Here is a 115,343-nt window from a genome sequence, read left to right as displayed (position 1 = left end):
CAGCGCCAAGAATATACTGCCAAAAAGATCGCGGGGAGGCTGCTTCATGAAAGAGTATGATGTCGTCTTCGTGACGCCGGGTTCGTTCGTCATTCCTTCGGGCAACAGCAGCTCCGTCGAATTGGTCGTGGAACAGGTAGCCCGCCGCCTGCGGGGGCACGTCCGGCTGGCAGTGATCGGGCGGCGGAGCCGGAGGCTCCGTTCGACCGAAATTCGTCAAGGCGTCCTCTACGAGCGCGTGCCCGCCGTTTCGCCCCGCCGCTATGTGGAGGGTGTCAGCCGCAAGCTGAGAAAGCTGCGGCCGAAGGTGATTCAGGTGGAGAACCGCCCGCGCTTCGCCCGGTTTCTCAAGCGAAAGCATCCGGGCGCGCAGGTGTGGCTGTCGCTGCATTCCGTTACGTTCGTCTCCAAGCCCCATATCCGGCGGCCCGAGCTGAGGCGCTGTCTCGCCGCGGCGGACCGGATCGTGGTGAACAGCCATTACCTGAAGAACGAAATGGTGCGCAGAGACCCGCGTGTCAAAGCTAAGATTGTCGTCAATCATCTTGGGGTCGATCCGGACCGGTTTATTTCCCGATGGTCTCCGGAAGGAGCCGCCAAGCGGGAGGCGCTGCTCCGCAGGCTCGGCCTGCAGGGCCGCAAAATCATTCTGTATGTCGGCCGCCTGATTCCGATCAAGGGCGTGCATCATTTGCTGGCGGCGATGCCGGAAATTGCGGGCAAGGTGCCGGAAGCGCTGCTGCTGGTAGTGGGGGGAGCCTTTTACGGCTCGAAACGGCTTACCCCCTATGTGAGGCGGCTTCGGAGGACGAGCAAGCCGCTGAGAAAGCATGTGCGCTTCGTTCCGTATGTTCCGCACGGCGAAGTGGACGAATGGTTTCGTTTGGCCGACGTCCTCGTCGTTCCGTCCGCCCGCCGCGAGGCGTTCGGTCTCGTCAACGTGGAAGCGATGGCCGCGGGTGTCCCGGTCATCGCGACCCGCGCCGGAGGAATGCCGGAAATCGTCGAGGAGGGCGTTACCGGACTAACCGTGGAGCCGGACGCCCTGGGGAGCGGCCTTGCCCCGGCTGTCATCTCCTTGCTGCAAAACGAGGCCGAGGTCCGGCGCATGGGGGAGAAAAGCGTGGAGCGGGTGCAGCGGCTCTTTACATGGGAGCGGATGGCGGAGCGTTGGCTTAAGCTGTACAACGGGCGGTGAACGAGGCCGCCTGTTTTTTTGCGTTTGGCCGTGCGGCCGAAAAACCGCTGCGGCTTTCTTATGCGTATGCCCATTTTTTGCCGGGCGAATGACCTCCCTTTGGGTGAATGCATATGTTACAAGTGTCTACTTGCAATCATTTCCAGCCTGGCCAACTAGGCATGACACCATATGGGAGGACATAGCATGAAGCGAGAAAACCGCCGGGTTCCCGGCACGCGACGACCGGTGCGCAGCAAGCGCATGGATTCGTACATTAATGAGCTGAAATGGCTGGACGACAAGCCGCGAACCTTGAGGCCGCAAGCCGATTTTGACGATGATATCAGCGTCAGTCATCTAGTCCTTGAGGAAGAAGAACAACAACAAGAGGATGTCCAATGGCATCCGGTTCCGGAACCTCCCCGGGCAGAACCTCCCCGGGTTGAAGCGCCCCGGGTTGAAGCCCCTCGGGTGGAACCTCCCCGGGCCGTTGAAGAGCCGGCCAGACCGCGGTTCACGCAGGGAACGACCGTGTATACGGACGATTTGGCCGAAGAGTCGGTCACGACGGAAAAAATTGCGCGTTATGCCGTCGACGGCACCCGGATCAAACGGAATAGCGTCGGCCGGGACAATTTGACCGACTATGCGGTAGACAGCACCAAGCTGGCGGACCGGAGCGTTACGGCGCAGAAGCTGGCTTTTCAGTCGGTGACGGCGGAGCACCTTGCCAAGGCCTCGGTCTCAACGGAAAAAATTCAAGACCGAGCGATCAGCGGGGAGAAGCTTCAGGACAACAGCGTTACTTCAGAGAAGCTGGCGGATAAGACGATCGATGGGATGAAAATTGCCGAAAAATCGATCCACACGAAGCATTTTGCCGACGAGGCCATTACCGGGGAGCTGATTCAGCATCAGTCGATTACGTCGGAGAAAATCCGAAGCGGCGCCATTCAATCGATTCATTTGGCCAACGGCGTGATCAATTCGTCAAAGCTGTTGGAAGGCGCGGTGACGACGGAAAAGCTGCGCGATTTTTCAGTGACCTCCGCCAAGCTGGCCGATGGAGAAATCGGCGCCGAGAAGCTGGCCCCCCAGTCGGTCACGGAGGAGAAGCTGGCGCCTTGGAGCGTGGCTTCCGAGCATTTGAAGCTGAATTCGGTGCTGCACGATCATTTGACGGCGGGGTTGATCCGAGGCGTTAATATTTCGCCGAAGCAGATCGACGCAAGTCATCTGACGGAAGATGCGGTGCAGACCGTTCATCTGAAGGACGGAGCTGTGACCTCCGGCAAATTGTCCAAGGAAGCGGTACAGGGGCAGCATGTGCAGGAAAAGGCGATTGAAGGCCGGCATGTGCAAAACGGAGCGGTGGAAGGCCGCCACTTGTCCGCCCACGCGGTGACAGCCGATAAATTGGCGCTTTATAGCGTCAGCACGCAACAGCTGTCAGACTCCTCCGTCACTTCCGAGAAATTGGGCGAGCAAGCCGTTACCTCGCGGAAGCTGGCGAAAAGATCGGTCTCCGGCGAGCATTTGGCAGAAGACGCCGTCAATTCGCTGCATTTGGCCGACAAGGCCGTGCAGGCCTCGCATATTGCCTCCTTCGCCGTCGGTACGGATCATCTGCAGGAGCGCTCGATTGCGACGGAGAAGCTGCAGGACCGGGCTGTCACCTCCGACAAGCTGGCCGGGGCGGCGGTGCAGCCCCAGCATTTGCAGGAGGGGGCGGTACAAACTACGCACCTGGCGAAACACAGCGTCACCACCTCCAAGCTGTCCGGCGAATCGGTATCGACCGACAAGCTGACCAATTTGGCTGTGACGACCGCGAAGCTGGCTTCCGCAAGCGTAACCTCGGAGAAGCTGGGCAAGGAATCGGTGCAGGCGGAGCATGTGGCTTTCGGCGCGATACAAAATGCGCATCTCGGCAAAGCGTCCGTGAAGATGCACCAGCTGGCTACCGGCGCCGTCACCCGGGATAAACTGGAAGACGGCGCGGTCACGTCGGAGAAGCTGGCGGAAAACGCGGTGACGGCTCTGCACCTGACGGAGGGAGCAGTACGCGGTCCTCATTTGGTGGAGGGGGCGGTCGACGGCAGCCGCTTGGCAGCGGGCGCGGTGACGGCGAAGCATCTGACGCCCGGTGTGGTAACGGCGCAGCACCTTACGGAGGGCGCCGTTCGAGGTCAGCATCTGGCGGAAGGCGCGGTGAACGGCAGCCATCTGGCCGAAGGGTCCGTGACGGCTGCACATCTAACTCCCGGTGCGGTTGGTACGGAGAATCTGAGGACCGGAGCCGTGGGCGAAGCGCAGCTGCAAGCGCAGGCTGTGACGGCCGAAAAGCTGGCGGAAGGCGCAGTCACGGCGCAGCATCTGGCGGGAGGATCGGTACGCGGTCCGCATTTGGCGGAAGGGGCCGTCGACAGCAGCCGCTTGGCGGCAGGGTCCGTGACGACAGCGCATCTGGTGCCGAATGCGGTCGGGGCGAAGCATCTGATGGCGGAGGCTGTAGGCGAAGCCCACTTGCAGTCGTATTCGGTCACGTCGGAAAAGCTGGCGGAAGGCGCAGTGATGACGCAGCACCTGATGGAAGGCTCGGTGCGCGGTCCGCACGTGGTGGAAGGTGCGGTGAGCGGCTATCACTTGGCGGCAGCCGCGGTGACGTCGGAGAAGCTGGCCGAAGGTGCGGTCACGGCGCTGCACCTTGCGGACGGATCGGTACGCGGCCGGCATCTGGCGGAAGGCACGGTCGACGGCAGCCGCTTGGCGGAGGAGTCTGTGACGTCGCTGCACCTCACGGCGGGCGCCGTCGGCGCAGAGCAGCTTGCGGCGGAAGCCGTGGGGGAAGCCCACCTGCAGGCGCAGGCGGTGACGTCGGGAAAGCTGGCGCTGCGCTCGGTGACGGGAGTGCATCTGAAGCCGGGCGCAGTGGGTACGGAGCAGCTGGCGGCGGAGGCCGTGGGGGAAGCCCATCTGCAGGCGCAGGCGGTGACGTCGGAGAAGCTGACGGAAGGTGCAGTCACGGCGCGGCATCTCGCAAAGGGAGCGGTCGACGCAAGAAGCTTGGCGGAGGGCTCCGTCACGATGGCGCATCTAACGCCGGGCGCTGTGGGCGCGGAGCAGTTGGCGGCGGAAGCCGTGGGGGAAGCCCATCTGCAGGCGCAGGCGGTGACGTCGGGAAAGCTGGCGGAAGGCGCGGTAACGACGAGACACCTCGCCGAGGAAGCGGTCGACGAAAGCCGTCTGGCGGAAGGTTCCGTGACAGCGAGGCATTTGACTCCGGGCGCCGTGGGCGAAGCGCATTTGGCGGCAGAGGCCGTAGGCGAAGCGCAACTGCAGGCGCAGGCGGTGACGTCGGAGAAGCTGGCCGACGGCGCAGTGACGGCGCAGCACCTCGCCGAGGGAGCGGTCGACGCGAGAAGCTTGGCGGAGGGGACAGTCACGACGGCGCATCTAACGCCAGGCTCGGTAGGCGTGAAGCAGCTGGCGGCGGAGGCCGTAGGCGCAGCCCAATTGCAGGCGCAGGCCGTCACGGCCGAAAAGCTGGCGGAAGGCGCGGTGACGGCGCTGCACTTGGCGGAAGAATCGGTTCGCGGCCGGCATCTGACGGAAGGCGCAATCACGGCGCTGCACCTTGAAGATCAGGCTGTTCGCGGCCGGCATTTAGCGGAAGGCGCGGTCACCACAGAGCATCTCGCGGAGGGCGCGGTGGACGGCAGCCGCCTGGCGGAGGGCTCTGTGACGACGGCGCATCTAACGCCGGGTTCGGTCCGCACGGAGCAGCTTGCGGCGGAAGCGGTAGGCCCGGACCAACTGCAGGCGCAGGCGGTGACGTCGGAGAAGCTGGCGGAAGGGACGGTCACGGCGCAGCACCTCGCGGAAGGAGCGGTTCGCGGCTGGCATCTGGCGGATCGTGCGGTCACGACGCTGAACCTGGCGGAAGGAGCCGTGGACGGCAGCCGCTTGGCGGCAGGCGCAGTGACGGCGGCGCATCTGAAGCCGGGCGCGGTGGGCGCGGAGCAGCTCGCGGCGGAGGCGATAGGCAGAGCCCAACTGCAGGCGCAGGCGGTAACGTCGGAGAAGCTGGCCGACGGCGCGGTGACGACCCTGCACCTCGCGGAAGAATCGGTGCGAAGCCGGCATCTGGCAGGTGGCTCGGTGCTGGCTCTCCATCTTGCGGAAAGGGCCGTACGCGGCCAGCATCTGGCGGAAGGCGCGGTAGGTGCGGAGCAGCTTGCGCCGGAAGCAGTAGGTGAAGCGCAGCTGCGGGCGGAGGCGGTGACGTCGGAGAAGCTGGCGGCAGGCGCAGTGACGGCGCTGCACCTAGCCGAAGGCTCGGTTCACGGCCGGCATCTGGCCGAAGGCGCGGTAGGCACGGAACAGCTGGCGGCGGAAGCCGTAGGCGAAGCGCAGCTGCGGGCGGAGGCGGTGACGTCGGAGAAGCTGGCCGAAGGCGTGGTGCAGGCCCAGCACCTTGCGGAAGAGTCCGTACGAAGCCGGCATCTGGCCGAAGGCGCGGTAGGCACGGAACAGCTGGCGGCGGAAGCCGTAGGTGAAGCGCAGCTGGCGGCGCAAGCGGTGACGTCGGAGAAGCTGGCGGAAGACGCAGTGACGGCGCAGCACCTGGCCGAAGGCTCGGTTCACGGCCGGCATCTGGCCGAAGGCGCGGTAGGCACGGAACAGCTTGCGGCGGAAGCCGTAGGCGAAGCGCAATTGCAGGCAAAGGCGGTGACGTCGGAGAAGCTGGCGGAAGGCGCAGTCACGGCTCAGCATCTGGCCGAAGGCGCGGTTCGCGGCCGGCATCTGGCCGAGGGCGCAGTAAGCGCGGAGCAGCTAGCGGCGGGAGCCGTAGGCGAAACGCAATTGCAGGCGCAAGCGGTGACATCGGAAAAGCTGGCGGAAGGCGCAGTGACGGCGCTGCACCTGGCCGAAGGCTCGGTGCACGGCCGGCATCTGGCGGAAGGTGCGGTGAGCACGGAACAGCTAGCGGCGGAAGCCGTAGGCGAAGCGCAATTGCAGCCGGAGGCCGTGACCTCGGAGAAGCTGGCGGAAGGAGCGGTCACGGCTCAACACCTGGCGGAAGGAGCGGTTCGCGGCCGGCACTTAGCCGAGGGCACGGTGAGCACCGAACAGCTTGCGGCGGAAGCCGTAGGCGAAGCGCAATTGCAGGCGGAGGCCGTGACGTCGGAGAAGCTGGCGGAAAGCGCGGTAATGGCCCAGCACCTCGCGGAAGGAGCGGTTCACGGCTGGCACTTGGCGGAAGGCGCGGTGGGCGAGGAGCAGCTTGCGGCGGAGGCCGTAGGCGAAGCGCAGCTGCAGGCGCAAGCGGTGACATCGGAGAAGCTGGCGGAAGGCGCAGTGACGGAGCTGCACCTTGTGGAAGGAGCGGTTCACGGCCGGCATCTGGCGGAAGGCGCGGTGAGCACGGAACAGCTAGCGGCGGAAGCCGTAGGTGAAGCGCAGCTGCAGGCGCAAGCGGTGACGTCGGAGAAGCTGGCGGAAGGCGCGGTGACGACCCAGCATCTGGCGGAAGAGTCGGTGCGCAGCCGACATCTGACTGGGGGCGCGGTGCTGGCCCTGCACCTGGCGGAAGGGGCGGTACGCAGCCGGCATCTGGCCGAAGGCGCAGTGGGCGCAGAGCAGCTAGCGGCGGAAGCCGTAGGTGAAGCTCAGCTGCAATCGCAAGCGGTGACGTCGGAGAAACTGGCGCAGCGTTCCGTGACGGCGGATCATTTGTGCGTCGAGTCGGTCGACGGGCTGCATATCAAGCAGGAGACGATCTCGGGCTACCATCTGGTGCCGGGTACGATTTCCTTCATTCATTTGGACCCGTCGCTGCAGGAACTGCTGAACAGGCGGTCGGCTGAGGAGGAGCAGGACGATGCCGATGTCGCCCACAAGTCCGGCGATCCGGATCGTTTCGATCCCAGCGGCGAAACGGAAGACAACGGTATCCGGAGCGAATTCGAGGCACCCGGCATGGATATGGCAGCATTTGTGCTGGGAGCGGAGACAGGGCTGGTTACCGGGCTTGAGCCGGAGCTGGCGGAGGTCCGTATTAGTGCGCTTGGTCTCGCAACGGAAGCCGGGTCAGCGCAAGATTCGGAAGCCGATACCGCAGGGGGCAGCCGGCTGCAGCCGGAAAGCGTGGGATCGGAGCACCTGGCGGCGGGAGCGGTCACTCCGGAGCATTTGTCCTTCCAGCCGGTGCAGACGGTTGGAGTCCGGACGACGGTGCAACAGTTCGGGATTAGTCCGTTCCTGCTAAGCCTCGAAGACGAGCTGACGGAAGTCATGCTGATCTTTGACCGGCCTTTTGCGGACAACAACTATGTATTGGTCGCTTCGACAGATCAGACGAACACGTACGCCGTCATTCAGCAGAAGGAGCCCGACGGCGCTATTGTGGAAGTAGTCCGTTCCAAGTTTTCCCCGGAGCTGCAAGGCGTGGTCAACTGGATTGCGATCGGCGCGGCGAACGAGTAAGTGAAGCGGCCATGTTTTCCTCAAGGAAGGCTGTACATCCCCGTTGAGCAGCGGCTTTGAAGCCGAAGCTTTACGGGGATATTTTTTGACCTGACAGCCCGGTCCGCGCAACGGCTCTGCGGTCCCCTGCGTATAAAAGTTAAACGGCCGGAGGAAAGTATGGCTAATCTAAGGAGAAGGACGGGCCTGGAACATGGACGATTTTGCTTTATATACGATGCTTTCCTTGATCGTTCCGATCATCGTTTTACTTACGATCATTATCTGCAAGATGATTGCAGGGAAGGCGATCCCGAACAGCGATTACACTCCATTCGATCAGATTACGGGAAATACGCCGATCGAATTTCACGAAGAAAAGCAGGAGAAGGAAGAGAAAGACGAGCATGGCGATGATAAGGACAAAAATATAAGCAAAACACCCCTCCATTAAAGCCTTTTTTGGAAAAGTCATTGCTGTGCCGGCGGAAGCTTTACTATCCAAAATGCGAAGCGGCGGGCGAAGGAATCACGATCCTTCCCCGTCGTTTTATTTTGGGCTCAACCAGGAGGCCGTTTTCTGCACAAACGCTTGTAATCTGTCGATTTTGGTTTATAATCAAGAATATCACTTAAATTAGCTTAATATAACTTATAATAACTTAAAAAAGGCGGAGTATTGGAAGGAGAATACGCATGTTTCAAGAAGAAAGACTAATTGCGATTTTACAAAAGTTACAGGAAAAACAGCGCATCACCGTCACGGAAATTTGCGAGTGGCTGCAGATCTCGTGGGATACCGCCCGGCGCGATCTGATCAAGCTGGAGGAGCAGGGGAGCATCATTCGTACCCGCGGAGGCGCTATGCTGCCGTCGATCTCCAAGGAGGTGCCGAACTACGAGCAGCGCTTGCAGTTGGATACCCCGTCCAAGCAGGCGATCGGCAGGCTGGCGGCGACGCTGATTCACGATGGCGATTATTTGTATACCGATTCCTCCACGACGGTGCGCTGCGCCGTGGAGGCGATGCGGACCCGGCGCAATGTGGTCGTTACGAATTCGATCGATCTGGCGGGCATGCTGACGCAGAAGGACGAGATCCGCATCCATCTTCTCGGCGGCCTGCTGGATAACGAGCAGCGGCTGGTATACGGGGCGCGGACGCTGGAAATGCTGTCCGAATATCAGGTGGACAAAGCGCTGCTGGGCACGTGCGGCATCGCGCCGCACGGTCTGACGACGATGTTCGAGGAGGAGAGCTATTTGATCCGGCAGGTCATGCGCAAGTCGGACCAAGTGATTGTGCTGGCCGATCATACGAAATTCGGCAAGAAGCTGTTTCACCGCGTCGCCGGGCTGGAGGGGATCGACATTATAATAACGGACCGGGAGCCGAGCGACGAAATGAAAGAAGAGCTTCATAAGCATCAGGTGGAGCTTCTGATCGCAGGAGAAGGAGAGCCTCATGATTAACCGGTTGATTTGGATGGGATGTTTGTGTTATGTCATTACCGGCGTGAGCACGGTCATCGTCGGCGCGGTGCTGCCCGAGCTGCTTGCGCATTATTCCCAAAGCTACGGCAGCGGGGGCATGCTTATTTTCGTGCAGTTTGTCGGCTTGCTCAGCGGCGTGCTCTCCATGCCGGCGATTTCCCGCAAGCTCGGGCGTAAATCGGCGGTCCTGCTCGGGCTGGGGCTGGTCGGGATGGAGCTGTTCGCCGGTTTGCTTCCGCCATGGCCGGCGGTCGTTCTGCTGGCGGGGCTGGCCGGATTCGGCACCGGCTTGGTCGAATCGTGCATCGGCACGATCATCCTTCTGGCCGTGAAGCAGAAGCAGGCGGCGGCCATGAGCAAGCTTGAGGTGACGTTCGGTGTCGGCGCGCTTGTCATGCCTTCGATCGCCAGCTTCCTGATTGCCAAAGGGCTGTGGACGTATTCGTTTTTTCTGCTCGGCACCGGCGCGCTCGCGACGGCGATCGTCTGGAGGCGGATGTCCTTCGGGGAAATGGACGGCATGCTGGCCCGCAAAGAAGCGGAGTCCGGCGGAGGACAGACGCAGCGCCCGGCTTATGCGAGATCGGGCATTCCGTTTCTGGCGTTGTGCGCCGTGTTCTTTTTCCTGTACGGCGGAAGCGAAGTATCGGTCGTGCATTTCTTCCCTTCGATCTTTATGGAGCGGTGGGGGATCGACAGCTCGCTTGCGACACTAACCGTTACCGTCTACTGGACGGCGATGGTGATCGGACGAATCCTGACCGGCATTCTAGGCGACAGATGGACCTACTTCCGCTTTCTATGGGCGGCAACGCTGCTGAGCTTAGCGGCGCTGCTCGTCCTTCCGTTCAGCCACTACGCCTGGGGAGGCTACGTACTAAGCTTCCTGCTGGGGTTGGGCATGTCCGGGATGTTTGCGGTGGCGCTCATTTACGCCAATCAGTCGCTTCCGGGCATGACCGAGAGGACGACGAGTATTTTGCTCGCGGCTAACGGGCTCGGCGGTTCGCTGCTGCCGCTGGGCGTCGGGCGGGTCATGGACGCTTTCCCGATTCAAACGGCTATGTGGCTCTACTCGGCCGTGATGCTCGTCATGCTGGTCGTGCTTACGATTTCGAAAAGACGCCCTCAACCGGAAAGCGCGCCTCTGCACGCCGGCCGCAGCATGGAATAGACCACGCAGGCGCGCATGAATGAACGCACGTAAATTTTGTGCATGGGGCGCGAAAGGGCAGCCCGGACGGAGCTAATAATTATAACAAAAGCATGCGCCGCTTCTTCCGAATGGGAGAGCGGGCATGCTTTTTTCAGCTGCATCGATTTTTTGAAGTTGACATTTCAGGATTACATGTGTAGTCTAAATAAAGGATTACATCAGTAATCCAAATGAACGGGAAGGAGCATGCAAGATTCATGAAAGAGCTGCCTAAAATATCCGAGGCCGAGTGGGAAGTGATGAAAATCCTCTGGTCCCGGTCTCCGCAAACGGCCAACGAAGTGATCGAGGCTCTCGAAGGACAAATGGACTGGAAACCGAAAACGGTCCGGACGCTGATCAGCCGGCTGCTGCAAAAAAATGCGATCGCCTTTCAAGAGACGGGCAGAACCTACTTGTACTATCCTTTGGTTTCGCAGGACGATTACGTGCAGACCGAGACGCAGTCCTTTCTCAAGCGGCTGTACGGCGGGGCGGTCAAACCGCTGCTGGTCCATTTCTTGCGGGAACAGAAGCTGTCTTCGGACGAAATTAGCGAACTCAAGCGGATTCTCGACCAGAAAACGGAAGAGGGGACGGACTGCGAAAGAAGAAAGGACAGATGACAATGGACAGTCTAAGCCTTTCTCTCTTGAGCTTTTTTGACTGGGTATTGGAGACCTCGCTGATGGCCGGGGTGCTGGTCGGGCTCGTCTTGTTCGTCAAAGTCATCGCAAGGAACAAGCTGTCCCCCAGATGGCACTATATACTGTGGCTGGTCATTATGGCGAGATTGCTCCTGCCGTGGGCGCCTGAAAGCTCGTTCAGTGTATATAACCTGCTTTCCTATGGCCAAGAAGCTCTACGGACTTCCGAAGCGCCTTCGCCGCGTCTCCCGGAAGCATCTCCCGTCGTTCACCAGGAGGTGCCGGAGACCGCGCCAACGAAGACCGCTCCCGTGGAAACCAAGCAGGCACCGCCTGTTCAGACGGCTGATCCGGTGGAAAAGCAGCCTTCGGCTAGCTTTTCGATCCATAAGCTCGCGTTCGGCGTGTGACTGCTGGGCGCGGTTTGTCTCGGGATCTTGACCGTTGCCGCGAACCGGCGCGTCTATTCCCGGCTCGCAAAGCAGCCAGTCATTACAGACCCCGGAATTGTCGGTCTGTTCGAACAATGCCGGAAGACGATGGCGATCCGACAATCGATCCCGTTAATCACGGCGGGACCGATTTCAAGTCCGGCCGTGTTCGGGTTTATGCGTCCGCGCATTGTGCTGACGGATTCGCTTATGAACATGCTGGACGACCGGCAGCTGCGGTTTATTTTTTATCACGAGCTGGCTCATGTGAAACGCAAGGACGTCGCCGTGAACTGGCTGATGAACGGCCTGCTTATCCTGCACTGGTTCAATCCGGTTCTGTGGTATGCCTATTACCGGATGCGCGAAGATCAGGAAATGGCTGCCGACGCGCTTGCGCTGTCCTATATCGGTGCGGAGCACAAAGAAAGCTACGGCCATACGATCATTCGCTTGTTGGAGCATTACGCCACCCTGTACCCGACCCCCGGTATGGCCAATTTATCGGGAGGCAAACAACAAATAAAAAGGAGAATCATTATGATCAAAAATTATCATAAAAAATCTTACCGCTGGTCGGCGCTCGGGCTGGCTTCCGTCATTGCCCTTTCTTCCGTGACGCTGGTCAATGCCAAAGCTTCGCCGGAGTCCGCATCCGGCAATCTGTCGGCGCCCCCTGTGATCGCGACGGAATCGTCCGGCAGTTCGGAAGCGAAGAAGAAGCTGACGATTCACGATATCCCGTTGGACAAGAACGTCGTTGAAGCGGCCCAAGAAGAGCTGCGCCGCTTTCTGGGAGATTCGCAAGCGGAGCTTTACGAAGTGGTGGACCCTGAAATCACGGCAGAGTGGATCTTACTGAATAAGAACGGAAAAGGACAAGTCGCTATTGACCGGAATACGAAGCAAATTGTGAACGCTCTTGTCCGATATACGTGGGACGAAACGGATGCGGCCGTGAAAAATGCTGCTGCGGAAGCTTTTCGTCAAGTGGATGCAAACAAAACGTTTGCCGCCGAGAGCGTAGAGAGACAGAAACGGTTTGAGGACGGTAAATCGACGCATGAATGGAGGCTTCAGAGCAAAGACATGATCGTAACCCTGGATGCGGACACGCTGAGCGAAAGAGGCATATTGATCAGCTATCCTTTTGCACAGGGGAACGAAAAAGCGAAAAACGCTGCATTGAAAGCACTCCAAACGATAAATGTCGGAAAACCGGTAGCCTTTAAACAGGCAGACCACAATTATTCCAGCGGGCGATACGATTCATGGAAGTTCTTTGACGACGGCGGCTATTATACCGTTGTGATTGGGGCCAAGACAGGCGCAATCCAGTCGATCTCGGCGTACGGCAAAAAAGAAGACAATGAAGCCAATTTGCCCCTCCTCCTGGATAAGGATAGAAAGCCGATCTATACGAAAGAAGAAACTGTCGCCGCCGCCAAACCGATGGTGAACAAGCTGTTCGGCATCGATTTGACCGGTTATACGGTTGAATTCGATTCCGATAATCCCTACTATCATACCTTTTCGAAGGCCGAGCAGCCGACAGTCCACGCCATTGTTGACAGAACGGGAGAGTTTTGGAGCTATTGGGTGGACCCTGTGGATGGGACGATGAACGATTAAAAAAGACGAATCATTTGGAAGATCACATTCCATGAAAACAATGAAGCTACGATTCAAATCGATTCTCGCATTAAGCATGCTATCCGTTATGATGATCACATGGATGCTGGCCTTCGGCGCCCCGGCGTCAGCTTCCGTAAAGTCTGTGGGCGAGCTCGTTTTCTCGCCGTTGTCGGGCAAATATGAAAAAGACGCGCTCGTCGTCAAAGGAGTATTCGTCAACATCAGCAACGCGAAAGTCAACAAGGTAGAAAAGCTCAAGCTTACCGTGCAGGACGGCGGCGGAAACGAATTGGCGACGCGGGAATGGGACAACGATGCGTTTCTGACGGGTCTGAGCCTGGAGCCGGGCCAAAGCAAGCTGTGGGACGTTACGTTTCCCGGTGCGGTCCAGGGGGCGGACTTAAAATCGCTCGACGTAACGTATCAAATGACTTGCGCGACGGAGAAATGGGCCGGACGCGGCGAGGGGGTACATATTTTCATCGATAACCGGAAGCTGAACCCGGAGGTGGCTCCTTTTATTAAGGATGGAAGCATGCTTGTGCCGCTTCGTTCCACGCTGGAAGCGCTCGGAGCGAAAGTGGAATGGAATCCCGAAACCCCAACGGTACAGGCGACGAAAGGCAGCGAAGTCATGACCTTTAAGATCGGTCAGAAGTCCTCGACGATCAACGGACAAACGATCCAATTCGGCGTTCCCGCTCAAATCGTGGACGGCTCCAGCTTCATTCCGCTTCGCGACGCGTCGGAAGCTCTGGGCTGCGCCCTTTTTGTCGGCATGCATACAGCCAAATCGATGACCATCGTGATCGTGGACAAACAATAACGGCACATGTAGTAAACAAAGAAGACGGCACCACTCTTGGCGAGGCCGTCTTCTTGCGTCCGCAATCGCTTAAGGCGAATCCGGAGTTAAATCTTGTTAGTGTGCGGAAACCCGTTCGCCGCCGCCTCCCGAAGGCTGCGCACGTTTCAGGAAGAACGAAACGATCCAAGCGGCGACGACCAAGCCGAAGGCCAGCAGAAATGCGCTCTTCATCCCGGCCATCATCGCCAGAATAGGCAGCGGGGCATCCGCTTTGGTTCCTGCGGCGTTTTCGAGGAAATTTTTAGAGCCGTTGGTCATCACCGTGACCAGCAGTGCCGTTCCGACCGCGCCCGACACCTGCTGAAGCGTGCTGATAATGGCCGTGCCGTGCGGATATAGCCGCGGCGGAAGCTCGTTCAACGCGTTGGTCATGACCGGCATCATCAGCATCGAAATCCCGAGCATCAGCAGCGTGTTCAAAATCATGATCATCGCGTACGGAGTCGACAGGGAGATCGAGGAAAACTGCCACAGTGTATTAGCGATAAGCGCCAGCCCGACGACCGCCAGCCACTTGGCGCCGAATTTATCGAACAGCCGTCCTGTAATCGGAGACATGATGCCCATCAGAATCCCGCCCGGCAGCATGACCAGACCGGCCTGAAGCGGGCTGTAGCCGAGTGCGCCCTGGAGGAAAATCGGCAGCAGCATCATCGCGGAAAACATCGCCATCATGACGATCATCATGATGACCGTCGATAATCTGAATACGTTGAATTTAAAGGTTCTCAGATCCAACAGCGGTTCCGCCATCGTCAATTGTCTCCAAACGAACAAGACTAAAGCCACGGCGCCGATGATAACGGGAATAAGAACCGCGCCGCTCGACCAGCCACCGTGCCCTTCGCCGGCGCTGCTGAAGCCGTACACGATTCCCCCGAATCCACAGGTGGAGAGCAGGAGCGACAAGACGTCGATTTTCGGATTCGTCGTCTCGGTGACGTTCTTAAGCTTCAGATAAGCGATGGCGATAACGAGCAGCGCGATCGGGATGACGCCGTAAAAGAGCACCCGCCAGCTGAAATGCTCCACAATGATGCCGGACAGCGTCGGTCCGATCGCCGGGGCAAAGGTGATGACGATACCGATCGTTCCCATGGCCGAGCCCCTTTTTTCCAAAGGAACCGTAGCCAGCACGACGTTGGTCAGCAGCGGAAACAGCAGACCGGTTCCCGACGCCTGCAGCACCCTGCCGAGCAAAAGCATGCCGAATCCCGGCGCGACAGCCGCGGCCAGCGTACCCAGCGTGAACAAGCACATGGCCGAAAGAAACAAGGTTCTTGTCGTAAACTTCTGAATTAAAAAAGCGGTGACCGGGATAAGCACCCCGATAACCAGCAAGTATCCGGTTGTTAACCATTGAGCGGTACTCGGTAAAATCCCGATGTCCGCCATAATTTTCGACAAAGCGACGTTAAGGAGCGTCTCGTTCAAGATGGCTACGAACACCCCAAGAATCATAACCAGAACGACCAGAAAGTTGGCTCTGCTCCCGAATGTCCCTCCGCTATCGTTTGATTTCGTATGGTTCTCCACGTTGTTACTCCTCTCTTTGTAAAAGCATAAACAGACTTCTCTCTAATTCCTCCCGTGCGACATGGAATGGCATTGCGGTACGTAGGGGCAAAAAAATGTTCAGCAGCCATTCCATTGTAACATGGATCACAGGCTGTTGTTTCTTATCGATTGCGATTTTTCTATTAAAACTAAAAAATACCTGTCATGCGAACGGCGAAGAGACCGAATCCTCTTATCAAGAATATCGGTCTCTTTATTATTTCGCTTTCGATTAAATTTCTTGCTAAATTTCTTTCCTTTGAAAATAAGTAAGGCCGCTGGCGAAAAAGACGAGGAAGCTTCCCAAAATAACAAACAGCAGCGTCTCCGGCGGGACGTTAAACGCGCCGTAGTCCGCTTGACCCTGCGGCAGCATGGACAGGACGGGCTGCGCCCAAGGGTAATAAGGACCGTATTTGCTTGAATTGACGATAAGCATATTCGGAATCGTAAAGATGACATTGATCGCAAGCGGCGCGGCAAAGCTGGCCCAAGCGACCGACACGAACATTTGAAGGGAGGCCAGAGGCAAAGTCGCCACCCAGCCTCCCAGCACGCTTCGCAAAAAAACGTCCCAAGGCACAGCCGAAGTAAAGCCTTTGAGCGTACCGATGATCAGGACGACGGCGAGCAGCAGCAGCTGTGTGACGGCAAGCAGCGCGATGACGATCGCAAATTTGGCCAGGTACAGCTGCGTTCGGGAAACCGGCAAGGCCAGCACCTGCTTCCAGCCTCCGCCCGCATGCTCGTAGCGGCAGACGAAGGCGGCGAATACCCCGGTCAACAGCGGCAGGAACAGAAAAGCATGCATGGCGGCTGTTGTTGTGAACAGCCACTCCCATTGGGGAAGGTCTTCGAGCATGGGCTGCAGGAAGCCGCTGACGGCTGCCAGCGCCGGACTGACGAAGACGAGCAGCCAAATGTTGGCCTTGCGCATTTTGAGCCACTCCGAGCGCAGCACATTCAGAAACGTTCTCATTCAATTCACATCCCGTCTTGTAAAATGAATTAATCCGATCGCGAAAATGACCATTCCGGCTGCAAGGCCGGCAGCGACCGAGTATTCCGGTTTGCCCGCTTCGTTCGTCAGCCAAGGAAGCTTCCATAAAAACCAGTCGGGCATCTTGGGGGCATAGATCGACACGACTCCTCCGAGAATGCCGACGGTCAATGGAAAGGCTTGATTGCGCATCGTCGAGGACAGCCACAGCTGCAGCGCCAAAATCGGAAAAGAGGCAATAAACGGATAGAAGCTCAGCTTGACAATATCAGCCAGCGGCACGTCCGTGCCGAGCTTCAGCCCGAGCCCCAGTCCAATGATGCCGATGCCCAGCAGGAAGCATGAGACGAACAGCATCAGCATGCATAAGGTAAATTTGGCGCTGAACACGGAAGCCCTGGTTATGGGCAGGGCCAGCAGCTGCTTCCACGAATTCATCTGGTGCTCGATGTTTGCGACCATTGATGCAATGATGGCGATGCCGAGCAATAGGGTCACGGGAAGGAGATATTGAACGTTGCCCAGGAAAGCGCCCCAGGGGTCGACCGCGTATTTTTTCATCAAGTAATCGTAGCGCAGCACGTAGTTGGCCCCCTGCAGCGCTATAACGCCGAACGGACCGAGGAAGATTAGAAACCAGATCGCTTTCCGGCGAATTTTCAGAAAGTCGGCAGCCAGCACCCGGAACATCATAAGCTGGTTCCCTCCCCGACCATCTCAAGGAAAATATCTTCCAGCGATTTCTTCACTTCCTCCACGCGGTAAATCGAATGCCCCGCCTGAACGAGCAGCGCGACGATTTCCGCAAGCGTATCGTCGGAGAGATGCTCTATCAGCAGAGAGGCTTCGCGGAGCTCGGCATGGCATCCGGTCAGCGCGACGGTGCGCCGCGCGCTCTCGGGGTTCGACAGCGCGATGCGGATGCTGCTCTGGGCCCGCTCGCGCAGCCTGTCGATCGTATCCTCGAACATCATCGCGCCTTGCTGGATGATGCCGACGCGGGTGGCCGTCAGTTCGATTTCGCTGAGCAGGTGGCTGGAGACGAGCACGGTAATGCCGTGCTCCTTCGGCATCGCTTTGATCAGCTCGCGGATTTCCAAAATCCCGGTCGGATCAAGGCCATTGGTCGGTTCGTCCAGAATGAGCAGCTCCGGGCTGCCGAGCAGGGCGGAGGCAATGCCGAGCCGCTGCTTCATGCCGAGGGAGAAGCCCTTGACCGGACGCTTCGCTTCCTTCGTCAGCCGCACGACGGCGAGCACTTCGTCGATTCGCGATTTCGGCACGTCCAGAATACGGCGGATCGTTTCCAGATTTTCATAAGCGGTCAAATGGCCGTAATAGGAAGGGTATTCCACCAGCGAGCCGACCTTGCGGAGGATGGCCCGCTGCTCTGTTCTCAGGTCCTTGCCGAAGATGCGGATCGTGCCTTCCGTCGGCCTGATGAGTCCGAGAAGCATGCGGATCGTTGTCGTTTTACCCGCGCCGTTCGGACCGAGGAAGCCGTAAATATCGCCTTTGCGGATATCCAGATTGACCTTGTCGACCGCCTTGCGCGAGCGGTAGTGCTTGGATAAATTGTGTGTGGTAATAATGGATTCGTGGCCCACCTTCGATCACCTCGGCTTTCATGATAGACGCCGAAGGTTAAAACTAAAGGGAGCTTTCGTTTAAAATTCGTTTAAAATTTTGGGTACATATAGATGGCCGTTCCGTCGCGGGAGCTGACGATATCCTGCTTCAGGTTCATTTCCCTGACCATTAAAGCGACGATGGACAAGCCGATGCCGGCCCCTTTGTTATCCGACTCCGCATGGATGCCCGGCCCCTTGTCCGCGATGACGACGGCAGTGGTTCCGTGCCGCTCCTCGGTACGGACGCAGACGTATTTTCCCGAATCGGCATGGCGGACGATGTTCTGGAACAGGTTGTCCAGAATGCGGGTAAACCATTGCGGGTCGACGTTCCAAAACAAGGCGGCTTCCGGCAGCCGGACATCGACATCGAAGCCTTCCTTCTCGAACACCGGATACCAAGAGGCGACGGAGGTCCGGCACAGCCTGAGCACGTCCGTCCGGGCGGTTTGCAGCGGATATTTTCCCGCCGACAGTAGAGTATAGGACATCAGGTTCTCGATCAGTTGGGCCACATTGTCTACCTTCGTTTCGATCAGGTCGAGCGATTGCTTTCCCTTGGGCGATAAGGCTTCCTTGCGCAGGGAATAGGCGTGGCCCCGAATCGTCGTAAGTGGCGTCCGCAGATCGTGCGACAGGTTGGCGATAAGCTGCTTGCGCAGCGCCTCCTCTTCTTGCTCCCGCCGGCGTGCGCTGTTTAATTGGTCGATCATATGGTTGAACGCCAGCCCAAGCTGCCCGATTTCGTCGACTCTCTTCACGGCGATCGGCTGCGGAATGCCGGATTCGTCGGTCTCCGTCATGGCGATTTGAAACCGGAGAAGCCGTTTGCGGATGCGGGCGAAGAACAGCCAGGAAGTGAACAGGAAGAACGAAAATACGGAGAGAATAAATACCGTAAGAAAACGGTCGTTGGACGGATAGATCGCTTCGCTCTTCATCATCTGCCGCGGAATTTGCAGGACCATGAAGCCCTGCTTCGGGTCTTGGCCGATAAAAGCGACGACGGTGAACGGGTCCCCGCCATAGCTGCTTTTCATAAATTGCATGCTGTCCGCCATCGTCCATTGCTGCGGAACCGAAACGGTTTCCCCAAGCTTCAGCCGCAGCCGGCCGAAGGCGTCTACCCAGAACATCGAAGCGAGCGGATACCGCTCCTTCAATGCCCGGAGCTTGGCGTCCACCGCATCCTCCGCCGCCTTGTCCAGCTCTTTCGCTTCTTGATGCCATGCTTTTTCCAGATTGCGGCTGTCATAGATGTTGAATGCCTCGGGGAAAAACAGCTGGCTCTGCATGTAATAAATCAGGCTGCCGACCGGAAACACGAGCGGCCATATGCACAGCGCGATTAAAATAATAAACACGTACCGGGCCAGCAGCGAATTCCGGAACTTCGTTTTGACTGTCGGGCTCATAATCTCACCCTGTAGCCGATGCCGCGGATCGTTTCGATGATTTGCGGATTTCCGGGATCGCGTTCGATCTTCTCGCGAAGGTAGCGGATATGCACCATCAGCGTTTTGTCGCCTTCCAGGTAGGGTTCTCCCCACACCGCTTCATAGATTTGATCCTTCGTCAAAATTTGGTTCGGATGACGCAAAAAATACATGAAGATTTGGAACTGCTTGCCCGTCAAAATAATTTCCTCGCCGCTCTCGCTGTCGACCAGACGATTCTCATCTGGATGGACGCGCAGATGACCGAGCTGAAGCTGCGGGGACACCCGCTTGTCGAAGCGCCGCAGCAGCACTTCGATCCGCGCCGCCAGCTCGTCGGGATGAAAGGGCTTCGTCACATAATCGTCGGCAAATTGAAGCCCGTGAAGCTTGTCCTCGATGGAAGACCGCGCCGATATCATCAGAATGGGCGTGGCCGGGTATTCCTTTTTCAGCCGCTGCCCGACCGTAAAGCCGTCGAGTCCCGGAAGCATCACGTCCAGCAGAACGAGATCGGCTCCCTTCATCCGCTCGCCCGCCCGGTCGCCGGACGTCAGCCACACAACCTCGTACCCCCTTTCGGTCAGATCGCCGCTGACCCATTGTCCGATTTCTGCGTCGTCTTCAATATATAAAATTTTCATATCGGATATCCTTTCTTTCGCAAACGGTATGAACTCGTTGAAATTATATCACGTTTTGGGGCGGCAGGAATTTCCTATGGGTCTGTAGAATTATGTCGAAAGTATACAATAGTTCAAACGTCTACATACCTTAACGAATAGGGGAATCCGCTCGAATGTTCCGTAACCATCGTATGTATGCCATCACGCTTCTATCCGCATGGGTCATGGCGGCGCCGCTCGCCATGCCGCTTCCGGCGGAGCGTGTATGGAGCGCGGCAGCCGCCTTGGTGCCCGACGCCAATCTGGAAAAGGTGATCCGCAGCCAGTTGAAGAAGCCGGAGGGCGACCTGACGCCGGAGGACCTGCAAAGCCTCTCCCGGCTCCTGGCTTCGGACGGCAAGAAAACGCGGCCGATCGCACAGCTTGTCGGGCTGCAGTACGCCCACCGGATGACGCGGCTCGACGTGAGCGGCAATCAAATCAGCGACGTCTACCCGATCAGCGGGCTCAAGCAGCTTGCTTATTTGGACCTGTCGGATAACCGGATCGCCGATGTGCGTCCGCTTGATTTGCCGAAGCTGAGGCATCTGTTCCTGAGCGGCAATCCGCTGCAGGACCCGGCTCCGCTTTGGAAGCTGACGCGGCTGGAAAGCCTGGCGGCGAGCGGCGCGGGCCTCGAAGCCGTGGACGGCATCGGCTCGCTGGCGGGACTGCTTTATCTGGATTTGTCCGGCAATCCGCTCGGCAAGCTGGGAGAGATTGCGAAGCTTGCGGGAGTAAAGTATCTGAAGCTTCGGAATACGCAGCTTGCGGACCTCTCGGGCATTGCCGCTATGAAGGAGCTGAGGACGCTCGACCTGCGGGACAACAAGATCGCGGACATCCGCGCGCTGGCGGACTTGAGCAAGCTGAGCGAGGTGCGGCTCAGCGGCAACCCGCTGGAGGCGGGCTCTGTGGACACGGTGCGCGCGCTGCAGGACCGCGGAGTCCTTGTCGAGTTTGACCCGTCTGCGTTCCCGGGCTATGAGCGCGGCATCAACGTGTTTGTCGGCGGCGAGCGGATCGCCTTCGAAGAGCCGCCTCTCAACCGGAACGGCTCCGTGCTTGTGCCGTTTCGCGGCGTGTTCGGGAAGCTCGGCTTGCAGGTGGCGTGGAACGAAGAGCTGCGCCAGGTGACCGGGACGAAGCCGGGGCTGGAGCTCGTGCTGACGATCGGGCAGGAGGAAGCCCTTGTGAACGGGCAGACCGTCAAGCTGCCGGCCGCGCCGGAGCTTCGCAACGGGACGACGCTGGTGCCGCTGCGTTTGGCAGGGGAAGCCGCGGACAAGCTGGTCGTCTGGAATCAGGACAGGCAAGCCGTTTATATCGTAGACAACGTCACGGACGGCATCGGCGAGCGGTACGACGAGAAGGGGCGGCTGATCTACAGCGGCGGGCTGAAGAACGGCAAGTATAACGGACAAGGAATTCAATACTCCGGCAGCGGCGAAATCGAATACGAAGGCGAATGGAAGGACGGCCGCAAGCACGGCAAGGGCAAGCAATATGACCCGGCCGGCCGTTTGCTGCTGGAAGGGGAGTTTCGGGACGATCTGCCGAACGGTCAAGGCAAGAAGTACGATTCGGACGGAAGCCGGCTGGAAGGCGAGTTTGTTCAAGGCAAGCTGAACGGCCGCGGCAAGCTGTTCTTGGAGGGCCGGCTGTTCTATGAAGGCGACTTCAAGGACAACAACTTCCACGGCAAAGGAACCGTCTATTTTGCGACGGGGGAAAAGTATGTCGGCGAAATAGAGCACAATGTCAAAAAAGGCTACGGCATCGTCTATTATACAAACGGCGAACGGTTCGAGGGCAAAGTCAACGACCAGACGTTAGTCGAAGGCAAGTACTTCGTCTCGGGCAAGCTGCTGTTCGAAGGAGCGTTTAAGGACAACCATTTTGATGAAGGGACGATGTTTTTTTCGAGCGGAGCGGTTTACAAGGGGACGTTCAAGGACGGGGAGTTCGGCAAGGGGACGTTCCTCGATGCGCAGGGAAGGACGCTTGACCCGGCGAAGGACGGCAAGGGCTTTCAGTTCTACGCCAACGGCGATTGGTATGAAGGGGAGACGGCAGGTGGAGAGCCGAACGGTCAAGGGGTCTATCATCTTATGGCAGGCGGACGGATTGAAGGATCGTTCCTCGGCGGCGTGATGAACGGCGAGACGAAGGTGTACACCGAGGAAAGCAAGCTGCAATTCGAGGGATGCTATGCCGACGGCGAGCGCAGCGGCAGCGGCAAGGAATACAATACGGAAGGCAAGCTGCGCTACGAGGGCGGCTACAAGGCCGGGGAACGGAGCGGACAAGGCAAGGAATACGATTGGGAGGGCCGCTTGATCTACTCCGGCGACTTCAAGGACGGAACGAGAAACGGTCAAGGCACGAAGTACCGGAAGGACAAAGCGGTCTACGAAGGCGGGTTTCGCGATCGGCTCTATCACGGCCAAGGCAAGCTGACGTTCTATAACGGGGATACGTACACCGGGGAATTCATAGAAGGAGAATACGGAAAGCACGGCTCCTTCGCCGATTCGTCCGGGAAGGCGGTTGTGAACGGAGCGGACCAGGGCATGGGCGTATACCGCTTCGCCGACGGCACGGTGTACAAAGGCGAGTTTCAAGACGGCGTCCGGCAGGGCCGGGGCGAAATGTACAACGAGGACGGAACGCTGAACCACCGGGGGGAGTATCGTGCCGGCAAACGAAACGGCTTCGGTCAAAGCTTCGACCTGGACGGGCATTTATGGCACGAAGGCGCGTACGCAGACGGTTATGCCAAAGGGCAGGGCAAATCGTTCTACGAAAACGGCAAGCTGCAATACGAGGGGGACTTCGATTACGGCACGTGGTCGGGCAGCGGGAAGGCCTACACGAAAGAAGGCCGCCTGCTCTATGAAGGGGAATTCGAGGATGGCGAATTCCATGGCCGGGGCAAGCTTTATTATGCCGATGGCACCGTCTACACGGGAGCCTTCGACTTCTCCGAATTCGGCGAGGGCGGCAGCTTTGCGGACGCCACAGGACAGCCGCTGCCCGGCATCAACGCGGCGCGCGGCGGTACCGGCAAGCTGTATTACGCCGACGGCACGACGTATGAAGGCGAGCTTGCGGAAGGGCAAGCGCACGGCCGGGGCAAGCTGTTCGACACGGACGGCAAGCCGGAGTACGAGGGCGAGTTTAAGAACGGCTACCGCAAGGATTGGTATGACCAATAATCCGGAGTATTCACCGGGCCTGTCTCTATTAACGGAGGCAGGCTTTTTGCCGTTTAGATAGTTTTCGGTACAAGAGCCAATTTTTCGGCCCGTATGGTATTCGTCCACCAGACCAGCCTTAAGGGAGCATATCATATGAGCATGGCATTCATCCGTACAAACCGTGCACACTCATCATACGAGAGAAAGGAGAAGCGCGATGAAAGGCATAATACTCGCAGGCGGGACCGGTACCCGGCTGCGTCCGATGACGAATATCATCAACAAGCACTTGCTCCCGGTGGGCAAGTATCCAATGATCCACTACGCCATCCGCAAAATGGCGGAAGCGGGCATCACGCAATTGATGCTGGTAACCGGCAAACAATCCGCCGGATTATATACCGAGTATATCGGCAGCGGAAAACCTTGGGGGGTACAGGTGACCTACGGAATTCAAGACGAGGCGGGCGGCATTGCGCATGCGCTCGGAATCGCCGAATCGTTCGTCCGGCCCGGAGAGAAGCTGATGGTGCTGCTTGGCGACAACCTGTTCGAGGATTCGTTAAAGCAGGCGGCGAACGAATTTCAGCGGCAGAAGGGAGGGGCCCGCGTGTTTTTGAAAAAAGTGTCGGACCCGGAGCGCTATGGAGTGCCGGAGCTGGTGGACGGGCGCATTGTCCGGATCGTGGAAAAGCCCGAGCATCCGCCTTCCCATTACGCCGTTACCGGTATTTATTTATATGATTCGAACGTGTTCAACGTCATTCGTTCGCTGAAGCCTTCGACGCGCGGCGAGCTGGAAATCACCGATGTCAATAACGCTTACGCTGCGGCCGGAGAGCTCAGCTACAGCATGCTGAGCGGCTGGTGGACCGATGCGGGGACCCATCGCTCCCTGATGGAAGCGGGCGTCCGCCTGATGGGACGTGAGCAGCCATGAGGACGCTGTTGGTCACAGGCGGGATGGGCTTCATCGGCAGCAACTTTATCCGCTACTGGCTGCAGCGCTACCCGGCGGACCGCGTTGTCAATTACGACTTGTTGACCTATGCGGGCCAACCGGCCAATATGGCCGAAGCCGCGGCTTTGCCGAATTACCGGTTCGTGCGGGGGGACGTCGCGGACGCGGATGCTGTAAGACGCGTGCTGGACGAGGAGACTGTCGATACGGTCGTCCACTTTGCAGCCGAATCGCATGTGGACCGCAGCATTGCCGATCCGCAGGCATTTGTGCGCACCAATGTGCTGGGAACGGGATGTCTGCTCGAAGAAGCCCGGCGCGCCGGCGTGTCGCGATTCGTTCATATTTCCACCGACGAGGTGTATGGCGCGCTTGGCGACGAGGGGATTTTCACCGAAACGACGCCGCTTGCGCCGAACAGTCCCTATTCCGCGAGCAAGGCGGGTTCCGATCTGCTGGCCCGCGCTTATTTCGAGACGTACGGCTTTCCTGTCATCACCACCCGCTGCTCCAACAATTACGGGCCTTACCAGTACCCGGAGAAGCTCATTCCGACGATTATTACGCGGGCGATACGCGACGAACCTATACCGGTGTACGGCGACGGTCTTCACGTTCGCGATTGGCTGTATGTCGAGGACCACTGTGCGGCTATCGACCGGGTCGTGCATCAGGGCAGCCCCGGGGAAGTGTACAACATCGGGGGCCTCAACGAACGGACGAATCTTGACATCGTCAGGGCGATTCTCGCCGAGCTCGGGAAGCCGGAATCGCTGATCCGGTTCGTCCCGGACCGCCTTGGTCATGACCGGCGCTATGCGATCGATCCGGCCAAGATCGCAAGCCGGCTTGGCTGGCAGCCCCAGGTGCCGCTTGAGGAGGGGCTAAAGCGCACGGTCGCTTGGTATGCCGCCAACGAAGCTTGGTGGCGCGAAGCGGCCAAGAGGGGCGGTGGCGTATGAAGGTGCTCATTACCGGCGCCGGGGGCCAGCTGGGCCGGGATCTCGTCCGGGTGCTCGGGGGGCGGCACGACTGTGCGGCCTTCACCCGGCAGCAGCTGGATATCGCCGACGAAAAGGCGGTGCGCCGGCTCATTGCGGAGGCGAAGCCCGAGGTCATCGTGCATGCGGCGGCCTATACGAAGGTGGATCAAGCCGAGGCGGAGCCGGAAGAGACGTACCGGATCAATGCGATCGGCGCCGGCCACGTCGCCATTTCCGCGGAATCCGTTGGCGCCAGGATGGTGTATGTCAGCACCGATTACGTGTTCGACGGCACCAAGGGAGAGCCGTACGACGAGCAGGACCGCACGAATCCGCTCAGCGTATACGGCAAATCGAAGCTGCTCGGCGAGCAGTTCGTGCAGGCCGTATGCCCGCACCATTTTATCGTCCGGACGTCGTGGCTGTACGGTAAGAACGGCAGCAACTTTGTCACGAAGGTGCTGGCGCTTGCGGAACGGCAGCAGGAGTTAACCGTCGTCGACGATCAATTCGGCTCGCCGACCTACACGTACGATTTGGCCGAATGCATCGGCGGGCTGCTGGAAACGGACCGATATGGCATCTATCATGTGGCGAATCGGGGGTTTTGCTCCCGATGGACGCTGGCCAAGACGATCTTGGAGCTGACCGGGCGCACCGGGATTACGGTTCGGCCGGCCCGCTCGGACGATTACGTGCTGCCCGCGCCCCGACCGGCGCATTCGGCGTTCTCGGATCGGGGGCTGCGGCTCGCCGGGCTGCCGAGAATGAGGGATTGGAAAACGGCGCTGAAGGCATTTTTGCGCAGCGATTGGGGGAAGACCGATGAAAACGACGATCGAAGGGGTTCAAACGAAGCCGCTGGTTAGGCACAGCGATGACCGCGGCTTTTTTATGGAAATTTTGCGGGAGGACGACGCTTTGTTCGGCCGGTTCGGCCAAGCGTCGCTGTCCATGTCGTTTCCGGGCGTCATCAAGGCGTTTCATTACCATAAACGGCAGGACGACATATGGTTTTTTCCAAGCGGGCACGCGCAGGTCGTGCTTCATGATATGAGGGCCGATTCCCCGACGTATGGGCAAACGTCCGTGTATTACATGGGCGAAGATCATCCGTATCTGCTGTTCATTCCGCGGGGCGTCGCTCACGGCTACCGGGTGCTCGGCGTCAAGCCGGCGACGATCGTTTATTTTACCAATCTGGCTTACGATCCGAAGCAGCCTGATGAATACCGCATCGCCTACGACGATCCGGCGATCGGCTTTGACTGGACGACCCGGTTTCGGTAATCAATAGGGAGGGTGACCGCAATGAGCCGGACTCAACAACTCGCACGCCGGAAAGCGGCCGTGCGGCAGCAGGGAAGCCGTGCGGGAGGGCTTCTCGGCTACGAACAAGGGTATCGGTACGGACGGTGCGAGGCCGTCCGGACGTTAGCCCCGCCGGTCGCGCCGGCCTGGCATGACCTGAAAGTGCTCTTTATCCCGCAAGGCTTTCCGGCTATCGATAACGGCGTCGCCGCTGCCTTGCGGCGGACGGTACGGGAAACCGTCGTCGGGACGCCGGAAGCCATGCTCGCGCTGGCGGAGCAGCACCGGCCCGATCTGCTGCTGGTGCTGAACGGGCTTCACACGTTTCCAGCCGATCATCTGCAGCAGGTGGACCGGATTCGCGAGCTCGGCATTCGTACGGTGATCTGGTTCGCCGACGACCCTTATTTTACGGACGATACCGCAGCGATCGCTCCGCATTACGATGCCGTGGCGACGCACGAGCAGAGCTGCGTGCCGTTCTATTTGTCGCTCGGCTGCTCCCAGGTGCTGTATGTGCCGATGGGGGTCGATACCGACACCTTCCGGCCCGTTCCTGTCGCTTCCGGCTATCAAGCCGATATTTGCTTTATCGGTATGGCGTTCTGGAACCGCGTCGAGCTGTTCGATCAGATTGCCGGGTACTTGTCGGGCAAAAAGGTGATCGTCGGCGGAGGACTATGGGAACGAATGCGGCTATACCGCCTGCTCAAGCCGAGCATCCGCCCCGGATGGATTCCGGTCGAGGATACGGTGCGCTATTACAACGGAGCGAAGATCGTCATCAATCTGCACCGGGGCTGCCGGCATTACGGGAGCGATAACCGCAACCTCCGGGGCCTCTCCGGGCAATCGATCAACCCGCGCACTTATGAAATCGCCGCATGCGGAGCGATGCAGCTTACCGACGTGCGCGACGATCTGACCCGTTATTATACGCCTGGCGTGGAGCTTGACGTCTACCGGTCTGCAGGAGAGCTGATCGATAAGCTGGAGTATTATTTGAAGCACGACGCCGAGCGGCAGACGATCGCATTGAACGGCTTGCGGCGGACGATGCAGGAGCATTCGTTCGTCACGCGGATCGGCCAGCTGCTCGGCTTGCTCGGCTGCTGAAGCCGGAAGGCGTCAAGCAGCCAACCACAAGAAAGGAGGCAGGAGCATGTCCAGAAAAACAGCGCGTTCCAACATAAAGCGAGTGGCAAAGCGGGTGCCTCAGGCCCGCCGCACCGCTTGGCACAGCGGCTGGGAGGATGGGTTTCGGCTCGGCATGAGCGGCGGCTATCATTACGGCCGGTGCGATGCCGTCATGCGGCTGCTGCCGAACGATCCGATCGGCTGGTGGGACGTCCGGGTCCTGTATGTGACCTCGGGCAAAGGCGTCCCGTATTCCCCGCTCGACGAAGCGGTGATGGGGGCGCTGCAGAGGCTCGTGCGCGAGCTGATTGTCCTGCAGCCGAGCCAGGATTGGAAAACCGCGGCTCTCAAGACGCGGCCCGATATCGTGCTCGTGCTGGAAGGGTTGAATATTCCCGTCGAACGGATTGACGAGCTGCGGGCCGAAGGAATCCGCACGGCCATCTGGCTTACGGACGATCCGTATTATACCGATCTGACGGCGCCCCTGGTCACGCATTACGACGTCGTATTTACGCTGGAGCTTGCCTGTGTGGAGTTTTACCGCCGGCTCGGCTGCGGGCAGGTCTACTATTTGCCTTTTGGCTCGAACCCGGCGATCTTCCGGCCAAAGCGGGTGCCGATCCAATTCCGGCACGATATCAGCTTTATCGGCTCCGCTTATTGGAACCGGGTTGCCTTTTTCGATCAGATGACGCCTTTTCTGGCGGCGAGAAACACGTACATCGCGGGCATTTGGTGGGAGCGGCTGCGCCAGTTCCAGCTGCTGAGCCCGAAGATCGCCCTGAACAATTGGATGGGGGCGGAGGAAACGGCCGCGCATTACAACGGGACGAAAATCGTGATCAATCTGCACCGGGCAACGGACGATCCGAGCTATAACTTCAACAGCCAAGGGGTCGGCGCCGTATCGCCGAATCCGCGCACGTTCGAGATTGCGGGCTGCGGGACGCTGCTGCTCACCGATGTCCGCAGCGACATTACCCGCTTCTATACGCCGGGACTGGAGATCGTCACCTATGCTTCGCCAAGCGAGCTGATGCACAAAATCGATTATTATCTGCACCATGAAGAGGAGCGGCGGTTTATCGCGCTTAATGCGCTGCGGCGCACCATGCTGGAGCACACGTACCCCCATCGGATGGCGCAGATGATGCGCATTCTGTTCGAAGGCGCCTCCGGCTGATGCGGTGACTTGCCGTCTTCCGCGAAATAGGCGCTTTTGCTTCGTCCGTTTCCGCCAACATCCGCATATGGTATAGGGACGTATGCGGATGGAAGGAGGGACGGAGGATGGCCAAACGCACTGCGCGCAAGCGGGCGGGCAGAACCAGGCTGCGCCGGGTCCGAAAGAGAACACGCAGCCTTCGGCCGCTCCGCAACCCGCGGCGGGCCGGACGCCGCACGATGAAGACGGGACGGCGGCGGCGGACCGCAAGGCCAAGGCGGCGCAGCTTCGAGCAGATTTATAATGAAGCATTCGACAAAGCGTACAATGAAGGCTTTGCGTTGGGCTTCGCCAAAGGGCTTCAAGACGGCGGAGCTTCGCAAGGCTGAGCGCAAAGCCGCGGGGCCGACATGCCGGGGATTCCTCAAGAAGGAATGTCCCGGCGTTCCGATCCCGCGAAACCGGACAAGCCTTCCGGAAGGCATGACAGGCATGAGCCGCTCTTTAGGCGCCAGAATAGGTAAATGTCGTGCCGGACGGGTTATCTCCCTAATATATTATAAAGACTTGAATACAAAACCGAGGCGGAGGGGATGCAGGTGGAACAGGAAAGCGGCGGGCTGCGGGCGGAACGTTCTCCGGCTCCGCTCCGTATCATGCTTTTTGCTCCGAACGGCGGCAGGCAGGCGTTGACGGGCGCGGAAAAATATATGCTGACGCTGATCCGGGAGCTGAAAGAACAGGCTGAATGTCTGCTTGTGGCCGACGAACCCGGCGTCCTGGCGGCCGAAGCCGGCTTGCCGGTCATCGTGCATCCGGTGCCGCCCTACCATCCGTCTGCAGAGCATGGGGAAGCGCCGGACGCCGCTATCCGGCGGCATCCGGCGTTCGGGCCCCTCGCCAATCTGCTGCATATGCGGCAGCCGGATATCGTCCTTGTCAGCGGCCCCCATCCCGTGCTTCCTGCGTCCGCGGCCAAGACGCTCGGCATTCCGGTGCTCTGGCTGTTGACCGAAACGGTAACCGACCCGGCTTGGACGCCGCAGACCGGGCAGCGGATCGAGCGTTACGCCGACTGGATTGCCGGCGTGTCGGACGCCTCGCTTGCGCCGCTGCGCACAAGAGCGTCCGAGAGCAAAATTTTCCTTCTCCCTCCGACCCGAAGGCGTGAGGAACTAAACCCGGATCTTCATCCCGTTCATCGCCACAAGCTCCGATCCGCTTTGCCGGTCGACGAGAAGCACCGGATCGTCGGCTTCGCTTCTCCTCGATTGAAGCCCGAAATGGGACTCGCGTCGTTCGCCGCTATGGCTGTGCAGGTGGCGGCCGCGCAACCGGACGTTCGTTTCCTGATCGCCGGCAGCGTCTGCGACGAATCGCATTACCGCAGCTGCCGCCGCTTGATCGACGAATCGGGGTACGGGAGCCGGTTTCACTACGTGGAACTCGAACCGCATCGCGAACAAGTGCTGGCCGCGATGGATCTGATCGTCGTGCCGAGCTTGTGTGCGGAAAGCTTCAGCATGACGGCGCTTGACGGATGGCTGCTCGGAAAAAACGTCATCGCTTACCGGAGCGGCGGCTTGGAAGAGATGCTCACGGCAACCGGCGGCTCCGGGCTGCTGGCGCCGCAAGGAGACGTTGCGGCTTTGACGGACCGCGTGCTGAAGTGTCTGGAGGCCGGAGCGCAGCTGGACGCCAGGGCGGAAGCCAGCCGGCGTTCCGCCGAGGCGGCGTACGGGGAGGACGCGTACCGGGAGCGGCTTGCGATGCTGATGGCGAGTGTCCGCAAGCGTGTCTTGGAGCTTCGGCGCGGGCGGAAGCCGGGTTCGCTGCCTGTGCTCCGGTCCAACGCCGTCTACAAAGGAAAGTGGAGCCCGGCCGTGTTTTTGCTGGAGCATGGCACGAAGCGGCCTTTTGCTTCCGCAGAAGCGTTCCGGTTTTACCGCTATCGGGGAGAGGATATCCGCGTGGTGCCGGATGCGGTGCTGCACCGGTTCCCGACGGGGCGCGCTCTGCGGCACGATCCTCCGTCGCCTCCGAACCGGCCGTCGGTCATGCTGGCTAAAGGCAGGGGACGGATTGTGTATCTTTTGACCGGCGGCCGAAGGCTGCCGGCTGTATCGCAAGCGGCGCTGCGGCAGCGGGGCCTCGATCCGACTCGTGTCGTGCGGCTGCCGGGCGCCGAACTGCTCGCCCTGCCGCTCGGCGAGGCGCTGCAAGGCCCCGCAGATCGCAAGCGGCGCACCAGGCGCAAGCGCAAGGGCCGCTGGCGTCTTGGAACAAAGCAAGCGGGCCGGGGCAGTCGGGGCATTCGCAATAACCCGGCACGCCGCAGGAGGCTTCAACGCCGAAAGCGCACCCGGGCCCGCCCTTGACGGTTGGCTGCGGTTGGCGGAAGCCTTGGCGAAATAGGCATTGCAATCGGGGAGGCGGCAAGAGGTGGTGAGGCACCGCGATGAGGAAAGGCGGCCGTACGGAAGGCATGAGCCGATGAAAGTGCTCGTGATCGGCGGCGATGGAATGGCGGGACATATGCTGCTGCGGTATTTGGCGGCGCGCACTTCGTATGAGGTGTTTTATACGACGGAGCAAGAAAAAACAGACTGCAGGCGGCCTTGGCCGCTCCCGGGGGCGGGTCTTCGTCTCGACGCTTCGGATAGCGTGATGGTCGATAAGCTGGTGGAGGCCGTGCGTCCCGATCTGATCGTCAACGCCCTCGGGATCATGTACGATGCGGCCCGGCAACGGGAGCTTGAGGCCGTGCGGATCAACGGTCTGCTGCCGCATCAGCTTGCGGAGCTGGCCGACCGGCTGGCCGCCCGGCTCATCCAGATCAGCACGGACAGCGTGTTTCTGGGGGATCGCGGCTGCTACGAAGAACGCCACGTGCCCGATGGGACGACGGCGTATGCCAGAACGAAAGCGCTTGGCGAAGTGGTGCGCGCCCCTCATCTGACGATCCGCACGTCGTTGATCGGACCGGAGCTGCAGGAGGAAGGCGGCGGGCTGCTGCCTTGGTTTCTGAGGCAGCAGGGGGAGATCCGGGGATTCGTCCGCGTGCCGTGGAACGGGGTGACGACGCTGGAGCTGGCGAGGTTTATTCACTATGCGGCGGAGCGGGGAGACCGGTTAAGCGGCATCGTGCATTTGACCGCGGGGGAGACCGTCAGCAAATACGAGCTGCTGGAGCGAATGAAGCGGATCTTCGAGAAGCGCGATGTCCGCATCCGGCCCGACGATACCGTAGCGCTGGACCGTACGCTGCGCTCGACCCGTCCCGAGCTTGATTTTGCCGTGCCCGGCTACGACCATATGCTCGAAGAACTGCGAGAATGGATGGAAGCGGCCCCGTAGCGGAGACGCGGCGTTTTCTCCGGGGCGGGGGCAATGCGGAATCGTTTCATGAGAGGAGGGAGCCCTATGCGGCATATTCGCAAGTCCCGTAATCGGAAAGGCGGCGCCCTGGGGGCGGCTGCGGTGCGGACGGCGAACGTCTCGGTCATTATTCCGGTCATCAACGAGCGGAGAAAGCTGCCTTCCGTGCTCCGGGAAGTGATGAAGATCGGTGCGGGGAAGCTGGAAATCATCGTTGTGGCTAACGGTTCGACGGATGGCTCGAAGCAAATCGCCGAAACGATGGGCGCGAGGGTCGTCAGCTTCGCGGAGCCGCTCGGTCACGACGTGGGACGCAGTATCGGAGCCAATCTTGCGAAGGGGGAAATTTTGCTGTTCCTCGACGGCGATATGGTGATTCCCGCGCGCGATATGAGACGGTTCGTTCATGCGGTGCATCACGGGGTAGATGTGGCCTTGAACCGCTACCTGGGACCGATCCGGACACGAAACGTCCATCCGGTTGTTCTGGCGAAGCACGCGCTGAACGCGGCGCTCGGCCGGACCGATCTGCAGGGGACTTCGATGACGACCATTCCCCATGCGATCAGCCGCAAGGCGCTCGCAGCGATCGGAGCGGAGGCGCTCGCGGTTCCCCCCAAGGCGCACGCGATGGCTGTGCAGAAGGGGCTTGTCGTGCGGCCGGTCCATCTGGTGCCGGTCGGACGCTTGAATCCGCGGCGCAAGCGGCGCTGGACGATGCTTGGCACCGATACGGTCGGTCAATTGATTATGGGTGATCATTTGGAGGCGATTCGCTGGTTGACCACGACAACGGGCGAACGCGGACGCCATACCGATTTGATGCGAAACCGCGACATGGTGAGGTGAATTCATCGATGAGGCAGCAACAGGCAATGTTGTTTGAGAAACCGGCGGTTCGGGGCCGCCTGGTCCGCCAGCCGCCGGTAGAAAACGGCAAGGCGGTCATAACGGCTGCCCCCGCGCGGAAGAAGCGTGCTGCGGCGGTCAAGCGCGTCCGGAAGCGGGGCCGGAAGCGTACCGCCTCCGGCCCTCGGCTGTTTCTGCCCAGGAAGCCGCCGGCGTCCCGGGCTTACGGCGGGGCCGCTTATCAGCTCGGCCTGCAGCTTGGCCGCGAGGACACTCCGCCGGCGCCGCCGGAGGGCGAGAGCGAGCTGCGCGGGCTGCTGAACCGCCGCTGGACGGCGCGGGTGAAGGAACGCGGCTTGGCCGGTTACCCGTGGGGCCGCTATCACGCAGCGGCGGCCGGCTATGTTCGCGGCTTCTTCGCAGGCATGGGCCGGCCGGCGCCGGACTGGGTGCCGCTTCCGACGGAGCGCTCGGTAGCCGTTATCGTAACGGCCAAGAACGAGGAGCGCACGATCGCCGCCGTGCTGAAGGAAGCGGGCCGGCTGACGGACGAGACGTATGTCATCGTCAACGGCTCGATCGACGGCACGTTCCGGCAAGCCAGAGCGGCTTCCCGGGCTATCGTGCTGTCCTACCCGCAGGCGCTCGGTCACGACGTAGGAAGAGCGATCGGCGCCAAGCTGGCCCGGGCCGACATCCTGCTTTTCACGGACGGGGATATGCCGATTCCGGCGGAGCAGCTCGTGCCCTTCGTCCACGGCATCGAACAAGGACTCGACGTGGCGCTTAACAACATTCATCCGTATCTGGGATCGTTCGGCCGTCAGGATTCCGTCACGATCATGAAGCAATTTTTGAACATGGCGCTTGGCCGACCGGATCTGAAGGCCGGCTCGCTCACGGCCGTGCCGCACGCTTTGTCGCGGCGCGCGGTAGAGACGCTGGGCCTGGAGCTGCTCGCGGTCCCGCCCAAGGCGCAGGCGCTTGCGTTGCTTCAGAAGCTCCGGGTCGGCCATGCGGGCCGGGTTAACGTCATCCGGGGCAACAAGCGGCGCAAGCTGAACAGCGGCCGCCGCAATCCGGTGGCCTCCATGATCGTGGGGGACCATCTGGAAGCGCTGAAGCTGGCCACCGACCGGCTGGGCGAGCGGCTCATTTACCCGGATATGCTGCGCAAACGACGCTATATCGGAGGCGATGCCTGATGCAGACCATCAGTATCATTATTCCGAATTATAACGGAGCCGAGTGGCTGGCTTTATGTTTGGAATCGATCCGCCAGCATGTCACCATGCCTCACGAGGTGATTGTGGTGGATAACGGCTCCACCGACTCGTCGCTGCGGCTGTGCTTGAAGCATGAAGTCAAGCTCGTCTCGCTGCCCGAAAACCGCGGTTTTCCCGCTGCGTGCAACTTCGGGCTGCGGCTCTCATCGGGTGATGCGCTGATGCTGCTGAACAACGACACGCGGCTGACGGCCGGCGCGCTGGACAATCTGATGCGCTGCTTGTACAGCGGCGGCGATGTCGGTATCGTCGGCCCCATGACGAACTATGCCAGCGGCAAGCAGCAGCTCGAGGAACCCTTCACCTCGATCGCCGATATGGCGGCGCGCATGAACCGGCCGGACAGCGGAAAATGGCGGCAGACGGAGCGGATCGTCGGCTTGTGCTTCCTGTTCAAGCGCGAGCTGATGGAGCGCATAGGGGAGCTTGACGAGCGGTTCTCGCCGGGACATTTTGAAGATGACGACTATTGCTACCGCGCCCGGCAAGCGGGATACCGTCTGCTGATCGCGGGGGACGCCTTCATCTACCACGAAGGCAGCGCAAGCTTCCGGCTCGAAAACGAGCAAAAAATCAAAGCTTTGCTGGCGACGAACCGCCAGAAGTTCATCGACAAATGGGGAGTCGATCCGCAATCTTTTATATGAACGGGTTGGGCAAATACCGTGGTCCCTGGCGCTTCGGGCGCATAGAATACTAGAAAAGCGGAGCGCATCCGGCACGGCGAGGAGGTGGAGGGAACGATGCATCGGCAAGTGACCAGTATGATCCGGCATATGGCGGCGTCGCAGCAGGAAATGGCCAATATTCTCGAAGCGAATCGGCATGTGGCCGTGCGCATGGCCCAATTGGTGCACGACATTCCGCCCGATAACCCTTCTTTTCGGGATATCGAGTCGTTGACGGAGCATTCGTTGAACGTCTCGAAAAGCATCGCCATTTATTTAAGCGGGCTTGCCGATCTGGAGGAGGCGCTGGCGGAGCATATGGCGCTCATTGCCAAAATCGTTGAAATACCGGACGACGAGGAATGAATCGGGCAGCTTGCTGCCCGGAGGAAGAGGGGGTTCTACATGAGCAGAATCGAAAGCTACCATAGAATGTTGCAGGCTGCCTCCCAATTCCAATACAACATCGCCTTGATTCTGGAAGCTAAAGCGCTGGAGGCCTCGCGTTCGTGCCAATGGATCTGCGGACATTTGAATGCCGCCCACTTCGAGGATCACGGCGACCAATTGAAAAAATCGCTGGAAGTGCACGATCAGATGATCGAAGTGATCGAAGGCATGACGAAGATGGAGCTGGCGCTTGCCAAGCATTTGCAAATCCTGCTCGGAGGAAGCGAGTCGGGTGGAACGAACTCGGCGGATGGGGACGGAGGAAATTATTATTCGTAAGGAAGCGGCGATTCTCAATGAATTGGCATGAAGAGGAAAATAAGGTCAAGCTGCATATTCTTCATTCGCTCGCCCGAAGTCAGCGTGCGCTGGCCCGCATGATCGAAAGCGTGGCCGATGTCGTGGAGGGCTCCGAAGAGACGGCCCGCAAGCTATCGGTGCAGATGGAGGCAATCAGCCGGTATCAGGGACAAATCGCCATGAAAATGGCCGGCGTCCGCATACGCCGCTTGCGGCGCTCGCGGCGCGGAATCCCGGGGAAGCCTTGGCTTGGCGAAGAAGTGAAAAGGACCGTATCAAGAGAGAGAGTCCGTACCTAACCTCCAGGAGGAAGGACGGACTCTTTTTCTCATGTTCAGGATTTCGGAGACAGCGCCTTCCAGCTCAGCAGCAGCCCGCCGTACACGAGCCCTCCGCCGAAGCCGAATAACAGAACGGTATCGCCGTCCTTCAGCTTCTGCTCCCTCGTTGCTTCTTCAAGCGCAAGCGGAATCGTAGCCGCTGACGTATTGCCGTACTTCTCGATCGTATGCAGCGTCCGCTCCAAAGGAATCCCCATCTTTTCGCATACGGAATCGATGATGCGGAGATTGGCGCTGTGCGGGACGAACCAGTCGATGCGATCCGTAGTCAAGCCGGTTTGGGTCAGCAGGTCGTTCACGCCCTTCGGAATCGTTTGAACGGCGAATTTGTACACCTCGCGCCCGTTTTGGACAAGCTTGCCGCTCGTATTCACCGGGGTGCCTTCCATATGATCGGCAAGCAGCGAGCGATAAATGTGAATCCCGCCGCTGCCGTCGGTACCGCCCGTATAGGCAATAAACTGAGGGCTTGCGTCCGAATCGTCCCGTTCGAGCAGGACCGCTCCGGCTCCGTCGCCGAACAGCACGCATGTCGTACGGTCCGTATAATCGGTGATTTTGGACAGGGCGTCGGCGCCGATGACGAGCGCTTTGCGGTGCAGGCCGGAAGCGATCATGCCGTTAGCCAGATGCACGCCGTATACGAATCCGGCGCAGGCGGCGCTTAAATCGAAGGAGGTCGTCTGCTTCATGCCGAAATGCGCTTGAATCCGGCAGGCCGTGGCAGGGAAAGCGAAATCCGGCGTACTGGTGCCGACAATCAGCAGATCGACATCCTCCAGCACGGCGCCGTAGCGGTCGGCGAGCTGCTGCACCGCCTGGATGCACAAGTGGCTCGTATACTCCTCCGGCGCGCTGATACGCCGCTCGCGGATGCCGGTGCGCTGCACGATCCATTCGTCGTTAGTTTCCACCATTCGCTCCAGATCGGCGTTCGTCAGACGCCGTTCGGGAACGTAGCTGCCGATGGCGGTAATACGGGAGCGGTAAAGTGTCGAAGAGGAAGCAGGTTGAACAGATGATTCCATACGGGTTCACCTCGTGAAATGTAATGTAAAATAAACTGCCTGATATCATGAGTTAGTATTAGTACCTGGTATTAAAAATAATACTTCGATTTCTAGCTTCTGTCAATTGGGCGATTGCCCTATGTATGAGGCGGTGTGCCCGCATGCGCAAAAACAAACTCCCGCATCCATTCGGACGCGGGAGTTTGCTTGCTCTGCAAAGCAGGATGAACCGCTGCGATTACGTGCCGACAACGGCGCTCAGTGCTCTGTAGTTTGCAGTCATCGTAACCCCGACGCCGAGAAGCGTGGTAGGGGTTACGGTGAGGGTGTAAGAATGAGTTCCTGCCGGAGGGGTATCGGTGAAGACGAGGCTTACCGAAATGTTGGACGGTCCCAAGAGGGCTGTCACAGCGTCCAATAATGCGGTGGCCGGCACGCTTGCCAGCAAAGTCTGGGCGCCCGTGCCGAAGTCTCTGTACAAGTTGACCACATAGTTTACATCCACTGCGACAAGAGCCGAGGTGGCAAGCGAGACTACAGCATCGATTTGTGCCGTATCGTTAATTGCTGTAAATATAACGCCAGGCAGCGTAAGAACCGGGGTTTCTGCCGCTGCAGGAAGTGCCAGCGGGGCTATAGCTTGAACCCCTTCGACGTCCGCCGATGATCCGGCAGGTCCTGTTGGTCCCGTTGGCCCCGTTGGTCCAGTCGGTCCAGTCGGTCCTGTGGGTCCCGTTGGTCCAGTCGGTCCTGTTGGACCGGTAAGGCCTGTTAGTCCGGTAAGGCCGGTCAGCCCTGTTTCACCCACGTGAATCACTCCTTTTCTGTTAAGATACTAAATCATATGAGTGGACCATAGGAACCGCCACGGTACATGCCTTAGAGATAACCGCGTATTTATTGGTCTTCCCCAGGGCCTTCCTCTACGAAAACCCGTTCTTCCTGCCGTCTTCCATAGGTTTCCGTACAGGCGTTCCGAGGAGGAATGCATATGATGAACAAATGGATATGCAGTGGTTGTGTACCATACCATCCTTGAAGGAGGAAACCAATGTGGATAAATATTATCCTGTTGCGCTGCCTGTCTTGAACGGCAATGAGAAGAAATACGTGATGGATTGCCTGGATTCGACGTGGATCTCCTCTAACGGATCATATATCAAGCGTTTCGAAGAAGAATTTGCCGCCTTCTGTCGGGTGAAGCACGCCATCGCCTGCAGCAATGGAACGACGGCGCTGCATCTGGCTTTGCTCGCGCACGGCGTGGGGCCGGGAGACGAGATTATCGTCCCTACGTTAACGTTCGTTGCCACAGCCAATGCCGTCACCTATTGCGGAGCAAAGCCGGTGTTCGTCGATTCGGAGCCGGAGACCTGGAACATCGATCCGAAGCGGATCGAAGAACGGATCACGCCGAGAACGAAAGGTATCGTCGCCGTTCATCTTTATGGGCATCCTGCGGACATGGACCCGATTCGGCAGCTTGCGCAGCAGTACGGCTTATTCGTCATGGAAGATGCGGCTGAAGCGTTGGGGGCCGAGTATCGGGGACAGCGCACCGGGGGACTGGGGGACAGCGCGATCTTCAGCTTGTTCGGCAACAAGATCATTACCACGGGCGAAGGCGGGGTATTGACGACGAACGACGATGCGCTTGCGGACCGGGCCCGGCTGCTTCGGGGACAAGGGATGGACCCGGAACGCCGTTATTTCCATACCGTCGTCGGTTACAATTACCGGATGACCAACATTCAAGCCGCCATCGGCTGCGCGCAACTGCAGAACGCGGAGTGGCATATCGCGCAGAGACTGCGGATCGCAAGCCATTATACCGAGTATTTGCGGGATTGTACCGCTCTCACACTGCCTATCCAGCAGGAGTGGGCGAAGAACGTCTATTGGCTGTTCAGCGTCGTGCTGCGCGAAGGCACGGAAGCGAAGCGCGACGAAGTCATCCGGCGGCTGCAGCTCCGCGGGATCGAGAGCCGGCCGTTCTTTTATCCGATGCACGTGCTGCCACCCTACAAGCAGCTCCAAGCCGCGTCGGAGTTTCCGGTGGCGGGCCGGATTGCCGCTCAAGGCATCAATCTCCCGAGCTATGGCACGTTAAGCGAAGCCGATGTGAGATATATTAGCTCCACGCTGGTAAATATCGTTTCAAGTCTTTGACACTTTTTAAAAGGAATCATACGCAGCGCCTAAAGAATAGTTCTGGACCAGTTCGCTGGACAGGACTATTTTTTCATGGCAAGCAGCGGGTTGATGGCGAAAACTAAGGTACGTGTAGAACAAGTTAACTAGTTAACTATAAGGTACTGGTGGATAAAAGGTATACGGGTGCCTATCATGTCCAATAATGCAACTGAGGGGAATTGCTTGGGATTTGTTAAACTGATTCGCACACGGTAACTCTCCTCTCGATTTTTTCTCTGGAGGGATGAGATGTGTACAAGTTCTCGCTGGCTGACATTGAGTCAGTCGTTAGCAGCGGCAAGGCCGTGATGGCGGCGGAGGATGGCATTGTCGTGGCTGCAGTACAGGAAGCTGTGATGGCGGGAAGGACCGCGACCTTCTACCTCACCCGTGCTCAGTTCACCGCAGTCAACTCGTGGTATTGGACTCCCCGGGTCATCAGGGACACGGGACTTGAGCCGGTATCGTATGAGGAAAAGGCTCGAATCCAGTCCGATTTGGGGATCGAGGAAACCAGGCTGGCCTACTCCAACCGTATTGAATGCCAGTGTGGGCGCATGTACGGCGCATATGAGTTCATGCAGCAGGGAATCAGCGAGCATGGACGGGAGGCCGTGCAATCGATCTTCAATCTGAAGGATGTAGCTGTCATTCGCGTTAATCCGCGCCAAGAAGCAATTTGCCCCGACTGCGGACAGATTTTGCGGGCACCGCACTACTACTGCTACTGGAGCTACGGATGCTGTAGGCAACCTATGTGACGTGGATGTTGGGATGACCGCACCAAAAAAGTAAACACTTTCTGAGGACCTGACACTAGGTCCTTTTTTTGCTGCAACGTTATATAGGTGTGGAAAATGGAGGGTCCAACTTATGTTCACTCCGTAGTTCTTCCAGCATTTTTGTATTTCTTGTTGTTCGTTCGCGCCGTCGACTTCATACAACATGAGTAGAATCATTTTTCTTAGCCCTGAGGAATATTGCATTTTTTCAGCTAAGTTCAAGGCGGTAAGCAGATCCTTGATGCCGCAGTTTCTTCTTCCATGTTTAAAATTGTAAATGGCTTTTTCGTACCAAAAGCGGAATAAATGTTTTCTTTTAATATGAGTTGTCATGGTATCCGGATGGGGGATTCTTTCACAGAAGCGATTTACTACATCATCTACCGAATAATTCATTTCGATTTGCTGCTTCCATCATGCCCAACATGTAAGGGAGAGTATCAGTAGGGTTGTCTTCCAAAAAATCTGAGTAATCAGGGAGGATGTTCTGATTTCCGGTCATTAAATTCAACATTAACATGTTTCCTTTTCCCCAAATACGAAACTTCTCGACCTCTTTTTTTCCGATCTCATCAAGAAACTCAAACCATCCAAGGTCGGAATATACCGAAACATAGTTTTTTGCTTCTTCATACTGCTCTTGCATGGTTAGAGCAATCCCTTTTAAAAGAAATCCTTGCCCGTAGTAAACCACTAAATGCCGATCCGTGTTTAAAGATTCGATAGGTTTTGTGCTATATCGCTTTCTTAGCTGATCTTCATATACTTTGCCCGCCAATTCTCTTAATTCATCTGCGTATCGTTCGACTTTTTTCCAATTTTCCAACGTGTAATAAATATTTGCCATGTGCAACAAAGCATCCAACTGAAAATCTTCAGCTAAGCGATTGTAATATAGCTCAAAGCGAACCAATGCTTCTTTATTATCCTCTGCATTTGTCCCAAGTGAAGCGCGGAATAAGCGATATTGGCTTATCGTGAATCGGTCATGAAAGCTGTCTCTCTCGTTCTCGATGACAAGGCGGTAAAAGTGAACAGATTCGCTTTGCAATCCTTTTTCCCAAAGCTGTTCCGCTACGTAGAAAAGAATTTCTATATTTTTGGGGATTTCGAGTAATTTCGAAGCAGTCGAAGTTATGAGATCAAGCCGTCCCAGTTCTGCGCAGCGAATAAGGAATGGAATCATTCGCGGGCGAGATACCTTCTCATCCGAAATGCATTCTCCAGGATATAATTCGTAGAGCCATCCGGGGGGCTGATGAAGAGCTTTTGCTATGGAGTCAAGCAGGTTTATCGTAATGGGGCGTGGAGGTCTACGGTTTAGAGTCTCACTCAGATATCCGAGACGAATTCCTGCCAGCTTGCTCAATTTAGTGAGGGAATAGCCGTATTTTTTCATTTGTTCATCGATTTCGGAACGCAAACAGCGAATGGTAGCAGATTGTCTCATCAGAACCACCCTTATTGAAATAATGCTACCAAAAATATTACATATTATTCAATTAAATGCAAATTAGTGACATACTAAAATTCTCCAAAAATCTCATTTTCTTGTTTTTGGTGAAGTGGTCTTATACTACAACTGAACAAGGAGGTGAGAGATTTGAAGCAATGAGTAGCAGACTAAAAAGAAGGATCAAAAGGATGCAAAGGCAACTTGTGATGTTGGTTGAGGAAAAAGGGTCGTTTTCAAACGAGGAGGTGATCCGCTTAAGCCAGCGTTTGGATCGGTACATTTTTGTCGCTCAAGGATATCAGTTATTTAGAAGAAATGGATATAGCCCATACACAGAATTTTATGAACATTCGAACAACTTGCCGTAGCTATGAAAAGTACTTTAATGGGTCGATCCCAATTTTGAGACATGACGAATCAGTAACTTCATTTTTGGTGAGAGAGGTTACTTACGCAAATTTGCTTTGTCAAAAGAGGTTTATGGAAAATTTTTATTTGCATTTAAGATGTTTTCTATTAAAATTGTATATAAAAGGAGATAATGTATGAAAAGATTAAAAAAACCACTATTAAGTATTTTATCCTTAGCCTTATTAATTTCCGTTAGCCCAGTTGCAGGTGCCGAACAAAGTGACGTTTTGCCAGAAGCAACAGCCAAAGCAGATGCAGCTAACTTTGTGAAAATTTCTAAAAGTTTTTATCCTAACTGGAAAGATAAAGGTAATTTATCCGTAAAGAAAGAACAAGATCTCTTTGACTTTGATGGTAATTTAAATGCATATCTTTTTAGCGTTACTGATGACGCTGGAAAAAAGCATGGGTATATCATTGAAAGTGCTATCGCAAATCATCCCGGTATGCTGGAGGCGGCAACGGATGGAGAAAGCCCTTTTGCTAAAACAAAACCTGGGAACGGTATTTATGTTGGAGTGGCGTCTTATTTTGAAGAAGCAGATGCAGACAGTTTTCTTGCACTCAATCTAAAAGGAAAGCAAGATAAAATAGAGAAAAAATCTCTCCAGTCTAGCGGCAGTTTTAATCGCGAGAAACTAAAACAAGGGAAAGCTGCAGTTGCTTCTACAACAATAGCTGCAGCAGCAACTGCTTCCTCTGGCAAATATATCTATGGGGTACCAGACTATCAATGGACTATTGGTTGTGTTCCAACTTCCGCTGCAAACATAGTAAGTTACTGGTCAAAAGAAAGAGGTTACTCTAATCTAACCCGTGCTTCTAATGGATCTGAAATGCCCTACATTGATATTATCAGTACACTTGCTAATTATATGAACACAGATTCTAGAGGCGGGACATCTTCCATTAATGCTATAACGGGGAGTAAACAATATTGGAGAACTTATGGCAGTTATAATTTGGAAGCCAATGGATATAGCTATTTTACAAATTATAAAAATGAAATTGATAAATATCGCCCGGCTCTAGTGCTTGTCACTGACAATGATACTCCTTATAAATATGGCGATCATGCGGTTACTGGAGTCGGTTACCAAATTCTTGATAATGGTCAACAGAATTTAATTATTCATGACACTTGGGATAATACCCCAGTTGATGTAATCTATCCATGGGGGAACCATATTAAAACAGTGTTAACGCAAGAGCCTAAATGAGGAATTAATAAAGAAGATTGCTCTCTAAAAGGGGAATCTTCTTTATTATTTCGCAAACTTGAGGATGGTGAGATAATGAAGAAATATTTAATCGGCTTTTGTTTTGGTATATTTGTTTCTATTTCAAGTGTTTCGTATGCTTCTGATATTATTCAAGTAATTAAATCTAGCGTGATAATCAATCTCAATGGGAAGGACTTAAATTTCCTTGGTTCTGGTTATGAGATACTAAATTATGAAGGAAATAATTATGTACCAATTAGATTTATTGCAGAAAAAATGGATATCCCTATTGCATATAACAGTGAAAAGAATAAGATAATTCTCGGTTCAAAAGAGCCTATAGGTCTAAAGAATCTTCTAAAAAGTGAATTAAAGGATATCGAATATATTAATATTGTGTATGGTGACGGTATAAAGCTAAGGATTGATAATATCGATGACATTCAAAAAATTCTTACTAAAGTGGAACAAATAACATTAAATATATCGAAAAATCAAGAACTTAAATATGGATATTTGTATACGATGTATTTGGTTACAAAAGAAAAAGAAATTCCTTATTCAAGTAATTTACAAATAAATGAAATTGTGTTTGAGCCAACCCCGGTTACAGACGAACTTGATGCCATTATAATGGGATTTAAACCTAAGAAATAAAGAAATCGTGAGAGCGGATAGGTTTATTTATGAAAGAGCTCACACGTATGATGCACTTGGATTCTTTTATGTTTGATGTATAGAGGAAAAATGACAATAGGATGCAGGAAGCAAGGAATTTGGTCCCAAGTTTTACAAGTTTGGCTTATTAGCAGGCCTAATTCGATACATAAACGACAGAATCATATCATGTCGAAGTATATACTTTACAGTTTCATTATCTGGATGGCAATGAGTTCCCTCTGGAATCTTTGACATACGCCAAGGATTCCAGAGGGAATTATTATGCGAAAAAATTCGAGAAGATGGCCGAATTTAATTATACTTTACAAAAGAAATGCATGCTCAGTTATTGAGAAAACCAATGAAGAAGTTTTCTTCCCTGCCAAAATATTTACTAGACTGCTTGAATGATAACCCCCCTCTTTTACGATCCTTGCCCAGAGTAAGCAGGCATTAGTTCGATGTTTTGCGCTTTCAAGCTCTCCTCCTCGACGGATTTCTTAACATAAACTTGATGAAAAACATTGTTTTTTGTATTTCTTTCTGTTAAAATTTAACTATTGAGGGAGGTAAAAGAAAAATGAAGCGACAGCCTGATGTTAGCTGTTCAGGATCGGAGGTCGATCTTTCACATTATTTTTTTATGGCGGAGCATCTTTACAAGGCCGGAAGAAAGCAAGAGGCAGTTCCCTTGTTCCGTCATGTCATCGATAACGTGAACGATACTCACCATCCGCAATACATCATGAGCCAGTTTCGGTTATTTCAGTCTCTCATTGGCATCGGATCGGAAGAAAACAAAGAAGCGTTGGCTAGATTTGAGTCACATTATTTTTATCTGCCGGATGATGTGAAACTGGATGCCTTGCTACAAATGGCAAATGTTTATTACACCTTATGGGACTGGAAAAAAGTCGAAAGATATGCAGATGAATTAAGAACTTTGGCTAGAACGATTTATGATAGACAGCTTGAAAATAAAAAAAACAGCAAACCTCCCGAGATTCTGCAATCCGAGCGGCATTTAGTAGTATATTATGGACAAGGGTTCCTTTTAAAAGGAGTCGCTCTAACCATGCAGGAGCGATTTGAAGAAGCGAAGCACTACGTTTCGGAATATTCCGAACTTGGATGGTTTGAATTTCTTGACGAAATCGGGCACAAGGAGGTCGAGAAATTTCGCATATGGGGCAAGGCAAATATGTACAACCTAGAATTAAAATGCGGGAATGACAAAGTTCTTGACGAATTGTCGGAATTTTTAGACGAAAATCCTATCGAACTACTTCCAAGCCTATTAACCGTTATTGAATCAGCAAATATGTACAACTTTAAGATCGATGAATTTTTAGACAAATTCTGTACGAAGCTTCCCCCTATCAACACTTCTGTTACATACATAAACGGTACGCAATTATTTCATTTCAGGTATGAGAAAGCGGTATACAGTTTCAGAAATCAACAAATTACCACCGGGTTGAATGAATTATTGCATGCACTATACCTTTCTCAAAAGATGAAGCATTACTCAGGCTTCGAAAGGTGTGTTACCTTATTTGCAAAGCATATCGATTACGCTACGGAGCAACAAAAAAGGCATTACCGAAATCTATTGGAGGGAGTGTCGGATCTATGAAAAAGGTTTGGCTGTCCTTGGTTTTGGGGTTGTTTTTAGTTAGTGGTGTGTCTGGTATAGCGCAGCAACAGCAGGAGCCTGATCTGCTATCTACCTATGTTCATAACGGAACAGGCGGTTAATCTTAAAACAAACGTTGGAAAAGTGTCTTTTTAGTTCTTAAGTATACCTACTAAAAAATCGCCCTCTACTTGCCATCTTGGCCAAGGGGGGCGATTTTTCAATTCAACTTGTTCCAAACGCCGGGCAGCGTTTGAAGAAGGGCGAGCTGCCCGGCTGGGAGCATAAAGTATCCGCCACTTCGGAGCACAATATGCTGCGGACGCCAGTCGCGGAAGCTGACCTATTACAATGGCGATGCCTCTCGATTTGCGGTGCAGGTTGAGCAGACGCACGACGTTTTAGCTGGGAGAAGCTTAAAACCGGGAGGCGTATTCATCTACCAGTCTTATTACGGGGGAGTCCACGCTTTGCACAACAGGTATTACACCGGGCTTCTCGAGAAGCCATTAGGGGAAAGCGGGAGTTCATTTGATCCACTATTATGTTTTTAACGCCACCCATAGCGTCTTTTTGACGGTAGGCTTGAAGGGAAGCGAGCGGGGCGCGGACGACTATATTTCGCCAAATAAGGATCGCCCGGAGCTGATGATATTTCCGGAAGGTCGAAATTAAACAGGCAGGGCATTCAAAAGGTTTACGACCGGCTGCATTGAATCAAATTTCTGATCTTGAAAACGAGTTGATGGCATAGGCATTATAAAGCAAACTAAATGCCGGGAGGAATGCCGATGTCGGATATGTTCGTTGTTCGTTCGTTAGAAGAAATAAGGTTTTGGTCCCGTATTATGAAGGAACATTCCTTCTTTCTTAGGCTAGGGTTCAGATGTGAAGATACTCAGTTGATTCATGAAGCCAATCAATTTTATGCGGTATTTGAACAAATTGAACTAAAATCGCACGCTTATGAAGCGAATACAGACCCGCAGACGATTAGCCAGTTTAATGAGGAAGTTTACACGGCAGCTAGCTATATTTGGGCTTTTAAAAGAAAAGTTTTGGGGTTAATCCTGAGCTGCCAATTACCCGGGGCAAATAACTTCCCGCTATTAGTCGATCATGTAAGCCGCGAAGCAAACTATTTTAGAAATCGATTGGCTGAGCTGAATGCCGGAAGGCTGGAACCGCTGCCCGATGCAATTATCGACGAAAATGTATTTTTCTTAAAAATAATGGCCGACCATGCCAAATTTATCGGTCATTTACTTGATCCGTCAGAACGAAAGCTGGTAGAACAAGCACGAGAATTTAGCCATGATTTTGACCAGCTTGTCTTTCAAGCCATAGATTTAAGCTCCATGCGCCCCCGATCCCAGACGGTTCCTCTGCTGAGCCAATTTGTCGATCAGAATCAAGTATCCGTCAAGTCTTTGCGTGACTTTAAGAAAACAGCGCGCGATTTAATAAACGACTGTCGTATAAAAAGCATTATCCATCCGTTATTGGCTGATCATGTATTTAGGGAAGCCGAGCATTTTCTTGTCATTCTGGAGATGTTTGAACAGTTTTTGAGAGGCCAGGATGTACAAAGATGAGTTTTGAACATTGAGAACAAGTACGGCGCAAATAAAAGGGGCCCCGTGGGAATCGGGGCCTCGAGCTTTCTTGGCTGCTGAAAATGATTATTCGTCGTTGTCTTTTTCTTGTTTCTGCTCCTGCTGCTTCTGGAGTGCATCCGCAACGGCTTTGGAAATCAATTCTGTATCGATTTTGACGTAAGAGTTGCGATTGTTTTTAATGAAATTTTTGCTGGAGTTGGTTGCTTTTTTGTTGTTTGAAGCGGTCATTCCGAATCACCACCTTTCTCTTATCTAGTATATGAATCTTCTTTTTATTGCGAGACTGGCGAACGTATGAAAGGAAAGGATTATTGCCGTTTACATTTTCTTTATAATATAATCAATTGATTATATAAGCATATTGATATATATTTATCGAGAGAAAGCTGTTACAGAGTCAAGATTGTCTGACGGGAGAGGGTTACATGGAACAAATCAACGAAATTGCCGACAACTTAAAATTGCTCGGCGACAAGACGCGCCTAACGATGCTTGCCTTATTGAAAGAGCGTGCTCTATGTGTTTGCGATATTGTGGAGCTGCTGGATATATCGCAGCCGAATGCAAGCCAGCATCTGCGTAAATTGAAATCAGCCGGACTTGTGAACGAAACACGCAAGGGGCAATGGATTTATTATTCCTTAACGATTGAAGACAAGCCCTACGTTCAAGCGGTTTTGGGGTACATTCCATCGTATAAACAAAAAATCGCACAGCTCAAAAATGACTGTGACTAGTATGGAGGGCTGGTTTGCGTGGTGATCCCTGCGTTTCTTATATTTTTACTCGCCCTGACGTTTGTCATCTGGCAGCCCAAGGGATTAAATATCGGCTGGTCGGCAAGTGCCGGAGCCGTCCTCGCTTTAATTTTCGGCGTGGTCAGCTTCGGGGATGTCGGTACCGTAACCAGTATTGTATGGAATGCAACCTTGACGTTTGTGGCGATTATTTTCATCTCGCTGGTGCTCGATGAAATCGGCTTTTTTGAGTGGGCGGCCCTGCACATGGCGCGGCTCGCACGCGGAAACGGAATGCTCATGTTTGTATATATCATTTTGCTTGGATCGGCGGTTTCCGCCCTGTTCGCGAATGATGGCGCAGCCTTGATCCTCACGCCGATTGTGCTCGCCATGGTTCGGGCGCTTAAGTTTGAGGAGAAGACGATTCTGCCGTTTATTATGGCGAGCGGCTTCATTGCCGATACGGCTTCGCTGCCGCTTGTCATAAGCAACTTGGTCAATATTGTATCTGCCGATTATTTCAATATCGGCTTTGCGGAATACGCAAGCCGGATGATCGTTCCGAATTTCTTTTCCATCATGGCAAGCCTTCTGGTACTCTACTTGTATTTTCGTAAACGTATCCCGAAGAGCTATCCCGTCGCGCAGCTGAAAAGGCCGATGGACGCCGTTCAGGATAGGAGGCTGTTTAAATTATCCTGGGTCATGCTGTTCGCTCTGCTTATCGCTTATTTCGTCAGCGAGTTTTTCTCCATCCCCGTATCGATGGTTGCAGGGACCGCCGCTATCGCGTTTCTTGCGGCCGCGAGAAGAAGTCCGGCCATTTCTGCGTGGAAGCTCGTGAAAGGGGCCCCCTGGCCGGTTGTCATTTTCTCGATTGGCATGTATGTGGTTGTTTATGGCTTGAAGAATGCCGGACTGACTGATGCGTTGGGCCGTATCATCCAAGCGGTCTCGGACAACGGATTGTTTGCGGCTACCGTGGGTACCGGTTTTATCGCAGCCATCCTGTCTTCGATTATGAATAACATGCCGACAGTCATGATCGATGCGTTGGCCATTCAAGGAACGCAAACCGAAGGCTTTCTTCGGGAGGCGTTGATTTATGCCAATGTTATCGGCTCGGATCTAGGTCCCAAACTTACGCCGATCGGCTCCTTGGCGACCCTTCTTTGGCTGCATGTGCTGTCCGCGAAAAACGTGAAGATCGGTTGGGGCTACTATTTTAAAATCGGTATGATCTTAACCGTTCCTACTTTGTTTATTACTCTCGCAAGCCTTTATTTATGGCTTTATGTGCTCCAAGCCTTGACGTACTAATAAAAAAGGAGAGATATTCGACATGGAGAAAAAACCTTTGGTTTACTTTTTATGTACGGGAAATTCTTGCAGAAGCCAGATGGCAGACGGTTTTTTGAAAGCTTTAGGCCAAGATCGATACGAAGTGAAGAGTGCAGGGCTTGAAGCGCATGGGTTAAACCCCCGGGCGGTTCAAGTGATGAAGGAAGCCGGTGTGGATATTAACACACACACATCGGATGTCATTGATCCGGAAGTATTAAACCGGGCCGATTACGTGATTACGCTATGTGGGCACGCGGATGAGCATTGCCCTGTGATCTCGGGCAAGAACGTAACCAAGTGGCACTGGGGTTTTGATGACCCGGCCAAAGCACCCGGTACGGAAGAGGAAATGATGGCCCAGTTCCGTAACGTTCGCGATGCGATTAAGCATCGAATTGAACAGTTCGTGCAAAAAGGATTTTAGTCCGTCTCGTCATATGACATGGGCCCCGGGCGACCGGGGCCTGAGCTTTACTTGTTTGCTTCCGCTAGCAATTAAATTTATTTTGCTGTTGCTGCTGCCGTTGTTTTTGCAGAGCCTCTGCCAAGGCTTTGGAGATGGCTTCTGTCTCCACTTTTACTTTTACAAAAGAATTTCCGCTGTTTTTAATAAAGTTTTTGACGGATTGGTCGCTGCCCAAAGAATGATTGGAGCTGGCCATTAGAATCATCGCCTTTCTAATATTTTCATAGGAAAAGAAGCCCCGAATGATCGGGGCCTGAGCGTTAGTCCATTGCTGCGATCAGAACCAGTTATTTTGCCGTTGTTGCTGCTGCTGCTTTTGCAGGGCTTCTGCCACGGCTTTGGAGATCGCTTCTGTATCCACTTTTACTTTTACTTTAGAGTTGCCGCTGTTTTTGATGAAGTTTTTAACGGTTTTTCCTTTTTCTTGGGTGTTCAAAGGCTCTTTTTGGAAAGTCATTGAGAATCACCACCTTTCTTAATAATACTATATGAAGCTTCATACCGTTGTGAGACTGATAGATGCTCATTTTCATAGCTTTTTGGAGTGTACAGGATAAATTTGATAGTCATAGCGTATCGGCTTGTTATGGATTCGGGCGATTTGTCCTTTGGCGGAGGTCCGCACGGCCCGTTCAGGTTCGGTGATGCGCTGCAGGTTATGAGCGTTTGTGAATTTAGCCAAAAAAGCGTTTATTTCCGCCGGACCTAGTTTTCCGGAACCATAAAAACAGAGAATCAAGGCATAGGCGATAGGCGTCGTATCGACGATAACGGTCACATGCGAATTGCCGCTATGGCTGACGGTTTGTTCCACACTACTCATTGGCTCTCCTCCTCTCTCGCGTTGGTCTATTTATTCTATGATCTATTAAGAGGATTCGAACATGGCAATTATCTGAATATAGTTAAATTCCGCTAGACTCTTATCGACTCTATTGATTGCTGTTTCCGTTAGCTAGTTGGAGGATCCAGTCTTTGATATCTACGATTCGCAATGTTCTGGGCCGCGTGCCCGTTCCCGATATCATCAAGGGGACAAGTGAATCTTGTTCATGAAGCGAACCGTGAGCTCCGCCGCCGATATGGGTCGGGGAGCTGTCGCCGACAAGCTCATACCCGGGCTTCACCGTAACGACGACGTATCTGCCTTCATGAGAATGTACGGCCCCGTACAATCTTGCCAATACGTCAGGATATTTCCCATAGGTGATCCGATTGCCCGCTGCCGTCAGATCTACGAGTCCGGGTTCGCCGGACAGGGTCCACGACTGCCCGTAGTCGTCCGTATCTTTGCCGCCGGGGCGATAAAAAAACAGCTTCCCGCTTTTCCCCGAGGCTACCCGGACATGCTGGCCGTCTTTCATGGCGATGATGTCGAGCTTATCCTCATTTTGCAGCAGCTTTGCGAGATCGGTTAACGGCACAGCGGCATCGAGGGCATAGATATAGGCCATCCGCTCGTTGGAGGCAATTACAAGCTGATCGTCGGCACTGACGGGCTGATTGATTTTCGCAATGCGGTAACGGTTCAGCAGCGGTTTTAATTCGACCGTGGCCGCCTGCCGATCCTTCGCAACAGCGCTCTGCGCGCTATCCCCCATGACGATCCATACGGCTTCGTTTACGGCCCGTTCCCATGAACCGTAGGCGTTAAGCATCGACTGAAGCGCTTTGTCCGCTTTTTCAATGCCGCCCCAATATGCCGTGCCCTTGCGATGAACGGTGTTATCATTCTCCGGAAAGTAGACGATCGTTACGCTTGGAAGCTTGTCCTGTTGAATCAAAAAGGCGGCATCCTGTCCGGATAACGCGTCGTTCATCCCGTATTTTTTCCATAAACGCACATTTCGTCGGTTGTTCACGGGGTCCAGCTGGGCAAAAGCCGCATACGAAAACCATTTTGGTCCCGTGATTGTCATTTGCTCCGGCACATGCTTGCTGTAGGCGGCCAAGCGGGGGATTTTTAACGTATGCTCCGTTTTTCCTCTAAACACAATCGCGTTGATGGACGCGGAGTCTTTTCCTTGGTCGGCCAGTTCTTCATGAATCGTTTTCGTTTCTTTGCTTAATTGAACCTGATTTAGCTGATACACGGCATCTACCAGCACTTGCGGCTGGTTGATCTTAAACGCTTCTTTGAAGCCGTTTCCGTAGTAAATCATCCTTTTCTCGCGATCGCTGTACCATACGAGTCCTGGCACCCGATGCCGGTCTGCATATGTCCCGGTCAGCAAGGTGCTGTCGATCGTCACGGACATGGTGGGAAAAGAGCTCACCATCTGAGGGAAGAATTGCCCGCGAGCAAGCAGAAACTGCATGGCAGGAGCGCGGCCGTTTTGAATCGCTTCGCGCAGCGGCTTGTCCATGAGCGAATCGATAACGATCAACAGGACCGGTTTCGGATGCCGGTTGGCCGTCGAATAGGGCTTGACGCTCTGTTGATTTATTCGTTGGCCGGGGTCCTTGCTGCAACCGGTAATCGGCAGGCTTAAACTTGCTGCCAGCAAAATGGAAACGATAGGTTTACTTTTCATGCCGGTCCCCTTTCTTTCGATACGTTTCCCGAACCCAAATATTGATTCGAATGATTTTGTCGAATCCTTCGTAAACTACTCATGGTTAAGGGCATTAACCAATCACGATCTTAAGGGGCGATTATATCCTTATGAATGGAAAAATGTTTGGAAGATGGACAACGATGTCGCTTCTGGCCCTGGCAGCAGGCGGAGCTGTCGCCTACGGTGTGGCAAGACGCAACGGCGGCCGCAGAAACTTATTGCAAGGCGCACGGGGCTTCCGGTTATTCCGATAATGGATCTGACCTCGCCTATTCGGGCGAGGTTTTGTTTTGCAATCTGGGCTTGGCCGAAAAAAACAGCTCGTGATATAAGAAGCATTTGCGGAACCGTTCGAGAACCGTACAGTCATAATCGTGGTCTTGAAACAATTGCAGGTACTGTACTTCGTTACGAATATATTCCCCTTTGTCGTACCATTTCATAAACCTGTTGCATAGAGGTTTATTCTTGCACAAGCAAGGCTCCATCACGATGATCGTTCCGTTTGGTTTAAGAACACGCTGAAATTCCTTCATGTATCTGGAGATTTCCTCTGAAGAAATATGGTGCAGTACGGCGATAATCAGAATGTAATCGACCGATTCCTGCGGAAACGGAATCGTATTGTTTTCCAGTACCTGGAACCGGTGCTGGGGAAACAATTGCTGCGCGTAACGAATTCTCCCGGCATCCGGGTCCATCCCGATGTAATATAACGGATGGAACATGGAGCAATTGGCCCCGGTACCCGAGCCGAAATCCAGGACGGATCGCCCTTCGAACGTAAAATGAGATTGCACGTGGTCGTGAATATATTTTTTGGTAAACCATTTCGGCCGGACAAACCAGTGATAAAGCCGGGGTGAGAATGAAATCGTAATGAAATTCACCAACTTTCGATTTAGTCACGAAACATAATTTAACCTAAAGGGCTAAAAATCATCCAAGCAGCAACATGTCCAAATTCCAAAAAAGCAAAGACGCCTCATCCCGCCTGAGGGAGGAAGCGTCCTTTGCCTTTTAGCTTCTTTGTTTCACCACCCGCGCCGGAACGCCGACGGCCGTGCAATGGTCGGGAATGTCGCGGACAACGGCCGCTCCGGCTCCGACGACGGACCATTGCCCGATCCGGATGCCGTCGATCACCTTCGTTCCCGTTCCGAGCAGGGTGCCCGTACCGACCGTCACGTTCCCGGACAAGGTCGAGCCCGGCGCGATATGGCAAGCGGTGCCGATCCGGCATTCGTGATCGACCGACGCGTTCGTATTGATGATTGCATAATCCCCGATATGCGTATCGGCGTGAATCACGGCGCCGGCCATTACGGCAATCCCGCTTCCGAGCGTTGCCGATTCGGCAATAAAGGCGCGCGGGCTGATCGCATTGACGAACTCGAAGCCGGCCTCGGCCGTCTGCCGGCACAGCTTCTCGCGCAGCCGGTTGTCTCCGATGGCGACAAAGGCGTGCCGGACGCCTTCCTCGTACAGGCACTGCAGTACGGAATCGTCGCCAAGGATAGGGATGCCCGACACTTCGGTGCCAGGCGCCTTGGTTGTGCAGCCCGCAAGATCTACCGTAGGATCGGACTTTAACATATCGATCACGACCTTGGCATGCCCTCCGGCGCCGATAACGACCACTTTGCGTCTTGTCGGCATGCGGAATCTACCTCCTCGCTGTTCAGCCGAGTCCGATCACCGGTTGATAAGGCTTTGAAATATGTGGTAGTATTCCTGCGCCACGTCGGACCACGTGCGCTGCAGCGTTCCCCAGATGGCGGCTTTCTCTTGGGAGACCAACGAATGGCGGTTCTGGTAAAGCTGAGCGATGGCGACGGTCATTTCGGGCACCGAGTAAGGATCGAACGTGACGAACGCGTTCATATCGCTGATCACTTCTCTGGCGACCTCGATCCGGCTGATCGCTACCGGCGTATCGACGGTTAAAGATTCGAGAATCGGGAAGGGACAGCTTCCTTCGAAAAGCGTAGGCACGATCGTTCCCGATGCATATTTGTACAGCGAAGGCATGTCGCCGGACGGGAGCCTCGATAAGTAAACGATGCTGTTCAAGGCTTCGTAATCCCGGCACCGTCCCAGCACGGCGGCGATTTCGTGTTCCAGCGGTCTGTGGCGGTAATGATCCGTCAAAACGAGCTTAAGCTTGGAAGCCCGGCCTTCAGGGGATTGACGGTAATTCAGAAAAGCCTCCAACAGCCGGTCGTGATTTTTGTGCGCCCGGATGATGGAAGGGAACACAAGATAATCCCCGTACAATTGATACTTGCTGCGAAAAGCTCCTTCGGCAAGCAGTCCCAGGTTGCGGTATTCCTCCACAGGGGCGGCCAATCGGATCACCTGCGTTTTATGAAGCGGGAGCTGCAAGTAGCTGAGGCCCTCGTAGTTTTGAACGTAGACCGAGTTAAAGACGACCTTGGCCGCTTTGTTCGCCATAGCATGGACGATCGTGTCCAGGCCTTGAACCAATTCCGCATGCTTGCGGACGTACAGCTCCCGAAAATGGGTGTATACGAGGTCGTGAATGCATAATACAACCGGACGTTCGAGCTGCAAGGCCATATCCATTCCTACATAAGGCACGAACCAGACGTCAACCGGGAGATGACGGTTCAACCAGGGCACGTCTGGAAAATGGTGCATAAACAACCGGTTCGGATAGAGCGGGGCGAAGGCTTGGAACAATTTCTCCACTTCCGCAAAATTATGCTCCGTCGTCGCAACGTGAATCATGATGTCCGGAGCGTTCAACAGCAGCCCTTCCGTCAATCGGACGACAAAACGCCCGATGCCTTCGCCTTCCAGATGAATCTTCGGCTGGTACCCGAGAAACATGCCGATGTGCTTGAAGGAATGCGCCGGAGGCAGCAGAGGCGCAGCTAACGGCGGAACGGCGTGGATCTTCTCCTGAAACTCCCCGGATTCGATAAAGCTGCAGAGCAGCCGGACCCGGGGCAAGCCAAGCGAGAGATGATGCAGATGGCTTTCAAGTCCCGGCAGATCGGGCTGGCGCAGCAGCAAGTCTTGATATAAGTAATACACAAACTCTACATCGGTTACATGATTAATCCGGTGAAAAATACCGATGAACGTCGTATGGGGAAATTTTGCCGGAGAGTGGGCCGGGCTGTACAGACGTTCGGCTTCGCTGCTTTGCAGGAAACAGAGCAGGAAGTTGGTTTTCGGCACGCCGGCGTTCAGCCCGTTCATATGCGAGTGAAAGCCTTCCGGATCGGCATCACGGAAAAACAACTGCCGGTACAGCTCCCAGATGAACTCGTCTCCTTCCAGCAGCAGCAGGTTGCGCAAAATATCGATGAGGCGGAGCGTCGGCGCCTGCTTCAGCTTTTCCGTAAAGCGGGCGCTGCTTACTCTTAATCGGATAATGTCCATACGACAAACCTCCCTTATCATGAATTTGCCTTTCCATTACAGCAAGCCGAGATGGGTCAGACGGTGCTCGATCAACCGGCCGACGGCGGAGGGCGAATACCGGCTGCGGATCGTCTGCTGTCCGGCGGCAGCGATACGGCTCCGCCAATCGGCATGCCGGACCAGATTGCGCATATGCCCGGCCGCCTGGCCGAGGTCGGGGTCGGCCCATACTTGCTGGGCGCCGTAAGGCCCGGCGTCCGTTCCGACTTGGACGAGCTTGTACCCGACCGTACACGAGTTTTCCGGGGTCATGAAATCCGTATTCCCGGACCAGTGCGTGCCGATAACCGGCTTGCCGAGGTACATGGCTTCCGCCAAGCCGAGACCGAAGCCTTCGGCGCGGTGCAGCGAGACGAAGCAGTCGGTGCAGGCGATCAGGGCGTTCACTTCATGACGCGAAAGCGTGCGGTCCATGATGATAATGTGGGGGAAGCCGGCAGCCGCGCGATGCAGAAGGGCTATGTCGTCCGGCTTCATCCCCGCATTGTTCACTTTGACGACGAGACCGGCCGACGGATCGTCCCTTCCGAAAGCCGTCTTGAACGCTTCAATGACGGCAAGCGGATTTTTCCGTTCCTTGAAGCTCTGCGTGTCGTACATGGAGCAGAACAAAAACCGGTTGTCCGGCAAGCCGAAGCGGCTCCGGTTCATCGCCGCATCGTACGTGACCTCGATGCCATGCGGGATATGGATGACGGGAACCGGAGACCTTTTGGCTATATTGGCCGCCACATATTGCGAGGGCGCCCATACCTCCTGCAGGAACTGGAAGCCTTCGGCGTAAAAATCGGGAAGCTCCGGAAGCTCCCAATGCCAGAAGCCGATATTATAGCGCCCATGCAGAAGGGAAGCGCCAAAGTGGTCGACGACATGCTTCAGCGTGTTCCCATTCACGTGGAAAATGTTTACTTTATAGGCGGGGTCTTGCATTTCTTTGTGCGCCCACGTCATATCTTCGTTGCGGTAGTCTCCGAATACGGGGCAGTTCAATACCCCGAACGGAATCCTCGTCGTCTGCAGCGCCCGGGCGGCCAAGCGGCCGGATTCGCCGATGCCGGTCTCGGCGCGGATTAACCCGATTAAATTCACTCCGGTGGCGGGAGGGGCTGCCGCGGGCAGGGGGGGATGAACTGCAGGGCCTTTTTGTTGGCGGGGATACAAGGACGAGGGGTGCGGGGGCCGCTTTTTTCGCTTGCGACTCGCGCCTTTTCGATGCTGTCGAAGAGCTGCACGGCTTCTCCGGCCCCGTTTTCCGGCAGCTTGCGGCGCTTTTTTGCGCTTCGGCCTCTTGGAGGCTTTGGACAAGGTCCGTTTTTGGCTCCGAGGGCGCGAAGCGCGCCGGTTTTTCTTCTTTCGCATGTCTTTCATCTCCAGACTGGAATGGATCTTCCGGCGCCTTACGGGAAGGAGCGCCAATAGTTCAGAAGATCTTTGAGCGTTTGGTCCAAAGGAATTTCCGGTCTCCAGCCGGTCGTCTCATGGAATTTCCGGTAGTCCCCCAGCAAGATTTCCACATCCGACGGACGCAGACGGGCCGGATCGACCTTGACCTCGATTTTTACCGAGCTGAGCGCAAGCAGCCGCTGAAGCAGCTCTTCGATCGTGATGCAGGAGCCGGAAGCGATGTTGTACGTTTCGCCGGGAACGCCTTTCTCCAGCGCCAGCCAGTACGCGCGGACGACATCCCGGACGTCCGTAAAGTCCCGTTTGGCCTGCAGGTTGCCGACATAGAGGACCGGAGGCTGCTTGCCTTTTTCGATATCGGCGATTTGCTTGGAGAAGTTCGAAGAGACGAAATTTTCTCCCCGGCGCGGTCCCGTATGATTGAAGGTCCGGGTGATGACGGTGTGCAGGCCGTAGCTTTTGAAATATTGATAGCCCAAAAACTCCTGCGTCACTTTGCTGACGGCATACGGGCTGAGCGGCCGAAGCGGATTCGTCTCCTTGATGGGCACCTCGTGAGGCTCGACGTGGCCGTATTCCTCGCTGGAGCAGGCAATTTGGATTTTGCAGTCGGGCTTGATCCGCCGGACGGCTTCCAAGATGTTGATTTGACTGGCGGCATTGTTGTAGATCGTATCGACCGGAGAGTTCCAGGAGGTCGGTACGAAGCTTTGGGCGGCCAAATGAAAGATCCGGTCGGGCTTCACATTGGCGATCAGGGCTTCGACGGAAAAAGGATCGCGCAGCTCGCATTCGACCAATTGAATATCCTTTATATGCTTGATGTGATCCAGCCGGCTCCGCTGGCGGATCGTCCCTACGACTTCATGCTCCTGCAGCAGATACTCCGCCAAATGGCTGCCGACAAAGCCGGATATCCCGGTAATAAGCACCTTCATAAGTTCGTTCTCCTCCTTTAACGTTCCATAAACTTCTGCGCGTCCCGGATATGCTGCTCGTGGGCTTTGTCGCATACGAGCAGGCCGTCAGAGGTCGAGACGATGATTAAATCCTTGACTCCGATGACGACGGTCTTCAGGTTCTCCGTATAGACGATGCTGTTGCTCGTATAGAGAGGGGAGGCGTCTCCCATCACGATGTTTCCTTGGCCATCCGGTTGGTGCACGCGTTCCAGCGAGGTCCAGGAGCCGATATCGTCCCATTCGAAATGAACGGGGATCGTATAGATCGACGAAGCTTTCTCCAGGATGGCGTAATCGACGGATATTTTGGGCAAGCGCGAATAGACGTCTTCCCACTGTCCGCCGCAGCCTTCGAGCAGCGTCCACATGTCCTTTTGGCTGCGGCTCATATAGTGGGCGATGGTCGAGGGCTTCCAAATGAAAATGCCGCTGTTCCAGTACACGTTTCTTTGCTCGATCAATTGCTTAGCCCGCTCCAAAGGGGGCTTCTCGATAAAGGCTTTCGCCGCAAGCGCCCGTCCCTCTACGGTTGGCTCTTCCGTCACGATATAGCCGTATCCGGTTTCCGGCCGGGTCGGCGCGATCCCCAAGGTAACGATCGAATGGTCAGACCTGGCCACGATCTCCGCTTGCTTCAGCGCTTCCCACAGGCTGTTTCCTTCCGGAATGTATTGATCGGACGGGGTCGTCACCAGAACGTCGTCCTCGCCTTTTTGCAAAAAATGCAGAGCCGACAAAGCGATGCAAGGAGCCGTATCCTTCGGTTCGGGCTCTATGACGATTTGTTCAGGCTTCAGCTCGGGAAGCTGCTCGCGAACCATGCCGCTGTACTGCTTGGTCGTCACGACATAGATGGACGTGCCCGGCACATACTGGAGAAATCTGCGGTACGTTTGCTGCAGCATGGTTTCTTCGGAGGTTAGGGAGAGGAATTGCTTCGGCTTCGATTTGACGCTGCGCGGCCAAAATCTCGTTCCTTGTCCGCCGGCCATGATCATGATTTTCATCGGTCTCATCCTCCTTATGCAGGTGATCATTCCGCCTCCGATTAATATATTGGGGCGGGCCGGTTCATCGGAACGTCGACTGTCCCCTGTACATTCGTACAAATTACAAGTAAAACCCCCGATAATGATAATGGGCGGAATGAAATACGGCGATGTAATGACTTGCAATATCGTCCCAGGAGATCGTCGGATCGTTCATGCCCCGGACCGCGGATTGCTTGTAACGCTCGTAATTGTCGGCAAAGCTCTCCATCGCGCGGGTCATATCGTCGGGCGATTCGGGGTTAAACCAGGCCACTTCGGCGCTCCGTCGCGCCAGATGCTCCCGCATGACCGGGATGTCCGAGCATAGAACCGGCGTTCCCATGCTGAGCGCCTCCTCCACCGGATAGCTGCCGCCTCCCTCGGCAAGACTCGGCATAATCAGGGCATAGGCATTCTTGATTAACGGAGCGACCAACTGGTCCTGCACCAGCCCGAGCGGGTAGACGTCTTTGTCGAGCTGGAGCCCTGTTCTTTTGATCAGCGAGACCAAGGTCGGAATCGAAGCCAGCTCCGGCCAGAAGGGAGGCACGCTTCTTAGCATCTGCGTATTGTAGCCGATCAGAAGGAGCGGGTGCCGGCTTCGTCGGGAGAAGCGCGAGTAGGCGAGCAGCAGATTGTAGTGGTTTTTGTGCGGAGAGGTATTGGCCGGATAAATGAAATAAGGAAAGGGGAAGCTCTGGGCCAGCGCAGAATCCAGCGCCGGATTCTCGAAATATTTGGACGGTGAAATGGCGTGCGGAATCAGGAAGGCGGATTGGCAGACCGGGCCGAAATGCGCGACGAGTCTCGACTTCACATACTCGGAGGAAACGACGATGTGCGTGCTTCTCTCCAGCCAGACCTTGGCTTTATCCCATTGCTCGCGAATAGCCGATCCCGGTGTGAACGGCGGTACGAAATCGAAAATGGTGGCATCGTGAAACGTGATGACGGTCGGCTTGTGAAAGTCGACGAATGCCGGACCATGCGGCCAAAAGACGTACACGACGTCGCAATCGGCAATGTAGGGATGATTCGGGTTATTCCGAATGTCCTCTTCGCTGTATACAATGTCGATTTTGGGATGCTGCGCCGTATTGACTCTGTCTTTAAAGCCGGTCTGAGTCGACAGGACGACCCGGACGTAATGCACACCCGGCTGACGGGCAAGCGCCGTTGCCAAATTCGTCAGCAGCCTGCCTCCGCCTCCGATGGAGAACATGTAGCTCCATATCAAAATTTTCATTCCGTGATCTCTCCTTGAGGGCAAAGTTCGTGAGGTTCATGGTTTCGTATGTACTAACATATGGGATAGGCCTCTTCATCGGCACGACGTATGTCCCAGTCGGAATAATTTTGACGAAACCCTAATTTCGCACAAACGAAAACCTGCCATCGCTGGATGACAGGTTCGCCGGAGGTTGCCGTAAAAATATTCACCGCACAAGAAAAGGCGTGTAACCTTGCCAAGCTTCTACCCATATACTGGACCAACATAAAGGGTCAATGGGTATGCAAATAGGCCGCATATTGCAGCGGACGCCGATAAACCGCGTCTTGACCGCCAAGCTCGTCATAAATATCTTTTTGCGGCTTGCCGTTTACTTCGATGATCCACAGCCGCTCGCCGTTGTCCAACGCAAAATCGACGCTGAGCTCGCCCAGATGACGGCCGGTACCCGACTCTACGGTTTCCGCGGCGCGCAGACTGGTGTCGCGTATCGATTGAAGGATGGCGTCCGCCTTCTCCTGCGGGTACAAATGGCGGAGCACGTCTTCGGACAAACAAACCTTGTCGCAGATGCTCGTATTAAAGCAGCCCTTGTGAGCGATCCGGCTGACGACGTTCGTTACCGACCATACGCCCGACTCGTCTTTTTGAACAAGCGCCCGGATATCGAAGACCTGATCGTTCCATTGCTGCAAATCGATCCCTTGCTGGATGAGGTAACGGGTGGACCCCAGAAGCTCGTCTAGCTTCGTTTGGCATTGCGGGACGTCTGCAGCGATAAATTCCGGCAAAAAATGATGCTGGCTAAGATGAACCTCCCCCGACTCCTTCACCTCGACGCGGTACACCCCTTTCCCTAAATGTCCGCAGCAAGGCTTCACGTACATGACTTTATAAGTTTCCAGCAGCTGTGCCGCAGACTCTCGGTCATAAAGCACGGTTTCGGGCAGATAAGAAGCGAGCGGTTGGCTTAACTGCTTATAGATCTCGTATTTGTTGAATTGGTTGCGTTGATTGAAGCATTTGTTGCTCCCGATGATGGCCTCCAGCCTTTGGAGAGTCGTCTTTTTCATATGGTAGCAGCGGTTGTACACGACTTGGGGAAAAGGAAACCGGCGCTGTACCCACTTCCCGTTCGAACGCTGAAGGCCGAGGATGCTTTTCCGCTTCCAATCAATCTCGGACGGCGTGAAACAGACGAGTCTCATATGGGGCGTTTTGCAGGCAAGATATTTTCTCAGAACATACTTCCTCTGCTTGGGGTTCGCGACCATGATGCCGACGGTTCTGACGGTACGGCGTTTCTTTTTCATACGCTTTCTCCTTTATGGTTATAAAGTGAGTCGTAAACAAGGTATGTAGCCGCATCGGAAATGCATGGACAACAATACAGCCCGGCCGAAAAACAGGCGTCTGCATGGCGATCGCAATAAAAAAATAAATTTGGGAATTTAAGGGTAATCGCCCTGTCTAAAGGCGGATGCATTGAGTACATTGTTCTTGAAATCAAAAAGGAGAGTGAACATGTATGGGTAGAATACCGGGCCCTCCAGGCCCTCCGGGACCACAGGGTCCACAGGGAGCACAAGGACCGCAGGGAGCACAAGGACCACAGGGTCTACAAGGACCCCAAGGTCCGGCCAGGATCACCGCATTTGCTTTTCTGTGCAGCACAGTAGACCAAACCGTAGCCGCAGCGGCAGCTCCGGGTGCGCAAGGCGGGGCCGTTACCTTCAACAATTCTCTCATCAATGGTACGGCCATTACTTTCACCCCGACCTCAACCATCAACATTCTGGAAACGGGCATTTATCATATCAACTGGGAAGTGTTCCCGACACCGGGCAACAGCGCATTCGGATTGTTCTTCGATCCGGACGGCGCCGGTCCGTCTCCGGCCACCCTGGTCCTGTGCAGCAACTACGGCACCAATGCAGGAAACCAGCCTTACACGGGGCAGGTCGTCGCCAACTTGACGGCCGGCGGCGTATTAACGTTGAACCGGATTGACAATATGGGCGCTCTGACCCTGCAAAGCACCATCGGAGGCGGCACGCCGGTGGTAAGCGCGTCGCTTTATATCGAGAAGCTGACCTGACGGGTTGTCTGAGGCTCGCTGCCAGACCCTACCGACACCCGCAAGGTAGAGAAGCGGCGGCGTTTCCGCGCAGAGCGGGACGCCGCTTTTTGCTGCCATGCAGCATCGTGGAGCTTGGCTCGTGCCGTTCGGCAATCTGTCACAAAAAAGAGGTTGATTCCTTTAACGCGGAGTGCTATATTTTATATGTAACCGGTACCACATGCTTAATCAAGTGAGAAATATCATTATTTTATAAAAACAATGGCAGCATTCGGTAATTTTTTTTAACTGATATGTAACCGGTACCACATGGCAGGGGTGAAGGAGAATGGCAACCATTCGGGATGTAGCCAAGCTGGCGGGCGTGTCCGTTGCGACGATTTCCAGGTATTTGAACAAAAGCGGCTATGTGAACGTGGAAACGGAGCAAAAAATCAAAAAGGCCATCGAAGCGCTGAACTACGAGCCGAATGCGGTGGCCCGGGGATTGGCCGGCAAGAAGACGAACACGATCGCCTTGATCCTCCCCGACATTTCCAACCCCTTTTTTCCGGAGCTGGCCCGGGCCGTCGAGGATGTCGCCTCGATGTACGGGTATACGGTGATTTTGTGCAACTCCGATGACGAAGGGGTCAAAGAGAAGTCCTATATTGAGGTGCTGAAGAAAAAATATATCGACGGCATTATTTTTGCTTCCAATACGCTGGATTCCGCCGATGTCGAGCAGATGACCAAGAAAGGCATCCCCGTCGTCTGTCTCGACCGGGTGCCGCCGAAGCAGTCGTGCAGCGTGGTCCGCTCCAAAAACCGGGAAGGCGCGAAGCTGGCCGTCGAGCATCTTCTAAGCATGGGCTGCCGGAAAATTGCCCACATCTACGGCCCGCAGGAGTTCATTACGGCCAAAGAGCGGCTGGTCGGGTATGAGGAAGCGGTGAAGCATTTGGCCTGGTATTCGCCGACGTTTATGGTTCAGGGAGACTTCCGGATCGAAGGCGGAATCCGGGCAACGGAGCTGCTGATGGAGCGCCATCCCGATGTGGACGCGATTTTTGCCGGGAACGACCTGATGGCGGTAGGCGCGCTCAAGGCGCTTCACCGGATGGGCGTTCAAGTGCCCGGACAAGTGGCGGTGTGCGGCTTTGACGGCATCGGCATGACGGAGATTACACAGCCGGAGCTGACGACCGTCGCCCAGCCGATCTATGAGATGGGCGCGCTCGTCTCGCGGATCTTGATCAAGAAAATCGAAGGCACGCTAGAGGCGGATCAGACGTACGAGCTGGACGTCGCCCTCGTGCCCAGAGAGTCGACCTTAAGGAGGAACGGACATGAAAGCTCCTAAAATCGTTGTTATCGGAAGCTTGAATATGGATATAGTCATCGAAGCGGACCGCTATCCGCAGCAGGGGGAGACGATGCTCGGACACGGCATCCGGTTTCTTCCCGGAGGAAAGGGCGCGAATCAGGCCGTGGCGGCGGCGCGGCTCGGTGCGCAAGTAACGATGATCGGCGCGGTCGGAGCCGACGGCTTCGGACAAGAGCTGCTGCAGGCGCTGCAAGCCGAGAACGTGCGCACGGATACGGTGCGGGTCGCGGAGCAAGCGGCTACTGGGGTCGCCAGCATTTACGTTTGTCAGGGGGACAACAGTATCGTCGTCCTGCCGGGCGCGAATCATACGCTGCTGCCTGCGGATATCGACGCTTGCCGGGAAGCGATCGCCGCGGCGGACATCGTGCTGCTGCAGATGGAAATTCCCGTGGATACCGTCGCGCATGCGGCCCGGCTGGCGAAGGCCTGCGGACGGACGGTCGTGTTGAACCCCGCCCCGGCACAGAAGCTGCCGGAGGAACTGCTGCGGAACGTCGACTACATTACCCCGAACCGGACGGAACTGGCTTTGCTGACCGGACACGCCACGGAGGGCGGCGAATTGGAAGCCGCGATGCGGGAGCTGGCCGGCATGGGCGCGCGGCACGTCATCACGACGCTCGGCTCGGAAGGCTCCGCCTTTATGGCGCAGGAAGGCGCGCTGACCCGGGTTCCCGGCTATAAAGTGGAAGTCGTCGATACGACCGGGGCCGGAGATTCGTTTAACGCAGGGCTGGCCTATTCTATTGCACAGGGCAAAAGCTTGGAGGAAGCCGTATCGTTTGCGGCCAAGGTTTCGGCTCTCGCCGTGACGAAATTCGGCGCCCAGCCGGGGATGCCGACGCTTCGGGAAGTGCTCGATTTCAACGGGTGAGCGGAGGGGACACATCATGAAAAAAACCGGAGTCATCAACAGCGAAATTTCCGAAGTCATCAGCAAATTGGGCCATACCGATACGATCGTCATCTGCGACAGCGGGCTGCCGATTCCCTCCCATGTGCGGCGGATCGATCTGGCCTTGAAGCAGGGCGTGCCTTCCCTGCTGGAGACGCTGTCCGTTGTTCTTGAGGAAATGGAAGTGGAGGCCTCGTTCATCGCGGACGAAATGGAGCGGGCCAGCCCGGAATTCAAGCGGGAGCTGGAAGCCGTCATGAAGGGCATCCCGGTTCGAACGGTCAGCCACGAGCAATTGAAAAGGCTTACGCACGAAGCGAAAGCGGTTATTCGGACAGGCGAGTTTACACCTTATGCGAACATCGTTCTGCAGGCCGGCGTGATCTTTTAAGAAAGGAGTGGCCGTCATGACGACATACCTGCTGGAAATGAACGACATCAGCAAAAGCTTCCCCGGCGTCAGAGTGCTGGATCAGGTGACGTTCAACCTGACCGGCGGGGAAGTGCACGCGCTGATGGGGGAGAACGGCGCGGGTAAATCCACGCTTATGAAAATTCTCGGCGGCATTCACCGCAGAGACGGCGGCACCGTGATCCTGAAGGGGACGCCTTGCGAGATCGCTTCCCCTTCCATGGCGCAAAGCTTGGGCATTGCCATGATTCATCAGGAATTGAACTTAATCCCGCATTTGACGGTGATGGAAAATATTTTTCTCGGACGGGAATTTACTTACGGCCGGAGCGGGATGATCAACTGGGGCAAAATGAGGCAGGAATCGGTTCGCTTCTTGTCCCAGCTCGGGCTGTCCATCGATCCCGGCATCGTGGCGGGCGAGCTGTCCGTCGGACAGCAGCAAATGATCGAGATTGCTAAAGCGCTTTCTATGAACGCGGAAATTCTCGTGCTCGACGAGCCGACGGCGGCGCTGACCGACCGCGAGATCGAAGCGCTCTTTACGGTGATCGAATCGCTGAAAGCCAATGGCGTCGGGATGATCTACATCTCCCACCGGATGGAGGAAATATTCCGCATCTGCGACCGCGTCACCGTCATGAGAGACGGGCATACGGTAGGCACGGACCGCGTAGCGGATACGAATATCGACAAGCTGGTCAAAATGATGGTAGGCCGGGAAATTAAGGACCGCTTTCCGAAAATCGACGTTTCCGTGGGCGATCCCAAGCTGGAGGTCCAAGGCCTGTCGCTGCCCGGCAAGCTGCACGACATTTCCTTCGCCGTGCGCAGCGGGGAAATCGTCGGCATCGCCGGTCTGATGGGCGCCGGCCGGACCGAGCTGGCCAAAGCCTTGTTCGGGGTGACGCCGGTCCGCCAAGGGGAGATCCGCGTTAACGGCCGGCCCGTCGCCATCCGCAAGCCGGTCGATGCGATCCGCGCGGGTATCGCGCTGGTCACGGAGGACCGCAAGGACGAAGGGCTGTTGTTGAACTTGTCCGTGAAGGACAACATTTCGCTGCCGAATTTGAAGGACGTTTCCTCGTTCGGGTTTGTCAGCCGCAGCAAAGAAACCGGCATCTCGGAACGGCTCATCTCGCAATTGCTGATCAAGACCCCCAACGGCGAGCAGAAGGTCGGCTCCCTGAGCGGAGGCAATCAGCAGAAGGTCGTGATCGGCAAATGGCTCGAAACGAATCCGCAGGTGTTTATTTTGGACGAGCCGACCCGCGGGGTGGACATCGGCGCCAAGAAGGAGATCTACGATTTGATGAACCAATTGGTCTCCCGGGGCGTGGCCATCCTGATGATTTCGTCGGAGCTCCCGGAGGTCCTCGGCATGAGCGACCGCATCCTGGTGATGCACGAAGGCCGGATTGCCGGAGAGTTCGCGAGAGGGGAAGCCACGCAGGAAAACATTATGCACTGCGCGACAGGAGGAGGAAAGCATCATGCAAACGGAAGCGAAAGCGGGCGGTAAGCGGGCAGGCAAAGCGTTCAGCCTGGGTCCGCTGCTCGGACTCGCCTTAATCGTCGTCGTTTTATCGGTGATCAACAGCGACTTTTTGACCGTCACCAACATCTTCAACGTGCTTCGGCAAATTTCCATCAACGCCTTAATCGCGTTCGGCATGACGTTCGTTATTTTGACCGGAGGGATCGACCTCTCGGTCGGAGCGGTTCTGGCCCTGTCCAGCGCGTTTACGGCGGGCATGATGGCCTCCGGCATGAACCCGTGGCTGGCGGTTATGATCGGCCTCGGCTGCGGGGCGGTATTCGGGGCCGTCAACGGCCTGCTGGTCACCAAAGGGAAGGTCGCCCCTTTCATCGCCACCTTGGCGACCATGACCGTCTACCGCGGCTTGACGCTCGTCTATACGCAGGGCCGGCCGATTACGGGACTGCATGAGGATTTCGCCATCATCGGGAAAGGGTACTTTCTCGAAATTCCGATGCCGATCGTCTGGATGATTCTGACCTTTGTCATCCTGTTCATTATATTGAAATATACGACCTTCGGGCGGCGCGTCTATGCGCTGGGCAGCAACGAGGAAGCGACTTGGCTCTCGGGGATCAACACCTCCAGAATCAAAATCATGGTTTATTCGGTAAGCGGATTATTGGCGGCGTTAAGCGGAATTATACTCACCTCCAGACTCAACTCCGCGCAGCCGACGGCAGGCACCTCCTACGAGCTGGATGCGATTGCCGCGGTTGTCCTCGGAGGAACGAGCTTATCCGGCGGACGGGGCTGGCTGGTGGGGACGCTGATCGGCGCCATGATCATAGGCGTATTGGACAACGGTCTGAACCTGCTGAACGTATCATCGTTTTATCAGCTTGTCGTGAAGGGCGCCGTCATCTTGGTCGCGGTGCTGCTGGACCGTTCCAAAGCCGCAAAATAAAAAAAGCAAAGGGGAAAAGTCACATGAAAAAAATGTACATGGTTTTGTCGCTCCTGCTGGTATTCGTCATGGCAGCCGCCGGCTGCTCCACCAAGTCCAATCTGGAGGGCGGAGCCAAGACGGCCGAGCCGAAGAAAGAGGGAGGCGCCGCCTCCGGCAAGGCCACTATCGGTCTCTCCATCTCCACGCTTAACAATCCGTTCTTCGTGACGTTGAAAGAAGGCGCCGAGAAAGCAGCGAAGGAAGCCGGAGCCGAGCTGGTCGTTGTCGACGCGCAGAACGACACTTCGAAGCAAATCAGCGGCATTGAGGATCTGATCCAGAAAAAAGTAAACGTCATTCTGATCAATCCGACCGACAGCGTGGCGGTCATTACGGCGGTGGAGGCGGCCAACAAAGCGAACATTCCGGTCATCACCATCGACCGCGCGGCGAACGGCGGTCAAGTCGTCTCCCATATCGCATCCGACAACGTCAAGGGCGGACAAATGGCCGGTGACTTCATCCTCAAAGCGATCGGCGGCAAAGGGAACCTTGTCGAGCTGCAAGGCATCGCCGGAACTTCCGCAGCCCGCGACCGCGGCAAAGGCTTCCATAATGCCGTAGACGGCAAAGACGGCGTGAAAGTGGTCGCTTCCCAGCCTGCCGACTTCGACCGGGCGAAAGGGCTCTCCGTCATGGAAAACATCCTGCAAGGGAACAAGGACATTGCAGCCGTATTCGCCCACAACGACGAGATGGCGCTGGGCGCGCTGCAAGCGATTCAAGCCTCCGGCAAAAACATCGTTGTCGTCGGCTTCGATGCAACCGACGACGCGGTGAAAGCCGTAAACGACGGTAAAATGGCCGCAACGGTAGCGCAGAAGCCGGCCGCCATCGGAGATATGGCCGTAAAAACGGCCGTGAAGGTATCGAAAGGCGAGAAAGTAGAAGCTTCGATCCCTGTCGATCTGGAGCTGATTACGAAAAAGTAAGTCATAGCATTAAGCTAATAGAAACGCTTTATACGGAAAGAGGACGATCCCCGGAGCGGAATGAACAAAAGCCGCGGGTCGTCCTCTTTATTTTTGAGTAAAATATAGACATTGGATTGCTTAAAACGAGCGATGAAGGAAAAACCCCTCAGAGCTAGTAAGTTGATAAGCCTAACTCTTGAACATTTTCGTTGAAAAGCCGTATTCGACTCTGAATGTATTCATCCATTCTATTTCATGGTATAATAATCCAATCACAATGGAATGGCTTTATGGGCGGTCGGCTAACCTCTCGGAAGGGAGGTGATGCCAATGGACGTGAAAGACGTTATGATTATACTTATTAGCTCAAGTGGACTTTTAATTGCTCTGCTGACGCTGATAATAAAGATCATCGAACTTTCGCAGAAAAAGAAATAGACCGCCCCTCTCGCAAAGGTAAACGGTCTATTCTTCGGCATACCCTTTGAAGCCATCCGCCCTTAAAAGCGGCTATTGTGATACGTGAGGGGAATGTTAGATGTTAACGGCATCTGCATTCCCTTTTTAGTATGTGCTTTAATTTCAATTGTTAGTGCCAAAGAAAGTACTACATTTCATTTTACTCCTGTTTTATGGTATTGACAATACCTTTGAATATATTTCTGTGCATTATACTGAATACATTTCTAAACCATAAACTGAATATTGAAGGAGTCCTGGGGTTCGGTCCGTGGGCTCTTTTATTTATTTTATTTCATCCGGCTTAACATTCCGGCGAATTTGTCTCGAAGCTTGCGGCGCATTCGGTATATAATGGATACGGAACGGCGGCAGAATATTATAGGAAGAAAGGCGATGGAATGCTTTTATGTCGATGCGCAAGCTAAAAATATTGACGATTCTGCTCCCGCCTCTGGTCATCGGAGGGTTCGAGTATATACGCCACGACTTCCTGCTGGACGTGCTGTCCATGGAGACGGGCAATTTCTACATGACGCTGCTTACGCTGCTGCTGTCGTTTTTGTTCGGCAACTGGATGTTCAACCGGATCGAGGCCATGAACGCGAAGCTGACCGTCGAGCAATCGAAACGGGCGGTATATGAGGAGCGCGAACGGCTCGCTCAGGAGCTGCATGACAATATCGCGCAAATTTTGTTTTTCCTGAACGTGCAGCTGAAGAAAGGGCAGATCGAGGAGGCCCGCTCGGCCGTTTCCGAGATTGACCACCATCTGCGGCAGGCGATCTTCAACCTGCGGACGGCGCCGGAGGAGGGAGCCGATTTCGGCTCGCGCCTGCGAACGTGGCTGGAGGAATGGAGCGGCATGAGCGGCATTGCCGTCAGCCACAGCATTACGGTTCCGGAGGAAGGCATATCGCCGTCCGCGGAGGTGCCGCTGTTTTCCATTATCCGGGAGGCGTTCACCAACATCCGCAAGCACTCCTACGCCGATCACGCGGAGGTCGAGCTTGGCCCGACGCAGGACGGGCGGAGCTGGAGGCTGCGCATTGCCGACGACGGCAAAGGCATGGAGGGCGATACCGGACAGCGGCCGAACCGGTACGGGGTATCGATTATGCGCAAACGGGCGCAGGAGCTGGGCGCGGAGCTGGAAATCCGGGCAAAGGAAGGGCAGGGGCTGGAACTGATCGTTACCGGACCGCTGCGGGAGGTGAAGCTGTGATGATGAATTACCGGGTGCTGATTGCCGACGATCATCCGTTAGCGCGGCGCGCCATCCGCACGCTGATCGACGGGGAGGACGGCTTCGAATGGATCGGGGAAGCCTGCAGCGGCGACGAGGCCGTCGAGCTGTGCGGCCGGCTGCTGCCGGATCTGGTGCTGATGGACATTCAGATGCCGGGCATGAGCGGCCTTGAAGCGACCAAACGGATTAAACAGCAGTATCCGCACATCCGCATCGTCATGCTTACGGTGTCCGACGATGTGGCCGACCTGTTCACGGCCGTAAGGCATGGGGCGCAGGGCTATCTGCTCAAAAATATGGACCCCGACGATTGGATCGCCTACTTGCGCGGATTGCTCGACGAGAACAGCGAAATTTCCCGTGGCATGGCGGACCGGCTGTTTCATTCGTTCCGTTCGGCCGGCGAATCCGCGGCCAGCGACATCGGGCCGGGTGTGCTCTCCCAGCGCGAATGCGAGATCCTGAGCTGCGTCGCCAGCGGGCAGAGCAACCGCCAGATCGCCGAGACGCTGGTGATTACGGAGAACACGGTCAAGAACCATATCAAGAACATTTTATCCAAGCTGTCGCTCGACAATCGGGTGCAGCTGACCGCTTATGCGGTACGTCACGGATTGACACAGATCGGACAAAAACAAGGGGGAAAATAGCCCGGTCGAGCCATTCTTTCCTTAAGCGGTTTACGATACAGTACAGTAGGATAAACTGACTGCTTAAAGAGAAAGGGGCTTTTATTTATGAAAAAATGGCATTTTGCGCTCGCGCTCGGACTGCTCGCTTCCATGCTTGGAGGAGGCTTCGCCAGCGCGCATGTGACGGTGCTGCCGAAAGAGACGACGCAGGGAAGCTATGAGAAATTTGCCGTTCGGGTGCCGACGGAGAAAGAGATTCCGACGGTCAAAGTCGAAGTGAAGTTTCCGCTCGACGCCGTATCGATCTCCCGCTTCGAGCCGAAGCCGGGCTGGAAATACGAGCTGACGAAGGATGCGAACAATAAAATTACCGGCGTGGTCTGGACCGCTACCGGCGAAGGCTTGGGCGCTACGGAATTCGGTGAGTTCTACATGCAGGGGAAAGTAGCCGATACCGCGACCGCGATTACGTGGAAGGCGTACCAGACCTACAAAGACGGCAGTGTCGTCGAATGGGTCGGCGCAGACGGCTCGGACAAACCGGCTTCCGTGACGAAGGTGAACGCGAAACCGGCCGGAGCCGGAACGGACAGCCACGGCCATACGACCTCGCCTGCCGCCCCAGCCGGAGATAAAGCTGCGGCCGAAGCTCCTGCCGCGTCCCAAACGCCGCTGTATTTGTCCATTGCGGCCGTCGTGCTGGGAGCCGCAGCGCTGATCGTTTCGCTGATGCGGAGAAAAGCCTAGCCTGTCGGCGAATCAGACCGCTATTTGGCAAGGCCCGTTTCCATCGTCCCGATAGGAAATGGGCTTTTTGGCTTGTCTTTTCCCCCGCAAAACAGTTAAACTGGTGAAAACGCCATTCTAATTACACCACGTCAAAAAAGGAGACAGCCGCAGGATGCCGTCAAAAATTTTGAAAGAGTTTAAAGAGTTTGCGATTAAAGGAAATATGATCGATCTGGCGATCGGGGTCATTATCGGAGGCGCTTTCGGCAAGGTCGTTACGTCGATCGTCAACGATCTGGTCATGCCTCCGATCGGGCTGCTGCTCGGCAAGGTGAATTTCACGGATTTATTTATTAGCTTGGATGGGAAGTCCTACGCGACGCTTAAAGATGCTAAGAATGTAGGAGCAGCAACATTCAACTACGGATTGTTCCTCAGCACGCTGCTCGATTTTCTGATCGTCTCGTTCGTTATTTTTATCGCCGTCAAGCAGATCAACCGGTTCCGCCGCAAAGAAGAGGCCAAGCCCGACCCGAAAGAAAACATGAAGGAATGTCCGGAATGCTTGTCCGAAATCCCCAAAAAAGCATCCCGCTGCAAATACTGCACCGCCGTTCTCGAAGCCCCGGCTGCGGAACGCGCTTAGCCCCCTTACAGCTCAGACAGCCTGTGCTCCTGCTTGCAACCTTATGGAGCCTGGCTTTTTTCTTAAGAAATTATTCAGAAAAACCTCCATTTGTTCTAAAGATATTTTGGATATCCTAAGTACATCAAATCCCATTGGACGAAACAAACCGACTCTTACATTCGTTTTACTAGTAAATCAAATGGGGTACAGGTTCGAACCGTGTCTAATTGGTTAAATTTAGAGCAACAAGGAGGGCAAGGCAATCATGAGTTTTCATGCCAACGTTCAAGAAAAGGTGCTTTTTTTAAATAAATTTTTTCAATCTCCGAAAGAAATGGGCAGCGTAACGCCCAGCTCCAGATTTTTGGCCCGGGCGATGACCAAGCCTGTACCGTGGGCTCAAGCGCAGGTTGTTGCGGAACTCGGAGCCGGAACAGGCGCTTTAACCCGGTTCATCCGGCAAGCCAAGGGGCTGAAGACGAAGGTGCTGCTGTTTGAAAAGGAGCAGACGCTGAGGGAGCAGCTGGAAGTACGGTTCCCGGAGTTCTCCTGTCATGCCGACGCCTGCAGTATGGGGCAGGTGCTGGACCAGCAGGGGATCGAGGGCTTGGATGCCGTCATCAGCGGCCTGCCGTTCTATAATTTCCCGCAAAAATTGCGCGACCGGCTGATTGAGCAAATCACATCGTCCCTTAAGCCGGGCGGCCGCTTCATCGCCTTTCAATATTCGCTGCAAATGAAGCCCCAGCTTGAGCAGTACTTTGACATTGAGACGATCCGCTTCGTTCCGTTTAACTTTCCTCCTGCATTCGTATATGTGTGCCGGAAGCCGGGAGGAACGCCCCAATGACCTACGATACGCTGATGCTGTGGATCGGGCAGTTCGGGTATTTGGCTTTGTTCTTCGCCTTGTGGCTTGGGATTGTCGGAATGCCGATTCCCGATGAAGTCGTCGTGATGACCGGAGGCGCAGTAACGGCCAGCGGCCTGCTGCATCCGGTTCCCGCTTTTCTAGTAACCTATCTCGGCGTCGTATCGGGATTATCGCTCGGATACGTGCTCGGCCGGTATGCAGGCACGCCGGTATTGGAGCGTCTCCGCAAAAAGAAGAAAATAGATAAAGCCATAGAGCTATCGGAAAGACTGAATCAAAAATACGGCAGTCTGGCCTTGGTGATCAGCTATTTTTTCCCCGTTGTCCGTCACGTCCTGCCTTATCTCGTAGGAATGAACAAAATGTCCTTCCGCCGCTACGCTCTCCTTTCCTACACGACAGGCTTCGTATGGACTTTCGCTTTTTTCTTCATCGGACGGCTGACGGCCGGTCACGCCCAAGAAATCGGCATGCTTATTTACAGCTACGGGCTCAAGCTGCTGTGGATTCCGCTTTTGCTTGTCGCGGCATGGATTGTTTTCAAGCTCGCGCAGCGCAAAAAATGGCAGGAGGGCGAGTCGATTGGAGCAGGCGAACAGCGTATTGGTAGCTGATGACGATCCGGATATCCGGGATATCATTCAAATTTATTTGCGGAACGAAGGCTACCGCGTACTGGAAGCCGAGGACGGAGTAGAGGCCCTGGAGCTGGCTAAACGGGAAAGCTCGACCTCATCATTTTGGATATTATGATGCCCCGGATGGACGGCATTCGCGCATGCATGAAAATCCGGGAGATGAGCGAGGTTCCTATCATTATGCTGTCGGCCAAGGGCGAGGATCTGGACAAAATCACCGGCTTGTCCATGGGCGCGGACGACTACGTCGTGAAACCGTTTAACCCGCTGGAGCTGGTCGCCCGGGTCAAGGCCTGTCTGAGACGGCAGCACATGATCGGCAAGAAAGCGGAACGCGGCCGGATGGAGGTCGGCGACCTCGTCGTTGATCCGGCCCGTCATTTGGTAACGGTTCGCGGCAAAAAGGTTAATCTCACGCCGATCGAATTCGCGATATTGGCTCTGCTGGCGAAAAATCGGGGCCAGGTATTCTCCGTTGATGCGATCTACGAGCACGTCTGGAAAGAAGGCGCTTTTCATTCCGATAACACGGTAATGGTACATATCCGAAATCTCCGGGAAAAGCTCGAAGACATCCCCCGGGAACCCCGGTATATTAAAACCGTATGGGGAGTGGGTTATAAAATTGAGTAGGGTGCGTTTCCCGAAACGGCCTTTTTCGGTCACCCTTCGCGTGAAGCTGATGCTGACCTTCTACGGCTGCTTCCTGCTGAGCGCTGCTAGCTTGGGTTTACTGCAATTGGCTTACCAGAACTTTTGGCCGAATGATTCGGACAACTATGATTCGATCCGCAGGACGGTGAACGAACGGCTTGACAAGCTCGACAAAGACTGGTCGTCCTTGAACGGGCCTGACGAAGAGGCCGCGGCATCATTGGTCGAACGGGCCGGTTCGGGAGGCAAGCTGAGAGCATACGTAACGGACGAGTCCGGACGTGTGCTTTTTCGCTCTTCCGAAGCTACGGAAAGCAAGCTGAGCTTGCACGACCTGCTGATGTCGGCCAAACAGGCGAACCACAGGCAACCGGGCGCGGCGTACACGGCTGTGCTGCCGGCGCAGTACCGGGACCAGGCCGTCTATTTGATCGTTTCCAGCAAGCTGGTTCCGCAGCCGGACAAGGGCTACGAGATCGGGGAGATGTTCAATTTTTTCCTGTTTATCGTTTTGTTCGTGCTTTTCTTCTATGTTCTCACCTGGCGTAAAATGAGAGAGATTCGTTACATCAACCGCAGATTGAACGATATTGCCCATGGCGAGCTTTCCGTGCGGCTCACGATGAAGAGCCGGGACGAGCTTGGATTGGTCGCGGCCAATATCAATTCCATGGCGGAGCAGCTCGCCCGGCAGCAGGAGAAGGAACGGCGTCTGGAAAAGTCGAAGATGGACTTGATCACGAATGTCTCCCACGATCTGCGGACTCCGCTTACAAGCGTCATCGGGTATTTGAACCTGCTGATGAATCCTGTGCAAACGAATGCCGCCGAGCGGGAACGGTATCTGACGGGCGCCTACAATAAAGCGAATCAGCTTAAGAAGCTGATCGACGACTTATTCGAATACACCCGGCTTACCGGAGGAGAGGTGAAGCTGGACTGGCGCGAGATTGACATTCGCCATGTGCTGGAGCAATTGGTCAGCGAATTCGAGCCGATCGCGGAGCAGCGTCAGATTGCTATCGAATGCCGGCTCCCGCAAGCCCCGCTGGTTGTCCTAGCCGATGCGGAAAAGCTCGTTCGCGCGCTGGACAATCTGCTGATGAACGCCGTTAAATATTCCGTTGCCCCCGGCCGTGTAACCGTTACGTTATCGGCCTACCCGAAGCGCGCGGTCATCGAATTCGAAAACGAAGGCCGGCCGATCACGAAGGCGCAGGAGGAATTGCTGTTCGAGCGGTTCTATAAGGCGGACGAATCGCGGACGGGAGATCAGCTGCCTGACGGCGCCGGACTCGGGCTGTCGATTGCGCGCAACATTGCCGAACTGCACGGAGGACGTCTGGCGTTCCGGCACGACCAGGGGCGGTTTGTTTTTCGCTTGGAGCTGCCTCTGAACGGGTAAAGCCGGGAGCTTCGCGGGCTGCAATATTTTAACAAGCGGAAAATCCGTATGTTCTTATTGACTTTAGATGAATAATTTTGTACACTAACAACGTTTCATTCCATTGAAATCGACAATTTCATTTAATTTCATAGAAGCACTTCTTATCAAGAGAGGCGGAGGGACAAGGCCCGATGAAGCCCGGCAACCGTTCCTGAACAGTTCTGAAATTCAGAATTGCAGGAAATCAGGTGCCAATTCCTCCAGAACCGGGCAAGGTTCTGGCAGATGAGAGGGACATGAGTTAAACCGCTAACCCTGTACCTCGTCGTGCAGGGTTTTTTTGCGCCAAGCGAACGTGCCCGTTGGACCGAACAAGGGCCGTTTATTCCGGGGAGGAAGACGATTTGATTCAGTTGAAAGGCATTACGAAAAACTACGATGTCGGAGGCAGACAGGTTACGGCGCTGCGGAATATCGATTTGACGATCCGCAAAGGCGAAATCTTCGGCATCATCGGCCATTCGGGGGCAGGCAAAAGCACCCTGATCCGCACCATCAACATGCTGGAGCGCCCGACATCCGGGGAAGTCGTCGTGGACGGCGTCGAGATGACGAAGCTGGGCACCGGCAAGCTTCAATTGGAGCGGCGCTCGATCGGGATGATTTTTCAGCACTTTAACCTGCTGTCGTCCGCCACGGTCGCCGATAATATTGCGTTCCCGCTGCGGCTCGCCAAGCTGCCGAAGGAGCAGATCGCCCGCAGGGTGGAGGAGCTGATCGGGCTCGTCGGATTAACCGGCCACGGCGGCAAATATCCGGCGCAGCTGTCGGGGGGCCAGAAGCAGCGGGTCGGTATCGCCCGGGCACTGGCGACAAATCCAAAGGTGCTGCTGTGCGACGAGGCGACGTCGGCGCTCGATCCGCAGACGACGGGCGCGATTTTGTCGCTGCTGCTGGATATTAACAAGCAGCTCGGGATTACGATCGTCTTGATTACGCACGAGATGAACGTGATTCGCACGATTTGCGACCGGGTGGCGGTCATTGACGGCGGAGAGATCGTGGAAGAGGGATTGGTGACGGACGTGTTCCTGAAGCCGCAGCATCGGACGACCAAGGAGTTCGTCGCTCAGGTTTCCGATGTGGCTGCGATGGGGCTTGAGACTTCCGGGCGTGCAGCGGGGGGGAATCGGACCCTAGTCCGGGTAACGTACATCGGCGAACAGACGTACCAGCCGGTGCTGTACGAGACGATGCGCGAGACGAACGTGCCGTTCGTCATCCTGCAAGGGACGGTATCGAAGCTCAAGGATACCCCTTACGGGCAGCTTGTCGTAGAGCTGCAAGGGCAGGAAGGCGGCGCGGAGCAGGCCATCGCCCTGCTGCGCGGCCGCGGATTGGATGTGGAGGTGATTCAGCATGGATGAACTGCTTAATCTGGATTGGGCGGCGATCGGAGAGGCTACCTACGATACGCTGACAATGCTTGGCCTGTCTATGGTGTTTACCGTGCTGATCGGTCTGCCGCTCGGCATCATTCTCTTCGTTACTTCACGAGGGCAGCTCCTCGGACAGCCTGTGGTGTACGCGCTGCTGTCGCTGGTGGTCAACGTGCTGCGCTCCGTGCCGTTCGTGATTCTAATGATTATGCTTATTCCCTTCACCAGGCTGGTCGTCGGCACGTCCCTCGGGGTATCCGGCTCGATTCCGCCGCTGGTCATTGCTGCGGCTCCGTTCTTCGCCCGCCTGGTGGAGACGTCGCTGCGCGAGGTAGACCGCGGCGTCGTGGAAGCCGCGCAATCGATGGGCGCCACGTACTGGCAGATCGTATCGCGGGTCATGCTGCCCGAAGCGCGGCCGGGCCTGATCGCCGGGGCGACGATTACGGCGGTCACGCTCGTATCGTATACGGCCATGTCGGGGGTCATCGGAGGCGGCGGTCTCGGCGACCTGGCGATCCGATTCGGCTATCAGCGTTTCCAAACGGTCGTGATGATCGTTACCGTACTGCTCTTGCTTGTGCTGGTTCAAATCCTGCAGTCGCTGGGCGACCGGCTTGTCCGGAAATTCCAGCGGAAATAAGGATTTTTATATACAAAAGAATGGATACTATAGGAAAAGGTGGAGGACTCTTACCATGAAAAAAATGATGATCACCGCATTGTCCGTCGTGATGGCCTTCTCGCTCGCCGCTTGCGGCACCAAACCCGCTCCGGACTCGGCAGCCCCGCAAACCGGAGGAGCGACGCCGGCTCCCGACAAAAAAGAAGTGACGCTGAAGGTCGGCGCAACCGCCGTTCCGCATGCGGAAATTTTGAACTCCGTCAAAGCCAAGCTGAAGGAGCAAGGCGTCAACCTGGAAGTGAAGGAATTTACCGATTACGTGCAGCCGAACGTACAGGTGTTCGAGAAGCAGCTGGATGCGAACTTCTTCCAGCACACGCCTTATCTGGAGCAGTTCAACAAAGATAAAAACATGAACCTCGTAACGGTTACCGGCGTGCATATCGAACCGTTCGGCGGCTACTCGCAAAAAATTAAAAAGATTGACGAACTGAAAGACGGCGCAATCGTTGCGCTTCCGAGCGACCCGTCCAACGGCGGCCGCGCGCTGGCGCTGCTGGAGAAAAACAACCTGATCAAGCTTAAAGAAGGCACAGGCGTCAAAGGAACGGTCAAAGACGTTGTTGAAAACAAGAAAAACCTGAAATTCAAAGAGCTGGAAGCCGCCATGCTGCCGCGTACATTGGGTGAGGTCGATCTGGCGCTCATCAATACGAACTATGCGCTCGAAGCGAAGCTTGTACCGACGAAGGACGCGCTGTTCATCGAAGCGAGCGACTCCCCATACGTGAACATTCTCGTATCCCGCCCGGACAACAAAGATTCCGAGGCGATGCAGAAGCTGGCGAAAGCACTCACTTCCGAAGACGTGAAGAAGTTTATCGACGAGAAGTATAAAGGCGCAGTCGTACCTGCGTTTAAATAAGCGATACTGATAAGCTGAGCGGGGCCTTAGGGTCCCGCTTTTTCGTGTCTTACGAGTATGAGCTTCCTGGAACAGGGGGATAGATCGGCGGCTTCGTGACGGGCGGCAAGGGCGGGCATCGGCAATTTTTCCTGTATGAATGCTTGACCGCCAACTTGTATTTCTCCGCATTACGTCGTATTCTGCATACGAATGGATAAGAAAGGATGCGCCTTGATGACGGAACACTAAAGCGATAGAAAAGGAATGATCGGAACGTCGTAGTGGATGAAGCTCATTTTGAAAGGAGAAAGCCGGTGAATACGTCAACGAAGGAAACAAAGCTCTTGTATGAGGTTAAAGCCGCTGTGCTGCATGTCCGGGATTTGCCTCGCATGGCGGCTTGGTACGCCAAGCTTCTGGGCATGCCGCTCCAACCTCTGGACGACGACAAACCGTTCTACGAGTTCGACATGAATAATCAGGTCAATCTGATGCTGGACGATCACCGCAATAAGCAGGGTCGGGAGAAATATCCGATTTGCATGATAAGAACTACGGATATTCATCGGGCACGCGCCTGCGCCCAAGAGAACGGGATTTCGATCTCTCAAGATGTGCTGCTTCCCCATCCCGGGCTTGCGTATTTTCAAATTGTCGATTCGGAAAGCAATGAGATCATGATCGTACAATCGGATTGGGTCAATCCGAATCCGGTACGGCCGACCGCACCGGATCACCCGATCCAAAACCGTATCAACAGTGTCGTGATTCCCGTGGCCCATCTAAAAAGAGCGACCGAGTGGTACAGCAAGCTGCTCGGCCAGCAAATCAAGCCGGATCGTCAGGATGGCGGACCGATCTATTGGTTCGATATGCAGAACGGCACGGGAATTCTGCTCGACAATAATCGAAACAATCAGGATCTTGCGGCGCTGCCGACGTTTATGCTCAAAGCTTCCAACATCCATGAAGCCTTCTCGTTCGTTCGAAGCAGCGGCGTTACAATCGTCCGCGATGTGCAGTTCGACCACTATTTTATCATCGAGGACCCGGAAGGAAACGCCGTGATGATTTGTCTCTGAGATGTTGCATCCCTGATTTGTCACGCATTCGAGGGATTGATATAATTGACATAATGATATTATCGATAACAGAGGTCGTGACGCATGCAAAGCGAAAGACAGCCCTTGTACGTGCAAATTCAGGAGCACTTTAAGCAGCTCATCTCCTCCGGCAAACTGGTAGACGGAGACCGGATTCCTTCCGAGAAAGAGTTGATTGCGAGGTTCAACGTCAGCCGGATTACGGTGGCCAATGCGCTTGCCCAGCTCGCCAAGGAGGGGTGGATTTACCGCATTCCCGGACGCGGCAGCTTTGTCGGCAGCGGGGAGGGCGCTTCGATTTCGATCAGCCCTCCAACGGTCGGTAGGCCGACCGAGACAGGGGTGCAGGGCCCCGCCGTTCGTTCCTATGCCGATCGGCACGCCGGAGTACGCCAAATGATCGGCCTTCTCATCCCGTCCATGGCGGATTATTTCGCGCTGCGGCTGGTGCAGGGGATCGTGAATGCGCTGAACGATACCGGCTATTATCTGGCGACTGTCCTAACGCACAATTCCAAGGAGAGGGAGCGGGAAGCGATCGTCGAGCTGACCCGGATGGGGGCGGCCGGACTGATTATTTTTCCGGTCGATGCGGAGACGTATAATGAGGAAATATTGGCGCTTAAAATCAACAAGTTTCCGTTCGTGTTAATCGACCGCTACCTGCCCGGGGTAGAGACGAATTTCGTTTGTTCGGACAGCGCGCTTGGCGCCAGGTTGGCCGTGGCGCATCTGTGGGAGCTCGGGCACCGGAGAATTGCCATCTGCTCGGACTCGCCGCTGCCGACCGTTTCCGTAGACGAGCGCATCGCCGGGTACATGGAGGCGCTGAAGGAGCAGGGAGCGATGATCGATCCTTCGCTGATCTTGACGGACTTTCGGATCGACGACGTCCTGCCGGACGAGCAGCACCCGCTGTACCGGCATTTGCAAAGCAGATCGGCCACGGCCTATATCGCACTGAACGCCAAGCTCGGCATTCATATCGCGATTCTGGCCCGGCGGCTCGGGCTTTGCGTGCCCGACGAGCTGTCCATCCTGACGTTCGACGACCCTTCTCCAGGACTGGAGGAGCCCGGTCGGTATACGCACGTTGCCCAATCGGAAGGGGAGATCGGAAGCAAGGCCGCCGAAATTTTAATTCGGCTGCTGGATCGCCCGCAGGACAAGGACAACGGGCAGTACACGAAAATCATCCTAAGACCGGAGCTGGTCGTAAGAGGATCGACCGGTCCCGTCAAGCCGTCCTAGCTTCCAGCGAACCGGTGACAACTTGCGCTGTGGGAGCTTATGAACGGTTGCTCTCCTCCCCCATCATGTGCGTCACTCAGCCTCTGCCAAGATTCGTGCTTGGCGGAGGCTTTTTGCCGTCCTTGTGATGAAAATTTTATAGCAAATATGCATATTGATAATATATTTGATATATCGTACATTGGAGGTATATCTTAGCGATAGAAAAGGAGAACGGACATGAGATTCGTACAAGAAAAGCTGGAGCGCCGTATCAACGAATTGGCGAACGCCAGATACCGGGATCGCTTCCCGTTGACCGGTATTCGCATGGTGGAGCAAGCCGCTTCCCTGCAGGAGGCCCGGGAGCAAGCCGGAACACCGGCAACCGTCGGGATTCGCTGGGGAGGACGCGACCAGACCGCTTGGTTCGTGGGCGTGCTGACGTTCCCCGAGGCATGGAAGGACCGGGACGTCGTAGGCTTAATCCGGCTCGGCAACACGGGCGGAGGCAATTGCAGCGGCTACGAGGCGCTCGCTTATTTGGACGGGGAACCGGCGCAGGCGCTGGACCGGAACCATGGGGAGCTGTTTATCCCGGCTGACGCCGTCAACAAGGGCAGCGCGGAGCTGATCATTCAAGCCTGGAGCGGCTTGACGCCGCCGGATGCGGGACACCAGCCGTTCGATCACCGGATCGACGAGCTGGACCTCGCTTGGCTCGACCCGGCCACGGACGACTTGTACTATACGGCGCTGCACGTACTGCAGGCGGTACGCTGCCTGGAAGATCGCAGCAGCGAGAAGCACGGCATGCTGTCGGCGCTCGACGATGCGTTTCAGCTGCTGGATTGGCGCGCGCCGGGCTCGGAGGCTTTTTACGCTGCGGCGGAGCAGGCTTTGGCGCTGCTCAAGCAGCGGCTGGAAGAGCTGCCGCGGGGGGCGCGGCCTCAGGTGACGGCGGTCGGTCACTGTCATATCGACGTCGCCTGGCTGTGGAGGCTGAAGCACACGCGCGAGAAATCCGCCCGCTCTTGGTCGACCGTGCTGCAGCTGATGGACCGCTATCCGGAATATATCTTTTTCCAATCCCAGCCGCAGCTGTACGCTTATTTGAAGGAAGACTACCCGGCCATCTACGACAAAATCAAACGGCGCGTGGCAGAGAAGCGCTGGGAAGCGTCCGGAGCGATGTGGCTGGAATCGGACTGCAACATCCCTTCCGGTGAATCGCTTGTCCGGCAGCTGCTTTACGGCAAGCGGTTTTTCCGCGAAGAATTCGGCGTAGACAACCGGATTTTGTGGCTGCCCGACGTGTTCGGCTACAGCTGGGCGCTGCCGCAAATTTTGAAGAAGGCCGGCATCGATTATTTTATGACGACCAAAATCAGTTGGAGCCAATATAACCGCTTCCCGCACGATACGTTCCATTGGCGGGGCATCGACGGTACGGAGCTGCTGACCCATTTTATTACGACGCCCAACAACGACGGCAGCTGGTACTATACCTACAACGGCAATGTGACCGCATCCAGCGTGCAGGGGCTGTGGGACAACTACCGGCAAAAGGAACTGAACGATCAACTGCTGCTCGCCTACGGATGGGGTGACGGAGGCGGCGGACCGACGCGCGACATGCTGGAGGCGGTGCGGCGCTTCGAGGACATGCCGGCGATGCCTCAGGTGCGTCAAGGCCGGGTGGAGGCGTTTTTCGAAGCGCTTGATGACAGGGTATCCGATCACCCGCGGCTGCCGTTATGGGACGGGGAGCTGTACCTGGAATACCACCGCGGCACGTATACGTCGCAAGCCTACAACAAGCGGATGAACCGTCGGATGGAGACGCTGCTGCATCAAGCGGAATTCGTCAACAGCCTTGCGATGCTGCTGAACGGCGGGCATGCGTATCCGGTTGAACCGCTGCGGAAGAGCTGGATCATTACGCTCCGCAACCAGTTCCACGATATTATCCCGGGGTCGTCCATCGGAGAAGTGTACGAGGACAGCCGGGAAGAGTACGCGGAAGCGGAGCAATTGGCGGTCGCGGCGTTGGAGCAAGGCACCCAGGCGATCGCAGGCGGTCGCGGGCAAGGCGGAGCTGCGGCGTCGGAAAATATCGGTTACCGCGTCATCAACCCGTTGGGCTGGGAACGGTCGGCGCTTGTGGAAATTTGTTTGGATGCCCTTCCTGCCCCTGCCGAGCAGCTTGCGTGGTTCACGCCAAGCGGCGAAGCGCTGGAGAGCCAGCTTGTTCGCGGCGCCGACGGCCGGCCTGTCTCGATGCTTGTTCATACGCCGGACGTTCCGGCATTAGGCTATACGACCTTTGTCGGCAAAAGCACGGACGTCGCTCCGGCGGCAAGCAGCGGCGAATGGAGCATCGGCGAGCGGCTTTTGGAGACGCCTTTTTACCGGATTGAGCTGAACGACAGCGGTCAGATCGTATCTTTGTACGATAAACGGAATGCGCGGGAAGTGCTCAAGCCGGGCGAAGCGGCCAACGTGCTGCAGGTGTTCGAGGATAAGCCGATGGCGCACGACGCTTGGGATATCGACATCTACTACCAAGAGAAGAGCTGGACCGTCGAGGAGCTGACTGAAGCGGTTGTGGAGGAGCAAGGGCCGCTGCGCGCCGTGCTTAAGCTCGTATGGCGTTTCCACCGCTCTATCATCGAGCAGAAAATGACGCTGTACCGCGACCATCCGCGAATCGATTTTTGCACCCGGGTCGATTGGCATGAGAAGCAGCACCTGCTCAAGACGGCGTTTCCGGTCGACGTGCGGTCGACGAAGGCGACGTACGAGATTCAATTCGGCAACGTGGAGCGGCCGACGCACTGGAACACGAGCTGGGATTGGGCGCGATTCGAATCGGTGGCGCAGCGTTGGGTCGATCTGTCCGAAGGGGGCTACGGCGTCAGCCTGTTGAACGATTGCAAGTACGGCCACGATATCCGCAATCATGTGCTGCGTCTCAGTCTCATTAAGTCGGCGGTATCGCCCGACCCGGAAGCCGATCAAGGGCTGCATGAGTTTACTTATTCGCTTTATCCGCATAAGAACGGTTGGTTGGAGGCGGACACGCACCGTCAGGCGTGCGAGCTCAACATGCCGCTGCTTCCGGTGCGGTTGACCGGAGCGGCTCATACGGCCGGCCTTCCTGAGCGGTTGGGGCTGTTCCGCGTGGATGGTTCCCATGTCATGATCGATACGGTCAAAAAAGCCGAAGACGACGAATCGTTCATCGTCCGCTTGTACGAGTACGGGGGCATTCGCGGAGATGTCCGGCTCTGCGCTGATGCGCAGATCGGGGAGCTTGTCTCCGTCGAAGAGACGAACCTGATGGAGGAGCAGCCGCAAGCGGTAGAGCACGGTCCGCATGAGGTCAAGCTGTTCCTGAAGCCGTACGAGATCAAGACGCTCCGGATTGCTCTGAAAGCTTAGCGGGAAGCCCATTTTTAAGTGCGAACGCACCAGCAAGTGCTGCCTTTCATAAACTGAATTTGACTGTATCCCTAGACCTTGTAATGAAACCAAAACCCGGGCAAGGAGGGGTGACACTTTGAAAGGCAGCGATCACAAAAGTAAATTTTTGCTCACCAATCGCGAACGTGAGGTCTTTGAACTGCTCGTGCAGGACAAAACGACAAAAGATATTGCACAGCAGCTGTTTATTAGCGAAAAAACAGTCCGGAACCATATTTCTAACGTCATGCAAAAGTTAAATGTCAAAGGCCGTTCGCAAGCAGTTGTCGAGCTGATCAAGCTTGGGGAACTGCAGATTTGAAGCCTTCGCGAAGCAACCACACCAGCCTTCTTTTTCCGCTTTCCTTCCGGGGGAGCGCGGGAAGAGGGCTATTTGGTTTTCGGTGAAACTTAGCGGACAAGCGACAAGACAGATCATACAGCAACTGTTTATTCAGCAGTCCGGAATCACATTTAAAGGGGATGCGGTTTAAACACATTCTGTGGCGAGCGGTGGGAAGCGGCTTTACACTTGGCTCTTATCATAAAATCTATGCCCAGTATCCCGTCAAAGCCGTAAGGCTCTTGTATAGAACCAAGCTGAATCGGAAAATCATTCAAAGCAATTGGTTCAATTTGAAGCTCAGGAATGTGTTGCTCATAGCAGATTTCACTTATTCCCCTTACCCTATACATTCGCTTTGCTCTTCCGTTTATAAAGTCAATGTGAATGCCGATTTCAGCAAGTGCATCGGTATCAAAAATCGTCGCGGCACATCCTGTATCAAATAGAACGGTCTGTAAAACAATAGATTGATTGTTGTGAGTTAAAGTCAGGGAGATACCAGGCAAGCCGTGCTGGAGTTGTATCTTCATTCTGCTGCCTTACCCCTGAGAAGAACTCTTCAACCACCTCTACATCGCTTCGGCTGGTGTGGAATACGTACGTTTCACGTGTCGGATGCAGCTTGTGCAAATACTTGTACCCGTTCCACGCTTCTTGCGGATTGTCGTAATCCTGAATCACCGCCATATCCTCCAACTGGCGTACACGGTTATTGGAGCTAGCTTTGATTGCCTCTACCAATATAAAACGACCCGGATGCAATTCGGTAATTTCTTCCCATTTCATCAGCTTCACCTCGCTTAGAGTCGCGTTATTTCTATATATAGCATAATTCTCCGAGGAGGCTGGAAGTGAGTGTGGCACAATATAGTTCGGAAGTCACATATACATTTAAAAGACGATAAAGAGAGAACTAACGAAAACAAAAGGTTGTGCAAAAGTAAAATTGATTTCGATAAATGGATTAAAAATTTATCCCATGAAATCGATGAAAGAAAAGTAGGTAGTTATTTCAGTAAAGTAAGGTAATCAAAGATTACAGAACGGAACGGAGAATAACCCCCGACAAAAAATACCCTCATCCCGCAAAGGGATCAAGGGTATTTGCTCGTTGTAAGTGGACTGGTTGGTTTGATTCGATCAAACTTCCATAATAATCGGAAGAATCATCGGCTTTCTTCTGGTTCGCTCATATAAGAATCGTCCAAGCGCATCTTTTACATTTGATTTTATCGTAGACCATTGGTTCTCATTCTCGTGAGTTAATTTGTTGATCGTATTGGACACTATGCGGCTTGCATCGTCGAGCAAGCCTTCCGATTCGCGGACGTAGACGAATCCGCGGGAGATGATATCGGGTCCGGAGAGGATCGTGCCTTCCTGCTTGCTGATCGAAACGACAACAATCAGGATGCCGTCTTGAGACAAATGCTTGCGGTCCCGCAGGACGATATTTCCGACGTCTCCGACGCCCAGACCGTCGATGAGGGTGTTGCCTGCCGGAACTTTTCCGCGTTTGCGGGCCGCGCCGTTCTGGATTTCAACGACTTCGCCGTTGTCGACGATGAAGATGTTGGCCGGGTCGACGCCGACCGCTTGCGCCAGCGTGCTGTGCTGACGGAGCATCCGGTATTCCCCGTGAATCGGGATGAAAAATTTCGGGCGCATCAGATTGATCATCAGCTTCAATTCTTCCTGGCTGGCATGTCCGGAAACGTGCATGCCTGTCAGTGTGCCGGAGCCGTAGATGACGTGGGCGCCGAGGCGGAACAGCTCGTCGACCGTCCGTCCGATATTTCTTTCGTTCCCCGGTATGGGCGTGGCCGAGATGATGACCGTGTCCCCGGGGAGAATTTCCACCTGCTTGTGATTCGAGCGGGCCATCCGGGTCAGCGCGGACATCGGCTCGCCCTGACTGCCTGTACACAGAATAACGATACGGTCGGCCGCGTATTTATTCACTTCGTTCGGTTCGATCAGCATGCCGTCCGGAATGTTCAGATAACCAAGCTCGGAGGCGATGGTAATCATATTGACCATGCTTCGTCCGATGACGACCAGCTTCCGGTTCGACGCGATGCCCGCTTCGATAACCTGCTGAAGCCTGTGCACGTTGGAGGCAAAGGTGGACACGATCACGCGCTGGCGCGCGGTCCGGAATACGTCCTCAAGATTGACGCCGACGCTTTTCTCCGAAGGGGTGAACCCTGGGCGCTCCGCATTCGTGCTCTCGGACAGCAGGGCGAGGACGCCTTTTTTACCGATATCCGACATGCGATGAAGGTCTGCATATTGGCCGTTAACGGGCGTTTGATCGAATTTAAAATCGCCGGTATGCACGACGGCGCCTTCGGGGGTATCAAGCACGACCCCAAGGCTGTCCGGAATGCTGTGATTCGTTTTGAAGAACGAAGCGACAATGGACCCGAACTTTAATACGGAATCCGCATGAATTAACACCCGTTCCGTCGAACCCAGCAGCCCGGCTTCTTTTAATTTTCCTTCAATAAGTCCCATCGTCAGTTTGCTCGTATAGACGGGCATGTTCAACTGCTTGAGGATATAAGGCAATCCCCCAATGTGATCCTCATGACCGTGCGTAATGACGAGCGCCCTGACTTTATTCCGGTTCTCGATCAGATAGGAGATATCCGGTACGATAATATCGATGCCGGGCAGCTCCACATCCGGGAATTTCGAGCCGCAATCAATGACAACAATGTCGTCTGCGTATTGTACCACATACATGTTTTTGCCAATTTCGCCTACGCCGCCCAAGGCAAAAATGGACAACTTTTTTTCTGAACCAGCCAAGTTAGACCTCCTCGATGGAATTGACGACGAACATACAAATCAAACTCAAAAGATCCGAACCAGTCACTTACTTTTATTATAACACAACTCTCGGAAAAAAAGTAAATGTTGGTCGAGCCGTTGAGAAGGGCGCGTTATTTTGCCCCGGACCGGTAAGGAACGCGGACATGAACGATCAGTCCGACCAGCACCAGAACGAGCAGCGAACTCAAGGCGATGGGGGCCGTTTGAGACCAGATAAAGCAAGATAAATTGCTTCGCCGTAAAGCCGATGACCGTTTTTGCATACACGCCCATGACCGTAATGGCCGTAGCGCATTGCCCGGACGTTCCGCGAGGTGCGGTCGATCCATAGGCCGTACAGCGGCGACAGCAGCATGAGAAAGAAGCTGGAGAGCGCATTCGTGTACATAACGAACGCGCCGGCAATTTGGTCTGTCGTCTTGCTGCCGTCAATCGTTTCCTGCAGGTAAAACGGAAAGAAGATCGTGATGATATTGCTCGAAAAAATCGTATTCGCAAAATTGTACAACGCCCAAGCCAGAATCGGCATCGACCAATCCAGAATCCAGCCTCCGCGGAGATTCAACCACACGCAGTCCACTCTCCGCATTGACGTATATCGATCGCTTATTCTCGGTACGACGGTTTATTTCGTGCTGCAGGTCAACAAATGCCGGCGCTTTTGATACAATGGGAAGGAAATGCAGCCGTGCACGGCGCAAAAGGCGGAAGAGAAGCACATTAGCCGTTATTCAACGTTATTCAATGGAATAAGGAGGAATTGTTATGACCGAGCAAGCATCCGGATTGCAACGGCAGCGTTTCGAGCAGCCGATTGACGCAGAATTGACCCTTCGGGGCGAAGTCACGGTACGGGAAGCGGCCGACGGGGGGCTGGCGCCCGTCGTGATCATGGTACACGGCTTTAAAAGCTTCATGGATTGGGGCTTTCAGCCTTATGCCGCCGCCGAGCTGGCCCGCCGCGGATATTACGTCGTGCGGTTTAATTTTTCCTGCAACGGGGTAAACGAGCGGGACTTCGACGAGCTGGACAAATTTGCCGTAAACACGTACTCACGCGAGCAGGCGGATCTGGCGGTCGTATGGGAGCTGCTGCAAGGGAAACGGCTGCCCTATGCGGAGCGGGCGGACACCGCTCGGGTTGCCTTGCTCGGCCACAGCCGCGGGGGCGGAAACAGCATCGTGTATGCCGCGGAGCACCCGGACGTGAAGGCCGTCGTTACGTGGAACGGCATCGCTTCGGCCGACCTGTTCGACGACGCGTTCAAGGAAGAAATCGCCCGCAATGGCGTAGCCTACGTGGCGAACGCGCGGACGGGGCAGAGCATGCCGATTCGGCAAACGTTCTACGATGACTTGAAGCAAAATGCGGAGCGCTTCGATATTGCCGCGCGGTTCGCCGGGCTAAAGACTCCCGTGCTGTCCGTACAGGGCGACGCGGACTCCGACAGGTTGAAGGAAGGCTTCCGCAGGCTGCGCGAGGCCGCTCCGGACCAATCGTTCGTGACGATTGTCGGGGGCACGCATACGTTCGGCGCGGTCCATCCGTTTGCCGGAACGACCCCGCAGCTTGAGGAAGCGCTCGAAGCGACCGCGCGTTTCTTGGACGGCCGGATGCGCGTTGCCGGTGAAAGGGGCAGGCAGGGTTGAACGCAGAACGAAAAGCCGGGACATCGGTCCCGGCTCCGTCGGATTTTTACGGACAGCGGATTCTTCCCGCCGTGCGCAAGCTGAAGGATTTGGAGCATTTGCTCGCATCCTCCTATATTTGGATCGTCCTGCTGGACAGCCATGTGTCACAGTTGATGAGCGTCGCGCAGCTTGTCCGGCAGCATAAGAAGCAGCTGCTGGTGCACGTGGATTTGATTCACGGCCTGAAAAACGACGATTACGCGATCGAATTTTTATGCCAATCCATGCGGCCGGCGGGCATCATCTCCACCCGGAGCAGCGCCGTCGCGACGGCGAAGAGGCATAAAGTGCTCGGCATTCAGCGGCACTTCCTGCTCGACTCGATTGCGCTCGATACGACGTACCGGCTGTCGGAGAAAGTGACGCCCGACTACATCGAAGTGATGCCGGGCGTGATGCCGCATATTATCGCCGAGATGCGCAGCAAGCTCGACATTCCGATTCTGGCCGGCGGCTTGATCCGGACGAACGAGGATGTCGAGCTTGCGCTCGGCTCCGGCGCGGTAGCGGTCACCACGTCCCGCAGGGAGCTGTGGGACGCCTATGCGCCGGAGTAGCGTTCGCCGGGGCCGCGTTTACTCGGACGCGGCAGGCGTCGCCGCATCGTGCAGCAGCACGTCCAGTCGGCGCAGGTGCTCCTCCGCGACCTCCGGCGTCCAGCCGAAGCGCTTCGCCATGTAAGCCGTCGCCGGCTGCTTCCAGCGCTGCGCCCAGGCGATATCGAAGTACACCGCGCCGGTACGGCGGACGAAAAAGTCCTGCGGCGTCGCGACCATTTCCTCGTCGATGCCGTAAGCGAGCGAAGCCAGCACATCCAGCGGCAGGCCGGTTTGCTCCGCTTCTTCGCGCATCAGCGTGCAGCGCTGGAACACGCGGTCCGCGTTGGAGCCGTAGCGCTGCACGATCGACTCGGCTTGACGCTTCGTCAGACCAAGCGCTTCGCCGTCGCGTACCTTCGCTTCCGCGAACGCCTTGAATTGCGCCGAACCGCCGACATCGCCGCCGGACAGCTTGATCCGGTCCGTCGTACAGCCAGGATACGAAGCGCCGTTTTGCTCTTGAAGCTGGCCTGTGACCAGATTGACGATACGCTCCGCCATTTTGCGGTAGCCGGTCAGCTTGCCGCCGGCAATGGTAATGAGACCCGAAGGGGCGATGAAAATTTCATCCTTCCGTGACAGCTCCGAAGGCGATTTGCCGTCTTCGTGAATGAGCGGACGCAGCCCGGACCAGCTGGACTCGACATCGGCCGCCGTCAGCTTGAGGCTCGGGAACATGAAATTGGCCGCCGTCAAAATATAATCCCGGTCGGCCGTCGTCATCCGCGGATGAACGAGGTCGCCGCTGTAGTTCGTATCGGTGGTGCCGACATACGTTTTGCCGTCGCGCGGAATCGCGAACACCATGCGGCCGTCCGGCGTATCGAAGTAGATCGCCTGCTTGAGCGGGAACCGCCCGCCGTCGATGACAAGGTGCACGCCTTTGGTCAGGTGCAGCCGCTTGCCCTGCTTCGAGCCGTCCTTTTCCCGGATCGTGTCGACCCAAGGTCCGGCCGCGTTGACGATTTTGCGGGCAAAGATATCATACGTTTCGCCGCTCAGCATGTCGACGACGCGCACGCCCTTCAGCTTCCCGTTCTCGTAGAGCAGCTCCTCCACCTTCGCGTAGTTGACCGCCAGAGCGCCGCGGTCCGCAGCGGCTTTCATCGTTTCAATCGTCAGCCGGGCATCGTCCGTGCGGTACTCGACGTAGTACCCGCCGCCCTTCAGCTTGTCTTCGCGGAGCAGAGGCTCGCGCCGCAGCGTCTCGGCTTTGGACAGCATGATCCGGCGCTCGCTCCGCTTAACGCCCGCCAGCGAGTCGTACATCATCAGCCCGACGGAGGTCGCCAGCTTGCCGTAGGTGCCGCCTTCGATAATCGGCAGCAGCATCCACTCCGGCGTCGTAACGTGCGGCGCGTTCTCGTAGACGATCGCCCGCTCTTTGCCGACCTCGGCCACCAGCTTGAATTCGAGCTGCTTCAAATAACGCAAGCCGCCGTGAATCAGCTTCGTGGAACGGCTCGACGTGCCCGCGCCGAAGTCCTGCATCTCGACCAGTCCGGTTTTCAGACCCCGGGTTTGCGCGTCGAGCGCGATTCCCGCTCCGGTGATGCCTCCGCCGATAACCAGCAGATCGAGCGGGGCTCCGGCCATCTCCCGCAGCCGTTCTTGTCGGTGTTCCCCTGAAAATTGCGCCTGTGTTGTCATGTGTATCGATCCCCTTTCGAAATGTGCGGCCGCCCGGTACCGGGTAAAAGCAAAAAAGAGAAGACGTGAAACAACTCTACGTCGGCACGTCGCTTATCGCATACGCGCTCCTGCAGAGCTTGCTCACGGTCTTCTCTTGATCTCTGACCTGAGATTAACTTGTTAACTTTATCATAGCACGAGACCGGCTTCGGATCAACCTTGACAGTGAAATCGGGCTTATGATAGATTCCATTTGCAGTCTTTTTCCTAAATAATGGATAATTATTCCCAGTGGAGGAACCGATATACGAAGCCGGGCTTGCCGTCGGATTCCGGTCCGGTCTGCGCGAACTGGAGCAATGGCAAGGCTTCGACCGGACGTTTGAGCCGGCTTGCGACGACCGGACGCCGAACGGAGAGACGAGGGCTGGGCGGGCGCTGTCCTATTGATTGAAAGAACGATAAACCGTCACCAAGGACCGCAGCAAGCGCGGGGTCCGTCCCGGCCGGCGCGGGTCTGCACTCGTTCATGACCATGAGTCAAGGAGGAACGAACATGGAGCTTGACCATTTCAATACCGCGCACCGCCCGTGGCCGCTGCCCGAGCTGCCGTGGATCATGAAGCAGACTTGGCGCAATCTTTTGTTTGCCCATTGGCCCGTTCCGGCGGATGAGCTTCGCGCTTGCGTGCCGAAGGAGCTGCCGCTGGATACCTGCGAGGGCAGCGCGTGGCTGGCTGTCGTTCCCTTCCGGATGACGGATATCCGGCTGCGCGGCCTGCCGCCGATTCCGGGAACGAGCCGCTTTCCGGAGCTTAACGTCAGAACTTACGTCACGCTTCATGACAAGCCCGGCGTCTACTTTTTCAGCCTGGATGCGGCGCATACGCTTGCCGTCAAGCTGGCCAGATGGCTCTGCCGTCTTCCGTACTACCGGGCCGATATGGGCGTAACCGTGCAGAACGAGACCGTGTTTTACCGGAGCGAACGCCGGCAGGCGGGCGCCGCCTTTTCCGCGCGTTACAAGCCCGTGTCGGCGCCGTATACGGCCAAGCCGGGAACGCTGGAGCATTGGCTGACCGAACGTTACTGCTTGTATACCTTGAACGGGCACGGGGATGTGATGCGCTGCGATATCCATCATCGGCCCTGGCCGCTGCAGAAGGCGGAAGCCGAGCTTTACGAGAATAACATGCTGACGGGCAACGGCCTTCCGTTCGAGCCGGACGTTCCTCCGCTTCTTCATTATGCGGAAGCTTTGGAAGTGCGCATATGGCCGCTCCTGAAGGCCGCTGACCGGATGTCTTAGCCCTCGTCCTTCGAGACGAATCCTCATAGCTCGGCGAGCGGCCGAACGTTTCTTCCCGAAGCGCCGGCTTTCTTTTTTTGTTCTTTTCAAAAAAGCAAGCTCGGAAAACGAAAAAAAAGACGCATATTTTGCCAATATCCTGAATGTTTCGTGTCTTTTCGGTGTATAATGGAATTATATGAACCTATTATAGTAAACTATATGCATATAGCTTTACGCGAGGTAAGCCAAGGAGGAAAACGGTTATGGATCAAATTTCATCTCTGTCGGAGCTGCTGGCGGAGCAGAAAGCGTCATCGTATATCGAAATCCCGGGAGCGATGTCCCGGACGTTCGGACAGACGACGCTTTCGACCACGCTTCCGATGAGCAAGCTGTTCGCCATCTACGAAGTGGATCTGGAAGTTCAGCGCTCCATCGTTCCGCAAAACTTGTCCAAGATGATGGACTATATCATGCTCTATCTGGATCACGGACAAGGCATTTATTTTCCGGGTATCATCCTCTCGGCCCGTGGCGCGGGAGATTATGATGCGCAGGCGCAGGTCTACCGTTTGCAGGCGATCGAGAAGCTGTACGTCGTGGACGGCCAGCACCGGCTTGCCGCTTTCCGCCGCCTGATGGAAACGCTGCAGGGCGCGATGGCCCGGGCGAAGGACCGCCGGGAGTACGACCGCATGGAGGAAATCAGCGCGAAGCTGAGCAAGCTGTACGCGTTCCCGATGTCCACCATGATCTATCTGGACATCAACGCGCGCCAGGAGCGGCAGCTGTTCTCCGACATCAACAAGCTTCCGCGCAAAATCGGCGGCAATCTGGCCGTTCTCCGCGAGCAGCGCCGGTTCTATCACGTGCTGGCCTCCAGGCTGGTGGAAGATGCGCCCGTGATGAAGCATCTGCCTGTCGACATGTTTACGGAGCGGGGCAAAGGGCCGGAGTATTTGTTCTCCTACCACCTGCTGATCGAGATTTTGATCGGCTTGTTCGAAGGACGGCTCAAGTCGGCGGCGCGCAACAACGGCTACTATTTTGAGGAAAAAGAGATCGAAGAGCATTTGAAGCTGGCGTCGCTCTATTTCGAAAGCCTGCTCAAGTATTTGCCGGAGCCGGAAAAGGGCGAGCTGTGCTGGACGGAAAACCTGCAGATCGCGCTGGCGATGTTCTTCCACGACGAAGTGACGAAAACCGGCACGTTCAACAAATACGCGCTCGATTACGCGCTCAAAATTTTGCCCCATATCGACTGGAGCGCCATTTACACCGGGGATGAAAAAGACCGCTTGCCAAGGCGCTCGCGCATCGTAAAAGCGTATCAGTTCATCAAAGATTTTTACGTGGAGCACCATATGTTCCTGATCCGCGACGATTCGCCGGGGCAGCAAGCTTTTTCGGGAGAAAGCTCTAAGGAGGACGTCGGTTAATGGACGGTTTAAATTTGCAAATGACCATACATCCGTTTTGCGATCGCTTCGGACTCGCAACGGTAGCGATACAAGTGCAGGATCTGCTGAACTACACCACCATCGATCCGATGGTGCAGCGGAAGCTGAGCGGGGGACAACGCCGCAAAATATCCAACTACTTGCAGGAGCGCGAGCTCGACCGCGTCTTTTTCGGTCCGGTCACCTTAAGCTTGCGCGACGTAAGCAGCCTGGCCAAGGTGCAGAACGGCCTGTACCTGCGTCCCGGCTCCAAGCTGAGCATTCTGGACGGCCAGCACCGCATTCTCGCCCTTGGCTACGTGAACGAGCAGATGCTCAAAGAAGCGCGCAGCCTGGAGAAGAAAGTCGCCGCCATGAAAATCAAGCACCGGAAAGCGCCGGACAATGCGGAAATCGCAAGCGAGCTGGAGCAGTTGGAAGGCCAGGTCGAGCAGCTGGAACGCCGCCGTCTGGAGCTGATGGAAAGCGAGCTGGCGGTGCAAATCTACATCGGGCTCAGCGAGGAAGAGGAGAAGCAGCTGTTCGGGGACATCAACTCCAAGGTTCAGCTCGTCAGCAAAGAGCTCGGCCATTCGTTCGACTCGATCGATCCGCTCAACGTCGTCATTCAGCAGGTGGTAGACCATAACGTCTTCCTGAAATCGGCTGGCGTGGAGCGCAGGGCCAACCTGACCGCTTACAATAAAAACTTCACGTCGTTCAGCTGGATGTACTCGACGGCGACGATGCTGTTCACCGGCAAAATGCAGCCGTCCTACGAGCTGGCGCGCCGGATCAAGCAGGATCCGTCCACATACATCGAGATCTTGCACCAGTTTTACAGCACGCTGATTCCTCTCATGCCGGAGCAGCCGGGGTTGCCGCAGTACACTTCGTCGTCTCGCGCCATGCAGGAAAGCGTCGCGCTGTATGCACACCGTCATTTGTTCACGGACGGCAAGTATACGAAAAACTGGACCAACTGCCTGAACATCTTCGAAGGCTTCGATTGGACGCACGAGAACGAGCAGTTGATCGAGCGCTTCGGGGTGCTGGATAACGGGAAGCTGAACCTGATTCACGAAAAATCGCTGCGCAAGCACGGCAAGCTCGTTCAGCTGTTTCAGGAGCTGCACGGCGATCCGGTCGAGGAAGGCGAAGCGTCGGCTTAAGGCTTAGGGCAGTTGGAAGAGGCAATATAAAATTAGGCGTCCCTGCAAGCGGGGCGCCTTTTTGATATGTTCTTTGATAGGCCCGAGGGACGTGTAACCATTCGCAGAGGACACAACTGGGAGTTTGGCCCGTTCCGTACGAGATGCCATTCCGCGCTGGGGCAGGTTAGCCGGGCATCCGCGCAAGCACCATGCCATCGCTCTTGGCTATCCGGCGGCTGGTCCTCCGGCGCTTCGTCGTTGGCACCTGGAGGCGGTGCGCGGCGCATGACCAGCGTCTCCCATAGGCCATCAGCTCCCGACCGCGCCCCTAGCCCCGCCTCTTAGCCTTATCCGATTAGATCGCGCTCAGCTTGTTCACGATCAGCACCGCCGCCCCGGTGGCGAGCGCCTCTTCGCCAAGCGCGCCTTGGCTGAACACAACTTGATATTTGGGATAATAATATGTTCTTTGAATGGCGACGCGCGTCGCGGTATGGAAGAAGCCGGTATGGCCGCCGATCAAGGCGCCGCCCAGAATAACCTTCTCCGGATGCAAAATGTTAAGCAGGTTCGACAGCCCGATGCCGAAATAAGTGGCGGCCTGGGTAAACAGCTCGACCGTCAGCGGGTCGCCGGCCTGCAGCGCCTGCTGGAGATGGGCGAAGCCGATCTTTTCCGGGTCGGGTTCCAGCCGGAGCAGCAGACTGTCCCGCCCTTGCTTGAGCCGGGCTTGCGCTTGCTGCTCCAGCGCATGAATGGAAGCGTACGATTCGAGCGCGCCGAAGTTGCCTTGATTCCATAAACGGTGGCCATCCGTCTGGATGATCATTTGGCCGATCGACCCTTCCATATCCACCGCTCCGTAGACGACCTGCCCGTTCGTCATCATGGCCGAACGCAAGCCGACGCCGACGTGCACATACAGCAAATGACGGTAGTCGCGCTCCCGGTCCGACCACGATTCGCCGATGAGCGCCGTATTCGCTCCGTTATCGAGCAGAACCGGAAAGCCGAGACGGCTCTCCAGGAAGCTGGTGAGGCTGACATTTTTCCAGCCGGCGGCGGGGAAATGAAGCGGCTCCAGCAGCATGCCGGAAGCCCGGTCCAGCGGTCCGACGGCCCCGATGCCCATCCCGAGCACCTTGTCGGTCGGAAGAGAGCGGCGATTCAGCATGGCGCGGACCTCGGCCACAATCTCTTCCAGCAGCACCTTGGGGGTGACGTCCTCCGTCATGACCCAGCGCTTGCTGTCCAGCTTGTTCAGCTGTAGGTCGAACAAAATAAGCTTGGAATACATCCGCGATATATCCAGTCCGAACACATAGGCATAATCGGGATTCACCGTATACAATATCGGCCTGCGCCCTCCGGTTGATTCGCCGAAGCCGGCCTCCGCAATAACCCCTTGGGCCGTTAGTTCCTCCAGCGTCCGGGTTAAGGTACTGCCCGTCAGCCCGCTTTTCTCCAGCAGATCGATCTTGGAGACCGTCCCCTGCTTGCGGATCTGCTCGAAAATTTCTTTATGCTTGCGCCCGGCAATGCGGTGTTCAATGGCGGTTGTCATCTTTTTCCTCCTTTTACAGAAGGGGGTCTTTGGTTTTTCAAGCGTTAATTATACTACAGTCCCCGGCGGCCCGCTATCCTTCCTTGAGGAAAACGTAGTCCGCTCCCGGCGCTGACGGCATCTTCGAACAAAAGCGTGCGTTCAGGCGGGACCTTCTGGTAAAATAGGGCTTAGTTTGTCCAGGAAAGCTGGGATAGAAGGGACGAAAGCGAAATGACCGAATGGTTCGAAAAGAGCTTTGGACGGGATTACCTGCTCGTCTATAAGCATCGCGATATGCAGGGCGCTTATGAGGAAGTGCGCCGGATGATGGAGTGGCTGGAGCTGCCCGAGGGAGCGGAGGTGCTCGACCTGTGCTGTGGCATGGGACGGCACTCGATGGCGCTGAACGGATTCGGCTTTCGGGTCACCGGAGTGGACTTGTCGGAGGTGCTGCTTGCGGAAGCGAGAAAGCTGGATACCGCAGGCGAAGTGCGCTGGATCCATGGGGATATGCGCAACGTCCCGATCACCGATCAGTTCGATGCGATCGTTAACTTGTTTACGTCGTTCGGCTATTTCGCCGGCGATCGGGACAACGAGCAGGTGCTGCGGGAAATGTACCGTCTGCTTGCGCCTGGCGGGAGGTTCATTATCGATTATTTGAATCCGGCCTATGTGGCGGCGCATCTGGTGCCGCATTCGGTTAGAACCGTCGAAGGAATCCATATCGATGAGAAACGCCGGATCGAGGACGGCTTCGTGCGCAAAACGATCGTGCTGCAGGACGGAAGCGGATCGGGCGAGCGGGTTTACGAGGAGCAAGTGAAGCTGATCGAACGGGAGCGTTTCCTGGAAATGCTGGAGCTGGCAGGGCTGAAAATCGACGCCATTTACGGCGATTACGACGCATCGCTTTACGAGCCTGACCAATCGAAGCGAATGATCTTTGTCGGCAGGAGGGACGTGTAATATGGACGGATCGCCTTCAAGCCGCCAAGGGAGCGTGACGAAGCACGGCGACGTACTGCAGATCAAGGTGCCCCTGCCGTTTCCGCTGCGCTGGGTGAACAGCTATTTGCTGCCGGGGGAGAGCGGCTGGACGCTGATCGACCCGGGGCTTCGGACGGAGGCGGCCGAGGCGGCCTGGACGTCGGCGCTGGTGGAGCTGGGGCTCGGCTATTCCGATATCGACCGCATCGTGCTGACGCATCATCACCCGGACCACTACGGGTTGGCCGGGTGGTTTCAAGAGCGCACCGGCGCGCCTGTGCTGATGTCGCGGAGCGGGCTTGAACAAGCGCGCTTGCTCTGGGGGGACGGGCAGCCGATGACGCAGCGGATCATCGGGCTTTTCCGGCGGGAAGGGCTGCCGGAGGAGCTGGTGAAGCCGATGGAGGACCATATGGACGGCTTTGTCGCGTCCGTTTCGCCGCAGCCGGAGGTCACCGTGGTGGAAGCCGGGGAGCGTGTAAGGCTTGGCCGCGAGGACTACGAAGCGATTGAGACGCCCGGGCATGCCGCAGGGCATTTGTGCTTTTACCGCGCGGAGACGGCCGTCATGTTCTGCGGGGATCACGTGCTTCCGCAAATATCCCCGAACGTCAGCTACTTGCCCGGAGGGATCGACGAGAACCCGCTTGCCAGCTATTTGACCAGCCTGGAAGCGATTCGCGGCTACGAGGTGAGGCTCGCTTTTCCGGGTCACCGGGAGCCTTTCGGCTACCTGCAGCAGCGGGCGGACGAATTGATCGCCCATCATGCGGAGCGTCTGGAGGCGATGCGGTCGAAGCTTGCAGAGCCGGCAACGGCGTATCACGTATGCCGGGCGACCTTCGGGGAGCGGCTAAGCCTGCACCAGCTGCGCTTTGCGCTGTCGGAAACGCTCGCGCACCTGATCTGGCTTCGCGAAGCCGGCCAGCTGACTGAAAGCGTGCGTGAGGGACTCGTATTGTACCGGCAGGCTTAGTAGGACAAACCCAACGCCGGTTTCGACCGACCGGCTGCCATGCGGCATAGCTCCGTTTTTCGAACGGAGCCTGCCGCTTTTTGAGGTCGGCGGGCATGAGGAAGTAGGCTCTGGAATAAAAAGGGAGTCGTTGGGGAATAGTAGATGATCTGTAACGCGTTTTTTCGTTAAACGATTATCGGACTATTTTTTCAACTGGAGGCGGCTTCCTTTGAACCTAAAGCGAATTTTGATGATCCGGGCCATATCGCTGCCGCTCGCTGCGGCTTGTCTGCTGCCCGTGGCGGGGTGCGTCCGCTTGGCGGATGCGGGGCCAAGCGCATGGCAAGCGGAGGAAGCGCAGCTCGTTGCCGCAGGCATTGACGAAGGCCCCGGCGGCCTTCGCGTAACGACAGGCTACGGCCTGGCTGCGTCCGGCCGTCCGCTGCAGCCTTACTCGAACGCCGGTCCGCGGCTGCAATCGTTCGTTTCGTTCCAAGCTGCGGCCTATCGGTGGGAGCGGCACCGGCCGCCGGAGCTTGTGGCGATCGGCGAAGCCTGGGCGCGTTCGCATGGCTTCCCGGCCTCGTGGACGAGGCAGATCCGGATGCTCGGCGTGAAGCAGGGCCGCAGACCGCTTGTGGCGGTGGTCGAAGGGACGGCCGAAAGGTTCGTCAGCAGCCCGGAGACGATGACAGGCGGCATTGCGCGGCTCCGGGAGGGAGGCTGGACCGCGGACCCGCTCCGCTACGCAGGAAGCGCGTACGAGGACGATGTGGTCCTGCCCTATTTGTCCGCAGGTCCGGCTGCGAAGGATAATAATTCCAGCCCATCGGGTGTTTCAACCCGGGCGCTTTTGTTTAAGAAACAGGAGCTTGTGGCCGAGTTGACCTCGTCCCAAAGCAATCTGCTTGCTTGCATGATAGGGGGCTACGGTCTGCCGAAGCTCGAATGGTCTTCGGCGGAGACGCCGTTTGCTACCGATTCCCCGCTGCTGCGTAATATTACTTGCCGGGCTGAAATTGCGAGCAACGGCGATTTGAAGCAGCCCCGGCTGAACCTTGTGATGCGGGTGGCGGCTTCGCCCGGCGGACCATCCGTTTCCGCCGATCATTGGGCATCGAACCTGCAGCGGCAGGGAACGGAATTGATCCGGTTGCTTCAAGGCTTGCGCTCCGATCCGCTGCGCTTGGGGGAGTCCGTGCGGCAGCAATATCCTGGCGTGTGGAACCAGGACCGCTGGCGAGACGCTCTCACCCGCGCACGAATCGATCTGCAGGTCAGGGTTACATTCGACGGAGGTGCTTGACGATGAAAACGAAAAAACACGCACAATGGATGAGAACGGCGGCGCTGCTGTCCGCACTGATTCTCACCGTGACGCTGACAGCTTGCAAGAAAGAGGCGGCCCAGCCGCCGAAAACCCCGGAGCCCGCTCCGACGGAGCAGACGACGCCGGGACAGACGACTCCACCCGGGCAAACGACCCCGCAGCCTGGCCAATCCGGGCAGACGCCGCCGGGTCAGACCGGTCAAGGCGGAGAGGCGGCCAAGCCGCCGGAGGAAGCGCCTATCAAAATCGGTCAACTTCAATACACCGAGATAGAGCGGACGAGTCTGGCCACTGCGGCCAAAAACGCCGGCGTTCCGACGTATTATTTGCCGGAGCGGGGAGCCTCGGACGATAAGATCGACCAGATGGCCACCAGCGCCAAGCTGCTGACGCTGAAATATTACAAGATGACGATCCTGGAGTCGCCGGAGGAGATCAAGCCGAGCGGCAAGGTGGAATCGAAGCAGGAGGTCAAGCTCCGCAACGGGACTGGCCAATGGGTCACGGTTGACGGGAAAAAGACCCTGTACTTGAAGCTGGACAAAACCTATATTGCTCTTAGCTCGGACAAGCTGTCCGAAGCGGACCTGCAAACCGTAGCCGAATCGCTGGCGACATTGAAATAAGCGGGAAAGCCTATGTATACCAGTTAACCGTAAAAACGGCGCTCTCTCCTCGGAGAAGCGCCGTTTTCCGTTACATCTGATTATCTTCCTTCTCTTTCTGCTTGCGGTGGGCGATGCGGCTGCTGGCGGAAGCCGCGATGGCGCCGACGATATCGTCGAGGAACGTATGCTTGTGCTCCCCGCTCTTATCGTTCAGCCGCCCGACCAGCCCCGGCTTGATTTTGTCAATATAGCCAAAGTTGGTGAGCCCGATGCTGCCGTATACATTGACAATGGACAGAGCCAGAATTTCGTCGCAGCCGTACAGCCCCTCGTCATTTTCGATCATCTCCTGAAGCGGAGACAGCAGCTTGCCCTCCTCGGCCAGCACGTCGAGCTGAATTCCCGTCAGAATGGCATTCTGCACTTCCCGTTTGCCGAGGACCTGCTCCACGCTTGCCCGGCATTCGTCCATTGTCAGGCTGGCGTAGTAGTCTTTTTGCAGAAAATACGTAAGCTCCGCTATATCTTCCATGGTGACGCCGCGCTTCGTCAGCCAAAAGGCCGAAGCTTCGGCAACCTGCTTGCTGTTCAAGCTGTAGCTCATAGAGGCCTCCTTAGAAATCCGAGAAAAACCGGAAATGGTTTTTGCCTTGCTGCTTCGATGCGTACATCGCCGTGTCGGCGCACTGCAGCAGCGTTTCGATATCCTGCCCGTCCTCGGGGTAGCAGGAAACGCCGATGCTGCCCGTAATGCTCATGGTTTGTCCGTTCAGCTCGAAAGGCTGGTTTAGCGTCTGCGCGATTCTGCGGACGATCTTGGCAATATCCTCCCGGTGCTCGAACTGCTGCAGCAGCACGACGAATTCGTCGCCGCCCATCCGGCAGACGGTATCCGGTTCCCGGATGGAATGCGAGAGACGGGAAGCGGCCATGGTCAGCAGCTCGTCGCCGGTGGCATGGCCGTATGTATCGTTAATGCGTTTGAAATCATCGAGGTCCAAGTAAATGACGGCCAGCTTATGGTGGTAGCGCTTCGCCATATGCAGCGATTGCGTAAAGCGGTCTTGAAACAGCCTGCGGTTCGGGAGCTGGGTCAACGGATCGTAGTAAGCCAGACGGGTCAGCCGTTCTTCCTGTTTTTTGAACGCTGTAATGTCTTTGGCTGCCAAGGCGGCCTGCCATCCCGAAGACTTGCATGCTAACGGATATCCTTGGCCTTCAAGCCATACGAGAGCTCCGTCCGGCAGCACGGCCCGAAACGTCATAGCGAACGGTTCGCGCTCTTGAACCAGCCGGCGGCATGCCTGCTGCAGCGGAGGGAGATCGGTTTCGTATACCCAGCGGAACAACGCCGAGCCGTAGTTGGGCTCCGGAGACAAGCCGACCGGCGAACCGGTTTCGTCGAAGACCCACAGCCAATCCGGAGATTGAAGCACAACGGCCCGATATAGGTCGTCAGGCACGAAATCGTGAAGACGGTTTTCCATGGAAAATCACCTCTTTTTGGAAAAACACATCTATATTATAGGCTTTTAGTACTGTATAAATCAAGGATACATCCGTCCAAAGTACCATAAATGCATTCGTCCTCCAAATCGGACAAATTGGTGTCATAAACTTGTCTGCCGCCCGTATACATAAAAGTAAAAACGGACAACACCCCAATACCAAGGAGGAACACGCAATGAAACAATACAAATGGATACGATGGGCCGCCGTTGTCGGAATGATCGTTCTGCTTACCTCCGGCTGCTCGCTTCCGGGAAAGAAGGAACAGTCTCAGCAAATCGATCCTCCGCCGGCCGGAGCCGACGCCATGGCCACAAGCGGCAAAGTGTCCCAGACCGTTGCCAATCCGATGCAGGTGACGATTTATGCCAAGGACGAAAAAGGGTTCGTCGCTCCGATTGCCGTTCAAGTCGAAAAGACCCAAGGCGCCGCCCGCAAGGCGCTTGAATACATGGTGGACGGCGGTCCGGTACAAGGACGTTTGCCGGCCGGATTTACAAGCCTCCTTCCCAAAGGTACCGAAATTAAAGGCATTAACATCGTGGAAGATCAAAAGCTGGCTATCGTTGATTTTTCCAAAATGTTTACGGATTATAACTTGCAGGACGAAAGAAAAATTATGGAAGCCGTCACCTGGACCTTGACGGGCTTTCCTTCGGTAGAGAAAGTGCAGCTTCGCGTCGAGGGCAAGCCTTTGAAAGAGATGCCGGTCGGCGGCACGCCGCTTGACGAAGCGCTGACCCGGGCGATCGGAATCAACGTGGAGAAGCCGGAAAGCGTAGAGTACGGTCAATCGACGCCGGTTACGCTGTATTTCTTGAATCAGAATCAGGAAAATTACAGCTATTACGTGCCCGTCACCCGGCTCGTTCCAAGGACGGACAACGTCGCGGAAGCGGTCATCCGGCAGCTCATTGCGGGACCGGATCAGAAGAAAGGCCTGGTGGCCGTCATGGCTCCGGGAGCCGAGCTGCTCAAAGTGGACAAAACGGACGACTTGATTACGGTCAATTTCTCGGACAAAATGCTCGGCCCGGATAAAAAAGCGCCGGCCGAGGCGTTGAAAGCGGTCGTTTTGTCGCTCACGGAAAATACGAACGCGGCCGCCAAGGTGCAAATTCTCGTGAACGGCGACGCCAAAGTAAGCGCAACCGACAATCAGAGCTACGCGAAGCCCGTATCCCGGCCTCAAACCGTGAATCAGCTGAAGCTGTAGCTGCGGCGCGATGCCGCATAAATAAACGCTCCTTCCTGTGCGGCCCGCTTTCGGAAGGAGCGCTTTTTCGTTTCCGCAGGCCCGTTTGGTTTTCGCAGGGCGCTCTGGTACAATGGGAACGTGAAAGCCAAAAGGAGGAAATGAGACTTAGATGAGAAGCGACGGAAGAAGAGTCGATCAGACGCGTTCTGTGAAAATTACGACCAATTACAATAAACACGCCGAAGGCTCGGTGCTGATCGAAGTGGGAGATACACGGGTCATCTGCACGGCGACGGTGGAGGAGCGGGTCCCGCCGTTTATGAAGGGGCAGGGCAAAGGATGGGTGACGGCCGAATACTCGATGCTGCCCCGGGCGACTTCGGTCCGTAATCAGCGCGAAGCGGCCAAAGGGAAGCTGGGCGGACGCACCATGGAAATCCAGCGGCTGATCGGACGGGCGCTGCGTTCCGTCGTCGATCTGGAAGCGCTGGGCGAACGTTCCATTACGCTGGACTGCGACGTGATCCAGGCGGACGGAGGCACCCGGACGACATCGATCACCGGCGCGTTCGTCGCCATGGCGATCGCGGTGGATAAAATCGTGCGGGAGCGGAATTTGAACCGGTTCCCGATCACCGATTTTCTCGGTTCCGTGAGCGTGGGCATCATTCAGGAGCAGCCGTGTCTGGACCTGAACTACGAAGAGGATTCCAAAGCGAAGGTCGATATGAACGTCGTGATGACAGGCCAAGGCAAATTTGTCGAGGTGCAGGGAACCGGCGAAGAAGCCCCGTTCTCCCGGCAAGAGCTTGACGCGCTGTTGGCGCTGGCCGAAACGGGGATCCAGGAGATGATCCGGGGACAAGCGCTGGCGCTCGGACCGATTGCCGAACGCATCAAGGGGGCATCCCATGCGGCTCGGAGCTGAAGTCGTCATCGCGACGACAAACGCCGGTAAGCTTAAGGAATTCGAGACGATGTTCCGGGAGAAAGGCATTGCGGTCAAAAGCCTGCTCGATTACCCGGAGATCCCGGATATCGTCGAAGACGGGGATACCTTTGCGGCGAACGCCTTGATCAAAGCCAGAGCGGTGGCCCGGCAGCTCGGCGTTCCTGCGGTGGCGGACGACTCCGGCTTGTGCGTGGACCGTCTGAACGGCGCGCCGGGGGTATACTCCGCCCGTTACGCGGGCGAGCCGAAGGACGATGCGGCGAATAACCGCAAGCTCGTCAGCGAGCTGGACAAGCTGGCGCCGCTGCCCCGGCCGGATCATGCGGCTCATCCCGAAGCGCTCAGCCCCGCACGTTTTGTCAGCGCCATTGCGCTCGTGGATGTGGAAGGAACGCCCCTTGCCGAAGTCGAAGGGACCTGCGAGGGCGTGATCATTCGCGAGCCGCGAGGCAGCGGGGGCTTCGGGTATGATCCGTTGTTTTACGTCCCGCAGCTCGGCCGGACGCTGGCGGAGCTGACGCTCGAAGAGAAAAATGCGATCAGCCATCGCGGTCAGGCGATCCGCAAATTGTGGAACTTCTTGGCATAAGCAACTGCTCTTACCGGATCGATACTTTGTAATGGCGCAGCCACGTGTCGACTTGAGCCAAATAAGCGAACAGCTGCGGCCCGGTCATCAGCTGGCCGAACCAAGGCAGCTGGAAGCGGCCTTCGTCGTCCTCGGCGAGGGTGCGGATTTTGGCCGTATCGATGAACGGAAGCAGAGGCGAGGACGGATCGCTTAAGATGTCCAGTACCCAGGAGCGGACGGCGGACAAATAGTTCGGATTGTGCGTTTTCGGATACGGGCTTTTCTTGCGGGCCAGCACGTCTTCGGGAAGAATGCCGCGGAGCGCTTTGCGCAATATGCCTTTCTCCCGGTCGCCGGCGGTTTTGACCTCCCACGGAATGTTCCACACGTATTCGACCAGCCGATGATCGCAGAACGGTACGCGCACTTCGAGGCCGACCGCCATGCTCATCCGGTCTTTGCGGTCGAGCAGCGTCGGCATAAAGCGGGTGATGTTCAAATAGGACATCTCCCGCATCCTGTTTTGCTGTCCGTTTTCGCCTGCCAGACGCGGCACTTCGGAAAGCGCTTGGCGGTAGCGGTCCTGCACATACTGGGCGGGCTTCACCCAATCGACGAATTCGGGAGACAGCAGGGCGATGCGTTCGGGGGTTGCCAGCGACCATGGGAACGTTCCGGCATTCAGCGCTTCCTCCCGGTGAAACCAAGGGTACCCGCCGAAAATTTCGTCGGCCGCCTCGCCGGATATCGCCACCGTGGCGCCTTTTTTAATTTCCCGGCAAAACAAATAAAGCGAACCGTCCACATCGGCCATTCCGGGCAAGTCCCTGGCCAGCACGACGGTTCGGAGCGCCTCGACCAGTTCCGGCGTATCGAATTCGATCGCATGATGCACGGTTTCGAGGTGTTCCGTCATCCGCCTGATCCAAGGCGTATCCGCATTCGGCTGAAAGGCGCTTGCTTGGAAATGCTTATCGTTGTCGACATAGTCGACCGAATAGGTGTGCAGGGCGCCGAGCCCTTGCTGCGCATAATATTGTGCGGCAAACGTCGTTAGAGCGCTGGAATCGAGCCCGCCGGACAGCAGCGTGCAGATCGGCACATCCGAAGCGAGCTGGCGGATCACCGTGTCCCGTAGCAGCTCGCGCACTTTGGCGGCCGTCGTCTCCACGTCGTCCTCGTGCGGCTTGCTTTCCAGCTTCCAGTAGGCGCGTACGCTTAGGCCGCGCGCATCCATGACCATGCAGTGACCCGGCTTCAGCTCCTGCATATTTTTATAGACGCCGTGGCCTGGCGTGCGCGCCGGACCGATGGCGAAAATTTCCGCCAGCCCTTCGCCGCTGATCTGAACCGTAAAGTCCGGATGCGCCAGGATGGCCTTCGGCTCCGAACCGAACAGCAGCCGGCCTTCCGAGTAGGAATAGAAAAGAGGCTTGACGCCCAGCCGGTCGCGGACGAGGAACAGCGACTGCTCCTCGTCGTCCCAGATGGCAAAGGCAAAAATGCCGTTGAGCCGGTCGACGCAGGCTCGGCCCCATTCGACGAACGAAACGAGCAGCACCTCGGTGTCGCAGGTGGTAGCGAACCGGTGGCCGCGCTGCTCCAGCTCTTTTTTTAATTCGGGCGCATTGTATAGCTCGCCGTTATAGACGATGGTTATTGTGTTATCCCCGACTTTCCGGGTCATGGGCTGGGCTCCGCCCGCCGGATCCATGACGCTCAGACGGCGGTGGCCGAGCGCGCAGCGGGGCGTGATCCAGCTGCCGGAGGCATCCGGACCGCGCGAGGCGAGCGTATCCGTCATCGTTTCGAGAACGGACGGATACTGGGTCAAATCTTTGTTCCAATCAATCCATCCCGTGATTCCACACATAGCTTTCATCCTCTCCGGTCTCCAGAATCTGTCGCTCCCATGAGGGGTTCAAAGATGACAGCAAGATGTTAAAGGTTATGCTTGGCGGGAGCGGATGATGTCTGTCCGGGCAAGCCGTGCCGCGGAAAACTTGATGAAAAAATGGACAAACGGACGAAGAAAAGTTACACTTAGCGTATAGGTGTATTTTTATAACGGCCTGCTTCTTGGAAACCGGGTGTATAGAAAGCGCCGGTTTTGTCTCACGCTATAGCTGGAGGAACGATGGGCAGGAAGACAATTGATCAACAGGTAAAGGTGGTTCATCATTAATGAAAAGAACGTTCTCAGAACAGCAGAAAGAATACAAGGAAGCCAAAGAAAACTTCGAGAAGGCTAATAAAGAATTCGAGCAAAAGCTCGCTACGACGAAAAAGCTCGGCAACGTCACTCCGGAAGTGATGGAGCAGCTTGTCGGCGATACGGGACTTCATATTGCATTGAACCGGCTCGGGGCGGCGGAAGCCGCGCTGCTGAAATGGTCGCACGAGATGATTCAGAACGAACGCGACTATTTGCAAAACAAAGAGCAGGTCGACCGCATGTACAGCTTCATCGATCAAAATCCGCATATTAAAGCGCAGCTTATCCAAGCCGCGATGAAGATGGAATAGATTTCAAGAAATGAAACGCTGAACAGCGTCCGCATAACGGGCAGCCCGGAGGCCGTGTTTATCACGCATCCGCGGCTGCTTTTTCATGTCCGCATAACGCGCGTCCGAATCCGGCATCCTAATTTAAGGGAACGGTGGAATGGACAGGCAGGCGGGGCGCGGCAGCAGATTTTGCTTTCGCTTCTTTTTTGGGGTACACTGGCATTCATAAAGAAGCTCAGCAAGAAAGGCGGTGTTTCATGAGCGGGCAGACCAATGACAATGTGATTCTTTTTCCGAAAACCGTCGAGTTTTATCAATTCGAACTGACCCGGCTCCTTGAAGCGGAACGCTACGGAGAAGCGATGAAGCTCCTCCGCTTTTTGCTTGCCTGCCAATCGGACGACGAACGGGCCCGGGAGGAATGGCGGTCCTTGCTCGACTGGCTGCAGGTCATGTTCCCGGATCTGGCCTTGGGTCAGGAAGGCGAAAGCGAGGAGCTCAGCGAAGCGGACCTGCTGCGGCAGCATTTGCACGCCAAGGGCGAACAAAATGGCGACTATGCGAAGCGGCTGCTGGCCAGCCTGCGGGAGCAGCGGGCCGTGGACAAGCAGCTGCTGGCTTTGGATCAGCTCGCGTTTTTGGAAGACGAGACGATCGACGAAGAGCTGATCGGGTGGTTGAAGGAGGATGCCGGACGTCATCCGCTGATCCAGTTCAAGACGCTGCAGACGCTCAAGAAGCGGGGCGCGACCGGCAGCGTAACGCTGTACAAAAACGGCGAAGCGGCGGTCGTCGACATCGAGGATACGCCGGCGGCCTTCGATCAGTTTCCTTCGCAGATTCAAGAGATTATCAACCGCGTGCAAGAAATCAGCGAGACGCAGCATCCGGCGCTCTCGTATTTTGCATCGGAGACGTGGAACGAATTTTTGGCGTTTATTTACGGCACTTCCGCTTACCGGCAAATGCTGCGGCAGGACCCGGCCTGTGTGGACGTATGGGCGGCGGCGCTGCATTTAACCTTGCTCGAACAAGTATTTGAAGGCGGAGACAAAGAGGAGCTGTTCGAAATGTACGGAATTACGTCGGATCTGGTGTTCCAGTGGGAGCAGGCATACCGGATGATGCAGCAATTCGCCGCAAACGTATTCACCCGGAAATTATAAAATGGCGCCGCGGGACGATTTCCCGACCTTTCCGCGTTTGAAGCCTTGAAAACCGCATTTATTACGGTTATAATATAGTGGTTATATTGGCGGGCTTGTCCGGCTGTACTGCGGTTCCGCCAGAACGTGACAAAATTGCGATGGATAATTTTTGGAGGGGAAAGCATAAAATGAAAGCAAGCTGGGAAAAGATAGAGAAGAACGTAGCCGTTCTTGATATTGAAGTGGACGCGGACCAAGTAGCCGCCGCTCTGGACAAGGCATTCAAAAAAGTCGTGAACAAGGTTAACGTTCCGGGCTTCCGCAAGGGCAAAGTGCCCCGCGCTATTTTCGAAGCGAAATTCGGCGTGGAAAGCTTGTATCAAGACGCTCTCGATATCATCGTGCCTGACGCTTACATTGCAGCCGTTCAAGAGACGGGCATTCAGCCGGTGGACCGTCCGGAAGTGGACGTCGAGCAATTCGGCAAAGGCCAAGTTCTGAAATTCAAAGCTAAAGTTACCGTGAAGCCTGAAGTGGAGCTTGGCGAGTACAAAGGCATCGCGCTCGAAGCCCCTTCCGTCGAAGTAACGGCCGAAGAAGTGAACGAAGAGCTGGAAAAGCTGCAAAAGCGTCATGCGGAACTCGTTCCGGTAGAAGAAGGCGCAGCCGAGAACGGCGACATCGTCGTGATCGACTTCGAAGGCTTCGTAGACGGCGTTCCTTTCGAGGGCGGCAAAGCGGAGCGCTATTCGCTCGAGCTTGGCTCCGGCAGCTTTATCCCGGGCTTCGAAGAGCAAGTCGTCGGCTTGGAGAAAGACGGAGAGAAGGACATCACCGTAACGTTCCCGGAAAACTACCATGCGGAAGAGCTGAAAGGCAAAGAAGCTGTTTTCAAAATCAAGCTGCATGACATCAAACGCAAAAACCTGCCTGCGCTCGACGACGAGTTCGCTAAAGACGTGAGCGAGTTCGAGACGCTCGACGAGTACAAAGCGGATCTGGAGAAAAAGCTGAAAGAGCGCAAGCAAAACGAAGCCGATCGCAAGAAAGAAAACGATCTGGTAGAAAAAGCTTCCGAAGCTGCGCAAGTGGAAATTCCGGAAGTCATGATTAACGACGAAGCGGAGCAAATGGTGAAAGAATTCGAAAACCGTCTGCGCACGCAAGGCATGAACATCGACATGTACTACCAGTTCACCGGTCAAAGCGCCGACGACCTCAAAGGTCAAATGCGCGCCGACGCCGAGAAGCGCGTACGCAACAACCTCGTGCTTGAAGCGATCGCGAAAGCGGAAAACCTTGAAGCGACGGAAGAGGAAATCAACGCCGAGCTGGAGAACCTGGCCCAAATGTATGGCCGTTCCGTTGACGAAATCCGCAGCATTTTTGCTTCCAACGGCAACTTGGGATCGCTGCTGCAAGATATCGTCAACCGCAAAACCGTGAAATTCCTGGTTGACAACAGCAAAACGGCTTAATTCCGAATTTGTATAAACGCGAACATACATGCAAAGGCACGTGTACATCCATGCGTGCCTTTGTTTTACCTTAAACCGCGTTTGAAGCTTTCCTCGGAACAGGCACATAAGAAGTACATAAGCATAACATAATAAGCGTTACATATGAAGCAAACGAACAATGACATATGCGGTACATAATGAAATACATAAGCGGCAGTAAAGCGGTCCTGTCCGGCAAAACTTACGTTCGCGGCCAGCAACGTTTGTTCGTATCGGGCAGGAAATGACTTTAGTCTTTAAACGTGCTACAATGTTTTGAGTAAGGCTCGAAAATGTTTTGCATTTATGAAGTAAAGGGGTTGGGACGATGACTCTGGTACCTATGGTTGTGGAACAGGAAGGCCGCGGCGAACGCTCTTACGATATTTACTCGCGTTTGCTGAAGGATCGTATTATTTTTTTGGGCAGTGCGATCGACGACGACGTCGCCAACCTGGTTATTGCCCAGTTGCTTTTCTTGTCGGCGGTAGATCCCGAGAAAGATATTCATTTGTACATTAACTCCCCCGGCGGTTCGGTGACGGCCGGTATGGGTATATATGATACAATGCAATTCATCAAACCGGACGTTTCGACGATTTGCGTCGGCATGGCCGCAAGTATGGGGTCCCTGCTGCTCACGGCAGGCGCCAAGGGCAAGCGCTATGCGCTTCCGAACAGCGAAGTAATGATCCATCAGCCGCTGGGCGGTGTCCGCGGGCAGGCATCGGATATTAAAATTCATGCCGACTGGATTCTCAAAACGAAGCAGAAGCTAAACCAAATTTATGTGGAGCGTACGGGGCAGCCTTACGAAAGAATCGAACGCGACACGGACCGTGACAATTTCATGAGCGCCGAAGAAGCTAAAGCGTACGGCCTCATTGATGCGGTTATCACTCGCAGTGACTTGACTTAGAAAAGGAGTGATCCCATGTTTAAATTTAACGATGAAAAAGGCCAGCTCAAGTGCTCGTTCTGCGGCAAATCCCAAGAGCAGGTGCGCAAGCTGGTTGCCGGGCCCGGCGTTTATATATGCGACGAGTGCATCGAGCTTTGCACGGAAATCGTTGAGGAAGAATTGGGTCACGAGGAAGAGCTCGACCTGAAAGACGTACCGAAGCCGAAGGAAATCCGCGCAATTTTGGATTCCTACGTCATCGGGCAGGAACAGGCCAAAAAATCGCTGTCGGTTGCCGTATACAACCATTACAAACGGATCAACTCGCAGCAAAGCAAGCTCGAAGATGTCGAACTGCAAAAGTCGAACATCGTCCTTGTCGGCCCGACGGGCAGCGGGAAAACGCTGCTGGCCCAAACGCTGGCCAAAATTTTGAACGTCCCGTTTGCGATCGCCGACGCAACGTCTTTGACGGAAGCCGGCTACGTAGGGGAAGACGTCGAAAACATTTTGCTGAAGCTCATTCAAGCGGCCGATTACGACGTGGAAAAAGCCGAGCGCGGCATTATTTATATCGATGAAATCGATAAAGTGGCCCGCAAATCGGAAAATCCGTCCATCACCCGCGACGTTTCGGGCGAAGGCGTGCAGCAAGCGCTTCTGAAAATTTTGGAAGGCACGGTTGCATCCGTACCGCCTCAAGGCGGACGCAAGCACCCTCATCAGGAATTCATCCAAATCGATACGACGAACATCCTGTTTATTTGCGGCGGAGCGTTCGACGGACTGGAGCAGATCATTAAGCGCCGGATCGGCAAAAAAGTGATCGGCTTCGGCACGGACGGTCATAAAGCCGACCTGAAGCCGGGCGAATATTTGTCCCTCGTGCTTCCGGAGGACCTGCTGAAATTCGGTTTGATTCCGGAATTCGTGGGCCGTCTGCCGGTGATCTCGACACTGGAGCCGCTCGACGAAGCAGCGCTCGTACGCATTTTGACCGAGCCTAAAAACGCTCTTGTCAAGCAGTATCAAAAGATGCTGGAAATGGATAACGTGTCCCTTGAATTCGAACCGGAGGCGCTGGAGGAAATTGCGAAAGAAGCGATTAAGCGCAACACCGGAGCAAGGGGGCTTCGCGCCATTATCGAAGGCATTATGCTGGAAGTGATGTACGAGGCGCCATCCCGCACGGAGAGCTCCAAGTGCGTCGTGAACAAGGAAGCCGTACAAGCGAAGATCGCACCTCAGATCACCGCAGCGGACGGCCAGTCCATGAAGAAAAAAGAAGAAAGCGCCTAAGCGCCGGATATACAAAAAACTAAACGCCTCCAATCCGCAGGGACCGATGATTCGTCCCCCGGAGCGGAGGATGTTTGGCATCATGGGAGAGAAGAAAACACATGTTCCATAGAACGGAAACGGTTCCGGTTAAAGTCGGCAATCTAACCATCGGCGGCAGCAATGACGTGATCATCCAGAGCATGTGTACGACCAAAACGGCGGATGTAAAGGCGACGGTGGCCGAGATTCACCGGCTGGAGGAAGCGGGATGCCAGATCGTCCGCGTTACGGTCAACAATAAGGAAGCGGCAGAAGCGATCAAAGAGATCAAGAAACAGATCTCCATTCCGCTTGTGGCTGATATTCACTTTGATTACCGGCTCGCTTTGCAAGCCATTGAGAACGGGATTGACAAAGTAAGAATCAATCCGGGGAACATCGGCCGCCGCGAGAAGGTGGAAGCTGTCGTCAAGGCCTGCAAGGAGCGGGGGATTCCGATCCGGATCGGCGTCAACGCCGGTTCGCTGGAGAACCATTTGCTGGAGAAATACGGCTACCCGACGCCGGAAGCGATGGTCGAAAGCGCTCTGTATCATATCAGCATTCTCGAAGAGCTTGATTTTCGCGACATCATTGTCTCGCTAAAGGCATCCGACGTTCCGATGGCGATTGCCGCTTATACCAAAGCAGCCGCAGCGTTCCGCTATCCGCTTCACCTCGGTATTACGGAGGCGGGGACATTGTTCTCCGGCACCGTGAAGAGCGCGGCAGGCTTGGGCGCGCTGCTCAGCATGGGACTCGGCTCGACGATCCGGATTTCGCTCAGCGCGGACCCGGTGGAGGAAGTCAAGGTATGCCGCGAGCTGCTGAAATCGTTTGGGTTGATCACGAATGCTGCCACCTTGGTTTCTTGTCCGACTTGCGGCCGATTGGATATCGATCTGTTTTCTATCGCGAATGAGGTGGAAGAGTATATCTCCAAGCTGAAGGTGCCGATTAAAGTATCCGTACTCGGCTGCGCGGTAAACGGTCCGGGCGAAGCAAGGGAAGCGGATATCGGTATTGCCGGCGCCCGCGGCGAAGGCTTGTTGTTCCGTTACGGCGAGATGATCCGCAAAGTACCGGAAGCCGAGCTGCTGTCCGAGCTGAAGAAAGAAATCGATCATATCGTCGAACACTTCGAACGAACGGGCGAAATTCCCGGCCGAAAGCATCACACGGCAATTTAATAGGGCACAATAATAAAATACACCCGCACATGGCAGGGGAGGGAAGCGAGTTACGGCTTTCCCCCCGGCATTGGCGGGTGTATTTTATTGGTCTAAAGCTTGGCGTCGAAAAGAATCGGGAGCTCTTCCACACCGTAGACAAACGTGCTTCGGATCGGTTTAAACTCGAAGTGATCTGCAAAACGGATATTCGTTACCCGATTCATGATGATGCGAAGCGCTATTTTCGCTTCCAACCGGGCCAAAGGAGCTCCCAAGCAAAAATGATTGCCGAAGCCGAAGGACATGTGCGGATTGGGCGTCCGGTCCTCAATAAATTGATCTGGCTGATCGAATTTGCTTTCGTCCCGATTGGCCGACCCGATCCAGGGGATAATGAGCTCACCTTTCCGGATATCGGCGTGTCCGATTCGAACGTCTTTAGTCGCATAACGGCTTAGGGAAAGGACCGGCGGATAATACCGCAAAACTTCTTCGATGAAGCTTTCGATCAGAGCCGGATTATCCTGAAGTCTTGTCTGCAGTGCTGGAGCTTCCGCCATTCTCCGTACCGCATTCGTAATCAAATTGGTCGTCGTCTCGTTGCCGGCGGCAAGCAGCAAAATGCAAAACTCTACAATCTCCATATCGTTTAAACGTTCGCCGTTTACTTCGGCTTCCACCAATTTTGTGACCAAATCATCCTCCGGACGATTGCGGCGCTCCGCAATGACGTTCAGAAAATACTCGTCCAATTCGCGCCGGGTCTTCTCTCGCTCCAGATACAGGCGATGCATATCTTCTTTATTGCCGGACGCCGGCCCTTTGACAATCGAATCCGACCACTCCTTAAATAGCCGGCGGTCTTGCGCCGGAATCCCCAGCAGCTCGGCAATAACGATGACGGGCAGGGGAACAGCCAGATCGTGAACCAAATCCATCGTGCCGTCATGCGCAACCGCATTCAATAGTTCCTCGGCAATCGATGCAATGCGCGGACCTAATTCCTCGATCGATTTCGGGGTAAACGCTTTGCTGACGATGCCGCGCATCTGCATATGCTTAGGCGGGTCCATACCAATGATGCTTCCGAGCAGGACCGGACCTTTAATCGGTCTGACCGAAGAGAAGGTCGAGTGATCCTTGAGCACGTTGTACACATCTTCATAACCAAAAATATCCCAGCATTCCCTCTGGGGATCGTAACGTACGGGAGTGGACTCGCGGCACTGGCGAAAAAACGGAAACGGGTCGATTTGCGCTTCTTTTGCAGACAATTCCTTCACCGGTGCTATGGCTTTAGATAACTCTTTGACAGATTCCATCCGTCTCATCCTTCCCATAATAGACTCATCTCCCTAATCATTTGGGTGATATTACTATTATAGTGGATAAATTATTAAAATAGAATAATTTACTATTTATGCTTCTGAATGGACATCAGCTAAGATAAGGAATAGAAGAGTACCGCTATAAAAAACAGGCTGGAGTATAGAGGGAACTGACCCCCGTTTGTGAGACAGGGATCAAAAACACCTTGCAAGTTAAG

106 protein-coding genes, 3 pseudogenes and 1 riboswitch are annotated in these 115,343 nt (G+C 55.7%); of the genes and pseudogenes, 78 read left to right on the top strand and 31 right to left on the bottom strand.

The annotated features are described in order from the left end of the window. Positions 1–46: 46 nt before the first annotated feature. The 8 genes and pseudogenes from PEH01S_RS10465 (at position 47) to PEH01S_RS10425 (ending at position 13,876) form a co-directional block, all read left to right on the top strand. Positions 47–1,198, top strand: a complete 1,152-nt coding sequence (locus PEH01S_RS10465) for a glycosyltransferase family 4 protein (RefSeq protein ID WP_025849765.1) — start codon at positions 47–49, stop codon at positions 1,196–1,198. Between the two features lie 186 nt (positions 1,199–1,384). After that, positions 1,385–7,669 carry a WIAG-tail domain gene (locus tag PEH01S_RS10460; RefSeq protein WP_127485281.1) on the top strand — a complete coding sequence of 2,095 codons (6,285 nt, stop codon included), beginning with the start codon at positions 1,385–1,387 and terminating at the stop codon, positions 7,667–7,669. Between the two features lie 193 nt (positions 7,670–7,862). Continuing rightward, positions 7,863–8,102, top strand: a complete 240-nt coding sequence (locus tag PEH01S_RS10455) for a DUF3951 domain-containing protein (RefSeq protein WP_025849763.1) — start codon at positions 7,863–7,865, stop codon at positions 8,100–8,102. A gap of 242 nt (positions 8,103–8,344) precedes the next feature. Further along, a complete protein-coding gene (locus PEH01S_RS10450) occupies positions 8,345–9,121 on the top strand; it encodes a DeoR/GlpR family DNA-binding transcription regulator (RefSeq protein ID WP_127485279.1) in 777 nt (258 codons plus the stop codon). Further along, positions 9,114–10,316: an MFS transporter gene (locus PEH01S_RS10445; protein ID WP_127485277.1), complete on the top strand. Its 1,203-nt coding sequence runs from the start codon at positions 9,114–9,116 to the stop codon at positions 10,314–10,316. The genes PEH01S_RS10450 and PEH01S_RS10445 overlap by 8 nt, the downstream gene beginning before the upstream one ends. A gap of 239 nt (positions 10,317–10,555) precedes the next feature. Continuing rightward, on the top strand, positions 10,556–10,963 hold the full coding sequence (locus PEH01S_RS10440; protein ID WP_127485275.1) for a BlaI/MecI/CopY family transcriptional regulator: 408 nt from the start codon (positions 10,556–10,558) through the stop codon (positions 10,961–10,963). Then, positions 10,960–13,047, top strand: a pseudogene (locus PEH01S_RS10430) (M56 family metallopeptidase). The gene PEH01S_RS10440 and the pseudogene PEH01S_RS10430 overlap by 4 nt, the downstream one beginning before the upstream one ends. A gap of 31 nt (positions 13,048–13,078) precedes the next feature. Next, on the top strand, positions 13,079–13,876 hold the full coding sequence (locus tag PEH01S_RS10425) for a stalk domain-containing protein (protein WP_051570413.1): 798 nt from the start codon (positions 13,079–13,081) through the stop codon (positions 13,874–13,876). 96 nt (positions 13,877–13,972) lie between these two features. On the opposite strand, the gene PEH01S_RS10420 is transcribed toward PEH01S_RS10425, so the two are convergent. The 6 genes from PEH01S_RS10420 to PEH01S_RS10395 all read right to left on the bottom strand — a co-directional run bounded on the left by PEH01S_RS10420 (position 13,973) and on the right by PEH01S_RS10395 (position 20,186). Next, positions 13,973–15,454: a DHA2 family efflux MFS transporter permease subunit gene (locus tag PEH01S_RS10420; protein WP_025849757.1), complete on the bottom strand. Its 1,482-nt coding sequence runs from the start codon at positions 15,452–15,454 to the stop codon at positions 13,973–13,975. Between the two features lie 265 nt (positions 15,455–15,719). Beyond that, complete coding sequence (locus PEH01S_RS10415; protein ID WP_025849756.1) at positions 15,720–16,454, bottom strand: ABC transporter permease; 735 nt, start codon at positions 16,452–16,454, stop codon at positions 15,720–15,722. After that, complete coding sequence (locus tag PEH01S_RS10410) at positions 16,455–17,168, bottom strand: ABC transporter permease (protein WP_127485269.1); 714 nt, start codon at positions 17,166–17,168, stop codon at positions 16,455–16,457. Next, the gene (locus PEH01S_RS10405) at positions 17,165–18,082 is read right to left on the bottom strand and encodes an ABC transporter ATP-binding protein (protein ID WP_127485267.1); all 918 of its coding nucleotides are present in this window, start codon (positions 18,080–18,082) and stop codon (positions 17,165–17,167) included. The genes PEH01S_RS10410 and PEH01S_RS10405 overlap by 4 nt, the downstream gene beginning before the upstream one ends. 71 nt (positions 18,083–18,153) lie before the next feature. Further along, entirely contained in the window at positions 18,154–19,521 is a 1,368-nt protein-coding gene (locus PEH01S_RS10400; protein ID WP_127485265.1) for a sensor histidine kinase, read from the bottom strand. After that, positions 19,518–20,186, bottom strand: coding sequence for a response regulator transcription factor (locus PEH01S_RS10395; protein ID WP_127485263.1), 669 nt, complete (start codon positions 20,184–20,186; stop codon positions 19,518–19,520). Before PEH01S_RS10395 ends, PEH01S_RS10400 begins: the two co-directional genes overlap by 4 nt. Before the next feature lie 155 nt (positions 20,187–20,341). Between PEH01S_RS10395 and PEH01S_RS10390 the strand changes: the two genes are divergently transcribed. The 16 genes from PEH01S_RS10390 to PEH01S_RS10315 all read left to right on the top strand — a co-directional run bounded on the left by PEH01S_RS10390 (position 20,342) and on the right by PEH01S_RS10315 (position 36,197). Further along, the gene (locus PEH01S_RS10390; RefSeq protein WP_127485261.1) at positions 20,342–23,425 is read left to right on the top strand and encodes a leucine-rich repeat domain-containing protein; all 3,084 of its coding nucleotides are present in this window, start codon (positions 20,342–20,344) and stop codon (positions 23,423–23,425) included. 199 nt (positions 23,426–23,624) lie between these two features. After that, complete coding sequence (locus tag PEH01S_RS10385) at positions 23,625–24,347, top strand: sugar phosphate nucleotidyltransferase (protein WP_025849750.1); 723 nt, start codon at positions 23,625–23,627, stop codon at positions 24,345–24,347. Beyond that, a complete protein-coding gene (gene rfbB, locus PEH01S_RS10380; protein ID WP_127485259.1) occupies positions 24,344–25,330 on the top strand; it encodes a dTDP-glucose 4,6-dehydratase in 987 nt (328 codons plus the stop codon). The genes PEH01S_RS10385 and rfbB overlap by 4 nt, the downstream gene beginning before the upstream one ends. Then, positions 25,327–26,220, top strand: coding sequence for a dTDP-4-dehydrorhamnose reductase (gene rfbD, locus PEH01S_RS10375; RefSeq protein ID WP_127485257.1), 894 nt, complete (start codon positions 25,327–25,329; stop codon positions 26,218–26,220). Before rfbB ends, rfbD begins: the two co-directional genes overlap by 4 nt. Continuing rightward, positions 26,177–26,641, top strand: coding sequence for a dTDP-4-dehydrorhamnose 3,5-epimerase family protein (locus tag PEH01S_RS10370; RefSeq protein ID WP_036713939.1), 465 nt, complete (start codon positions 26,177–26,179; stop codon positions 26,639–26,641). Before rfbD ends, PEH01S_RS10370 begins: the two co-directional genes overlap by 44 nt. Before the next feature lie 21 nt (positions 26,642–26,662). Next, positions 26,663–27,778, top strand: coding sequence for a CgeB family protein (locus tag PEH01S_RS10365; protein WP_127485255.1), 1,116 nt, complete (start codon positions 26,663–26,665; stop codon positions 27,776–27,778). Between the two features lie 46 nt (positions 27,779–27,824). Further along, a complete protein-coding gene (locus tag PEH01S_RS10360) occupies positions 27,825–28,985 on the top strand; it encodes a CgeB family protein (protein WP_127485253.1) in 1,161 nt (386 codons plus the stop codon). A gap of 107 nt (positions 28,986–29,092) precedes the next feature. Continuing rightward, a complete protein-coding gene (locus tag PEH01S_RS10355; RefSeq protein WP_025849744.1) occupies positions 29,093–29,356 on the top strand; it encodes a hypothetical protein in 264 nt (87 codons plus the stop codon). A 210-nt stretch (positions 29,357–29,566) separates the two neighbouring features. After that, complete coding sequence (locus PEH01S_RS10350) at positions 29,567–31,345, top strand: glycosyltransferase family 4 protein (RefSeq protein ID WP_161782250.1); 1,779 nt, start codon at positions 29,567–29,569, stop codon at positions 31,343–31,345. 64 nt (positions 31,346–31,409) lie between these two features. After that, the gene (locus tag PEH01S_RS10345) at positions 31,410–32,324 is read left to right on the top strand and encodes a dTDP-4-dehydrorhamnose reductase family protein (RefSeq protein ID WP_246062870.1); all 915 of its coding nucleotides are present in this window, start codon (positions 31,410–31,412) and stop codon (positions 32,322–32,324) included. A gap of 66 nt (positions 32,325–32,390) precedes the next feature. Then, positions 32,391–33,194 carry a glycosyltransferase family 2 protein gene (locus PEH01S_RS10340; protein ID WP_127485251.1) on the top strand — a complete coding sequence of 268 codons (804 nt, stop codon included), beginning with the start codon at positions 32,391–32,393 and terminating at the stop codon, positions 33,192–33,194. An 8-nt stretch (positions 33,195–33,202) separates the two neighbouring features. Next, complete coding sequence (locus tag PEH01S_RS10335) at positions 33,203–34,399, top strand: glycosyltransferase family 2 protein (protein WP_025849740.1); 1,197 nt, start codon at positions 33,203–33,205, stop codon at positions 34,397–34,399. Continuing rightward, positions 34,399–35,127 carry a glycosyltransferase family 2 protein gene (locus PEH01S_RS10330; protein WP_127485248.1) on the top strand — a complete coding sequence of 243 codons (729 nt, stop codon included), beginning with the start codon at positions 34,399–34,401 and terminating at the stop codon, positions 35,125–35,127. Before PEH01S_RS10335 ends, PEH01S_RS10330 begins: the two co-directional genes overlap by 1 nt. Before the next feature lie 96 nt (positions 35,128–35,223). Then, the gene (locus PEH01S_RS10325) at positions 35,224–35,514 is read left to right on the top strand and encodes a hypothetical protein (protein ID WP_025849738.1); all 291 of its coding nucleotides are present in this window, start codon (positions 35,224–35,226) and stop codon (positions 35,512–35,514) included. Between the two features lie 39 nt (positions 35,515–35,553). Next, positions 35,554–35,877 carry a hypothetical protein gene (locus tag PEH01S_RS10320; RefSeq protein ID WP_025849737.1) on the top strand — a complete coding sequence of 108 codons (324 nt, stop codon included), beginning with the start codon at positions 35,554–35,556 and terminating at the stop codon, positions 35,875–35,877. A gap of 17 nt (positions 35,878–35,894) precedes the next feature. Continuing rightward, positions 35,895–36,197 (top strand): hypothetical protein, encoded by a 303-nt coding sequence (locus tag PEH01S_RS10315; RefSeq protein ID WP_025849736.1) that lies wholly within the window; start codon positions 35,895–35,897, stop codon positions 36,195–36,197. 35 nt (positions 36,198–36,232) lie between these two features. Here PEH01S_RS10315 and PEH01S_RS10310 read toward each other — a convergent pair whose 3' ends face one another. Further along, positions 36,233–37,267, bottom strand: coding sequence for a ketoacyl-ACP synthase III (locus PEH01S_RS10310; protein ID WP_025849735.1), 1,035 nt, complete (start codon positions 37,265–37,267; stop codon positions 36,233–36,235). A gap of 341 nt (positions 37,268–37,608) precedes the next feature. On the opposite strand from PEH01S_RS10310, the gene PEH01S_RS35790 reads away from it, so the two are divergent. From PEH01S_RS35790 to PEH01S_RS10295, 3 genes are all read left to right on the top strand, one after another. Continuing rightward, complete coding sequence (locus PEH01S_RS35790) at positions 37,609–37,743, top strand: hypothetical protein (protein ID WP_281281445.1); 135 nt, start codon at positions 37,609–37,611, stop codon at positions 37,741–37,743. A 559-nt stretch (positions 37,744–38,302) separates the two neighbouring features. Further along, on the top strand, positions 38,303–39,418 hold the full coding sequence (locus PEH01S_RS10300; RefSeq protein WP_218032694.1) for a DegT/DnrJ/EryC1/StrS family aminotransferase: 1,116 nt from the start codon (positions 38,303–38,305) through the stop codon (positions 39,416–39,418). 275 nt (positions 39,419–39,693) lie between these two features. Next, positions 39,694–40,203 (top strand): hypothetical protein, encoded by a 510-nt coding sequence (locus PEH01S_RS10295; RefSeq protein WP_025849731.1) that lies wholly within the window; start codon positions 39,694–39,696, stop codon positions 40,201–40,203. A gap of 397 nt (positions 40,204–40,600) precedes the next feature. On the opposite strand, the gene PEH01S_RS10290 is transcribed toward PEH01S_RS10295, so the two are convergent. Then, a complete protein-coding gene (locus PEH01S_RS10290) occupies positions 40,601–41,674 on the bottom strand; it encodes a helix-turn-helix domain-containing protein (protein ID WP_127485244.1) in 1,074 nt (357 codons plus the stop codon). Between the two features lie 56 nt (positions 41,675–41,730). Here PEH01S_RS10290 and PEH01S_RS10285 point away from each other — a divergent pair, with 56 nt between their 5' ends. The 6 genes from PEH01S_RS10285 to PEH01S_RS10265 all read left to right on the top strand — a co-directional run bounded on the left by PEH01S_RS10285 (position 41,731) and on the right by PEH01S_RS10265 (position 47,205). Continuing rightward, positions 41,731–42,048, top strand: coding sequence for an aspartyl-phosphate phosphatase Spo0E family protein (locus tag PEH01S_RS10285; RefSeq protein WP_307720090.1), 318 nt, complete (start codon positions 41,731–41,733; stop codon positions 42,046–42,048). 177 nt (positions 42,049–42,225) lie between these two features. Further along, a complete protein-coding gene (locus PEH01S_RS10280; protein ID WP_127485242.1) occupies positions 42,226–43,311 on the top strand; it encodes a C39 family peptidase in 1,086 nt (361 codons plus the stop codon). Positions 43,312–43,386: 75 nt separating this feature from the next. Further along, on the top strand, positions 43,387–43,971 hold the full coding sequence (locus tag PEH01S_RS10275; RefSeq protein ID WP_127485240.1) for a hypothetical protein: 585 nt from the start codon (positions 43,387–43,389) through the stop codon (positions 43,969–43,971). 583 nt (positions 43,972–44,554) lie between these two features. Next, the gene (locus PEH01S_RS10270; RefSeq protein WP_025849726.1) at positions 44,555–45,610 is read left to right on the top strand and encodes a hypothetical protein; all 1,056 of its coding nucleotides are present in this window, start codon (positions 44,555–44,557) and stop codon (positions 45,608–45,610) included. Further along, on the top strand, positions 45,607–45,732 hold the full coding sequence (locus PEH01S_RS35785) for a hypothetical protein (protein WP_275452154.1): 126 nt from the start codon (positions 45,607–45,609) through the stop codon (positions 45,730–45,732). The genes PEH01S_RS10270 and PEH01S_RS35785 overlap by 4 nt, the downstream gene beginning before the upstream one ends. Positions 45,733–46,401: 669 nt before the next feature. Then, the gene (locus tag PEH01S_RS10265; RefSeq protein WP_174807120.1) at positions 46,402–47,205 is read left to right on the top strand and encodes a DUF2935 domain-containing protein; all 804 of its coding nucleotides are present in this window, start codon (positions 46,402–46,404) and stop codon (positions 47,203–47,205) included. An 87-nt stretch (positions 47,206–47,292) separates the two neighbouring features. Here PEH01S_RS10265 and PEH01S_RS34545 read toward each other — a convergent pair whose 3' ends face one another. Continuing rightward, positions 47,293–47,457, bottom strand: a complete 165-nt coding sequence (locus PEH01S_RS34545; protein WP_164827770.1) for a hypothetical protein — start codon at positions 47,455–47,457, stop codon at positions 47,293–47,295. Between the two features lie 197 nt (positions 47,458–47,654). Here PEH01S_RS34545 and PEH01S_RS10260 point away from each other — a divergent pair, with 197 nt between their 5' ends. From PEH01S_RS10260 to arsC, 3 genes are read left to right on the top strand one after another with little or no spacing between them, the layout of a single operon-like run. Next, positions 47,655–47,966, top strand: coding sequence for an ArsR/SmtB family transcription factor (locus PEH01S_RS10260; protein WP_025849724.1), 312 nt, complete (start codon positions 47,655–47,657; stop codon positions 47,964–47,966). A gap of 18 nt (positions 47,967–47,984) precedes the next feature. Continuing rightward, a complete protein-coding gene (locus PEH01S_RS10255; RefSeq protein WP_127485236.1) occupies positions 47,985–49,289 on the top strand; it encodes an arsenic transporter in 1,305 nt (434 codons plus the stop codon). 22 nt (positions 49,290–49,311) lie between these two features. Then, complete coding sequence (arsC, locus tag PEH01S_RS10250) at positions 49,312–49,737, top strand: arsenate reductase (thioredoxin) (RefSeq protein WP_127485234.1); 426 nt, start codon at positions 49,312–49,314, stop codon at positions 49,735–49,737. Between the two features lie 64 nt (positions 49,738–49,801). Here the strand turns inward: arsC and PEH01S_RS34540 are convergent, their stop codons facing one another. From PEH01S_RS34540 to PEH01S_RS10195, 12 genes are all read right to left on the bottom strand, one after another. Further along, entirely contained in the window at positions 49,802–49,975 is a 174-nt protein-coding gene (locus PEH01S_RS34540; protein ID WP_164827768.1) for a hypothetical protein, read from the bottom strand. A gap of 81 nt (positions 49,976–50,056) precedes the next feature. After that, a complete protein-coding gene (locus PEH01S_RS10245) occupies positions 50,057–50,236 on the bottom strand; it encodes a hypothetical protein (protein ID WP_025849721.1) in 180 nt (59 codons plus the stop codon). A 72-nt stretch (positions 50,237–50,308) separates the two neighbouring features. Then, positions 50,309–50,602 (bottom strand): hypothetical protein, encoded by a 294-nt coding sequence (locus PEH01S_RS10240; protein ID WP_025849720.1) that lies wholly within the window; start codon positions 50,600–50,602, stop codon positions 50,309–50,311. A 109-nt stretch (positions 50,603–50,711) separates the two neighbouring features. After that, entirely contained in the window at positions 50,712–52,313 is a 1,602-nt protein-coding gene (locus tag PEH01S_RS10235; protein ID WP_127485232.1) for an alkaline phosphatase family protein, read from the bottom strand. A gap of 293 nt (positions 52,314–52,606) precedes the next feature. Then, positions 52,607–53,137, bottom strand: coding sequence for a class I SAM-dependent methyltransferase (locus PEH01S_RS10230; protein WP_127485306.1), 531 nt, complete (start codon positions 53,135–53,137; stop codon positions 52,607–52,609). 220 nt (positions 53,138–53,357) lie between these two features. Beyond that, the gene (locus PEH01S_RS10225) at positions 53,358–53,996 is read right to left on the bottom strand and encodes an acetyltransferase (protein ID WP_025849717.1); all 639 of its coding nucleotides are present in this window, start codon (positions 53,994–53,996) and stop codon (positions 53,358–53,360) included. A gap of 36 nt (positions 53,997–54,032) precedes the next feature. Then, positions 54,033–55,748 carry a DUF4214 domain-containing protein gene (locus tag PEH01S_RS10220; RefSeq protein WP_164827766.1) on the bottom strand — a complete coding sequence of 572 codons (1,716 nt, stop codon included), beginning with the start codon at positions 55,746–55,748 and terminating at the stop codon, positions 54,033–54,035. Between the two features lie 36 nt (positions 55,749–55,784). Continuing rightward, on the bottom strand, positions 55,785–57,149 hold the full coding sequence (locus tag PEH01S_RS10215; RefSeq protein ID WP_127485228.1) for a glycosyltransferase family 4 protein: 1,365 nt from the start codon (positions 57,147–57,149) through the stop codon (positions 55,785–55,787). Positions 57,150–57,187: 38 nt separating this feature from the next. Then, positions 57,188–58,132: a GDP-mannose 4,6-dehydratase gene (locus PEH01S_RS10210; protein WP_025849714.1), complete on the bottom strand. Its 945-nt coding sequence runs from the start codon at positions 58,130–58,132 to the stop codon at positions 57,188–57,190. Positions 58,133–58,149: 17 nt separating this feature from the next. Continuing rightward, positions 58,150–59,163, bottom strand: a complete 1,014-nt coding sequence (locus tag PEH01S_RS10205) for a mannose-1-phosphate guanylyltransferase (protein ID WP_036713932.1) — start codon at positions 59,161–59,163, stop codon at positions 58,150–58,152. Positions 59,164–59,266: 103 nt separating this feature from the next. Then, positions 59,267–60,433: a glycosyltransferase family 4 protein gene (locus tag PEH01S_RS10200; RefSeq protein WP_127485226.1), complete on the bottom strand. Its 1,167-nt coding sequence runs from the start codon at positions 60,431–60,433 to the stop codon at positions 59,267–59,269. 257 nt (positions 60,434–60,690) lie between these two features. Next, positions 60,691–61,731 (bottom strand): YheC/YheD family endospore coat-associated protein, encoded by a 1,041-nt coding sequence (locus PEH01S_RS10195; RefSeq protein WP_127485224.1) that lies wholly within the window; start codon positions 61,729–61,731, stop codon positions 60,691–60,693. Between the two features lie 215 nt (positions 61,732–61,946). Between PEH01S_RS10195 and PEH01S_RS10190 the strand changes: the two genes are divergently transcribed. The 23 genes and pseudogenes from PEH01S_RS10190 (at position 61,947) to PEH01S_RS10085 (ending at position 84,918) form a co-directional block, all read left to right on the top strand. After that, positions 61,947–62,516: a collagen-like protein gene (locus PEH01S_RS10190; RefSeq protein WP_127485222.1), complete on the top strand. Its 570-nt coding sequence runs from the start codon at positions 61,947–61,949 to the stop codon at positions 62,514–62,516. A gap of 310 nt (positions 62,517–62,826) precedes the next feature. Then, positions 62,827–63,840 carry a LacI family DNA-binding transcriptional regulator gene (locus tag PEH01S_RS10185; RefSeq protein WP_025849710.1) on the top strand — a complete coding sequence of 338 codons (1,014 nt, stop codon included), beginning with the start codon at positions 62,827–62,829 and terminating at the stop codon, positions 63,838–63,840. Continuing rightward, positions 63,827–64,741 carry a ribokinase gene (rbsK, locus tag PEH01S_RS10180; protein ID WP_127485220.1) on the top strand — a complete coding sequence of 305 codons (915 nt, stop codon included), beginning with the start codon at positions 63,827–63,829 and terminating at the stop codon, positions 64,739–64,741. The genes PEH01S_RS10185 and rbsK overlap by 14 nt, the downstream gene beginning before the upstream one ends. 16 nt (positions 64,742–64,757) lie before the next feature. Then, a complete protein-coding gene (rbsD, locus tag PEH01S_RS10175) occupies positions 64,758–65,153 on the top strand; it encodes a D-ribose pyranase (protein WP_025849708.1) in 396 nt (131 codons plus the stop codon). A gap of 16 nt (positions 65,154–65,169) precedes the next feature. Continuing rightward, complete coding sequence (locus tag PEH01S_RS10170) at positions 65,170–66,696, top strand: sugar ABC transporter ATP-binding protein (RefSeq protein WP_127485218.1); 1,527 nt, start codon at positions 65,170–65,172, stop codon at positions 66,694–66,696. Next, positions 66,668–67,621: an ABC transporter permease gene (locus tag PEH01S_RS10165; RefSeq protein ID WP_025849706.1), complete on the top strand. Its 954-nt coding sequence runs from the start codon at positions 66,668–66,670 to the stop codon at positions 67,619–67,621. Before PEH01S_RS10170 ends, PEH01S_RS10165 begins: the two co-directional genes overlap by 29 nt. A 23-nt stretch (positions 67,622–67,644) precedes the next feature. Next, the gene (gene rbsB, locus PEH01S_RS10160; protein WP_025849705.1) at positions 67,645–68,595 is read left to right on the top strand and encodes a ribose ABC transporter substrate-binding protein RbsB; all 951 of its coding nucleotides are present in this window, start codon (positions 67,645–67,647) and stop codon (positions 68,593–68,595) included. Positions 68,596–68,901: 306 nt separating this feature from the next. After that, positions 68,902–69,015 (top strand): putative holin-like toxin, encoded by a 114-nt coding sequence (locus tag PEH01S_RS36135; protein WP_407669429.1) that lies wholly within the window; start codon positions 68,902–68,904, stop codon positions 69,013–69,015. A gap of 430 nt (positions 69,016–69,445) precedes the next feature. Further along, complete coding sequence (locus PEH01S_RS10155; protein ID WP_025849704.1) at positions 69,446–70,261, top strand: sensor histidine kinase; 816 nt, start codon at positions 69,446–69,448, stop codon at positions 70,259–70,261. Beyond that, positions 70,261–70,935 carry a response regulator gene (locus PEH01S_RS10150; protein ID WP_025849703.1) on the top strand — a complete coding sequence of 225 codons (675 nt, stop codon included), beginning with the start codon at positions 70,261–70,263 and terminating at the stop codon, positions 70,933–70,935. The genes PEH01S_RS10155 and PEH01S_RS10150 overlap by 1 nt, the downstream gene beginning before the upstream one ends. Before the next feature lie 87 nt (positions 70,936–71,022). Then, the gene (locus PEH01S_RS10145) at positions 71,023–71,664 is read left to right on the top strand and encodes a YcnI family copper-binding membrane protein (protein ID WP_025849702.1); all 642 of its coding nucleotides are present in this window, start codon (positions 71,023–71,025) and stop codon (positions 71,662–71,664) included. A 166-nt stretch (positions 71,665–71,830) separates the two neighbouring features. Continuing rightward, entirely contained in the window at positions 71,831–72,292 is a 462-nt protein-coding gene (gene mscL, locus PEH01S_RS10140) for a large conductance mechanosensitive channel protein MscL (RefSeq protein ID WP_174807121.1), read from the top strand. A 247-nt stretch (positions 72,293–72,539) separates the two neighbouring features. Then, entirely contained in the window at positions 72,540–73,124 is a 585-nt protein-coding gene (locus PEH01S_RS10135) for a class I SAM-dependent methyltransferase (RefSeq protein WP_127485214.1), read from the top strand. Then, a complete protein-coding gene (locus tag PEH01S_RS10130) occupies positions 73,121–73,762 on the top strand; it encodes a DedA family protein (RefSeq protein ID WP_127485212.1) in 642 nt (213 codons plus the stop codon). Before PEH01S_RS10135 ends, PEH01S_RS10130 begins: the two co-directional genes overlap by 4 nt. After that, positions 73,731–74,419, top strand: a pseudogene (locus PEH01S_RS10125) (response regulator). The gene PEH01S_RS10130 and the pseudogene PEH01S_RS10125 overlap by 32 nt, the downstream one beginning before the upstream one ends. A gap of 1 nt (position 74,420) precedes the next feature. Then, positions 74,421–75,845, top strand: a complete 1,425-nt coding sequence (locus PEH01S_RS10120) for a sensor histidine kinase (RefSeq protein WP_246062874.1) — start codon at positions 74,421–74,423, stop codon at positions 75,843–75,845. Positions 75,846–75,985: 140 nt separating this feature from the next. Further along, a riboswitch (SAM riboswitch) is annotated at positions 75,986–76,119 on the top strand. Between the two features lie 112 nt (positions 76,120–76,231). Next, on the top strand, positions 76,232–77,254 hold the full coding sequence (locus PEH01S_RS10115; RefSeq protein ID WP_025849696.1) for a methionine ABC transporter ATP-binding protein: 1,023 nt from the start codon (positions 76,232–76,234) through the stop codon (positions 77,252–77,254). Next, positions 77,247–77,909 (top strand): methionine ABC transporter permease, encoded by a 663-nt coding sequence (locus PEH01S_RS10110; RefSeq protein WP_025849695.1) that lies wholly within the window; start codon positions 77,247–77,249, stop codon positions 77,907–77,909. The genes PEH01S_RS10115 and PEH01S_RS10110 overlap by 8 nt, the downstream gene beginning before the upstream one ends. Before the next feature lie 55 nt (positions 77,910–77,964). Next, positions 77,965–78,816 carry a MetQ/NlpA family ABC transporter substrate-binding protein gene (locus PEH01S_RS10105; protein ID WP_025849694.1) on the top strand — a complete coding sequence of 284 codons (852 nt, stop codon included), beginning with the start codon at positions 77,965–77,967 and terminating at the stop codon, positions 78,814–78,816. Between the two features lie 296 nt (positions 78,817–79,112). Next, positions 79,113–79,880 carry a VOC family protein gene (locus PEH01S_RS10100; protein ID WP_127485208.1) on the top strand — a complete coding sequence of 256 codons (768 nt, stop codon included), beginning with the start codon at positions 79,113–79,115 and terminating at the stop codon, positions 79,878–79,880. Between the two features lie 84 nt (positions 79,881–79,964). Beyond that, entirely contained in the window at positions 79,965–81,152 is a 1,188-nt protein-coding gene (locus PEH01S_RS10095) for a GntR family transcriptional regulator (protein ID WP_127485206.1), read from the top strand. Between the two features lie 219 nt (positions 81,153–81,371). Continuing rightward, complete coding sequence (locus PEH01S_RS10090) at positions 81,372–84,575, top strand: alpha-mannosidase (RefSeq protein WP_127485204.1); 3,204 nt, start codon at positions 81,372–81,374, stop codon at positions 84,573–84,575. A 118-nt stretch (positions 84,576–84,693) separates the two neighbouring features. Beyond that, entirely contained in the window at positions 84,694–84,918 is a 225-nt protein-coding gene (locus PEH01S_RS10085; protein ID WP_010493958.1) for a helix-turn-helix domain-containing protein, read from the top strand. A gap of 152 nt (positions 84,919–85,070) precedes the next feature. Here the strand turns inward: PEH01S_RS10085 and PEH01S_RS10080 are convergent, their stop codons facing one another. The 4 genes and pseudogenes from PEH01S_RS10080 to PEH01S_RS10065 all read right to left on the bottom strand — a co-directional run. Then, positions 85,071–85,472, bottom strand: coding sequence for a pepsin/retropepsin-like aspartic protease family protein (locus tag PEH01S_RS10080; RefSeq protein WP_127485202.1), 402 nt, complete (start codon positions 85,470–85,472; stop codon positions 85,071–85,073). Beyond that, positions 85,381–85,728, bottom strand: a complete 348-nt coding sequence (locus PEH01S_RS10075) for a hypothetical protein (protein WP_246062869.1) — start codon at positions 85,726–85,728, stop codon at positions 85,381–85,383. The genes PEH01S_RS10080 and PEH01S_RS10075 overlap by 92 nt, the downstream gene beginning before the upstream one ends. A gap of 354 nt (positions 85,729–86,082) precedes the next feature. After that, positions 86,083–87,756 carry a ribonuclease J gene (locus PEH01S_RS10070; protein WP_025849688.1) on the bottom strand — a complete coding sequence of 558 codons (1,674 nt, stop codon included), beginning with the start codon at positions 87,754–87,756 and terminating at the stop codon, positions 86,083–86,085. A gap of 322 nt (positions 87,757–88,078) precedes the next feature. Beyond that, positions 88,079–88,309 (bottom strand): annotated as a pseudogene (locus PEH01S_RS10065) (MFS transporter); the annotation flags it as partial. 236 nt (positions 88,310–88,545) lie between these two features. Here PEH01S_RS10065 and PEH01S_RS10060 point away from each other — a divergent pair. After that, the gene (locus PEH01S_RS10060) at positions 88,546–89,430 is read left to right on the top strand and encodes an alpha/beta hydrolase family protein (protein WP_127485200.1); all 885 of its coding nucleotides are present in this window, start codon (positions 88,546–88,548) and stop codon (positions 89,428–89,430) included. Beyond that, the gene (locus PEH01S_RS10055) at positions 89,427–90,029 is read left to right on the top strand and encodes a glycerol-3-phosphate responsive antiterminator (protein ID WP_025849685.1); all 603 of its coding nucleotides are present in this window, start codon (positions 89,427–89,429) and stop codon (positions 90,027–90,029) included. Before PEH01S_RS10060 ends, PEH01S_RS10055 begins: the two co-directional genes overlap by 4 nt. An 18-nt stretch (positions 90,030–90,047) precedes the next feature. On the opposite strand, the gene PEH01S_RS10050 is transcribed toward PEH01S_RS10055, so the two are convergent. Beyond that, positions 90,048–91,721, bottom strand: coding sequence for a glycerol-3-phosphate dehydrogenase/oxidase (locus PEH01S_RS10050; RefSeq protein ID WP_025849684.1), 1,674 nt, complete (start codon positions 91,719–91,721; stop codon positions 90,048–90,050). Between the two features lie 273 nt (positions 91,722–91,994). On the opposite strand from PEH01S_RS10050, the gene PEH01S_RS34535 reads away from it, so the two are divergent. The 4 genes from PEH01S_RS34535 (at position 91,995) to PEH01S_RS10035 (ending at position 95,605) form a co-directional block, all read left to right on the top strand. Continuing rightward, positions 91,995–92,153, top strand: coding sequence for a hypothetical protein (locus PEH01S_RS34535; RefSeq protein WP_164827764.1), 159 nt, complete (start codon positions 91,995–91,997; stop codon positions 92,151–92,153). Between the two features lie 106 nt (positions 92,154–92,259). Continuing rightward, positions 92,260–93,012: a YqjF family protein gene (locus PEH01S_RS10045; protein ID WP_127485198.1), complete on the top strand. Its 753-nt coding sequence runs from the start codon at positions 92,260–92,262 to the stop codon at positions 93,010–93,012. A 245-nt stretch (positions 93,013–93,257) separates the two neighbouring features. After that, positions 93,258–94,433: a DNA sulfur modification protein DndB gene (locus PEH01S_RS10040; protein ID WP_025849682.1), complete on the top strand. Its 1,176-nt coding sequence runs from the start codon at positions 93,258–93,260 to the stop codon at positions 94,431–94,433. Beyond that, positions 94,433–95,605: a DNA sulfur modification protein DndB gene (locus PEH01S_RS10035; protein WP_025849681.1), complete on the top strand. Its 1,173-nt coding sequence runs from the start codon at positions 94,433–94,435 to the stop codon at positions 95,603–95,605. The genes PEH01S_RS10040 and PEH01S_RS10035 overlap by 1 nt, the downstream gene beginning before the upstream one ends. A gap of 337 nt (positions 95,606–95,942) precedes the next feature. On the opposite strand, the gene PEH01S_RS10030 is transcribed toward PEH01S_RS10035, so the two are convergent. Further along, complete coding sequence (locus PEH01S_RS10030) at positions 95,943–97,151, bottom strand: ROK family transcriptional regulator (protein ID WP_127485196.1); 1,209 nt, start codon at positions 97,149–97,151, stop codon at positions 95,943–95,945. A gap of 213 nt (positions 97,152–97,364) precedes the next feature. Between PEH01S_RS10030 and PEH01S_RS10025 the strand changes: the two genes are divergently transcribed. The 4 genes from PEH01S_RS10025 to PEH01S_RS10010 all read left to right on the top strand — a co-directional run bounded on the left by PEH01S_RS10025 (position 97,365) and on the right by PEH01S_RS10010 (position 101,037). Further along, positions 97,365–98,102 (top strand): class I SAM-dependent methyltransferase, encoded by a 738-nt coding sequence (locus PEH01S_RS10025; protein ID WP_127485194.1) that lies wholly within the window; start codon positions 97,365–97,367, stop codon positions 98,100–98,102. Between the two features lies 1 nt (position 98,103). Further along, a complete protein-coding gene (locus PEH01S_RS10020) occupies positions 98,104–99,099 on the top strand; it encodes an MBL fold metallo-hydrolase (protein WP_127485192.1) in 996 nt (331 codons plus the stop codon). Between the two features lie 211 nt (positions 99,100–99,310). Continuing rightward, positions 99,311–100,387: a Ger(x)C family spore germination C-terminal domain-containing protein gene (locus tag PEH01S_RS10015; protein ID WP_127485190.1), complete on the top strand. Its 1,077-nt coding sequence runs from the start codon at positions 99,311–99,313 to the stop codon at positions 100,385–100,387. A 2-nt stretch (positions 100,388–100,389) separates the two neighbouring features. After that, on the top strand, positions 100,390–101,037 hold the full coding sequence (locus tag PEH01S_RS10010; protein ID WP_127485188.1) for a hypothetical protein: 648 nt from the start codon (positions 100,390–100,392) through the stop codon (positions 101,035–101,037). Positions 101,038–101,107: 70 nt separating this feature from the next. Here PEH01S_RS10010 and PEH01S_RS10005 read toward each other — a convergent pair whose 3' ends face one another. Together PEH01S_RS10005 and PEH01S_RS10000 are read right to left on the bottom strand one after the other, a co-directional pair. Beyond that, positions 101,108–101,623: a phosphatidylglycerophosphatase A family protein gene (locus tag PEH01S_RS10005; protein ID WP_025849675.1), complete on the bottom strand. Its 516-nt coding sequence runs from the start codon at positions 101,621–101,623 to the stop codon at positions 101,108–101,110. Between the two features lie 10 nt (positions 101,624–101,633). Next, a complete protein-coding gene (locus tag PEH01S_RS10000) occupies positions 101,634–102,506 on the bottom strand; it encodes a sensor domain-containing diguanylate cyclase (protein ID WP_025849674.1) in 873 nt (290 codons plus the stop codon). 197 nt (positions 102,507–102,703) lie between these two features. Here PEH01S_RS10000 and PEH01S_RS09995 point away from each other — a divergent pair, with 197 nt between their 5' ends. From PEH01S_RS09995 to PEH01S_RS09985, 3 genes are all read left to right on the top strand, one after another. Continuing rightward, positions 102,704–103,744, top strand: coding sequence for a GerMN domain-containing protein (locus tag PEH01S_RS09995; RefSeq protein WP_127485186.1), 1,041 nt, complete (start codon positions 102,704–102,706; stop codon positions 103,742–103,744). 151 nt (positions 103,745–103,895) lie between these two features. Then, complete coding sequence (gene rph / locus PEH01S_RS09990; protein WP_127485183.1) at positions 103,896–104,654, top strand: ribonuclease PH; 759 nt, start codon at positions 103,896–103,898, stop codon at positions 104,652–104,654. Further along, positions 104,638–105,267 carry an XTP/dITP diphosphatase gene (locus PEH01S_RS09985; RefSeq protein WP_127485181.1) on the top strand — a complete coding sequence of 210 codons (630 nt, stop codon included), beginning with the start codon at positions 104,638–104,640 and terminating at the stop codon, positions 105,265–105,267. The genes rph and PEH01S_RS09985 overlap by 17 nt, the downstream gene beginning before the upstream one ends. 10 nt (positions 105,268–105,277) lie before the next feature. Here the strand turns inward: PEH01S_RS09985 and asnB are convergent, their stop codons facing one another. After that, entirely contained in the window at positions 105,278–107,122 is a 1,845-nt protein-coding gene (asnB, locus tag PEH01S_RS09980) for an asparagine synthase (glutamine-hydrolyzing) (protein ID WP_127485304.1), read from the bottom strand. A gap of 311 nt (positions 107,123–107,433) precedes the next feature. On the opposite strand from asnB, the gene PEH01S_RS09975 reads away from it, so the two are divergent. The 6 genes from PEH01S_RS09975 to ispG all read left to right on the top strand — a co-directional run bounded on the left by PEH01S_RS09975 (position 107,434) and on the right by ispG (position 113,815). Then, entirely contained in the window at positions 107,434–107,775 is a 342-nt protein-coding gene (locus PEH01S_RS09975) for a hypothetical protein (RefSeq protein ID WP_025849669.1), read from the top strand. A gap of 239 nt (positions 107,776–108,014) precedes the next feature. Beyond that, positions 108,015–108,923, top strand: a complete 909-nt coding sequence (locus PEH01S_RS09970) for a hypothetical protein (protein WP_127485179.1) — start codon at positions 108,015–108,017, stop codon at positions 108,921–108,923. Between the two features lie 170 nt (positions 108,924–109,093). Further along, the gene (gene tig / locus PEH01S_RS09965; RefSeq protein ID WP_025849667.1) at positions 109,094–110,383 is read left to right on the top strand and encodes a trigger factor; all 1,290 of its coding nucleotides are present in this window, start codon (positions 109,094–109,096) and stop codon (positions 110,381–110,383) included. Between the two features lie 349 nt (positions 110,384–110,732). Continuing rightward, positions 110,733–111,323, top strand: coding sequence for an ATP-dependent Clp endopeptidase proteolytic subunit ClpP (clpP, locus tag PEH01S_RS09960; protein ID WP_025849666.1), 591 nt, complete (start codon positions 110,733–110,735; stop codon positions 111,321–111,323). A 15-nt stretch (positions 111,324–111,338) separates the two neighbouring features. Then, entirely contained in the window at positions 111,339–112,604 is a 1,266-nt protein-coding gene (clpX, locus tag PEH01S_RS09955) for an ATP-dependent protease ATP-binding subunit ClpX (RefSeq protein WP_025849665.1), read from the top strand. Positions 112,605–112,705: 101 nt separating this feature from the next. Continuing rightward, positions 112,706–113,815 (top strand): flavodoxin-dependent (E)-4-hydroxy-3-methylbut-2-enyl-diphosphate synthase, encoded by a 1,110-nt coding sequence (gene ispG / locus PEH01S_RS09950; protein WP_025849664.1) that lies wholly within the window; start codon positions 112,706–112,708, stop codon positions 113,813–113,815. A 92-nt stretch (positions 113,816–113,907) separates the two neighbouring features. Here the strand turns inward: ispG and PEH01S_RS09945 are convergent, their stop codons facing one another. After that, positions 113,908–115,119: a cytochrome P450 gene (locus tag PEH01S_RS09945; RefSeq protein WP_127485177.1), complete on the bottom strand. Its 1,212-nt coding sequence runs from the start codon at positions 115,117–115,119 to the stop codon at positions 113,908–113,910. Positions 115,120–115,343 lie beyond the last annotated feature (224 nt).

Origin of the sequence: Paenibacillus ehimensis NBRC 15659 (genome assembly GCF_004000785.1) — a bacterium.
Lineage (GTDB): Bacteria > Bacillota > Bacilli > Paenibacillales > NBRC-103111 > Paenibacillus_G > Paenibacillus_G ehimensis.
This window is presented reverse-complemented; position numbering and strand designations above follow the sequence as displayed.

Bases quoted from the DNA above. Each gene is read 5' to 3' on its own strand.
- rbsB (WP_025849705.1), top strand. From the start codon at position 67,645: ATGAAAAAAATGTACATGGTTTTGTCGCTCCTGCTGGTATTCGTCATG.
- PEH01S_RS10040 (WP_025849682.1), top strand. From the start codon at position 93,258: ATGGATCAAATTTCATCTCTGTCGGAGCTGCTGGCGGAGCAGAAAGCG.
- PEH01S_RS10355 (WP_025849744.1), top strand. From the start codon at position 29,093: ATGGCCAAACGCACTGCGCGCAAGCGGGCGGGCAGAACCAGGCTGCGC.
- PEH01S_RS09995 (WP_127485186.1), top strand. From the start codon at position 102,704: ATGAAACAATACAAATGGATACGATGGGCCGCCGTTGTCGGAATGATC.
- PEH01S_RS10060 (WP_127485200.1), top strand. From the start codon at position 88,546: ATGACCGAGCAAGCATCCGGATTGCAACGGCAGCGTTTCGAGCAGCCG.
- PEH01S_RS10235 (WP_127485232.1), bottom strand. From the start codon at position 52,313: ATGAAAAGTAAACCTATCGTTTCCATTTTGCTGGCAGCAAGTTTAAGC.
- PEH01S_RS09985 (WP_127485181.1), top strand. From the start codon at position 104,638: ATGCGGCTCGGAGCTGAAGTCGTCATCGCGACGACAAACGCCGGTAAG.
- PEH01S_RS10225 (WP_025849717.1), bottom strand. From the start codon at position 53,996: ATGCCGACAAGACGCAAAGTGGTCGTTATCGGCGCCGGAGGGCATGCC.
- clpX (WP_025849665.1), top strand. From the start codon at position 111,339: ATGTTTAAATTTAACGATGAAAAAGGCCAGCTCAAGTGCTCGTTCTGC.
- arsC (WP_127485234.1), top strand. From the start codon at position 49,312: ATGGAGAAAAAACCTTTGGTTTACTTTTTATGTACGGGAAATTCTTGC.
- PEH01S_RS10090 (WP_127485204.1), top strand. From the start codon at position 81,372: ATGAGATTCGTACAAGAAAAGCTGGAGCGCCGTATCAACGAATTGGCG.
- PEH01S_RS10410 (WP_127485269.1), bottom strand. From the start codon at position 17,168: ATGATGTTCCGGGTGCTGGCTGCCGACTTTCTGAAAATTCGCCGGAAA.
- PEH01S_RS10450 (WP_127485279.1), top strand. From the start codon at position 8,345: ATGTTTCAAGAAGAAAGACTAATTGCGATTTTACAAAAGTTACAGGAA.
- PEH01S_RS10095 (WP_127485206.1), top strand. From the start codon at position 79,965: ATGCAAAGCGAAAGACAGCCCTTGTACGTGCAAATTCAGGAGCACTTT.
- PEH01S_RS10220 (WP_164827766.1), bottom strand. From the start codon at position 55,748: ATGGACATTATCCGATTAAGAGTAAGCAGCGCCCGCTTTACGGAAAAG.
- rbsD (WP_025849708.1), top strand. From the start codon at position 64,758: ATGAAAAAAACCGGAGTCATCAACAGCGAAATTTCCGAAGTCATCAGC.
- PEH01S_RS10170 (WP_127485218.1), top strand. From the start codon at position 65,170: ATGACGACATACCTGCTGGAAATGAACGACATCAGCAAAAGCTTCCCC.
- PEH01S_RS10320 (WP_025849737.1), top strand. From the start codon at position 35,554: ATGAGCAGAATCGAAAGCTACCATAGAATGTTGCAGGCTGCCTCCCAA.
- PEH01S_RS10215 (WP_127485228.1), bottom strand. From the start codon at position 57,149: ATGCGAAAGAAGAAAAACCGGCGCGCTTCGCGCCCTCGGAGCCAAAAA.
- asnB (WP_127485304.1), bottom strand. From the start codon at position 107,122: ATGTGTGGAATCACGGGATGGATTGATTGGAACAAAGATTTGACCCAG.
- PEH01S_RS10335 (WP_025849740.1), top strand. From the start codon at position 33,203: ATGAGGCAGCAACAGGCAATGTTGTTTGAGAAACCGGCGGTTCGGGGC.
- PEH01S_RS10445 (WP_127485277.1), top strand. From the start codon at position 9,114: ATGATTAACCGGTTGATTTGGATGGGATGTTTGTGTTATGTCATTACC.
- PEH01S_RS10110 (WP_025849695.1), top strand. From the start codon at position 77,247: ATGGATGAACTGCTTAATCTGGATTGGGCGGCGATCGGAGAGGCTACC.
- PEH01S_RS10150 (WP_025849703.1), top strand. From the start codon at position 70,261: ATGATGAATTACCGGGTGCTGATTGCCGACGATCATCCGTTAGCGCGG.
- PEH01S_RS09975 (WP_025849669.1), top strand. From the start codon at position 107,434: ATGAAAAGAACGTTCTCAGAACAGCAGAAAGAATACAAGGAAGCCAAA.
- ispG (WP_025849664.1), top strand. From the start codon at position 112,706: ATGTTCCATAGAACGGAAACGGTTCCGGTTAAAGTCGGCAATCTAACC.
- PEH01S_RS10270 (WP_025849726.1), top strand. From the start codon at position 44,555: ATGAAGCGACAGCCTGATGTTAGCTGTTCAGGATCGGAGGTCGATCTT.
- PEH01S_RS10385 (WP_025849750.1), top strand. From the start codon at position 23,625: ATGAAAGGCATAATACTCGCAGGCGGGACCGGTACCCGGCTGCGTCCG.
- PEH01S_RS10155 (WP_025849704.1), top strand. From the start codon at position 69,446: ATGTCGATGCGCAAGCTAAAAATATTGACGATTCTGCTCCCGCCTCTG.
- PEH01S_RS10415 (WP_025849756.1), bottom strand. From the start codon at position 16,454: ATGAGAACGTTTCTGAATGTGCTGCGCTCGGAGTGGCTCAAAATGCGC.
- PEH01S_RS10455 (WP_025849763.1), top strand. From the start codon at position 7,863: ATGGACGATTTTGCTTTATATACGATGCTTTCCTTGATCGTTCCGATC.
- PEH01S_RS10465 (WP_025849765.1), top strand. From the start codon at position 47: ATGAAAGAGTATGATGTCGTCTTCGTGACGCCGGGTTCGTTCGTCATT.
- PEH01S_RS10145 (WP_025849702.1), top strand. From the start codon at position 71,023: ATGAAAAAATGGCATTTTGCGCTCGCGCTCGGACTGCTCGCTTCCATG.
- PEH01S_RS35785 (WP_275452154.1), top strand. From the start codon at position 45,607: ATGAAAAAGGTTTGGCTGTCCTTGGTTTTGGGGTTGTTTTTAGTTAGT.
- PEH01S_RS10130 (WP_127485212.1), top strand. From the start codon at position 73,121: ATGACCTACGATACGCTGATGCTGTGGATCGGGCAGTTCGGGTATTTG.
- PEH01S_RS10260 (WP_025849724.1), top strand. From the start codon at position 47,655: ATGGAACAAATCAACGAAATTGCCGACAACTTAAAATTGCTCGGCGAC.
- PEH01S_RS10310 (WP_025849735.1), bottom strand. From the start codon at position 37,267: ATGGAATCATCTGTTCAACCTGCTTCCTCTTCGACACTTTACCGCTCC.
- PEH01S_RS10280 (WP_127485242.1), top strand. From the start codon at position 42,226: ATGAAAAGATTAAAAAAACCACTATTAAGTATTTTATCCTTAGCCTTA.
- PEH01S_RS10290 (WP_127485244.1), bottom strand. From the start codon at position 41,674: ATGAGACAATCTGCTACCATTCGCTGTTTGCGTTCCGAAATCGATGAA.
- PEH01S_RS10425 (WP_051570413.1), top strand. From the start codon at position 13,079: ATGAAAACAATGAAGCTACGATTCAAATCGATTCTCGCATTAAGCATG.
- PEH01S_RS10390 (WP_127485261.1), top strand. From the start codon at position 20,342: ATGTTCCGTAACCATCGTATGTATGCCATCACGCTTCTATCCGCATGG.
- PEH01S_RS10010 (WP_127485188.1), top strand. From the start codon at position 100,390: ATGAAAACGAAAAAACACGCACAATGGATGAGAACGGCGGCGCTGCTG.
- PEH01S_RS10020 (WP_127485192.1), top strand. From the start codon at position 98,104: ATGGACGGATCGCCTTCAAGCCGCCAAGGGAGCGTGACGAAGCACGGC.
- rfbB (WP_127485259.1), top strand. From the start codon at position 24,344: ATGAGGACGCTGTTGGTCACAGGCGGGATGGGCTTCATCGGCAGCAAC.
- PEH01S_RS10340 (WP_127485251.1), top strand. From the start codon at position 32,391: ATGCGGCATATTCGCAAGTCCCGTAATCGGAAAGGCGGCGCCCTGGGG.
- PEH01S_RS34545 (WP_164827770.1), bottom strand. From the start codon at position 47,457: ATGACCGCTTCAAACAACAAAAAAGCAACCAACTCCAGCAAAAATTTC.
- PEH01S_RS10395 (WP_127485263.1), bottom strand. From the start codon at position 20,186: ATGAAAATTTTATATATTGAAGACGACGCAGAAATCGGACAATGGGTC.
- PEH01S_RS10460 (WP_127485281.1), top strand. From the start codon at position 1,385: ATGAAGCGAGAAAACCGCCGGGTTCCCGGCACGCGACGACCGGTGCGC.
- rph (WP_127485183.1), top strand. From the start codon at position 103,896: ATGAGAAGCGACGGAAGAAGAGTCGATCAGACGCGTTCTGTGAAAATT.
- PEH01S_RS10210 (WP_025849714.1), bottom strand. From the start codon at position 58,132: ATGAAGGTGCTTATTACCGGGATATCCGGCTTTGTCGGCAGCCATTTG.
- PEH01S_RS09970 (WP_127485179.1), top strand. From the start codon at position 108,015: ATGAGCGGGCAGACCAATGACAATGTGATTCTTTTTCCGAAAACCGTC.
- rfbD (WP_127485257.1), top strand. From the start codon at position 25,327: ATGAAGGTGCTCATTACCGGCGCCGGGGGCCAGCTGGGCCGGGATCTC.
- PEH01S_RS10440 (WP_127485275.1), top strand. From the start codon at position 10,556: ATGAAAGAGCTGCCTAAAATATCCGAGGCCGAGTGGGAAGTGATGAAA.
- PEH01S_RS10050 (WP_025849684.1), bottom strand. From the start codon at position 91,721: ATGACAACACAGGCGCAATTTTCAGGGGAACACCGACAAGAACGGCTG.
- clpP (WP_025849666.1), top strand. From the start codon at position 110,733: ATGACTCTGGTACCTATGGTTGTGGAACAGGAAGGCCGCGGCGAACGC.
- PEH01S_RS10185 (WP_025849710.1), top strand. From the start codon at position 62,827: ATGGCAACCATTCGGGATGTAGCCAAGCTGGCGGGCGTGTCCGTTGCG.
- PEH01S_RS10195 (WP_127485224.1), bottom strand. From the start codon at position 61,731: ATGAAAAAGAAACGCCGTACCGTCAGAACCGTCGGCATCATGGTCGCG.
- PEH01S_RS10240 (WP_025849720.1), bottom strand. From the start codon at position 50,602: ATGAGTAGTGTGGAACAAACCGTCAGCCATAGCGGCAATTCGCATGTG.
- PEH01S_RS10030 (WP_127485196.1), bottom strand. From the start codon at position 97,151: ATGACAACCGCCATTGAACACCGCATTGCCGGGCGCAAGCATAAAGAA.
- PEH01S_RS10000 (WP_025849674.1), bottom strand. From the start codon at position 102,506: ATGGAAAACCGTCTTCACGATTTCGTGCCTGACGACCTATATCGGGCC.
- PEH01S_RS10200 (WP_127485226.1), bottom strand. From the start codon at position 60,433: ATGAAAATTTTGATATGGAGCTACATGTTCTCCATCGGAGGCGGAGGC.
- PEH01S_RS10360 (WP_127485253.1), top strand. From the start codon at position 27,825: ATGTCCAGAAAAACAGCGCGTTCCAACATAAAGCGAGTGGCAAAGCGG.
- PEH01S_RS10325 (WP_025849738.1), top strand. From the start codon at position 35,224: ATGCATCGGCAAGTGACCAGTATGATCCGGCATATGGCGGCGTCGCAG.
- tig (WP_025849667.1), top strand. From the start codon at position 109,094: ATGAAAGCAAGCTGGGAAAAGATAGAGAAGAACGTAGCCGTTCTTGAT.
- PEH01S_RS10330 (WP_127485248.1), top strand. From the start codon at position 34,399: ATGCAGACCATCAGTATCATTATTCCGAATTATAACGGAGCCGAGTGG.
- PEH01S_RS10190 (WP_127485222.1), top strand. From the start codon at position 61,947: ATGGGTAGAATACCGGGCCCTCCAGGCCCTCCGGGACCACAGGGTCCA.
- PEH01S_RS10135 (WP_127485214.1), top strand. From the start codon at position 72,540: ATGAGTTTTCATGCCAACGTTCAAGAAAAGGTGCTTTTTTTAAATAAA.
- PEH01S_RS10285 (WP_307720090.1), top strand. From the start codon at position 41,731: ATGCAAATTAGTGACATACTAAAATTCTCCAAAAATCTCATTTTCTTG.
- PEH01S_RS10365 (WP_127485255.1), top strand. From the start codon at position 26,663: ATGAGCCGGACTCAACAACTCGCACGCCGGAAAGCGGCCGTGCGGCAG.
- PEH01S_RS10370 (WP_036713939.1), top strand. From the start codon at position 26,177: ATGAAAACGACGATCGAAGGGGTTCAAACGAAGCCGCTGGTTAGGCAC.
- PEH01S_RS10205 (WP_036713932.1), bottom strand. From the start codon at position 59,163: ATGAAAATCATGATCATGGCCGGCGGACAAGGAACGAGATTTTGGCCG.
- PEH01S_RS10080 (WP_127485202.1), bottom strand. From the start codon at position 85,472: ATGAAGATACAACTCCAGCACGGCTTGCCTGGTATCTCCCTGACTTTA.
- PEH01S_RS10400 (WP_127485265.1), bottom strand. From the start codon at position 19,521: ATGAGCCCGACAGTCAAAACGAAGTTCCGGAATTCGCTGCTGGCCCGG.
- PEH01S_RS10275 (WP_127485240.1), top strand. From the start codon at position 43,387: ATGAAGAAATATTTAATCGGCTTTTGTTTTGGTATATTTGTTTCTATT.
- PEH01S_RS09945 (WP_127485177.1), bottom strand. From the start codon at position 115,119: ATGGAATCTGTCAAAGAGTTATCTAAAGCCATAGCACCGGTGAAGGAA.
- PEH01S_RS10265 (WP_174807120.1), top strand. From the start codon at position 46,402: ATGTCGGATATGTTCGTTGTTCGTTCGTTAGAAGAAATAAGGTTTTGG.
- rbsK (WP_127485220.1), top strand. From the start codon at position 63,827: ATGAAAGCTCCTAAAATCGTTGTTATCGGAAGCTTGAATATGGATATA.
- PEH01S_RS10005 (WP_025849675.1), bottom strand. From the start codon at position 101,623: ATGAGCTACAGCTTGAACAGCAAGCAGGTTGCCGAAGCTTCGGCCTTT.
- PEH01S_RS34540 (WP_164827768.1), bottom strand. From the start codon at position 49,975: ATGGCCAGCTCCAATCATTCTTTGGGCAGCGACCAATCCGTCAAAAAC.
- PEH01S_RS36135 (WP_407669429.1), top strand. From the start codon at position 68,902: ATGCCAATGGACGTGAAAGACGTTATGATTATACTTATTAGCTCAAGT.
- PEH01S_RS10075 (WP_246062869.1), bottom strand. From the start codon at position 85,728: ATGAAATGGGAAGAAATTACCGAATTGCATCCGGGTCGTTTTATATTG.
- PEH01S_RS10045 (WP_127485198.1), top strand. From the start codon at position 92,260: ATGGAGCTTGACCATTTCAATACCGCGCACCGCCCGTGGCCGCTGCCC.
- PEH01S_RS10245 (WP_025849721.1), bottom strand. From the start codon at position 50,236: ATGACTTTCCAAAAAGAGCCTTTGAACACCCAAGAAAAAGGAAAAACC.
- PEH01S_RS10025 (WP_127485194.1), top strand. From the start codon at position 97,365: ATGACCGAATGGTTCGAAAAGAGCTTTGGACGGGATTACCTGCTCGTC.
- PEH01S_RS10105 (WP_025849694.1), top strand. From the start codon at position 77,965: ATGAAAAAAATGATGATCACCGCATTGTCCGTCGTGATGGCCTTCTCG.
- PEH01S_RS10165 (WP_025849706.1), top strand. From the start codon at position 66,668: ATGCAAACGGAAGCGAAAGCGGGCGGTAAGCGGGCAGGCAAAGCGTTC.
- PEH01S_RS10315 (WP_025849736.1), top strand. From the start codon at position 35,895: ATGAATTGGCATGAAGAGGAAAATAAGGTCAAGCTGCATATTCTTCAT.
- PEH01S_RS10035 (WP_025849681.1), top strand. From the start codon at position 94,433: ATGGACGGTTTAAATTTGCAAATGACCATACATCCGTTTTGCGATCGC.